Annotated in this window: 96 protein-coding genes, 5 tRNA genes, 2 other RNA genes and 1 pseudogene (2 of these 104 only partly in view); 28 read left to right on the forward strand and 76 right to left on the reverse strand. The window is 60.7% G+C overall.

Going from position 1 to position 115,343, the window contains the following annotated elements:
- On the reverse strand, positions 1-267 hold the beginning of the coding sequence (gene ftsY / locus ACMGF9_RS22695; RefSeq protein ID WP_414160441.1) for a signal recognition particle-docking protein FtsY. 1,347 nt of this gene lie to the left of the window's left edge; the window shows 267 of its 1,614 coding nt (coding positions 1-267); the start codon lies at positions 265-267; its stop codon lies beyond the left edge, outside the window.
- 242 nt (positions 268-509) lie between these two features.
- Between ftsY and rsmD the strand changes: the two genes are divergently transcribed.
- Positions 510-1,130 (forward strand): 16S rRNA (guanine(966)-N(2))-methyltransferase, encoded by a 621-nt coding sequence (rsmD, locus tag ACMGF9_RS22700; protein WP_015376284.1) that lies wholly within the window; start codon positions 510-512, stop codon positions 1,128-1,130.
- On the forward strand, positions 1,120-1,392 hold the full coding sequence (locus ACMGF9_RS22705) for a DUF1145 family protein (protein WP_004934327.1): 273 nt from the start codon (positions 1,120-1,122) through the stop codon (positions 1,390-1,392). Before rsmD ends, ACMGF9_RS22705 begins: the two co-directional genes overlap by 11 nt.
- 3 nt (positions 1,393-1,395) lie before the next feature.
- On the opposite strand, the gene ACMGF9_RS22710 is transcribed toward ACMGF9_RS22705, so the two are convergent.
- Positions 1,396-1,752, reverse strand: a complete 357-nt coding sequence (locus tag ACMGF9_RS22710) for a DUF2500 domain-containing protein (RefSeq protein WP_015376283.1) — start codon at positions 1,750-1,752, stop codon at positions 1,396-1,398.
- A gap of 160 nt (positions 1,753-1,912) precedes the next feature.
- On the opposite strand from ACMGF9_RS22710, the gene ACMGF9_RS22715 reads away from it, so the two are divergent.
- Complete coding sequence (locus ACMGF9_RS22715) at positions 1,913-2,539, forward strand: lysoplasmalogenase (RefSeq protein WP_075684844.1); 627 nt, start codon at positions 1,913-1,915, stop codon at positions 2,537-2,539.
- A gap of 40 nt (positions 2,540-2,579) precedes the next feature.
- Here the strand turns inward: ACMGF9_RS22715 and ACMGF9_RS22720 are convergent, their stop codons facing one another.
- Together ACMGF9_RS22720 and ACMGF9_RS22725 are read right to left on the reverse strand one after the other, a co-directional pair.
- Positions 2,580-2,957 carry an AprI/Inh family metalloprotease inhibitor gene (locus tag ACMGF9_RS22720; protein ID WP_004934320.1) on the reverse strand — a complete coding sequence of 126 codons (378 nt, stop codon included), beginning with the start codon at positions 2,955-2,957 and terminating at the stop codon, positions 2,580-2,582.
- Between the two features lie 55 nt (positions 2,958-3,012).
- On the reverse strand, positions 3,013-4,476 hold the full coding sequence (locus tag ACMGF9_RS22725; RefSeq protein ID WP_004934318.1) for a serralysin family metalloprotease: 1,464 nt from the start codon (positions 4,474-4,476) through the stop codon (positions 3,013-3,015).
- Positions 4,477-5,159: 683 nt separating this feature from the next.
- Between ACMGF9_RS22725 and ACMGF9_RS22730 the strand changes: the two genes are divergently transcribed.
- Entirely contained in the window at positions 5,160-7,478 is a 2,319-nt protein-coding gene (locus ACMGF9_RS22730; RefSeq protein WP_075684843.1) for a zinc/cadmium/mercury/lead-transporting ATPase, read from the forward strand.
- An 80-nt stretch (positions 7,479-7,558) separates the two neighbouring features.
- Here ACMGF9_RS22730 and tusA read toward each other — a convergent pair whose 3' ends face one another.
- The gene (gene tusA, locus ACMGF9_RS22735; protein WP_004934314.1) at positions 7,559-7,804 is read right to left on the reverse strand and encodes a sulfurtransferase TusA; all 246 of its coding nucleotides are present in this window, start codon (positions 7,802-7,804) and stop codon (positions 7,559-7,561) included.
- A 220-nt stretch (positions 7,805-8,024) separates the two neighbouring features.
- On the opposite strand from tusA, the gene ACMGF9_RS22740 reads away from it, so the two are divergent.
- The 3 genes from ACMGF9_RS22740 (at position 8,025) to ACMGF9_RS22750 (ending at position 9,804) form a co-directional block, all read left to right on the forward strand.
- A complete protein-coding gene (locus tag ACMGF9_RS22740) occupies positions 8,025-8,684 on the forward strand; it encodes a 7-cyano-7-deazaguanine/7-aminomethyl-7-deazaguanine transporter (protein WP_004934310.1) in 660 nt (219 codons plus the stop codon).
- A gap of 41 nt (positions 8,685-8,725) precedes the next feature.
- Complete coding sequence (locus tag ACMGF9_RS22745; RefSeq protein ID WP_004934307.1) at positions 8,726-9,160, forward strand: GNAT family N-acetyltransferase; 435 nt, start codon at positions 8,726-8,728, stop codon at positions 9,158-9,160.
- A gap of 80 nt (positions 9,161-9,240) precedes the next feature.
- On the forward strand, positions 9,241-9,804 hold the full coding sequence (locus ACMGF9_RS22750) for a DcrB family lipoprotein (RefSeq protein ID WP_015376277.1): 564 nt from the start codon (positions 9,241-9,243) through the stop codon (positions 9,802-9,804).
- A 34-nt stretch (positions 9,805-9,838) separates the two neighbouring features.
- Here the strand turns inward: ACMGF9_RS22750 and glpC are convergent, their stop codons facing one another.
- The 3 genes and pseudogenes from glpC to glpA all read right to left on the reverse strand — a co-directional run bounded on the left by glpC (position 9,839) and on the right by glpA (position 13,941).
- Positions 9,839-11,038 carry an anaerobic glycerol-3-phosphate dehydrogenase subunit GlpC gene (glpC, locus tag ACMGF9_RS22755; protein ID WP_164123524.1) on the reverse strand — a complete coding sequence of 400 codons (1,200 nt, stop codon included), beginning with the start codon at positions 11,036-11,038 and terminating at the stop codon, positions 9,839-9,841.
- Positions 11,035-12,302 (reverse strand): annotated as a pseudogene (gene glpB, locus ACMGF9_RS22760) (glycerol-3-phosphate dehydrogenase subunit GlpB). Before glpB ends, glpC begins: the two are co-directional and overlap by 4 nt.
- Positions 12,292-13,941 (reverse strand): anaerobic glycerol-3-phosphate dehydrogenase subunit A, encoded by a 1,650-nt coding sequence (gene glpA, locus ACMGF9_RS22765; protein WP_021504814.1) that lies wholly within the window; start codon positions 13,939-13,941, stop codon positions 12,292-12,294. Before glpA ends, glpB begins: the two are co-directional and overlap by 11 nt.
- 364 nt (positions 13,942-14,305) lie before the next feature.
- Between glpA and glpT the strand changes: the two genes are divergently transcribed.
- Both glpT and glpQ read left to right on the forward strand, forming a co-directional pair.
- The gene (gene glpT, locus ACMGF9_RS22770; protein ID WP_015376273.1) at positions 14,306-15,658 is read left to right on the forward strand and encodes a glycerol-3-phosphate transporter; all 1,353 of its coding nucleotides are present in this window, start codon (positions 14,306-14,308) and stop codon (positions 15,656-15,658) included.
- 82 nt (positions 15,659-15,740) lie between these two features.
- Positions 15,741-16,820 (forward strand): glycerophosphodiester phosphodiesterase, encoded by a 1,080-nt coding sequence (glpQ, locus tag ACMGF9_RS22775; RefSeq protein WP_015376272.1) that lies wholly within the window; start codon positions 15,741-15,743, stop codon positions 16,818-16,820.
- Between the two features lie 43 nt (positions 16,821-16,863).
- Here the strand turns inward: glpQ and yigL are convergent, their stop codons facing one another.
- Positions 16,864-17,661 carry a sugar/pyridoxal phosphate phosphatase YigL gene (gene yigL, locus ACMGF9_RS22780; protein WP_004934290.1) on the reverse strand — a complete coding sequence of 266 codons (798 nt, stop codon included), beginning with the start codon at positions 17,659-17,661 and terminating at the stop codon, positions 16,864-16,866.
- A gap of 4 nt (positions 17,662-17,665) precedes the next feature.
- Entirely contained in the window at positions 17,666-18,709 is a 1,044-nt protein-coding gene (gene pldB / locus ACMGF9_RS22785) for a lysophospholipase L2 (RefSeq protein ID WP_015376271.1), read from the reverse strand.
- A 147-nt stretch (positions 18,710-18,856) separates the two neighbouring features.
- On the opposite strand from pldB, the gene rhtB reads away from it, so the two are divergent.
- A complete protein-coding gene (gene rhtB, locus ACMGF9_RS22790) occupies positions 18,857-19,477 on the forward strand; it encodes a homoserine/homoserine lactone efflux protein (protein ID WP_004934282.1) in 621 nt (206 codons plus the stop codon).
- A 48-nt stretch (positions 19,478-19,525) separates the two neighbouring features.
- Here rhtB and rhtC read toward each other — a convergent pair whose 3' ends face one another.
- The 3 genes from rhtC to pldA are packed head-to-tail and all read right to left on the reverse strand — an operon-like array spanning position 19,526 to position 22,913.
- Complete coding sequence (gene rhtC / locus ACMGF9_RS22795; protein WP_004934276.1) at positions 19,526-20,146, reverse strand: threonine export protein RhtC; 621 nt, start codon at positions 20,144-20,146, stop codon at positions 19,526-19,528.
- 12 nt (positions 20,147-20,158) lie between these two features.
- Positions 20,159-21,991 carry an ATP-dependent DNA helicase RecQ gene (recQ, locus tag ACMGF9_RS22800; protein WP_031300091.1) on the reverse strand — a complete coding sequence of 611 codons (1,833 nt, stop codon included), beginning with the start codon at positions 21,989-21,991 and terminating at the stop codon, positions 20,159-20,161.
- Between the two features lie 43 nt (positions 21,992-22,034).
- Entirely contained in the window at positions 22,035-22,913 is an 879-nt protein-coding gene (pldA, locus tag ACMGF9_RS22805) for a phospholipase A (protein WP_004934270.1), read from the reverse strand.
- A gap of 203 nt (positions 22,914-23,116) precedes the next feature.
- Between pldA and ACMGF9_RS22810 the strand changes: the two genes are divergently transcribed.
- Both ACMGF9_RS22810 and rarD read left to right on the forward strand, forming a co-directional pair.
- A complete protein-coding gene (locus ACMGF9_RS22810) occupies positions 23,117-23,587 on the forward strand; it encodes a thioesterase family protein (RefSeq protein ID WP_004934267.1) in 471 nt (156 codons plus the stop codon).
- A gap of 66 nt (positions 23,588-23,653) precedes the next feature.
- Positions 23,654-24,541: an EamA family transporter RarD gene (gene rarD / locus ACMGF9_RS22815; RefSeq protein ID WP_414160443.1), complete on the forward strand. Its 888-nt coding sequence runs from the start codon at positions 23,654-23,656 to the stop codon at positions 24,539-24,541.
- A 16-nt stretch (positions 24,542-24,557) separates the two neighbouring features.
- Here the strand turns inward: rarD and corA are convergent, their stop codons facing one another.
- A complete protein-coding gene (corA, locus tag ACMGF9_RS22820) occupies positions 24,558-25,508 on the reverse strand; it encodes a magnesium/cobalt transporter CorA (RefSeq protein ID WP_004934262.1) in 951 nt (316 codons plus the stop codon).
- 445 nt (positions 25,509-25,953) lie between these two features.
- On the opposite strand from corA, the gene ACMGF9_RS22825 reads away from it, so the two are divergent.
- Entirely contained in the window at positions 25,954-26,427 is a 474-nt protein-coding gene (locus ACMGF9_RS22825) for a WbuC family cupin fold metalloprotein (RefSeq protein ID WP_004934257.1), read from the forward strand.
- 43 nt (positions 26,428-26,470) lie between these two features.
- On the opposite strand, the gene uvrD is transcribed toward ACMGF9_RS22825, so the two are convergent.
- The 6 genes from uvrD to lptM form a co-directional block, all read right to left on the reverse strand.
- The gene (gene uvrD / locus ACMGF9_RS22830; protein WP_015376268.1) at positions 26,471-28,633 is read right to left on the reverse strand and encodes a DNA helicase II; all 2,163 of its coding nucleotides are present in this window, start codon (positions 28,631-28,633) and stop codon (positions 26,471-26,473) included.
- Between the two features lie 78 nt (positions 28,634-28,711).
- Positions 28,712-29,428 carry a 5-amino-6-(5-phospho-D-ribitylamino)uracil phosphatase YigB gene (gene yigB / locus ACMGF9_RS22835; protein ID WP_414160444.1) on the reverse strand — a complete coding sequence of 239 codons (717 nt, stop codon included), beginning with the start codon at positions 29,426-29,428 and terminating at the stop codon, positions 28,712-28,714.
- Entirely contained in the window at positions 29,428-30,339 is a 912-nt protein-coding gene (gene xerC / locus ACMGF9_RS22840) for a tyrosine recombinase XerC (protein WP_015376266.1), read from the reverse strand. Before xerC ends, yigB begins: the two co-directional genes overlap by 1 nt.
- Complete coding sequence (locus ACMGF9_RS22845; RefSeq protein WP_004934247.1) at positions 30,336-31,049, reverse strand: DUF484 domain-containing protein; 714 nt, start codon at positions 31,047-31,049, stop codon at positions 30,336-30,338. Before ACMGF9_RS22845 ends, xerC begins: the two co-directional genes overlap by 4 nt.
- Positions 31,046-31,870: a diaminopimelate epimerase gene (gene dapF, locus ACMGF9_RS22850; protein WP_015376265.1), complete on the reverse strand. Its 825-nt coding sequence runs from the start codon at positions 31,868-31,870 to the stop codon at positions 31,046-31,048. The genes ACMGF9_RS22845 and dapF overlap by 4 nt, the downstream gene beginning before the upstream one ends.
- Before the next feature lie 71 nt (positions 31,871-31,941).
- On the reverse strand, positions 31,942-32,148 hold the full coding sequence (lptM, locus tag ACMGF9_RS22855; protein ID WP_004934241.1) for an LPS translocon maturation chaperone LptM: 207 nt from the start codon (positions 32,146-32,148) through the stop codon (positions 31,942-31,944).
- 78 nt (positions 32,149-32,226) lie between these two features.
- On the opposite strand from lptM, the gene cyaY reads away from it, so the two are divergent.
- Positions 32,227-32,547, forward strand: a complete 321-nt coding sequence (cyaY, locus tag ACMGF9_RS22860) for an iron donor protein CyaY (protein WP_015376263.1) — start codon at positions 32,227-32,229, stop codon at positions 32,545-32,547.
- Positions 32,548-32,583: 36 nt separating this feature from the next.
- Here cyaY and ACMGF9_RS22865 read toward each other — a convergent pair whose 3' ends face one another.
- The gene (locus ACMGF9_RS22865) at positions 32,584-35,136 is read right to left on the reverse strand and encodes a class I adenylate cyclase (protein ID WP_015376262.1); all 2,553 of its coding nucleotides are present in this window, start codon (positions 35,134-35,136) and stop codon (positions 32,584-32,586) included.
- A 316-nt stretch (positions 35,137-35,452) separates the two neighbouring features.
- Here ACMGF9_RS22865 and hemC point away from each other — a divergent pair, with 316 nt between their 5' ends.
- From hemC to hemY, 4 genes are read left to right on the forward strand one after another with little or no spacing between them, the layout of a single operon-like run.
- Entirely contained in the window at positions 35,453-36,394 is a 942-nt protein-coding gene (gene hemC, locus ACMGF9_RS22870; protein WP_004934233.1) for a hydroxymethylbilane synthase, read from the forward strand.
- A complete protein-coding gene (hemD, locus tag ACMGF9_RS22875; RefSeq protein WP_088381130.1) occupies positions 36,391-37,131 on the forward strand; it encodes a uroporphyrinogen-III synthase in 741 nt (246 codons plus the stop codon). The genes hemC and hemD overlap by 4 nt, the downstream gene beginning before the upstream one ends.
- A gap of 22 nt (positions 37,132-37,153) precedes the next feature.
- Entirely contained in the window at positions 37,154-38,278 is a 1,125-nt protein-coding gene (hemX, locus tag ACMGF9_RS22880) for a uroporphyrinogen-III C-methyltransferase (RefSeq protein WP_015376260.1), read from the forward strand.
- Positions 38,279-38,281: 3 nt separating this feature from the next.
- Positions 38,282-39,478, forward strand: coding sequence for a protoheme IX biogenesis protein HemY (hemY, locus tag ACMGF9_RS22885; RefSeq protein WP_261438525.1), 1,197 nt, complete (start codon positions 38,282-38,284; stop codon positions 39,476-39,478).
- Between the two features lie 718 nt (positions 39,479-40,196).
- Here hemY and ACMGF9_RS22890 read toward each other — a convergent pair.
- The 19 genes from ACMGF9_RS22890 to trxA all read right to left on the reverse strand — a co-directional run bounded on the left by ACMGF9_RS22890 (position 40,197) and on the right by trxA (position 57,795).
- Positions 40,197-40,273: transfer RNA gene (locus ACMGF9_RS22890), tRNA-Pro, on the reverse strand.
- Between the two features lie 74 nt (positions 40,274-40,347).
- Positions 40,348-40,434: transfer RNA gene (locus ACMGF9_RS22895), tRNA-Leu, on the reverse strand.
- Positions 40,435-40,475: 41 nt separating this feature from the next.
- Positions 40,476-40,551: transfer RNA gene (locus ACMGF9_RS22900), tRNA-His, on the reverse strand.
- A gap of 63 nt (positions 40,552-40,614) precedes the next feature.
- A tRNA-Arg gene (locus ACMGF9_RS22905) sits at positions 40,615-40,691 on the reverse strand.
- 135 nt (positions 40,692-40,826) lie between these two features.
- Positions 40,827-42,230 carry a bifunctional threonine/serine APC transporter ThrP gene (thrP, locus tag ACMGF9_RS22910; RefSeq protein ID WP_004934226.1) on the reverse strand — a complete coding sequence of 468 codons (1,404 nt, stop codon included), beginning with the start codon at positions 42,228-42,230 and terminating at the stop codon, positions 40,827-40,829.
- 365 nt (positions 42,231-42,595) lie between these two features.
- Positions 42,596-43,336 carry a lipopolysaccharide N-acetylmannosaminouronosyltransferase gene (wecG, locus tag ACMGF9_RS22915; RefSeq protein ID WP_004934224.1) on the reverse strand — a complete coding sequence of 247 codons (741 nt, stop codon included), beginning with the start codon at positions 43,334-43,336 and terminating at the stop codon, positions 42,596-42,598.
- A 14-nt stretch (positions 43,337-43,350) separates the two neighbouring features.
- Positions 43,351-44,718, reverse strand: coding sequence for an ECA oligosaccharide polymerase (gene wzyE, locus ACMGF9_RS22920; RefSeq protein ID WP_015376259.1), 1,368 nt, complete (start codon positions 44,716-44,718; stop codon positions 43,351-43,353).
- The gene (locus ACMGF9_RS22925; RefSeq protein ID WP_015376258.1) at positions 44,715-45,800 is read right to left on the reverse strand and encodes a TDP-N-acetylfucosamine:lipid II N-acetylfucosaminyltransferase; all 1,086 of its coding nucleotides are present in this window, start codon (positions 45,798-45,800) and stop codon (positions 44,715-44,717) included. Before ACMGF9_RS22925 ends, wzyE begins: the two co-directional genes overlap by 4 nt.
- The gene (gene wzxE, locus ACMGF9_RS22930) at positions 45,797-47,047 is read right to left on the reverse strand and encodes a lipid III flippase WzxE (protein ID WP_015376257.1); all 1,251 of its coding nucleotides are present in this window, start codon (positions 47,045-47,047) and stop codon (positions 45,797-45,799) included. Before wzxE ends, ACMGF9_RS22925 begins: the two co-directional genes overlap by 4 nt.
- Position 47,048: 1 nt before the next feature.
- Positions 47,049-48,179 carry a dTDP-4-amino-4,6-dideoxygalactose transaminase gene (gene rffA, locus ACMGF9_RS22935; RefSeq protein WP_048326565.1) on the reverse strand — a complete coding sequence of 377 codons (1,131 nt, stop codon included), beginning with the start codon at positions 48,177-48,179 and terminating at the stop codon, positions 47,049-47,051.
- Positions 48,166-48,894 (reverse strand): dTDP-4-amino-4,6-dideoxy-D-galactose acyltransferase, encoded by a 729-nt coding sequence (gene rffC, locus ACMGF9_RS22940; protein ID WP_118892565.1) that lies wholly within the window; start codon positions 48,892-48,894, stop codon positions 48,166-48,168. The genes rffA and rffC overlap by 14 nt, the downstream gene beginning before the upstream one ends.
- Positions 48,872-49,753 (reverse strand): glucose-1-phosphate thymidylyltransferase RfbA, encoded by an 882-nt coding sequence (rfbA, locus tag ACMGF9_RS22945; protein WP_015376254.1) that lies wholly within the window; start codon positions 49,751-49,753, stop codon positions 48,872-48,874. Before rfbA ends, rffC begins: the two co-directional genes overlap by 23 nt.
- Positions 49,754-49,801: 48 nt before the next feature.
- Positions 49,802-50,869 (reverse strand): dTDP-glucose 4,6-dehydratase, encoded by a 1,068-nt coding sequence (gene rffG, locus ACMGF9_RS22950; protein WP_015376253.1) that lies wholly within the window; start codon positions 50,867-50,869, stop codon positions 49,802-49,804.
- A complete protein-coding gene (gene wecC, locus ACMGF9_RS22955; RefSeq protein WP_015376252.1) occupies positions 50,866-52,128 on the reverse strand; it encodes a UDP-N-acetyl-D-mannosamine dehydrogenase in 1,263 nt (420 codons plus the stop codon). The genes rffG and wecC overlap by 4 nt, the downstream gene beginning before the upstream one ends.
- Complete coding sequence (wecB, locus tag ACMGF9_RS22960) at positions 52,125-53,255, reverse strand: non-hydrolyzing UDP-N-acetylglucosamine 2-epimerase (RefSeq protein WP_004934198.1); 1,131 nt, start codon at positions 53,253-53,255, stop codon at positions 52,125-52,127. Before wecB ends, wecC begins: the two co-directional genes overlap by 4 nt.
- A gap of 86 nt (positions 53,256-53,341) precedes the next feature.
- Entirely contained in the window at positions 53,342-54,394 is a 1,053-nt protein-coding gene (gene wzzE, locus ACMGF9_RS22965) for an ECA polysaccharide chain length modulation protein (protein WP_021505188.1), read from the reverse strand.
- Between the two features lie 20 nt (positions 54,395-54,414).
- Positions 54,415-55,512, reverse strand: coding sequence for a UDP-N-acetylglucosamine--undecaprenyl-phosphate N-acetylglucosaminephosphotransferase (gene wecA, locus ACMGF9_RS22970; protein ID WP_004934192.1), 1,098 nt, complete (start codon positions 55,510-55,512; stop codon positions 54,415-54,417).
- A 296-nt stretch (positions 55,513-55,808) separates the two neighbouring features.
- Positions 55,809-57,068, reverse strand: coding sequence for a transcription termination factor Rho (gene rho, locus ACMGF9_RS22975; RefSeq protein WP_004934188.1), 1,260 nt, complete (start codon positions 57,066-57,068; stop codon positions 55,809-55,811).
- A gap of 400 nt (positions 57,069-57,468) precedes the next feature.
- Positions 57,469-57,795 carry a thioredoxin TrxA gene (gene trxA / locus ACMGF9_RS22980; protein ID WP_004934187.1) on the reverse strand — a complete coding sequence of 109 codons (327 nt, stop codon included), beginning with the start codon at positions 57,793-57,795 and terminating at the stop codon, positions 57,469-57,471.
- 131 nt (positions 57,796-57,926) lie between these two features.
- On the opposite strand from trxA, the gene rhlB reads away from it, so the two are divergent.
- Together rhlB and ppx are read left to right on the forward strand one after the other, a co-directional pair.
- Complete coding sequence (gene rhlB, locus ACMGF9_RS22985; RefSeq protein ID WP_015376249.1) at positions 57,927-59,213, forward strand: ATP-dependent RNA helicase RhlB; 1,287 nt, start codon at positions 57,927-57,929, stop codon at positions 59,211-59,213.
- Positions 59,214-59,218: 5 nt separating this feature from the next.
- The gene (gene ppx, locus ACMGF9_RS22990) at positions 59,219-60,715 is read left to right on the forward strand and encodes an exopolyphosphatase (protein WP_049278782.1); all 1,497 of its coding nucleotides are present in this window, start codon (positions 59,219-59,221) and stop codon (positions 60,713-60,715) included.
- A gap of 32 nt (positions 60,716-60,747) precedes the next feature.
- On the opposite strand, the gene rep is transcribed toward ppx, so the two are convergent.
- Positions 60,748-62,772 carry a DNA helicase Rep gene (gene rep / locus ACMGF9_RS22995; protein ID WP_004934177.1) on the reverse strand — a complete coding sequence of 675 codons (2,025 nt, stop codon included), beginning with the start codon at positions 62,770-62,772 and terminating at the stop codon, positions 60,748-60,750.
- Between the two features lie 109 nt (positions 62,773-62,881).
- On the opposite strand from rep, the gene ppiC reads away from it, so the two are divergent.
- Positions 62,882-63,163 carry a peptidylprolyl isomerase PpiC gene (gene ppiC, locus ACMGF9_RS23000; RefSeq protein ID WP_004934175.1) on the forward strand — a complete coding sequence of 94 codons (282 nt, stop codon included), beginning with the start codon at positions 62,882-62,884 and terminating at the stop codon, positions 63,161-63,163.
- Between the two features lie 24 nt (positions 63,164-63,187).
- Here ppiC and ACMGF9_RS23005 read toward each other — a convergent pair whose 3' ends face one another.
- From ACMGF9_RS23005 to bcsR, 9 genes are all read right to left on the reverse strand, one after another.
- Positions 63,188-64,690 (reverse strand): M16 family metallopeptidase, encoded by a 1,503-nt coding sequence (locus tag ACMGF9_RS23005; RefSeq protein ID WP_031300297.1) that lies wholly within the window; start codon positions 64,688-64,690, stop codon positions 63,188-63,190.
- Between the two features lie 260 nt (positions 64,691-64,950).
- Positions 64,951-66,237, reverse strand: coding sequence for a dicarboxylate/amino acid:cation symporter (locus ACMGF9_RS23010; RefSeq protein WP_015376246.1), 1,287 nt, complete (start codon positions 66,235-66,237; stop codon positions 64,951-64,953).
- Between the two features lie 273 nt (positions 66,238-66,510).
- A complete protein-coding gene (gene hmsP / locus ACMGF9_RS23015) occupies positions 66,511-68,517 on the reverse strand; it encodes a biofilm formation regulator HmsP (RefSeq protein ID WP_015376245.1) in 2,007 nt (668 codons plus the stop codon).
- A gap of 227 nt (positions 68,518-68,744) precedes the next feature.
- Positions 68,745-72,218, reverse strand: a complete 3,474-nt coding sequence (bcsC, locus tag ACMGF9_RS23020; protein ID WP_414160446.1) for a cellulose synthase complex outer membrane protein BcsC — start codon at positions 72,216-72,218, stop codon at positions 68,745-68,747.
- A complete protein-coding gene (gene bcsZ, locus ACMGF9_RS23025) occupies positions 72,200-73,312 on the reverse strand; it encodes a cellulose synthase complex periplasmic endoglucanase BcsZ (RefSeq protein WP_080062489.1) in 1,113 nt (370 codons plus the stop codon). The genes bcsC and bcsZ overlap by 19 nt, the downstream gene beginning before the upstream one ends.
- A gap of 5 nt (positions 73,313-73,317) precedes the next feature.
- Positions 73,318-75,606, reverse strand: coding sequence for a cellulose biosynthesis cyclic di-GMP-binding regulatory protein BcsB (gene bcsB, locus ACMGF9_RS23030; RefSeq protein WP_414160449.1), 2,289 nt, complete (start codon positions 75,604-75,606; stop codon positions 73,318-73,320).
- Positions 75,607-75,668: 62 nt separating this feature from the next.
- A complete protein-coding gene (gene bcsA, locus ACMGF9_RS23035) occupies positions 75,669-78,272 on the reverse strand; it encodes a UDP-forming cellulose synthase catalytic subunit (RefSeq protein WP_004934153.1) in 2,604 nt (867 codons plus the stop codon).
- Complete coding sequence (gene bcsQ, locus ACMGF9_RS23040; RefSeq protein ID WP_015376240.1) at positions 78,269-79,009, reverse strand: cellulose biosynthesis protein BcsQ; 741 nt, start codon at positions 79,007-79,009, stop codon at positions 78,269-78,271. The genes bcsA and bcsQ overlap by 4 nt, the downstream gene beginning before the upstream one ends.
- A 3-nt stretch (positions 79,010-79,012) precedes the next feature.
- Entirely contained in the window at positions 79,013-79,204 is a 192-nt protein-coding gene (gene bcsR, locus ACMGF9_RS23045) for a cellulose biosynthesis protein BcsR (RefSeq protein ID WP_004934148.1), read from the reverse strand.
- Between the two features lie 189 nt (positions 79,205-79,393).
- On the opposite strand from bcsR, the gene bcsE reads away from it, so the two are divergent.
- From bcsE to bcsG, 3 genes are read left to right on the forward strand one after another with little or no spacing between them, the layout of a single operon-like run.
- Positions 79,394-80,962 carry a cellulose biosynthesis protein BcsE gene (bcsE, locus tag ACMGF9_RS23050; protein ID WP_414160450.1) on the forward strand — a complete coding sequence of 523 codons (1,569 nt, stop codon included), beginning with the start codon at positions 79,394-79,396 and terminating at the stop codon, positions 80,960-80,962.
- Positions 80,949-81,152: a cellulose biosynthesis protein BcsF gene (gene bcsF / locus ACMGF9_RS23055; protein WP_004934139.1), complete on the forward strand. Its 204-nt coding sequence runs from the start codon at positions 80,949-80,951 to the stop codon at positions 81,150-81,152. Before bcsE ends, bcsF begins: the two co-directional genes overlap by 14 nt.
- Positions 81,149-82,804: a cellulose biosynthesis protein BcsG gene (gene bcsG, locus ACMGF9_RS23060; protein WP_044030236.1), complete on the forward strand. Its 1,656-nt coding sequence runs from the start codon at positions 81,149-81,151 to the stop codon at positions 82,802-82,804. The genes bcsF and bcsG overlap by 4 nt, the downstream gene beginning before the upstream one ends.
- 294 nt (positions 82,805-83,098) lie before the next feature.
- On the opposite strand, the gene dppF is transcribed toward bcsG, so the two are convergent.
- The 15 genes from dppF to ACMGF9_RS23135 all read right to left on the reverse strand — a co-directional run bounded on the left by dppF (position 83,099) and on the right by ACMGF9_RS23135 (position 98,689).
- A complete protein-coding gene (gene dppF, locus ACMGF9_RS23065) occupies positions 83,099-84,088 on the reverse strand; it encodes a dipeptide ABC transporter ATP-binding subunit DppF (RefSeq protein ID WP_021504110.1) in 990 nt (329 codons plus the stop codon).
- Positions 84,085-85,065, reverse strand: a complete 981-nt coding sequence (gene dppD, locus ACMGF9_RS23070; protein WP_004934132.1) for a dipeptide ABC transporter ATP-binding protein — start codon at positions 85,063-85,065, stop codon at positions 84,085-84,087. The genes dppF and dppD overlap by 4 nt, the downstream gene beginning before the upstream one ends.
- A gap of 15 nt (positions 85,066-85,080) precedes the next feature.
- On the reverse strand, positions 85,081-85,983 hold the full coding sequence (gene dppC / locus ACMGF9_RS23075) for a dipeptide ABC transporter permease DppC (RefSeq protein WP_004934130.1): 903 nt from the start codon (positions 85,981-85,983) through the stop codon (positions 85,081-85,083).
- A gap of 11 nt (positions 85,984-85,994) precedes the next feature.
- A complete protein-coding gene (gene dppB / locus ACMGF9_RS23080) occupies positions 85,995-87,014 on the reverse strand; it encodes a dipeptide ABC transporter permease DppB (RefSeq protein WP_015376236.1) in 1,020 nt (339 codons plus the stop codon).
- 170 nt (positions 87,015-87,184) lie between these two features.
- Positions 87,185-88,792: a dipeptide ABC transporter periplasmic-binding protein DppA gene (gene dppA / locus ACMGF9_RS23085; protein ID WP_004934126.1), complete on the reverse strand. Its 1,608-nt coding sequence runs from the start codon at positions 88,790-88,792 to the stop codon at positions 87,185-87,187.
- Positions 88,793-89,393: 601 nt separating this feature from the next.
- The gene (locus ACMGF9_RS23090; protein WP_021504113.1) at positions 89,394-91,085 is read right to left on the reverse strand and encodes a glycosyl hydrolase family 18 protein; all 1,692 of its coding nucleotides are present in this window, start codon (positions 91,083-91,085) and stop codon (positions 89,394-89,396) included.
- Positions 91,086-91,510: 425 nt separating this feature from the next.
- Positions 91,511-91,639: non-coding RNA, RtT sRNA (locus ACMGF9_RS23095), on the reverse strand.
- 35 nt (positions 91,640-91,674) lie between these two features.
- A non-coding RNA gene (locus ACMGF9_RS23100) (RtT sRNA) lies at positions 91,675-91,803 on the reverse strand.
- Positions 91,804-91,838: 35 nt separating this feature from the next.
- Positions 91,839-91,915, reverse strand: a tRNA-Pro gene (locus ACMGF9_RS23105).
- 120 nt (positions 91,916-92,035) lie between these two features.
- Positions 92,036-93,367, reverse strand: coding sequence for an MFS transporter (locus ACMGF9_RS23110; protein ID WP_004934121.1), 1,332 nt, complete (start codon positions 93,365-93,367; stop codon positions 92,036-92,038).
- Positions 93,368-93,463: 96 nt separating this feature from the next.
- Positions 93,464-95,008: a signal transduction histidine-protein kinase/phosphatase UhpB gene (gene uhpB / locus ACMGF9_RS23115; protein WP_021504114.1), complete on the reverse strand. Its 1,545-nt coding sequence runs from the start codon at positions 95,006-95,008 to the stop codon at positions 93,464-93,466.
- Positions 95,005-95,595, reverse strand: a complete 591-nt coding sequence (gene uhpA, locus ACMGF9_RS23120) for a transcriptional regulator UhpA (RefSeq protein ID WP_004934117.1) — start codon at positions 95,593-95,595, stop codon at positions 95,005-95,007. Before uhpA ends, uhpB begins: the two co-directional genes overlap by 4 nt.
- Positions 95,596-95,718: 123 nt before the next feature.
- A complete protein-coding gene (eptB, locus tag ACMGF9_RS23125; RefSeq protein ID WP_015376231.1) occupies positions 95,719-97,413 on the reverse strand; it encodes a kdo(2)-lipid A phosphoethanolamine 7''-transferase in 1,695 nt (564 codons plus the stop codon).
- A gap of 225 nt (positions 97,414-97,638) precedes the next feature.
- Positions 97,639-98,064: an organic hydroperoxide resistance protein gene (locus ACMGF9_RS23130; RefSeq protein ID WP_004934114.1), complete on the reverse strand. Its 426-nt coding sequence runs from the start codon at positions 98,062-98,064 to the stop codon at positions 97,639-97,641.
- 160 nt (positions 98,065-98,224) lie between these two features.
- The gene (locus ACMGF9_RS23135) at positions 98,225-98,689 is read right to left on the reverse strand and encodes a MarR family winged helix-turn-helix transcriptional regulator (RefSeq protein WP_004934111.1); all 465 of its coding nucleotides are present in this window, start codon (positions 98,687-98,689) and stop codon (positions 98,225-98,227) included.
- A 97-nt stretch (positions 98,690-98,786) separates the two neighbouring features.
- Here ACMGF9_RS23135 and ACMGF9_RS23140 point away from each other — a divergent pair, with 97 nt between their 5' ends.
- Complete coding sequence (locus ACMGF9_RS23140) at positions 98,787-99,386, forward strand: HD domain-containing protein (RefSeq protein WP_015376230.1); 600 nt, start codon at positions 98,787-98,789, stop codon at positions 99,384-99,386.
- Here ACMGF9_RS23140 and ACMGF9_RS23145 read toward each other — a convergent pair whose 3' ends face one another.
- From ACMGF9_RS23145 to bglF, 3 genes are all read right to left on the reverse strand, one after another.
- Positions 99,387-100,784 carry a carbohydrate porin gene (locus tag ACMGF9_RS23145; protein ID WP_412034281.1) on the reverse strand — a complete coding sequence of 466 codons (1,398 nt, stop codon included), beginning with the start codon at positions 100,782-100,784 and terminating at the stop codon, positions 99,387-99,389.
- 124 nt (positions 100,785-100,908) lie between these two features.
- Positions 100,909-102,312: a glycoside hydrolase family 1 protein gene (locus ACMGF9_RS23150; protein WP_016929537.1), complete on the reverse strand. Its 1,404-nt coding sequence runs from the start codon at positions 102,310-102,312 to the stop codon at positions 100,909-100,911.
- A 14-nt stretch (positions 102,313-102,326) separates the two neighbouring features.
- On the reverse strand, positions 102,327-104,189 hold the full coding sequence (gene bglF / locus ACMGF9_RS23155; RefSeq protein WP_164044936.1) for a PTS beta-glucoside transporter subunit IIABC: 1,863 nt from the start codon (positions 104,187-104,189) through the stop codon (positions 102,327-102,329).
- Positions 104,190-104,852: 663 nt separating this feature from the next.
- Between bglF and ACMGF9_RS23160 the strand changes: the two genes are divergently transcribed.
- Positions 104,853-105,602, forward strand: coding sequence for an NAD-dependent epimerase/dehydratase family protein (locus ACMGF9_RS23160; protein ID WP_031299763.1), 750 nt, complete (start codon positions 104,853-104,855; stop codon positions 105,600-105,602).
- 33 nt (positions 105,603-105,635) lie between these two features.
- Here ACMGF9_RS23160 and ACMGF9_RS23165 read toward each other — a convergent pair whose 3' ends face one another.
- Entirely contained in the window at positions 105,636-106,802 is a 1,167-nt protein-coding gene (locus ACMGF9_RS23165) for an MFS transporter (RefSeq protein ID WP_004934092.1), read from the reverse strand.
- A gap of 364 nt (positions 106,803-107,166) precedes the next feature.
- Here ACMGF9_RS23165 and ACMGF9_RS23170 point away from each other — a divergent pair, with 364 nt between their 5' ends.
- Positions 107,167-108,267, forward strand: coding sequence for an alkene reductase (locus ACMGF9_RS23170; RefSeq protein ID WP_004934091.1), 1,101 nt, complete (start codon positions 107,167-107,169; stop codon positions 108,265-108,267).
- A gap of 20 nt (positions 108,268-108,287) precedes the next feature.
- Here ACMGF9_RS23170 and ACMGF9_RS23175 read toward each other — a convergent pair whose 3' ends face one another.
- The 7 genes from ACMGF9_RS23175 to ACMGF9_RS23205 all read right to left on the reverse strand — a co-directional run bounded on the left by ACMGF9_RS23175 (position 108,288) and on the right by ACMGF9_RS23205 (position 114,910).
- On the reverse strand, positions 108,288-109,043 hold the full coding sequence (locus tag ACMGF9_RS23175; RefSeq protein WP_166444727.1) for a nucleotidyltransferase domain-containing protein: 756 nt from the start codon (positions 109,041-109,043) through the stop codon (positions 108,288-108,290).
- A 1-nt stretch (position 109,044) separates the two neighbouring features.
- Positions 109,045-109,557 (reverse strand): DUF962 domain-containing protein, encoded by a 513-nt coding sequence (locus tag ACMGF9_RS23180; protein WP_075685751.1) that lies wholly within the window; start codon positions 109,555-109,557, stop codon positions 109,045-109,047.
- Positions 109,558-109,628: 71 nt separating this feature from the next.
- On the reverse strand, positions 109,629-110,072 hold the full coding sequence (locus ACMGF9_RS23185; RefSeq protein WP_015376224.1) for a universal stress protein: 444 nt from the start codon (positions 110,070-110,072) through the stop codon (positions 109,629-109,631).
- Positions 110,073-110,093: 21 nt separating this feature from the next.
- Positions 110,094-110,867 carry a siderophore-interacting protein gene (locus ACMGF9_RS23190; RefSeq protein ID WP_004934080.1) on the reverse strand — a complete coding sequence of 258 codons (774 nt, stop codon included), beginning with the start codon at positions 110,865-110,867 and terminating at the stop codon, positions 110,094-110,096.
- Positions 110,848-112,293, reverse strand: a complete 1,446-nt coding sequence (locus tag ACMGF9_RS23195) for an efflux transporter outer membrane subunit (RefSeq protein WP_351006245.1) — start codon at positions 112,291-112,293, stop codon at positions 110,848-110,850. Before ACMGF9_RS23195 ends, ACMGF9_RS23190 begins: the two co-directional genes overlap by 20 nt.
- On the reverse strand, positions 112,290-113,333 hold the full coding sequence (locus ACMGF9_RS23200) for an HlyD family secretion protein (protein ID WP_004934076.1): 1,044 nt from the start codon (positions 113,331-113,333) through the stop codon (positions 112,290-112,292). Before ACMGF9_RS23200 ends, ACMGF9_RS23195 begins: the two co-directional genes overlap by 4 nt.
- A 41-nt stretch (positions 113,334-113,374) precedes the next feature.
- On the reverse strand, positions 113,375-114,910 hold the full coding sequence (locus ACMGF9_RS23205; RefSeq protein WP_004934074.1) for an MFS transporter: 1,536 nt from the start codon (positions 114,908-114,910) through the stop codon (positions 113,375-113,377).
- Positions 114,911-115,050: 140 nt separating this feature from the next.
- Here ACMGF9_RS23205 and ACMGF9_RS23210 point away from each other — a divergent pair, with 140 nt between their 5' ends.
- Positions 115,051-115,343, forward strand: the start of a protein-coding gene (locus tag ACMGF9_RS23210; RefSeq protein WP_015376219.1) for a LysR family transcriptional regulator. Its footprint extends 610 nt past the window's final position; only the first 293 of its 903 coding nucleotides appear in the window; it begins with the start codon at positions 115,051-115,053; its stop codon lies beyond the right edge, outside the window.

The following is a 115,343-nucleotide window of genomic DNA, read 5'->3' on the forward strand; positions in this document are numbered from 1 at the left end:
CTCGGCCGCTGCCGGCAGATTTTCCGCGATTTGCTCGCCGGCCTGACCGTTATCCCACTCTCCCGGGGTGTCGACGGAGGCGGCAGGTTCAGATTCCTGGGCGGGGAGCTTGTCGTCCAGCTTGGCGGTGACCGGTTCAGCCGGCGTCTCCGCGGCCTGAGGTTCCGCCTGCTCTACCGACGGCTCAGGTTGCTGTTGATCTTCTTCCTTCTCCTTCTGGCCAAACCCCAGCCAGGAGAAAAACCCACGTTTCTTATCTTTTGCCATGTTATGACTCTACTCCGTACCGAAGGCTCGCTTACCCTCCATACCTGAAGGATATATGCTGACAATAATCCGCCGAGTCTATCACTTTCCCTCGCCCAGCAACACGCATCCGGCATGCTTTCCGGCGTGAAATCAGACAACAACGTTTTACCGTTCCCCCCGACGCCCGTCACCGGTAGAATAGGGACAACTTTTCGTTAACCTCGGCGGCCCCGCGCCGCGAAAGAAACCAAACAACGCTTATGACAAGACTCTCGCCACGGGCGGCGGCCAAAAAACCGCCCCAGGCCGCAGCCGGACAGATCCGCATCATCGGCGGCCAATGGCGCGGTCGCAAACTCCCGGTGCCGAACAGCCCGGGGCTGCGCCCCACCACCGATCGGGTACGCGAAACCCTGTTCAACTGGCTGGCGCCGGTGATTCAGGGCGCGCGCTGCCTCGACTGTTTCGCCGGCAGCGGCGCATTGGGGCTGGAAGCGCTGTCGCGCTATGCCGGCAGCGCCACGCTGCTCGAATTCGAACGGCCGGTGGCGCAGCAGCTGGAAAAAAATCTGGCGCTGCTGCAGGGCAAAGGGGTGGTTATCAACACCAACGCGCTGAGCTGGCTGGCGGGCGATGGCCAACCGTTCGACGTGGTGTTCCTCGATCCGCCGTTTCGCAAAGGCCTGCTGGCGGAGACCGCCCTGTTGCTGGAGCAACGCGGCTGGCTGGCCGACGAGGCCTGGATCTATGTAGAAGCCGAGGCGGAAAGCGCCGCGGCGGACGTGCCTGCCAGCTGGCAGCTGCACCGGGAGAAGGTCGCCGGCCAGGTGGCCTATCGCCTTTATATTCGTTCGCAAGAGAAAACCGACCATGTTGATTAATCTGGGCCGCCTGCTGATGCTGTGCGTGTGGGGCTTCCTGCTCTCTAACCTGTTCCATCCGTTTCCCAAGCCGCTGAAGTATTTCATCGACGTGGCGCTGTTCTTTATGGTGGTGATGCACGGCCTGCAGCTGGTGCTGTTGAAATCCACCCAGCCGAAGGATCAGCCGATCAGCTACTGGCAAGAGGCCAAGATCTTTATCTTTGGCGTGTTCGAGCTGCTGGCCTGGCAAAAGAAACAGCCGCCCATCAAGAAGAAGTGACCGCTACGGCTGAGCGGTGAACGAGACGAAGCGCGTGCCCTGCATGTTCAACGTGCCCTGCGCGCCCTTTTCTATCGGGTTGTACTGCCATTGCTTCAGCCGCAGCTGGATATCTTCACCTCCCTGTACCGGGCTGAACACCACCTCGTAATTCATCGGTTCATTGACCAACGGCTCGCGCTGCGGCGCGCGGGTCTTGGTGACCGGCACCGCGCGTTTGTCGCTCACCGTCACCTGCAGACTGCGCATCGGCGCGCGATCGTTTTCCGCCTCCTGCTGCCGCTGCTTGAAGTAGCGTTGCGTGGCCAGCACGGCGATCAGCGCAATCACGGCGACAAAAAATAACGGTGGCTTACTCATCGGTTTCCCATTTCCTTCGCGGCTAAATCAGCGTAAACATAGCATTCTCAAGAAAGCATTGTCGATCGCCGGCAGGCTACCTACACTGAAATGAAGAAGTGACATTGGTGACAGTTTGGAGCCGGTTGTTGCGGCTCCCTCATACATAAGGAAGACATTAATGAGTTGGCCGTTCCTTGCCGTATTCTTTTCCGGTTGGCTGTTCGTCGACGCCTCTTACCGTGGGCCGCGCTGGCAGCGCTGGGTGTTCAAACCCGTCACGCTGCTGCTGCTGTTGCTGTTGGCCTGGCAGGCGCCGGTGCTCGGCGCTGCGGGTTATCTGATCGTACTCGGCCTGCTGGCGACGCTGATCGGCGACGCATTGCTCCTGTTGCCGCGCGAACGGGTGCTGTATGCCATCGGCGCCTTTTTCCTGTCCCACCTGCTGTACACCCTGAGTTTCGCCAGCCAGATGACGTTCAGCCTGTTCTGGCCGCTGCCGCTGGCGCTGCTGGTGATCGGCGCACTGCTGCTGGCCACCGTCTGGACCCGGCTGGAAGAGATGCGCTGGCCGATCGTTACCTACGTAGCGATGACGCTGCTGATGGTCTGGCTGGCGGGCGAACAATATTTCCTGCGCAGCACCGATTTCGGCTTCTCGCTGCTTACCGGCACCTCGCTGCTGCTGCTGGCCAACGTGGTTTGGCTGCTCAACCGCTACCGCTTCACCTTCCGCGCGGCGGACGCCATCGTGGCTTTCTGTTACTTCTCCGGCCACTTCCTGATCGTGCGTTCGCTCTACCTGTAGAGACCTACCGCGGGTTCGGCGCGCCGAACCCGTTTCTTCATCAAGCCAGCGCTTTCAACGTCAGAGCATCATCCGCACCCAGCTGATTGCGGTACAGATCGCCGTCGCGCGAGAAGAACGCCAACGTGCTGCCATCCGCCCGCAGCAGGGCGATGCCGTCCGGAGCCGGGCGCCAGCCCACGACTTCCGCCGCAAACACGCTCTGCAAACACTGTTGCCGATCCACCAGCTGATAGCCGTTGGTCTCGCTTTGTTCATGCGCCAGAAACTCGATTTGGCATTGCCGTTCGCTGTCGGCCACCTGCCATTGCCCCGCCAGCGACTGCGCGGTCGGCAATGCCAAACTGCCGGCCATCACCGCACTCGTCACCATCATGCCACCCGCCGCCAAAGCGGTGCGCGCTAAAGTACCTTTCATACCGGGCTCCTGCATCACGCCCGGCCGAGACTGCGCCGGGCGTTCCGTTGCTGTGTTACACGATAAAGTCCGTGGCGACGTCTACCTGGCCGACGATTTTCACCAGGAAGTCAGGCGCCTGATGCCCGCCGATGTTCACCGACAAATCGGTCACGTTGCTGGACGCGTTGTAGCTCAGCAGCGCCTCACCGGCCGTGCCGCTGAAGTGATCGACGAAGTGGATGAAATCACTGCTATTCGCTTCTTTATTGAAGAACGACAGGTCGATCTTGTCGATCCCTTTCTGGAAGTCGCGGATCCAGTCGGAAGCACCCGGTGCGGAATCGCTGGCGGCAGAGAACACAAAGATGTCTTTGCCGGCACCGCCCCACAGTTCATCCGCCCCGCCGCCGCCGAACAGCACGTCGTTACCCGCGCCGCCTTTCAGCACGTTGTTGGCCGCGTTGCCGACGATCACGTCGTTGCCGGAACCGCCGATGGCGTTCTCAATGGTCACACCGGCGGCGATCGAGACGTTGCCCTTCAGGCCGCCCACGTCGGAGAACGATTTCTCATTCAGGTTGATGCGCTGGTTAGCGGTATAACCGGAGAAGTCGAAGGTATCGTTGCCACCCGCATCCCAGGCCGCAAAGATCACTTTCTGCGAATTGCTGGTGGTGCTGAGGAAGTCACGACCGGTATTGGAGTTAAAGCCGTACACGGTGTCGCCGGTGCGGGTCGACAGGTTGGCGCCATACAGATGCTGAATGGCGGCAATGTCATCCAGCAGCGGAGCCGCGGCATAGTGACCGCCGTTGTCGCCACCGGTGTTGGTTTCACTCCAGTAGCTCATCAGGCTGAACTGGCGGGTATCTTCCGCATAGGTGACGTCGTTATAGGTCGGGTTGCCCTCACCGGCGTTGTAGTCGCCCGGGTGGCTCAGGCCCAGCGCATGGCCAATCTCATGGGTGAACGTCTGGCGGCCGTAGTCTTCGGTCGCCGGATGCTTCACGTTGGATTGGTTGACGTTGTACCAGGTCTGGCCGCCCAAATCCTGGCCCTGCCAAATGGTGTTCGGCAGGAAGGCGTAGGCCTGGGTACCATAATCATAGTGGCCGGGACGATCCTGGCTGTAATTGCCGAAGGTGATATTGGCCTTTTGACCGGCAGCCACTTCGGTGAAGGTGATATTGGCGACGTCAGCCCAGGACTGCAGCGACAGCTTAGCCTGCTGCTGCTGTTCCGCGCTGAACTTGCTCAGCCCGGTATCGCCGGCGACGTTGGTGGAAGAGAACTTATAGTCCGGGAAGGAGAAGGTTAATTTGACCGGCTGGCCAAATACCTTGTAACCGTTCCAGGTTTGGTTCTCGCGGGTAATAAACAGCCCAGCTTGCTCGTTAGAAAATGAATCCTTGCCATTAATCTGAATCCCGTTACCCCGCTCATGATAATGCAGCAGGTCATCTACAGCATCGTAGCCGGTTGTCGCGGCCGCAAGGCTGGATTCAGTAATTTCAATTGCCTTTTTAGTAGATTGCATTGGTTCGATTCCACTCATTACCTGATTGATATCAATCAGACAGATAGACATAACCTCCCCGTAAGCCACGGTTAATGAACCTTAAGCTTGCTGGAAGGGGCTTATGCGCCGTTACCGGCAGTGTGTTAGGTAGAATTAATGCATATATATCAGCAAATAAGATCACCATTAAAAATGGTAATCGATTCCAATTATAGGCAGGGTCGCAAAACTGCACATAAAATAATCAACCATTTATTATCGCAACGAAAGTTTGTTATGCTGCTTTTTAGAGTTCTTTACAAAGCAAATGAAACTTGATGAGGATAAGTTGGCACCAAACTTCAATAGCAATGCGGCCTGCAGACTCAAGCGAATCATGCTGGCTTTACTCAGGGGAAAAGGTAAATTTCGCTAAAGCGTTATAGATTAATAACTCTTTATTATTAGGTCGGGCGATTTTTTAGTTTCTATAGGAATATTATTTTCTTATTTAAACTAACGGCAGCGAGCCTTTTCGCCCCAATAGGGGATAAGAAAAGCCGATAGATTAAAATCCGCATTATTCATTATTGAATGAATACCCCCCTTTCTACGCTTGAACGCCGTTAGCAATAATTCTCATCCGGCGCTTGACTCTGGAGTGGACTCCAGGGTGTAGAGTCAGTTGAGCAAACCCGTTTAACAGCCCGCAGGGGGACGTTATGCACAATCAGCAAAACCATAATCATCAGGAACATCACCACGCCGAAGGCGGATGCGGCTGCAACCACAGCCACAGCAAAACTCAGCACGGCTGCAGCAGCGAACCGAAAAACGCCACCGCACAGGCCGAACACGCCCACCATCATCACGATCATGGCGATAGCGGCTGCTGCACCGCCGCGCCCGACGATCCGGACGAGGAAAGCGACAGGCTGGCCGCCGCTCCCCCTTCCGGCAGCCAACGTTTCAGTTGGAAAGTCACCGGCATGGACTGCCCCAGCTGCGCCAAGAAAATCGAAAATGCCGTCACCGCACTCCCCGGCGTCGACAGCGCGCGCGTGTTGTTCGCCACCGAGAAACTGGTGGTCGACGCGCAGTCCGACATCAGCCTGCGGATCCAGGATGCGGTCGCCCAGGCCGGCTTTACCCTGCTCGGCGCTCAGACCGCCAAAGCCGCCGCGCCGAAAACCTCACGCTTCGGCGAATTCGCGCCGCTGCTGCTGTTAACCACCCTGATGGTGGTCAGTTGGGTGCTGGATCGGGTTAACCCGGAGCTGGGCCGCATCGCCTTTATCGCCACCACGCTGGTCGGGTTGGCGCCGGTCGCCGCCAAGGCGCTGCGTTTGATTCGTTCCGGCACGCCGTTTGCCATCGAAACGCTGATGAGCGTGGCGGCCATCGGCGCGCTGTTCATCGGCGCCACCGCCGAAGCGGCGATGGTGCTGCTGCTGTTTATGGTCGGCGAACTGCTGGAATCCTACGCCGCCAACCGCGCACGGCGCGGGGTGAAGGCGCTGATGGAGCTGGTGCCGGAAGATGCGCTGCTGCTGCAAGGCACGGAACGCAAACGCGTGCCGGTCGCCAACCTGCGCCCCGGCGACGTGATTGAAATCGCGCCCGGTGGGCGCCTGCCGGCCGACGCCGAGCTGCTCAATCCGTTCGCCAGCTTCGATGAAAGCGCCCTGACCGGCGAATCGGTGCCGGTCGAGCGCCAACAGGGGGAGAAAGTGGCCGCCGGCAGCCTGTCCGTCGATCAGGCGGCGCAGATGAAGGTGATATCCGAGCCCGGCAAAAACGCCATCGACCGCATCCTGCAGCTGATTGAAGAGGCCGAGGAGCGCCGCGCGCCGATCGAACGCTTCCTCGATCGCTTCAGCCGCTATTACACCCCGGCCATTATGCTGCTGGCCGTCGCGGTGATCCTGGTGCCACCGTTGCTGTTCTCGCAGCCGTGGGATACCTGGATCTATCGCGGCCTGACGCTGCTGCTGATCGGCTGCCCATGTGCGCTGGTGATCTCAACGCCGGCGGCCATCACATCCGGACTGGCGGCCGCCACGCGGCGCGGCGCGCTGATTAAAGGCGGCGCAGCGCTGGAGCAACTGGGCCAGATCCAAACCATCGCCTTCGATAAGACCGGCACCCTGACCGAAGGCAAGCCGACGGTGACCGACGTGCTGCCGATCGGCGCGCTCACCGAACAGCGGCTGCTGCAGCTTGCCGCCGCGGTGGAAGCCGGTTCACATCACCCGCTGGCGCAGGCGATCATCAACCGCGCCGCCGCAAGCGGGGCTGAGTTGCCGCTGGCGCAGGCGCGCCGCGCGCTGGCCGGCGTCGGCGTGGAAGGGATCGTGGACGGCAAGACCGTGCTGATCAGCGCGCCGGGCAAGCTGGCGCCGGGCCTGCTCGACGCCCAATGGCAGAGCCAGGTAGACAAGCTGGAAAACGCCGGCAAAACGGCGGTGGTGGTGCTGGAAGACGGCGCGCCCATCGGCTTGCTGGCGCTGCGCGATACGCTGCGCGGCGACGCCAAGCAGGCGATAGCCGAACTGAACGCGCTGGGCATTCGCGGCGTGATGCTGACCGGCGACAACCCGCGCGCCGCCGCCGCGATCGCCGGCGAGCTGGGCCTCGACTATCGCGCCGGTCTGCTGCCGGAAGATAAGGTCAGCGCAGTCACCGAGCTGAGCGAACTGCGCCCGACGGCGATGATCGGCGACGGCATCAACGACGCCCCGGCGATGAAAGCCTCCAGCATCGGCATCGCCATGGGCAGCGGCACCGACGTGGCGCTGGAAACCGCCGACGCCGCCCTGACCCACAATCGGCTGGTGGGCGTCGCGGAGATGATCCGCATCTCGCGCGCCACCCACGCCAATATCCGGCAAAACATCACCATCGCGCTGGGGTTGAAGGGGGTCTTCCTGATCACCAGCCTGCTGGGGCTGACCGGTTTGTGGCTGGCGGTGCTGGCTGACTCCGGCGCCACCGCGCTGGTCACCGCCAACGCGCTGCGGCTATTGAGAAAGCGCAGCTAAGCTCTGAAACAAACACGGGCGCGGCATACCGCGCCCGTTGTCATTTGGGGGAGGGAACTTTTAACTCGGCCGCGCCGCCGTTAGACGCCTTTACGTAACAGATAACGGTATGGCACCTGTTCGGTCTCCTGCGCCACCAGCGTATGCTCCATAAAGCGGCAGAACCCCGGGATATCGCGGGTGGTGGCCGGATCGTCGGCGATAATCAGCAGCGTTTCGCCGTTGTCCATATGGCGCACGGTTTTGCGCACCATCATCACCGGTTCCGGACAGCGCAGCCCCAGCGCGTCGAGCGTCTGGTCTGCCTGGGCAAATAAGTCAGTCATGCAATTTTTCTCGTTCAAAAACGATCGGCGAACGCTCGCCGCATCTCATTAGCGCCTAGTTTACGCCGGTAGTTTTTCTGCGCAAGATGCGTTAACGTTTGCGTTAAATTTAACCATTGCATTGGTTGCGCAAACGCGTATCATGCCGCCGCGCAGCGTTTTTTGCTGTTTTGACAAGACACTCTGGGTTCCCTCACCCCACTGCTAAAAAGGCTACAACATGTATTCGTTTACCGCACAGCAGCGCTTTACCGCGTTGGTCTGGCTTTCGCTGTTTCATATCGCCATCATTACCTCCAGCAACTACCTGGTGCAGCTGCCGATCACCGTTTTCGGCTTCCATACCACCTGGGGCGCCTTTACTTTCCCGTTTATCTTCCTGGCGACCGATCTGACCGTGCGCATCTTCGGCGCGCCGCTGGCGCGGCGCATCATCCTGGCGGTGATGGTGCCGGCGCTGTTCATCTCTTATGTGATCTCCACCGTCACCTATCAGGGAGAATGGCAGGGCTTTGCGGCGCTGAACAGTTTTAACCTGTTCGTGGCGCGCATCGCCGTCGCCAGCTTTATGGCCTATGTGCTCGGCCAGATCCTCGACGTACACGTCTTCAACCGCCTGCGTCAACGCAGCGCCTGGTGGGTGGCGCCGGCGGCGGCGATGTTCCTCGGCAACATCAGCGATACGCTGGCGTTCTTCTTCATCGCCTTTTATAAGAGCAGCGATCCCTTCATGGCCAACAACTGGGTGGAGATCGCGCTGGTGGATTACAGCTTCAAGGTGATGATCTGCCTGCTGTTCTTCCTGCCGATGTACGGCGTGTTGCTGAACATGCTGCTCAAACGCATCGCGGCGCGCAGCGGCGGCCTGCAGCCGGGCTGAGTCGCGTTATTCTGGGCGGCCCTATCCTTTGGAGGCCGCTCATGACCCCAATCGTCCGCACCGCCACGCTTGAAGACATCCACCGCCTTTACCAACGCATCCCTGAATTCGGCGGCCTGCATAGCCTGGCCGATCTGCAGCGGCGCATCGGCGCCGCCCCCGCCAGCCTGTTGATCGCCGAGATAGCCGGGCAACCGGCCGGTTTCAAACTCGGTTATCAACGGCAGGAAACGGTGTTTTACAGCTGGCTGGGCGGCGTGTTGCCGGCATTTCGTCGCCACGGCGTGGCGCAGGCCTTGTTGGCCGAACAAGAGCGCTGGGCGCGGGCGCAGGGCTATCGCCAACTGACGGTCAAAACCCGTAACCGGTTCCGCGCCATGCTGACGATGCTGATCGCCCACCACTATCAGATTGTTCAGCTGGAAAAGAAAGGCGAAGTGGCTGATTATCGGCTATTACTGGAAAAAAACTTGTGACAACATCTGCCTTGCATTTCAACCTGGAATAGGTTGCGATACGACAGTGAATCCCTACCGGAAAGGAAGAAGGAAGCCCGATGCGTAAAGTAGCGAAATTGATGGGTATCAGCCTGCTGGCGCTTGGCCTCGCGGCCTGCGACGGCGAAACCAAAGACACCAAGGCGGCAACGGACGGCGCGGCGGCCAGCGCGCCGGCCGGGCAGCAGGTGAGCCTGCTGGACGGTAAACTGGCGTTCACCCTGCCTGTCGGCATGGCGGATCAGAGCGGCAAGCTGGGCAACCAGGCCAACAACATGCATGTTTACGCAGACAGCACCGGCCAGCGCGCGGTGATTGTGATCCTGGGTGACAAGACCGCCGACAGCCTGGAGACCCTGGCCAAGCGCCTGGAGAATACCCAACGCGCGCGTGACGCCAACCTGCAGGTGATCACCAACAAAGCGCTCGACGTCAACGGTGTGCCGCTGCGTCAGCTGGACAGCATCATCACCAGCGGCGGCGAGAAAGCCTATTCTTCCGTCCTGATCGGCTCGCTGAACAACAACATGCTGACCATTCAGGTAACGCTGCCGGCGGACAATCAGCAGCAGGCGCAGACCGAAGCCGAAGGCATCATCTCCACCCTGAAGCTGAAGCAGTAATCCCACAAAGGGCCGGCTTGCCGGCCCTTTCGCTTTATGCCAGCGCCTGCGCCAGCAGGGTGATCGGATGTTCGCAGCGTTTGCTGGTGGACATTTCTATCTGCCATTTGCAGGTCTCGCAGTCGGTCACCACCAGATCCACCCCGCTCTCTTCTATCTGCCGGAACAGCGGCGCGCCGATACCCTGCGACGTGGCGTAGTTCTCCGATTTGAACCCGTAGGTGCCGGCGATGCCGCAGCACTGCGAATCCAGCACCACCAGCTCCAGCCCCGGTATCTGCCGCAGCAGCTCCAGGGTGTAGGCGGTCCAGCCCATCTTCTCCATATGGCAAGGCGTGTGATAAGCCACCCGCAGCGGCGTGCGCTTGAGCGGCAGGCTGCGCCCCTGATTGATCAGACGATAGAGATAGCGCGTCGCCAGCTCCACCCGATCGCGCACCGGAGTGGTGTCCACGTCCAGCAGATGAGGGTATTCGTCACGCAGGGTGAAGGTGCAGCTCGACGAAGTGGCCACCACCGGAATGCCGCGCTCCAGCACCGTTTCATGCAGCGATTCGGCATTGACCCTGGCCTGCTTTTTAGCCTGATCGATAAACCCGTTGGCGATCAGCGGCACGCCGCAGCATTTCTCACGTTTCAGCAGCTGCACGCCGATATCCAGCGCGTTGAACACCCGGACCAAATCCTTGCCCAGCTGCGGGTGGTTATAGTTGACGAAGCAGCCGTGGAAGAACGCCACCTGCTCGGCGTAACGCTGCTGCGTCTGCGCCTGTTGCCGGTACCAGCGGCGGAAGGTGCCGAACGAGTATTTCGGCAGTTCACGACGGTGATCGATCTTCAGCGCCTTGTCCAGCAGCTTGCGCACCGGTTTCAGCCCGGTGGCGGCGTTGACGATCGGCGCGAACGGCGTCGACAGCGATCCCATGATATCGGTGTGGCTGAGGATGGCGTCACGCAGCGTCGGCTTGCTCTGGGCAAAGTCGGCGCGGGCGCGCTGAATGATGTCGCCGATTTTGACGTCGGACGGGCAGGCTACTTCACAACGCTTGCAGTTGGTGCAATATTTCAGCGCCTCGTCGTACAGCGTCGGGTCTTTCAGCCGCAGCCGCTCGCCGTCCGGCCCCGCCTGTTTCGGCCCCGGGTAGAGCGGGTTCACTTTGGCGACCGGGCAGTAGGTGGTGCAGACGGTACATTTGATGCAGCTTTCAAAGCTGTGATCCTGATGCAGGCTCATGCGTTCTCCTCCGCGGCGATCTGCTGCGCAACGTGCAGCGCACCGATCAATGACACGCCGGCGCCGCAGCCCTGCTGCAGCGGATCGTAACCGCCGGCGACCGCACCGATGGCATACAGATTGTCGAACGGCACTCCCTGCTTCATCGCCCGCAGCCTGCCGTCGGTACGCACGCCGAACTGCAGGTAAGGCTGCGGCGCGAACAGCTCGCGTCGGCTCCAGTCGGCGCGATCCGCCCGGCTGTGTACGTCCAGCCCGAAGATCGGCTCACGCACTTCATCGAAATCCGCCACCAGCCCGTTGCTGAAGAAGCTGCCGCTGGCCAGCACCACCTGCTGCGCCCGCAGCGGAATATCGCCGTGGTTGCGGGTATACAGGCCGGTGACGCGGCCGGCTTCACACTCGGCGCGCAGCACGCTGTCGCCCGGCATGAAAACGCCGCCCAGCTGTTGGAAACGCCGCCGCAACGCCTGGTGCAAGCGCATGCCGGGCACCGAAGGCGGCAACGTCGGCAGCAGTCGGACCGGCTTGCCGACCGCATCCTGCAACACCGCCAGCGACGCGTCGTCCTCCAGGCCCAGACAGGCCGGCAGGAAGAGCGCCTCGGCCTCGCCCGCCAGCCGCCGCAGCTCTTCAGCCAACGGCGGCAGGCTTTCCATCAAATCCAGCACCCGGGCGATGTTCACCGCGCGGAACTCGCTGGGGTTATTGCGCAATCTGTCCAGCGCCGGCATGTGCAGATAGGCCACGTCCGTCTGCACGCCGAGCTCGCGGCTTAAGGCGTCGGCGGCCATCTGCGGTTGGAAGTCGAGGAACCCTTCGATGCCGATCACCGCAATGCGCCGCCAGGGCAGTTGGCCGGTCAGCGGCAGCGTCGGGATCGCCTGCGGGCTGAGCCAGGTAGCGCGACGCGTGCCGAGCGGCGTGATGCGCAGATGGTTGTTCCCCCCTCGCCCTGCAGATTCAGCCCGCAGCGTTCCAGCAGCCGCTGCGCGGCGGCGGACAGCGCCGCCACCCGGCCGGGGCCAATCAGAGAATACGGATGCTGCGGCGCCTGTTGCGCCAGCTGCGGCAGCGCCGCCAGTGGCATCTCGACCGGCGTGCCGTCCGGCAATCTCGCCAGCAGATCGAGCGAGCCGGAGGAGAAGTAGAGCGCGCTCTGGCCGGAACTGACCACCGCACAGCGTTTGCCCTGTTCGGCCACGGCAATGGCGCAGCTCAGGCCCGCCAGGCCGCCGCCAATCACCACTACGTCAAATCGCATCATCCGCCTCCTGCTCTTTGTCTGCCTGGGCCTCAAGCCCGCATAATCCCTGGTAAACCCAACTGGTAAATTCACTCTCGCGCAGCGCATCGCCCCAGGCGATCGGCCGCACGCCTTTCCAGCGTTCGTTGAGGAACTGCGACAGCTGCGCGATGGATTGCTGCGGCGTGCTGACCTTGAAGCGCGTCAGCAGTCCGGCGGCGCGGCAGGCGCAGAGTTCACCCTGGCAGGTGCCCATGCCGACGCGGGTGCGGCGGCGCAGATCCACCAGGTTATTGACGGTCAGCGAATTGACCGCATAGCGCACTTCCCCGGCGGTCACCGCCTCGCACTCGCACACCAGGCTGGTGTCGAGCCGATCGGCCGCCGGCACCTGGCTGGCGCGATCGCCGTGCCGGTAAATCGCCGAGCCGCGGATGCTGGCGGGCAGAGAAACCACGCTGCGCACCGTTTCCTCCGCCGACTGACGGGATCCGGGCAGCGCGTCCTGCGCGGTGGTGCACGGACTATTTACGCCGAGCTTTTCACATACCTTGTCGGTGGCCCACTCCGCCATCAGGCGGTAGGTCATCAGCTTGCCGCCGGTGATGGTGATAAACCCTTCCAGCCCGTCGCGGGCGGCGTGATCGAGCAGCACGATGCCGCGGCTGACATTGCGCCCGCTGGGATCGTCGTCGCTGGCCACCAGCGGCCGCACCCCGGCATAGGCGCGCAGAATGCGGGTCTGCGCCAGGGTGGGCGCCAGCAGCGCCCCCTCGCGGATCAGAATGTCCACCTCCTGCGGGGTCACCAGCATGTTGTCAATTTGGTCGTAGTCGATATGGGTCGAGGTGGTGCCGATCAGCGAGATGGTGTCGCCCGGCACCAGGATGTCGGCGTCCGCCGGTTTGCGGCAGCGGTTGATCACCATGTTGTTGATGCGGTGACCGAGGATCAGCAGCGCTCCCTTGGCCGGGAACATGCGGATACGCAAATCGGCGTATTCGGCGATCTGCTGGCCCCAGATGCCGGCGGCGTTGACCACCACCGCTGCGTGCAGCTCATAGCGCCGCTGATTCTGATGGTCGTAAACGCGCACGCCCGTCACTCGGTCGCCACTGCGCAACAATCCGACCACCTGGTGGTAAGTCAGGATCTGCGCGCCGTGTTCGCGCGCATCCAGCATGTTGGCGGCGGTCAGCCGGAAAGGATCGACGGTGCCGTCCGGCACCCGCACCGCGCCAATCAGCGCCGGATTAGCCGCCGGCTCCAGCCGCAGCGCCAGCTGCGGGTCGATCGCTTCGGCGTCGATGTCGGCCTGGCGACAGGCGGCGATAAACTGTTGCTGATACTCCAGCGAGTCCTGCGGCAGGGTGATGAACAGCCCATCGGTGCGCTCGATACAGTGATGCGCGATGCGTTTCAGGATGCGGTTCTCTTCGATGCACTCGCGCGCCGACTCGCCGTCGGTCACCGCATAGCGCGCGCCGCTGTGCAGCAAGCCGTGGTTGCGGCCGGTGGCGCCGGTGGCGATGTCGTGACGCTCCAGCAAAATGCAGCGCAAGCCGCGCCGCGCACAATCGCGGGCAATGCCTGCGCCGGTGGCGCCGCCGCCGATGATGATCACATCCGTTTCGCCGCCGTCAAAATAGCTGCTCATGTCGCTCCCTCAGGATCGGTAGTTATGAGCCTATTGAGCCACGGTTATTAGGGTCTTTGTTTGATAAGGAACAAGAACGAACATAAAACGAAATAAAAATGTCCACAAAAAACCATCAATGTGATCATAATCACGATTTTTGGACGTTTTTCTATTTCATAACGTTAACGAATCGCTCAAAATCCGCCGTGGTTTCATGAAAGTGTAACAATTGCGCCATTCGTCACAGCGACACCAGGCGTATTTGTCGACAATGGCGCTCGTTATGGAACACAAAAACACCACATTCGATATCCGCTCAATCATCAAATGAACGTAAAAGGTCATATTGATGTGATAACAGATAAAGCCATCGGAGGCGCTCATGTTGAGTATTTTTAAGCCGGCCGCACACATCGCCCGTGTGCCGAGCGATAAGGTAGACCCGCTCTACCGTAAGCTGCGCTGGCAAATTTTCCTGGGGATCTTCTTCGGTTACGCCGCTTACTATCTGGTGCGTAAGAACTTCACCCTGGCCATGCCTTACCTGATCGAACAAGGCTTCAGCCGCGGCGACCTCGGCTTCGCGCTGTCGGGCATCTCCATCGCCTACGGCTTCTCCAAATTCATCATGGGTTCGGTCTCCGACCGTTCCAACCCGCGAGTGTTCCTGCCTGCCGGCCTGATCCTGGCGGCGGCGGTGATGTTGTTCATGGGCTTCGTGCCGTGGGCCACCTCCAGCATCGCGGTGATGTTCGTTCTGCTGTTCCTGTGCGGCTGGTTCCAGGGCATGGGTTGGCCGCCGTGCGGCCGTACCATGGTGCACTGGTGGTCGCAGAAAGAACGCGGCGGCATCGTTTCCATCTGGAACTGCGCCCACAACGTGGGTGGCGGCCTGCCGCCGCTGCTGTTCCTGCTGGGTATGGCCTGGTTCAACGACTGGCACGCGGCGCTGTACATGCCGGCCTTCGGCGCCATCCTGGTGGCCCTGATCGCCTTCGCCCTGATGCGCGACACCCCGCAATCCTGCGGCCTGCCGCCGATTGAAGAGTACAAAAACGACTATCCGGACGACTACAGCGAAAAAGACGAAGAAGAGCTGACCGCCAAGCAGATCTTCATGCAGTACATCCTGCCGAACAAGCTGCTGTGGTACATCGCGGTCGCCAACGTGTTCGTCTACCTGCTGCGTTACGGCATTCTGGACTGGTCGCCGACCTACCTGAAAGAAGTGAAGCACTTCGCGCTGGACAAGTCTTCCTGGGCCTACTTCCTGTATGAATACGCCGGTATCCCGGGCACTCTGCTGTGCGGCTGGATGTCGGACAAAGTGTTCAAAGGCAACCGCGGCGCCACCGGCGTGTTCTTCATGACGCTGGTGACCATCGCCACCGTGGTGTTCTGGATGAACCCGGCCGGCAACCCGACCGTGGACATGATCTGTATGCTGGTCATCGGCTTCCTGATCTACGGCCCGGTGATGCTGATCGGCCTGCACGCGCTGGAGCTGGCGCCGAAGAAAGCCGCCGGCACCGCCGCGGGCTTCACCGGCCTGTTCGGCTACCTGGGCGGCTCGGTCGCGGCCAGCGCCATCGTCGGTTACACCGTGGACTTCTTCGGTTGGGACGGCGGCTTCATGGTGATGATCGGCGGCAGCATCGCAGCGGTCATCCTGCTGCTGCTGACCATGCTGAACGAGAAGAAACACCACGCGGAAATCGCCGCCAAGCGCGGTTAAGCGTCACACGACTTTTGCATGATTTAAAGGCCGCCCTGCGGCCTTTTTACTACCCTGCCCCCAACAACACGGAGAAAACGGAATGCGGACTCAAGTCAAAGCCCTGCTGACAGGGATCATTCTCGCCACCTCGATGGTCAGCGCCGCGCAGGCGGCGGACAAAGTGGTCATCGCCCACCGCGGCGCCAGCGGCTACCTGCCGGAACACACCCTGCCGGCGAAGGCGATGGCCTACGCGCAGGGCGCCGATTATCTCGAACAAGATCTGGTGATGACCAAGGACAACGAGCTGGTGGTGCTGCACGACCATTACCTCGATCGCGTCACCGACGTCGCCGAACGCTTCCCGGACCGCGCGCGTAAAGACGGCCGTTATTACGCCATCGACTTTACGCTGGCGGAGATCAAATCGCTGAAGTTCACCGAAGGCTTTGAAATCGAAAACGGCAAGAAGGTGCAGGGCTACCCTGGCCGCTTCCCGATGGGCAAATCCGACTTCCGCGTGCACACCTTCCAGGAAGAGATCGAGTTCGTGCAGGGTCTGAACCATTCGACCGGCAAGAACATCGGCATCTACCCTGAAATCAAGGCGCCGTGGTTCCACAAACAGGAAGGCAAAGACATCTCCAGCAAAGTGCTGGCGGTGCTCAAGCAGTACGGCTACACCGGCAAGAACGACAACGTCTACCTGCAGTGCTTCGACGCCAACGAGCTCAAGCGCATCAAGAACGAGCTGGAGCCGAAGCTGGGCATGGATCTGAAGCTGGTGCAGCTGATCGCCTATAACGACTGGCAGGAAACCTATGAGCAGAAAGCCGACGGCAAGTGGGTGGAATACGACTACGACTGGATGTTCAAACCGGGCGCGATGAAGAAAATCGCTCAGTATGCCGACGGCATCGGGCCGGACTACCACATGCTGGTGGTGGCGGATCAATCCAAGCCGGGCCACATCGTGCTGACCGACATGGTGAAAGAAGCGCACGCCAGCAAGCTGGCGGTGCATCCGTTCACCATCCGCGCCGATGCGCTGCCGAAGTACGTGACCGACGTGAACCAGCTGTATGACGTGATTTACAACCAGGCCGGCGTCGACGGCGTGTTCACCGACTTCCCGGACAAGGGCGTGCAGTTCCTGCAGAAGCAGGGCCAGCACAAGTAATGCCAAGGGCGCCGCGAGGCGCCCTTATTATTTAATGGTTATTTCAAAGGAACATCTTGCGCAGGTAGTGCGGCACCGCGTTATCGACGTTGGAGCCGATCACTTCCAGCTCCGGCAGCATGTCCTTCAGGCGCTGATGCGCGTCGCGCATGATGCAGCCCTTGCCGGCCATCGACAACATCTCCAGATCGTTCATGCCGTCGCCGAAGGCGATGCACTCTTGCAGCGTATAGCCGATGATCTTGGCCACTTCTTCCAGCGCATGCCCTTTCGACACGCCGCCCGCCATCACTTCCAGGCAGGTCGGGAACGAGAAGCTGACGTTGACCCGATCGCCCCAGCGCGCGTTGATGGCGTCTTCCACCTGCAGCAACCGCTCGTGATCTTCACAGGTGAAGTAAACCTTGCAGACGCCGTCGGTTTCCAGCAGGCCCGGCTCAAACAGCTGATATTTGAACACCGACTCCTGGAAGAACTCTTCCTGCTCCGGGCTTTCGCGGTTGGTAAACCAATCGTCGTTACGGTAGACGTTGGTGGTGATATCCGGATCGTCGTGCAGCATGCCGTACAGATCGCGGGCGATATCCCCGTCCAGGTTGTGGCTGAAAATCAGTTCGCCGGCGGTGTTGTGCACCCGTGCGCCGTTGGAAGTGATCATAAAGGCGCTGATCTCCAGGCTGTCGCGGATCTGCGCCACGTCGATATGGTGGCGGCCGGTGGCGAACACGAAATGCACGCCGCGCTGAGTCAGCAACTTCAGCGTTTCTTTAGCGTACGGCGACAGGGTATGGTCGGGAGACAGCAGCGTGCCATCTAAATCGGAAGCGACGACGTGATACATAGCGTTATGTTCTAACCTCTGATGGAGTTGTCGGCGGCAGCGCGCCGCCTAAGTGTTGAGCAAAGAAGCGCAGAATTGCGTTCAGTGCTTCGGCGCGCAGCGCGTCCCGCTCGAACAGGATCTCATGGCGTGCGCCGTTGATAACCCACGGGAGCCCCCCTTCGCAAGGGCGCCCCGCGTCTGACAGAGCCTGACAAAAAGCCTGGTGCGAACGGTTGTCGACTACCCGTTCTTCACCGGCCTGCAAAAGCAACAGCGGCGTGGTGATCTTCCCGGCCTGCGCGATAATCTGCCGGCCGGCGCGGATGCTCTCCCGCACCCAATGGTAGGTCGGCCCGCCCACCTGCAGCTCGGGGTAATCGGCATAATAACGCAGGCTGCGCCGGTAACGCTCGCGGCTATGGGTCAACACGTTGACCACATAGGGCAGCGGACGCCACTGGCCGGTGCCCACCGCGTAATAGTCGCGGATCGCCGGGCGGGTCTCCGCCCAGTCGAGAATGCGATCGGCCAGCCAACCCGGCATCGGCAGCCGGATGCCGAACATCGGCGCGCAAAACGCCGCCGCGTCGAACGCCTGCGGCCGGCGCTGCAGAAACTGCGCCAGGATCGCGCCGCCCATCGAATGCGCCAGCGCGAAGCGCTGCCGATAACCGTGCGATTCGACCTCGCGCAGCCACAGCTGTTCGAAATCGTCCACGTAGTCGGCGAAGTTTACCACATGACCGCGGTGCGTATCCGCCAGTAAACGCCCGGAACGCCCCTGGCCGCGATGATCGACGATCACCACGTCGTAGCCGCAGTGGAACAGATCGTAGGCCACCTCAGGGTATTTCACGTAGCTTTCGATGCGGCCGGGGCTGACCACCACCACTCGCTGATGCCGCGCAGAACTGAAGCGCACAAAGCGGATCGGCACGCCGTCCACGCCGCTGAATTCGCCTTCTTCGCGCTGCCGCCAGAAATCCAACAGCGGTCCGGTGGCGAAGGCAGCGAACTGCGTTTCACGCGTTAACCAGTCATCGGAGCTGAGAGTGAACGAGGTCATCGAGAGCGTTTTCCCTGTGGGGCCGGCGGAAAATGTGACCGCTGGCACAAGAAATCATACTAGCGTATTGTGATTCAATTCTGACAAAAACGGCGCCGCCTCGGCGCATTGTGGCACAAAACGACACTTTCAGGGAGCCGAAGCACCATGACCTTGGACTGGTGGTTAACCTATCTGCTGACCACGCTTATCCTGAGCCTTTCCCCCGGCTCAGGCGCCATCAATACCATGAGCACCGGCATCAGCCACGGCTATCGCGGCGCCGCCGCCTCGATAGCCGGGCTGCAGGTCGGGCTGAGCGCGCACATCGTGCTGGTGGGCATCGGTCTCGGCGCGTTGATATCGCAATCGCTGCTGGCGTTCGAACTGTTGAAATGGTTGGGCGCCGCCTACCTGGTGTGGCTCGGCATCCAGCAGTGGCGCGCCGCCGGCGCGCTGGATCTGCATGCGCTGGCGGGCAGCATGCCGCGCCGCCGTCTGTTCCGCCGCGCGGTGCTGGTCAACCTGACCAACCCGAAAAGCATCGTGTTTCTCGCCGCGCTGTTCCCGCAGTTCATCTTGCCCAATCAGCCGCAGGCCGAGCAGTATCTGGTGCTCGGCGTCACCACCGTGGTGGTGGATATTCTGGTGATGATCGGTTACGCCACTTTGGCGACGCGCATCGCCGGCTGGCTGAGAACGCCGCGCCAGATGCAGTTGCTCAACCGACTGTTCGGTTCGCTGTTCATTCTGGTGGCGGGGCTGCTGGCGACTGCCCGCAAAGCCTGACAAAAAAGGCCGGGCATCGCTGCTCGGCCTTGGGCATTTCACTGCCGGTCAGCGGGTAAAGATCAGGTGTAACCCGAAGCCGGTAAACAGCACGCCCGCCACCCCGTCTATCCACTTGGCCAACCGCTGATAGCCGCGGCGCATCGCCGGCAGCGCGAACACCACCGCCACCAGGCTGAACCAGACAAAGGTCTCGGCGACGATCAGCAAGAACAGCCCCCAGCGCGCTCCGGCGCCAACGCTGTCGCCGACGAACAGCGAGAACACGCTGCCGAAATAGATCACCGCTTTCGGGTTCGACAGATTGGTCAGGAAGCCGCGAATAAAGCTGCGCCCGGCCTTGGGCAACGCCACCTGGGCCTCCGCTGCCGGCTGCGCTTGCTGCGCCCGCGCGGAACGCAGCAGTTGCCACCCCATCCAGCACAGGTACATCCCGCCGCCGACCATGATGATCTGATGCAGCCAAGCCATCTTCTGCAGGATCAGGTGCAGCCCCATCAACGCCACGCCGGCCCACACCACGATGCCGAGCGAAATGCCGACCACGCCCATCATCGCCTCGCGGCGCGAACGGCTGGCGGCGGTTTGCGACACAAAAAAGAAGTCCGGCCCCGGGCTCATCAGCGCAATCAGATGCACCAGCGCCACGGTGAGAAACAGCATTAGCATGATTTATCGCCCTCAGTCTTCGTCATTGTCGAGATGGTCGCGGATCATCGCCATAAAGGGCGCGCCGAAACGCTCCAGTTTGCGCTGGCCGACGCCGTTGACGCTCAGCAGATCGCCGGCCTTGATCGGCATCTGTTCGGCCATTTCCAGCAGCGTGGCGTCGTTGAACACCACGTAGGGAGGAATGTTTTCTTCGTCGGCGATCGACTTGCGCAGTTTGCGCAGCTTGGCAAACAGCTTGCGATCGTAATTGCCGCCATAGGATTTCTGGTTGGCGCTGCTGCGCGACTTCAGGCTCTGAATGCGCGGCACCGCCAGCTGCAGCGCCACCTCGCCGCGCAATACCGGGCGCGCCGCCTCGGTCAATTGCAGCGCCGAGTGCATGGCGATGTTCTGGGTGATAAAACCCAGGTGGATCAGCTGACGCAGCACGCTGGTCCAGTGTTCGGTGGTCTGATCGCGGCCGATGCCGTACACCGGCAGCTTGTCGTGGCCATATTCGCGGATACGCTGGTTGTTGGAGCCGCGCAGCACTTCCACGATGTACCCGAGGCCAAAGCGCTGGCCGACGCGATACACGCAGGACAGCGCCTTGCGCGCGTCCTCCAGCCCGTCGTAGCGCTTGGGCGGATCGAGGCAGATATCGCAGTTGCCGCAGTTCTCGTGCTTGCCTTCGCCAAAGTAGTTGAGCAGCACCAGGCGGCGGCAGGTTTGCGCCTCGGCGAACGCCCCCATGGCATTCAGCTTGTGGCGCTCGATGTCCAGCTGTTGCCCGGCGGGTTTCTCTTCCAGGCAGCGGCGCAGCCAGGCCATATCGGCCGGATCGTACAGCAGGATGGCTTCGGCCGGCAGGCCGTCGCGCCCGGCGCGGCCGGTCTCCTGATAATAGGATTCGATATTGCGCGGGATGTCGAAATGCACCACGAAACGCACGTTGGGTTTGTTGATGCCCATGCCGAAGGCGACGGTGGCCACCACCACCTGCAGATCGTCACGCTGGAACGCTTCCTGCACCTGGGCGCGGCGATCGTTGTCCAGCCCGGCGTGATAAGCGCCGACGCTCAGCCCGCGGCTTTGCAGGCGCGCGGCGGTGTCTTCCACCTTGGCGCGGCTGTTGCAATAGATAATGCCGCTCTTGCCGCGCTGATCCTGCACGAAGCGCCACAGCTGATCGAGCGGTTTGAATTTTTCCACCAGCGTGTAGCGGATGTTCGGCCGGTCGAAGCTGCTGACCTGCACCAGCGGGTCCTGCAGCGACAGCAGGCGCACGATATCGCCGCGGGTGGCCTCGTCGGCGGTGGCGGTCAGCGCGATCACCGGCATCGACGGGAAACGCTGTTTCAGCTGACCCAGCGCGCGATATTCCGGCCGGAAGTCATGGCCCCACTGCGAAATACAGTGCGCCTCATCCACCGCCAGCATCGCCGGCGGACAGTGATCGAGCAGGCTGAGGAAGCTTTCCATCATCAGCCGCTCCGGCGCGATGTACAGCATCTTGATGGTACCGTTGCGGCAGCCGGCCATAACGTCCAGCTGCTCCTCGCGGGTTTGCGTCGAGTTGTAGCAGGCGGCGGAAACGCCGTAGGCCAACAGTTGGTCGACCTGGTCCTTCATCAGCGAGATCAACGGGGAAACGACCAGCGTCAGGCCGTCCATCACCAGCGCCGGGATTTGGTAACACAGCGACTTGCCGCCGCCGGTCGGCATCACCACCAGGCAATCCTGCCCGCCGATCGCGGCGTTGATAATCGTTTGTTGGCCCGGGCGGAATTGCTGGTAGCCAAAGGTATCGCGCAATACCTGCTCGGCCAGCAACTCTCTGTTAATCACTGCTGCGGTTGACACACACTTCCCCATTTTTTCATCGGTACACACCCATCGGGTATGATTACATAATATCGTTCAGCATGACACCAACGCCCACCCGTGTCTGCCGGAAGTTGTAGTCGATCAGCGATTCGCCGTAGCCGCTGAACACCTGGGTATAGAAACGCACGTTGCGGGTGATCGGGTAACTCCAGCCCAGTTCCGCGCCGCCGTAGCCGCTGTTCCAGTTGTAGTGGCTGTCGACGCTGAACACACTGTCGCCCCAGGCGTAACCGACCTTCAACCGGTAGTATCCCATGTATTTGGTGATGTCCGGGTTGTCGTCGTTGCTCGAGCTCTCCGAGAAGCGGAACCAGGGCTTGAGATCCACCTGCCAGTTGCCATTTTGCGCCATCAGCCGCGCATAGCCGCGATTCCAGCTGCGCGACGTCGGATCCGAGCGGCCGTTAGACTGATGGTTAACGCCGATTTCAACATCGCGCAGCGTCCAGCCGGCAAAGCGGTAATCGGTCGCCCACCCCACGAACAGCTGCGGCTCGTAGTTGGTCTCGCGGAACGGCGAAGACTCGCCGCGGTTGGACAATTGCCACCAGGAGCGCTGAGTATAAGACGCGCCGAGCACCGAGTTGTCGCCGGCAATGCCCCGCCACAGCGGAAACGCCAGGCTAAGCTGGTATTTCACCTCGTCCTTGCGCGCCTTGTCGGCCCAGTTGTACGTCTTGATGGCTTCTTTGTTGATATCGCTGGTGTCGGTGTACAGCAGGTAATTGGGATCGTAAGGATACAGCGTGAATGGATTATCGTGCTCCTGCAGCAGGTTGGCGATAATGCTGCCGCGCACCGCCGGCTTATCGTGAATCTGCTGCTCTTTGGCTTCCTCAGCCAATGCCAGCGCCGGCATCAGCAGCGTGGCGGAAACGATCCCTGACAAAATGCGCATAACCTCTCCTTACTCCAACGAAAAAGGGCAAGCCCGGAAAAAATCAGGCCATTTTACACACAAAGGAGGATTTACCGCAGCGCGGTCCGGTTTTATTGGAATAGTCTGGAAAGCAACAAAGGTTAAGCATAAAATCAACATTCCATTAACCTGGACTGACCAGTTAGCTCCCTTAAAACGCAAAAGAAAAACGGAACCCCGCTATGTCAACCACTGCTCTGACCCTGGAAGCCGCCCGCCGCAAGATCGGCGAAATCTTTGTCTACCACATGCCGTTCAACCGCGAGCTTGGCCTGGAGCTGCGCCGCTTCGACGATGACTACGTCGAGCTGAGCTTCACCAACCAGCGCAAGCTGGTGGGCAACGCCGCGCAGGAAATTCTGCATGGCGGCGTGATCGCCGCGGTGCTCGACGTCGCCGCCGGGCTGGCCTGCGCCGGCGGCGTGCTGACGCGCATGGAACCGCTGATCGAAGAGGAGATCGCCGCCAAACTGTCGCGCATGGGCACCATCGATCTGCGCGTCGACTATCTGCGCCCCGGCCGCGGCGAACACTTCGTCGCCTCCGCCAGCGTGCTGCGCAGCGGCAACAAGGTCGCCGTCGCGCGCGTAGAACTGCATAACCACGACGGCCTGCATATCGCCACCGCTACCGCCACCTATCTGGTCGGCTGATGATTGTGTGCGGTGAGCGACTTCAGTACACTCACCGCATCTTACGTTCCCCACCAGAGTGACGTCATGGACGCAAAGCAAACGCGTCAGGGCATTTTCTTCGCCCTGGCCGCCTATTTTATGTGGGGCATCGCCCCGGCCTATTTCAAACTGATCCAGCAAGTATCCGCGGACGAGATCCTCACCCACCGGATCATCTGGTCGTTTTTCTTCATGCTGGCGCTGATCACGCTGGGCCGCAACTGGCCGAAAGTGCGCGCCGCCTGCCAAAACCGCAAACGGCTGCTGTTGCTGGCGGTCACCGCGCTGTTGATCGGCGGCAACTGGCTGCTGTTCATCTGGGCGGTGAACAATCACCATATGCTGGAAGCCAGCCTGGGCTACTTCATCAACCCGCTGGTTAACGTGCTGTTGGGGATGCTGTTTCTCGGCGAACGTTTCCGCCGCATGCAGTGGGTGGCGGTGGCGCTGACGTTCACCGGGGTGCTGGTGCAGCTCTGGCAGTTCGGCTCATTGCCGATCATCGGTCTGGGCCTGGCGTTCAGCTTCGCCTTCTACGGCCTGCTGCGCAAGAAAATCGCCATCGACGCGCAGACCGGCATGCTGATTGAAACGCTGTGGCTGCTGCCGGTGGCGGCGGGCTACCTGTTCCTGTTCGCCGACAGCCCCACCAGCCACCTGAGCGCCAACCCGTGGTCGCTGAATCTGCTGCTGGTCGCCGCCGGTATCGTCACCACCGTGCCGCTGCTGTGCTTCACCGCGGCGGCTACCCGGCTGCGCCTGTCGACGCTCGGTTTCTTCCAGTATCTCGGCCCGACGCTGATGTTCCTGCTGGCGGTCACCTTCTACGGCGAGACCGTCGGCCAGGACAAGCTGGTGACCTTCGGCTTTATCTGGGCGGCGCTGATCCTGTTCACCCTCGACGCGCTCTATACCCAGCGCAAGCTGCGTTGAGCCCGGCGCCGCCGAGTTACAGCCAGTTCTTGCGCTTGAAGTACAGGTAAGGGGCCAGGCCCGCCAGGATCATCAAGGTGATGGCGCCCGGGTAGCCGAACGACCATTTCAGTTCCGGCATGAATTCAAAGTTCATGCCGTAGCTGGAGGCCACCAGCGTAGGCGGCAGGAACACCACCGACACCACCGAGAAGATCTTGATGATACGGTTCTGTTCGATGTTGATGAAACCCATCGCCGCCTGCATCAGGAAGTTCACCTTCTGGAACAGCGATTCGTTGTGCGGCAGCAGGGATTCGATATCGCGCAGCACTTCACGCGCCTGCTCCAGCTGGCCGGTCGGCAAACGCGCCTTGCGCACCAGGAAGTTGAGCGCGCGCTGGGTATCCATCAGACACAAACGCACCTTCCAGCCGATATCTTCCAGCTCCGCCAGCGTCGACAGCGCGGCGTCGTATTCGTCGCCCTGATGCCCTTCCATGATCACCCGGCTAAGCTGTTCCAGATCGCTGTAGATGTTCTCTATCTCATCCGCCAGCTGTTCAATCTTGGTTTCGAACAAATCCAGCAGCAGTTCGTAGGCGTTGCCTTCGAGCATGGTCTGGTTGCGGGCGCGCATGCGGTACAGGCGAAACGCCGGCAGTTCACGCTCACGCAGGGTATACAGGCGACCGTCGCGGATGGTGAAGGCCACCGTGGAGTTGCCGGCGTGATCTTCCGCATCTTCAAAGTAGAAGAAGGAGTGGATATGCAGACCGTCTTCGTCTTCGAAGAAACGGGCGGAGGCTTCGATGTCGTCCAGTTCGGGACGCGTCGCCAGGCTTTGTCCCAGCTCATTCTGCACGCGCTCACGCTCGCCCTCTTCCGGCTCGACCAGATCAACCCACAGCGATGACGTGAGATCATCCGAGTCGTCCAGTTCCAGACGGGACAAGCGGCGGTTATCTAATTTAAAAGCGCTCAGCATGTGCCAAAACTCCGTGAAGGTAACGGGTGCGGACAACGCGTTGAAGCACAGAAACAGAGGGGATGCGTATCACCGATTTGTTTCAGACCATGAAGAGATCTGACTCATAGCGACGCTTTGCGGGGTCGCCGACAACCACGAAGGCTATCAGCAAAAACGGAGAGCCTTAGAAGTTATACCTGCGGCGCAGGTCAGTGAGCCAGTATCTACTGGGTGTGTCCAAGGCGTCTGTCCTCAATGATAATAGTGCGCGCATGTTACGCCGAGAAGAAAAAGCCTGTCAACACGTTAGGCGGGATAATTGCGCAACAAATCATCACGATGATCAATGGCAGAAATGGCGCTTAAACCGTACTGAAAAAGTCGCGGCGATCGCTTACCACCTCCCAGAATGTTGCTAAGATGACATCACCCTAATGGTACGACAAGCATGCGGATTTAAACGATGAAACAGATTACCGCCCATGAACTGACCGCGATGAGCGAACAGGCCGCCAGCGTGGCCCGCCTGCGCGCGCACCGCACCTTACACGAAGAGCTGAGCGACCCGGTGCAACGCCTGGCGATCGCCATGGAACCCGGCACCTATATCCGCCCGCACCGCCACCCGCAAACCTGGGAGCTGCTGACGCCGCTGCGCGGCCGTTTCGTCGTGTTACAGTTCAACGATGACGGCGTCGTGACGCAGCGCACCCTGCTCGGCGAAGAAACCAAAGTGCTGGAGATGCCGGCCTTTACCTGGCATGCGGTGCTGTCGGTCGATGCCGGCGGCGTGGTGTTCGAAGTGAAGCAGGGACCGTATCAGGCGCTGACCGAAGAAGACTGCATGCCGTGGGCGCCGCAGGAAGGCGGCGAAGGTACCGAAGCAGTGATGCGCTGGTACGCCACCGCACAGGTCGGCGACCGCTACCCTCACTGATGGTGAACGATTGCAGGGGCTTGCCCCTGCAACGCCTCTCTCGTTAGACCGTTTCCAAACGCGCGTAGGCCGCCACCAGCCATTTGATGCCTTCACCCGGGAAGGCGATCTGCAGCCGGCTGTGCTCGCCGCTGCCCTCCAGATTGACGATGGTGCCTTCGCCAAACTTGGGATGGCGCACGCGCTGGCCCAGCTTATAGCCGGTATCGTTCTCGCTGATCGGCGTGCCCATGCGGCGGTGATTGACCGGGCGCGATACGCTGGCGCGCAGGCGCACTTCTTCCACGCACTCCTCCGGCAGTTCGCCGATAAAGCGCGACGGCCGATGGTAAACCTCTTTGCCGTACAGACGGCGCGTTTCGGCATAGGTCAGCGTCAGCTTCTGCATGGCGCGCGTTACGCCCACATAGGCCAGACGGCGCTCCTCCTCCAGACGGCCGCCTTCATCCAGCGACATCTGGCTCGGGAACATGCCCTCTTCCATGCCGACGATAAACACCAGCGGGAACTCCAGCCCCTTGGCCGAGTGCAGAGTCATCAGCTGCACCGCGTCCTGATAGGCGTCGGCCTGGCCTTCGCCCGCTTCCAGCGCCGCATGCGACAGGAACGCCTGCAGCGGCATCAGATCCTGATCTTCGTCCTGATAGCTGAACTGACGCGTCGCCGTCACCAGTTCCTCGAGGTTTTCGATACGCGCCTGCCCCTTCTCGCCCTTCTCCTGTTCATACATGATGAACAGCCCGGAGTCGCGGATCACCCGGTCGGTCTGCACATGCAGCGGCATGTCGGCGGTTTCATGCGCCAGCGATTCCACCAGTTCGATGAAACGCTGCAGCGCCGACGCGGCGCGGCCGGCCAACACCTTGTCCTGCATCAGCTCGCGCGTCGCCTGCCACAGCGTCAGCTGGCGATCGCGCGCCGCCTGGCGCACCACGTCGAGGGTGCGATCGCCGATGCCGCGCGTCGGGGTATTGACCACGCGCTCGAAGGCTGCGTCATCGTTGCGGTTGGAAATGAGGCGCAGGTAAGCCAGCGCATCCTTGATTTCCTGGCGTTCGAAGAAGCGCTGGCCGCCGTAGATGCGGTACGGCATCGCCGTCTGCAACAGCGCCTCTTCCAGCACGCGCGACTGGGCGTTGCTGCGGTACAGGATGGCGCAGTCGTTCAGCGCGCCGCCGTTGTCTTGCCAAGTCTTGATGCGGTTGACCACGAAGCGCGCTTCGTCGAGTTCGTTGAAGGCGCAGTAGAGGGAAATCGGCTCGCCTTCACCGCCTTCGGTCCACAGGTTTTTGCCCATGCGCCCGTCGTTGTTGGCGATCAGGGTGTTGGCCGCTTTCAGGATGTTGCTGGTGGAACGGTAGTTCTGCTCCAGACGGATGGTTTCCGCGCCGGGGAAATCCTTCAGGAAGCGCTGGATGTTTTCCACCTGCGCGCCGCGCCAACCGTAGATTGACTGGTCATCGTCGCCGACGATCATCACGCTGCTGTTGCCGCCCGCCAGCAGGCGGATCCAGGCGTACTGGATGCTGTTGGTATCCTGGAATTCATCCACCAGCACGTTGGTGAAACGCTCGCGGTAGTGGTTGAGGATATGCGGCTTGTTCAGCCACAGCTCGTGCGCGCGCAGCAGCAGCTCGGCGAAATCCACCAGCCCCGCGCGATCGCAGGCTTCCTGATAGGCCTGGTAGATGCGCAGCCAGGTGGCCTCCACCGGGTTGTTGTAGGTTTCGACGTGCTGCGGGCGCAGGCCCTCATCTTTCTTGCCGTTGATGTACCACATCGCCTGACGCGGCGGCCACTGCTTCTCGTCGACGTTCAGCGCCTTGATGATGCGCTTGAGCAACCGCAGCTGGTCATCGCTGTCGAGGATCTGGAAATCCTGCGGCAGGTTGGCTTCCAGGTGGTGGGCGCGCAACAGACGATGCGCCAGGCCGTGGAAGGTGCCGATCCACATGCCGCCCTGGCTGGTGCCGATCAGATGTTCAATTCGGTGACGCATTTCCGCCGCCGCCTTGTTGGTGAAGGTCACCGCCATAATCGAATACGGCGAGCAGTTCTCCACCGACAGCAGCCAGGCGATGCGATGCACCAGCACCCGCGTCTTGCCGCTGCCCGCTCCGGCCAGAACCAACAGGTTGCTGCGCGGCGCCGCCACGGCTTCACGTTGTTTTTCATTCAGGCTGTCGAGCAGATCGGAGACGTCCATAGGCACCACTAATGGTTAAGGGAAAACCCGCCGGTGACGAGTTTTTCACTGGAAATTTATACAGAGTTCTGGCAGGGATTATAACAATGCTGTCAGCGATGCCAACTGCGAAATCTCAATATGCGGCAGCAGGCGGCTGTCGGCGGCCTGCATCAGGCAGCGTTGCCGATCGTTGATCCAACAGGCCTGCAGCCCCGCGCGCAGCGCGCCGGCGACGTCGGTAGTCAGATCGTCGCCCACGTGCAGGATCTGCCCGGGCGCCACGCCCAGCCGTTCGACGGCCAGGTGATACATGTCTTGATACGGCTTGGCGCGCCCGTCCGGCCCGGATCGCAACACGAACTGGAAGTAACCGTCCAGGCCGCACTGCGCCGGATCGGCGTTACCGTTGGTGATCGCCACCAGCGGGTAGCGCGCGGCCAGCGCCTTCAGCGTGGCGTGGGTCGCTTCCGGCACCTCGATGCGGCTGCGCCACAGCGCGAAGTTTTGCATCGCCGCATCGGCTCCGATCGCGGCTTCGGCGTCGCGCAGCCCCTGCTGGCTCAGCGCCAGATGAATGGCGCGCCAGCGCCACTGGGTGACGTCGTGGTAGATCTCCGGATCCTGCTCACGCAGCTCCTGGCGCAGACGGTGGAAATCCGCCGACTGGAAGCTGTTCAGGCCGGGATGGTAGCTCTGCAGGAAGGCCACCGACTGCTGCTCGGTTTGCCGGATCACCGGACGGTTGTCATACAGCGTGTCGTCCAGATCGAAAGTCAGCGCCGCCAGCGGGCGCAGCGGGCGATAAAAATGCATCAGGATTTCCCCCGTTTGGCGCGCGGATGCGCGGCATCGTACACGTTCGCCAGATGTTGAAAGTCGAGGTGGGTATAAATTTGCGTGGTGGTCAGGTTGGCGTGGCCGAGCAGCTCCTGCACCGCGCGCAGGTCGCCGCTGGACTCCAGCATGTGGGTAGCAAAGGAGTGACGCAGTTTGTGCGGGTGAATGTGGCTGTTGACGCCCTGTTTCACGCCCCATTCGGCGAAGCGCTTTTGCACGTTGCGCGTCGAGATGCGTCGCCCCTGATTGGACAGAAACATCGCATCATCCTGCGGCCCAAACAGATCGCGCATCGCCAGCCAGTGTTCCAGCCAGGTGACGGCGGTGCGTCCGATCGGCAGTTTACGCTCTTTGCTGCCTTTCCCCATCACCCACACCTCGCCGGCCGCCATATCGACATGGCGGCAATCCAGCCCCACCAGCTCGGAAAGACGCAGGCCGGCGCCGTACATCACCTCCAGCATGGCGCGATCGCGCACCGCCAGCGGATCGTTGAGATCGATCTCCAGCAGTTGGTTCATTTCATCGACGTCGATATTTTTCGGCAGATGGCGACCGCTGCGCGGCGTGCGGATGCCTTTGGCCGGGTTGGCGTGCAGCACGCCCTGGCTGACCAGCCAGTCGAGGAAACTGCGCAACGAAGAGAGCCGCAGCGCCAGGCTGGCGGACTGCAGGCCGGCGCGTTTGCTGCGCGCCGCCAGCATGCGCACCCGGGCGGCATCCAGCGCCGCCCAGTCGGTGACGCCGATCTCCTGCGCCAGGCACATCAGCGCCGTCAGCTGGCGTGAATAGCTGAGCTGCGTCAGCGGGCTGAGTTGCCGTTCTACCTTGAGATAACGCAGAAAAGCGTCCACCGGCTGCTGCAGGCTGGGCGCAATCGGCGTCATGCGCGTTCGATCCAGCGTTCCAGCAGTTCCGGCAGCATGCGCGCCAGTTGATTGAGCATTACCGTGCCCATGCCCTGCTGATAATGTTGCGTATCGCGGCTGCTGAAGATCACCATGCCCAGCTCGCCATCGTCGCCCAGCATCGACAGCGCTACCGAACCAATCTGGCCGATCTGTTTGGCCTGCGGCAACAGCAGCAGCAGTTCGGGGCCGTTCAGGCCGCCGAGGTAGTGTTGTTCGCTGCCCAGCCGCTGGATGCGGAACGGCTCGAACGCCGAACGCGTCAGCGCCAGATGGGTGAAATCGGAAGGCGCGCCGATATTCCAGCGCTCGGCGAACAGGCGCACCGTGGCGCCGGCCAAACCGAAGCCGCGCGCCCAGCGCTGCAGCCGGTTGAGCATGTCCTGCAGGCTGTCGGCGGTGGCCAGATCGGCCTGCAGGTGCAGCAGCCTGGCGAACAGCCCTTCGTTGGCGCTGGCCTGCTCCATCAGCAGCGTGATCTCTTCTTCCAGCCGTTCGATGTGATTGCGCTGGCGGGCCAGATGCCATTCCACCAGCGAAACGGTGCCGCGCACCGGGTGCGGCACGCGCATCTGCTCAACCTGGCGCGCGTTGCGAATAAAGAAATCCGGGTTCTGCAGCAGATACTGCATCACGGTGTCGTCATCCAGCGCCAGGCCGGCGACGCTCTGTTCTTCTACGCTTTTCATAGATGAATAAATCCGTCATAGACATGGGTTGCCGGACCGGTCATAAACAGCGGGTTGCCCGGCCCTTTCCAGCGAATATGCAGGCTGCCGCCCGGCAGCTCTACATGCACTTCTTCTGACAGCAATTCCTGTTGGATCCCCACCGCCACCGCCGCACAGGCGCCGCTGCCGCAGGCCTGCGTTTCACCGGCGCCGCGCTCATAAACGCGCAGCTTGATATGATCGCGGCTGACCACCTGCATAAAGCCGATGTTGGCCCGTTCCGGGAAGCGTTCATGCCCTTCCAGCACCGGCCCGAGCAGCTCCACCTTGGCGGTGTTTACGTCGTCCACCTGCAAAACACAATGCGGGTTGCCCATCGACACCACGCCGCACAACACGGTATGTTCCGCGGCGCGCATGATGTAGGTCTTTTCAGCCTTGGCGGCGCGGAACGGCACCGCCTGCGGGTCGAAATTCGGCTCACCCATGTTGACGCACACCAGATCGTCGTCGGTGACGCTGAGCACCATGCGCCCGGTTTGGGTGCTGACGCGGATGTCGCGTTTGTTGGTCAGCCCTTTCAGCCGCACGAAGCGCGCGAAGCAACGCGCGCCGTTGCCGCACTGCGCCACTTCGCTGCCGTCGGCGTTAAAAATTCGGTAGTGAAAATCCAGTTCGGGATCGTAAGGCGGTTCTACCACCAGCATCTGGTCAAAGCCGACGCCCAGGTGCCGATCGGCCAGCCGGCGGATCAGCTCAGGTGAAAAATAGACATTCTGTGTAACGGCATCGACCACCATAAAGTCGTTGCCCAGACCGTGCATTTTGGAGAACTGCATATCATACTCCGCTATCTGGACGCGCTATCCGTCTTGATTTTACGGCGGCGCTCGCCACCGCAAACAGGGTGTTACTGGTCAACCATCGACGGTTTTTGCTGAGAGCCAGACTGCTCCTGCTGGTTCTTTTGCACCTGATCGCCCGTTTGCACCGGCGGCTTGGCCGGTTTTTGGCTGGCGGGGTCGGCAGGCGGGAAGTAAAGCGGGCCTTTCAGACCACAGCCGGCGAGGCCGGTAACCAGAACTGCCATCAGCGCATAGCGTAGTTGTTTTTTCATTTGCATTAATGCCTGTAATTCATGCGTCCAAGGTCTCTATAATCGCAGGTGGATCATGAAAAGCAATAGGAATTGAATATGAACGACAGCGAGTTTCACCAGTTGGCCGACCAGCTGATGCTGAATATTGAAGAGACACTGGACGATTTTGACGGCGATGCGGACATCGATTACGAAACCAATGGCGGCGTGATGACGCTGAGCTTCGAAAACGGCACCAAAATTGTCATCAACCGCCAGGAGCCGCTGCACCAGGTGTGGCTCGCCACCAAGGCCGGCGGTTACCACTTCAACTACCGCGACGGCGTCTGGTTATGCGATCGCAGCGGGCAGCCGTTTTACCAACTGCTCAGCGAAGCGGCCAGCGCGCAGGCCGGTGAGGAACTGCGTTTTTCCTGAGGCAATGCGGGGCTCGGCCACCGAGCCCTTGCGGCGTCAATGCAGCTGGAACTGCTGCTTCAGCGGCTGAGCGGCGCCGTCGGCCACCGTCACGCACAGGCTGGACAGCACGTTGCTGCGGAACGGGATCACCTGCGTGCGCCCGTCGAGCTGCACGATTTGATAGAACTGCGGCAGGTTAAAGTTGATGAAGCTGGAGCCGTAGGTGAAACGATCGTGCGATGAAGAGTAGAAGCGGCTGACGTCGCGCACCAGCTCTTCTTTACTGCCCTCGCAGTGGTGATACACCTCCACCCGATTCGACTCGTCCAGAATATAGATGTTGAAACCCTTGTCATCCGAGGTGTCTTCGAAGAAGAACTGGATGATCCCTTCGCTGGCGAAGCCATCCACCACCGGCGGCAGATGCACCTGATCGGTTTCCACCTTGATAGACAGGCCGTGCAGCTTGTTGTTGGAGATGGCACCGTAAAACTCCACCGCATTCTCCAGTTTTTGCACCGACACGCTCAGGCGCTCGAAGAACAGCCCCCAGGTCTGCCCGGCGACGCGCACCGCCTTGAAGCGGCCGGGTTCCAGCCGGGTGCTGGACAGGCGCAGCTCGATGCATTCCGATACCAACTGCTGAATGCGGGTGCGGATCAGGCCGCGCAGGTGCTGGCTGTAGCAGAACACTTCCACCGACTCCGGCGGCGCGGCGTCCTGATGCATTTTGCCGAGAATGGTTTTCAGCGCTTCCAGCACCGACTGCTCGCCGCTGAAATGCAGAGTGCGCACCTCGTTCCAGGAGTTGCGGTACAGCAGATCGATGCTGCCCACCAGACACTGCTGCTGCTGGCCGAAGCTGAACACGTCCAGTTTGCGGAAATCGAAGTGCACCACCTGATTGCGGAACGCGGCGGTCGGATCGTTTTCCAGATTGACGATGATCGCCAGATGGCGAATCTCGCACGGGCTGTACAGCGCTTTCGGCGTCGGCGCCGGCAGGCGCAGCGGGAAGTGATGGGAAACGTCGGCCACCAGCTCCTGCAGCTTGGCGGTATCGCACAGGTTGCCGCTCTTGATGTGCAGGCGGGTCTGCGGCGTCAGCAGGCCGTTGAAATAGGCCCAGGCCACCAGCTTGTTCAGGTAGCGGTTATATTCCAGCGGCTGATGGCTGACTATCGAATCCATGGCCGGCGCCTGATTGTACAGGTACCAGCCGGTGCGGTTGGCGCGGCCAACCGGCACATGAATAAAGGTTAAATCGTTTTCCGACAGGTCCGGCGAAATCTGCGGGTTCACCAGCGTCACCTTGCCGGGCAGCGCTTCGAACGCCGCATACAGTTTGCGGGTCAGCACGCCGATATCCTGCGGGCTGGCGCTGACGCTGAGGTTATTGCGGCGGGCGAAACGGATCAGGTTGCGGTAGCTCTGCATCATCGCATCGAGCAACTCGTTATGCGCTTCGCGCACCCGCTCGATCTTCCAGTTGGCGCGGTTGTCCAGCATCGCCAGACGCTCGTCGCTCCAGCCCCACTCGCTGACCAGTTGGCTGAGGATCTCGCGCCGCCAGCCGACGCAGGCCTTGGCCAGCGACAGCTTTTCACACACTTTCAGGTAGAAACAGCGGCGGGCCAGATCGAGGCGGGTGGTGTCGTTGATGTCGGTCAGATAGCGGGTCACGCGCTCGAGCATCATGCAGTAGGCGTCGAGCCCGAAGCTGACGATCTCGCCCTGATGCAGGCGATGTTTGATGTCCGTCGCCAGCAGCTGGGTATTGGGGTATTCCCAGGAATAGGCTTCCAGCAGCAGGGTCTTCAGCACCGCCTTGTAAGGCGAATCGATGCTCTTGTACAGCTGCCACAGGCTGGCGCCGAAGTACTCTTCCGCCGACAGCGAACTCAGGCCGCCGAGATCCAGCCACTCGTTCGGCGTCAGCGCGCCCTGCGCGTACAGCGACAGCACGTATTCATCGTAGTGCGCTTCTTCTTCGCCCGGCACCATGTTCCACAGGATGCGTTTGCCGGCCAGGCGCACCGCGGTGCGGTAGAACTCGTCCAGCAACAGGATGTGCTGCGTCGAGCCGCAGTCTTCGCCGCCCAGGCTGCCGCTTTCATTATGGCGGAAACGGTTTTCGTCGATCAGGAAGAAGCTGACTTCCACCCCCATCGAGGCGGCCCACTTCTCAAGCAGGCTGCATTTTTGCTGCAGGCGGGTGCGTTCTTCGTTGTCCAGCCAGGACTGGTGGCAGACCCAGATATCGAGATCCGAGCTGCAGCTTTGGCCGATAGACGAGGTGCTGCCCATCGAATAGACGCCGGTGATCGGCAGCTCGCCGCTGGCCGGTTTGTCAAACGGGCTGCCCCATTTGTCTTCTAAATCGTTCAGGTAATCTTGTTGAGTTTCATCAGGCGTGTAGAGGCAAATGCCGTGGGGAACGTTACCGTTCAGGTAACCCGGCATCAGCGGGTGGTGGTGGTGCAGTAAGGTGGGCAGCAGACTGTATACCCGTTGAAACGCGGGCTTCATAGCCGCCAGGGCGCGATCGACGCGTAGCTGATTGATCGCATCCAGTCTCTGCTTCAATGTCTCGATGTAGAGGTACAAGACGTCTCGCCTGATTATCCCGGTGTTTAGAAAAAAACCCGTATTCCATAAGCGCCGTTAGTGTAAGAAGAATATTTGGCGACTTATTGCTGGAAACGTGATCAATTTAACACCTTGCTGATTGACCGTAAAGGAGGTAACGCTTCACAATTATTGTAGCGCTTCCCTAAACGATTTACCCGCAGTGTTAACTGCCCCAAAGCACATCACACGTCCCTTTGATTCCGTTGTCCTTTTTCCGCCTCCGGCTTCTTGCACTGACAGTATTGGCTCTCAGTGGTAGGATGGATGGCGAAATATAAAAACGGTAACAAGCATGTTAGACAAAATTATTCGAATTGCCACCCGACAAAGCCCGCTTGCTCTTTGGCAAGCACATTATGTGCAGCAACGTCTGATGGCCTGCCATCCCGGCCTGCAGGTCGAGTTGGTGCCGATGGTCACCCGCGGCGACGTTATTCTGGATACGCCGTTGGCGAAAGTCGGCGGTAAAGGCCTGTTTGTTAAAGAACTCGAGCTGGCGCTGCTGGAAGGCCGCGCCGACATCGCCGTGCATTCGATGAAAGACGTGCCGGTCGATTTCCCTGCCGGGCTCGGTTTGACCACCATTTGCGAACGCGAAGATCCGCGCGACGCTTTTGTTTCCAATCGTTTCGCCTCGCTCGATCAGCTGCCGCAGGGCAGCGTGGTCGGCACCTCCAGCCTACGCCGCCAGTGCCAGCTGCGTGAACGCCGCCCGGATCTGATCGTGCGCGACCTGCGCGGCAACGTCGGCACTCGCCTGGCCAAGCTGGACAACGGCGACTACGACGCGATTATCCTGGCGGTGGCCGGCCTGAAGCGTTTAGGTCTGGAGCAACGCATCCGCAGCCCGCTGAGCGCCGAAGAGTGTCTGCCGGCGGTCGGCCAGGGTGCGGTCGGCATTGAATGCCGTCTCGACGACAGCGTCACCCGCGCGCTGCTGGCGCCGCTGAACCATGCGGCCACCGAAACCCGCGTGCGCGCCGAACGGGCGATGAACACCCGCCTGGAAGGCGGCTGCCAGGTACCGATCGGCAGCTATGCCGAACTGGATGGCGACAGCCTGTGGCTGCGCGCCCTGGTCGGCGCGCCGGACGGCAGCCAGATGGTGCGCGGCGAGCGCCGCGGCCCGGCCGCCGAGGCCGAACGGATGGGCGTTGAGCTGGCGGAAGAGCTGCTGGCGCGCGGCGCGCGCGAGATCCTGCGCGAAGTTTATCAGGGAAATCCGCCGGCATGACCATTCTGGTAACCCGCCCATCGCCTTCGGGAGAGCTGCTGGTGAGCCGGCTGCGCGCGCTCGGCCGGGTTGCCTATCATGCACCGCTGATCGACTTCGCCCCCGGCGGCGATCTGCCGAAGCTGCCGCAGGCGTTGCAGCAGCTTAGCGCCGGCGATCTGGTGTTCGTGCTGTCGCAGCATTCGGTGAGTTATGCCGATTCGGTTATCGGCCGCGCCGGGCTGAGCTGGCCCGCTCACCTGGCTTATTACGCCATCGGCCGCACCACCGGCCTGGCGCTGCACCGCATCAGCAGTTTGCCGGTGGAGTACCCGCGCGAACGCGAGATCAGCGAAACGCTGCTGCTGCTGCCGGCGCTGCAAAAGCTGGCGGGCAAACGCGCGCTGATTTTGCGCGGCAACGGCGGCCGCGAACTGTTGGGGTCGACGCTGAGCGAGCGCGGCGCCGACGTCAGCTATTATGAATGCTATCAACGCAGCCCGGTGCACTATGACGGCAGCGAGCAAAGCGCCCACTGGCAGCGCGCCGGTGTGGATACGCTGGTGGTGACCAGCGGTGAAATGTTACAACAGCTCTATACTTTAGTTCCTGATTACTATCGTTCTTCATGGCTGCTGCGTTGCCGCCTGGTAGTAGTGAGCGAACGCCTGGCTACCCTCGCCCAGGACTTGGGCTGGCGTACGATTCGGGTAGCTGACAACGCCGATAATGACGCGCTGATCCGCGCGCTACAATAATCTGACTATGGGATGTGCCACTATGACGGAACAAAATACCCCATCCGCCCCGGTTGAAGAGCCAACCACCGCGGTTGAGAGCTCCCAGCAGCCAGCCGCTGCCAGCCGCAAAGGCAAGAACACCGGCCCGGTGCTCGGCGCGATCGCTATCGTGCTGGTCATCGCCCTCGGCGCGGGCGGCTATTACCACACGCACAAGCAGGCGCAACAGCTGATCGCCGCCAATCAGGCGCTGCAACAGCAGCTTGAAGGCGTAAAGCAGAGCCAACAGCAGGAAAGAAACGCGCTGGAAGGCCTGCTGCAGCAGCAGGGTAAAACCCTGGACGCCGCCGATCGCGAGCAGGCGAATCTGGCGCGCCAACTGAGCGAGCTGCAGGAAAAAGTGGCGACCATCTCCGGCAGCGACGCCAAAACCTGGCTGCTGGCGCAGGCCGATTTCCTGGTGAAAATGGCCGGCCGCAAGCTGTGGAGCGATCAGGACGTGACCAGCGCCGCCGCGCTGCTGAAAAGCGCCGACGCCAGCCTGGCGGACATGAACGATCCGAGCCTGCTCGACGTGCGCCGCGCCATTACCGAAGACATCAGCACGCTTTCCACGCTGACCCAGGTCGATTACGACGGCATTATCCTCAAGGTCAATCAGCTGTCCAATCAGGTGGATAACCTGCGCCTGGCGGACAACGACACCGACGAAGCGCCGATGGATCAAAACAGCAGCGAGCTCTCCGGCTCGATCGGCGAATGGCGGCAGAACCTGGCCAAGAGCTGGCGCAATTTCATGGCCGACTTCATCACCATCCGCCGCCGCGACACCAGCGCCGAACCGCTGCTGGCGCCGAACCAGGACATCTACCTGCGCGAGAACATCCGTTCGCGCCTGCTGGTGGCCGCACAGGCCATCCCGCGCCATCAGAACGAGACCTACAAGCAGTCGCTGGAAACCGTCTCCACCTGGGTGCGCGCCTATTTCGACACCACCGACCCGGCGACCAAGGCCTTCCTGGAAGAACTGGACAACCTGAGCCAACAGTCGATCTCGATGGATGTGCCGGATCAGCTGAAGAGCCAGCCGCTGCTGGAAAAAGTGATGCAGACCCGGGTGCGCAACCTGATGACCCAGTCACCTGCCGCTCACCAGGAGGGTTAAGCCATGTTACGCGTGCTATTTCTGTTTCTGGTGGTGATCGCCAGCGTGGTGCTCGGGCCGATGTTGGCCGGGCATCAGGGCTATGTGCTGATCCAGACCGATAACTACAATATTGAAACCAGTGTCACCGGCCTGGTGATCATGCTGGTGCTGCTGTTCGTGCTGCTGCTGGCGATCGAGTGGATCCTGCGCCGCATCTTCCGTACCGGCGCCCGCACGCGCGGCTGGTTTATCGGCCGCAAGCGCACCCGCGCGCGCCAGCAAACCAAAGCCGCGCTGATCAAACTGGCGGAAGGCGACTACAAACAGGTTGAAAAGCTGATGACGCGCAACGCCGATCACGCTGAGCAACCGGTGGTGAACTACCTGCTGGCCGCCGAGGCCGCACAGCAACGCGGCGATGACTTCCGTACCAACCAATATCTGGAGCGCGCCGCTGAAGCCGCCGATACCGATCAGCTGCCGGTGGATATCACCCGGGTTCGCATCCAGCTGGCGCAGGGCGAGAACCATGCCGCGCGCCACGGCGTCGATCGCCTGCTGAACCAGGCGCCGCGCCATCCGGAAGTGTTGCGCCTGGCGGAACAAGCCTATCTGCGCACCGGCGCCTATGCGTCGCTGCTGGAAGTGCTGCCGTCGATGCGTAAAATCGAGCTGCACAGTGAAGAGCAGCTGCAGGCGTTGCAGCAACAGGCTTACATCGGGCTGATGAATCAGGCGATGGCGGACGAAGGCAGCGAAGGCCTGAAGCGCTGGTGGAAAGATCAGAGCCGCAAGACGCGTCACGAAGTGCCGCTGCAAATCGCGATGGTGGAGCACCTGATCGAATGCAACGACCACGAACTGGCGCAGGAGATTGTGCTCGACAGCCTGAAGCGCCAATATGACGAGCGCCTGGTGCTGTTGCTGCCGCGGCTGAAGTCCGGCAACCCCGAGCAGTTGGAAAAAGCGCTGCGTCAGCAGATGAAGCAACACGGCGCGACGCCGCTGCTGAACAGCACGCTGGGGCAACTGCTGATGAAGCACGGCGAGTGGCAGCAAGCGGCCGACGCTTTCCGCGAAGCGTTGAAACAGCGCCCGGATGCTTACGACTACGCCTGGTTGGCCGATACGCTGGAAAAACTGCATCGTTCGGATGAAGCGGCGCAGATGCGACGTGAGGGACTGATGTTGACGCTGAAACAGAACGGCGGCGAATAACGCCCTGCCCAAGTGAGAAAAGCGCGGCTCCGATGCCGCGCTTTTTTTTGCCCAGGGTTTTCTGTGGCGCAAAAAAAACACTTGCCGTATGGCAAGTGTATAAAGAAGCAATCAGGTCTAGGACAACAGGGGCGGTGCCTCACTCAACGTTTTGCCCTGAGCGTGATGACGGGTTAGTCATCGTTCTCGTGGGCGATAGGCACCCTAAATCGGCTCTGCGTCATTCCCAGGGTTTATGAAGCCTAAGGCGAACATAAGAGGTGGAATGAGCATCTACGCTATAGGTATTGCATTTGACGTGCCAACTTTTAGATTGAGCCCATTTCCAATGGGAAATTTAATTCAATGCATTGAAATATAAATAATTTATACTTCCCCCACCCTTCCTGCCTGATACCTCTCCCTGGCATTCCATGCCAGCGGCCGTTATAAGAATGTCGCTTCAAAACGACGGCTTAAGCCAAATCCGGTTTTATCTTTTAAAATCAATAAATTATTTGTCTCAACCTGACGACAGCGCTGGATGGTCATGTCGCTGAAAACCAACATGCTCACAGGCAGGCACAAGATGCCAGCCCTCATGGATGCCAAAAGCCCGCACATTGCTGCGCGGGCCTGCCTTCTCGTCTCGCTTCGCGAGGCTCCTCCTGCGGAGGTACTCATCCTCATAAACTGCAGACGAAAAAAAACCTGCTTTAAAAAGCAGGTTTTTCGAATGTGGTCGGCGAGAGAGGATTCGAACCTCCGACCCACTGGTCCCAAACCAGTTGCGCTACCAAGCTGCGCTACTCGCCGATTTGTGTTGCTCATACTACCCGATTTATCAGACCGTTGTCCATATAAATCTTATATTTATCAGATATTTTGCGTGGTGCGAAGAGAGGGACTTGAACCCTCACGTCCGTAAGAACACTAACACCTGAAGCTAGCGCGTCTACCAATTCCGCCACCTTCGCACTGTCACAAAATACTGCTAAATCTTCACTTCATCAGGAAGTGGGGTGGCTAATGGGACTCGAACCCACGACAACTGGAATCACAATCCAGGGCTCTACCAACTGAGCTATAGCCACCATTACTACTTCTTCTTACTCACGCGGTAATATTACCACCGCAGCTCCTGCGCACAAACTTAATGGCGCGCCCGACAGGATTCGAACCTGAGACCTCTGCCTCCGGAGGGCAGCGCTCTATCCAGCTGAGCTACGGGCGCGTAGCGCCGTTGCGGGAGGGGATACTACGGATTTACGCCAATCCTGTCTAGTGCTTTTTCGCAGAAATGTTGCGTTTGATTACGCTTTGCTCACTCCTGCGCGGGAAAGCGCACTCCGTAGCCCCTTTTCACCGTTTATTGCCGTGTTTCTACCCGATTTTCAGCCGGATGATGTTTCTTATGCATGCCGAAAGCGAAGTAGCACAGGCTGACGCCCGCTAAGAAAATCGCCCCGACCAGCAGGGAAATCCGCGTATCCGGGTTGATTCCCATGCCGACCAGCACGCAAACCAGAAAAGCGATGGTCAGATAGTTCACATACGGGAACATGATCGACTTAAAGCTGTGGTTTTTGATCGCTTCCTTATGGGCGCGGCGGAAATAGAGCTGGCTTATCAGCACCACGAACCACGGCACCATGCCCGGCAGCACGCTGGCGCTGTAGACATAGACGAACACCTGCTCCGGATTCGGGATAATGTAGTTCAGCGCAGATCCCACCAGCAGGCAGCCGATGGTGACGGCGATGCAGTTGACCGGCACGCCGCTGGCGGAAAGCTTGGTCAGCGCCGCCGGCAGTTGGCGATTCTTGGCCAGGGCGTACAGCATGCGGCCGCCGCTGTACATGCCGCTGTTGCAGCCGGAAAGCGCGGCGGTCAGTACCACGAAGTTGATGATGCCGGCGGCGGCGACGATGCCGATCTTGGCGAAGGTCAGCACGAACGGGCTGCCGGTGGTGCCGATGCCGTTCCACGGGAAGATGGTCACGATGACGAAGATCGCGCCGACATAGAAGATCAGGATGCGCCACAGGATATTGTTGATCGCGCGTTTCAGCGTCACCTGCGGGTTCTTGGCTTCCCCGGCGGTGATGCCCACCAGCTCAACCCCCTGATAGGACGCCACCACGATGCACAGCGCAAACAGGAAGCCTTTCCAGCCGCCGGCAAAGAAACCGCCGTGCGCCGTCAAATTGGCGAAACCGATAGGTTCACCGCCGTTGCCGAAGCCGAAGAAGATCACCCCCAGCCCCACCAGAATCATCACGATGATAGTGGTGACCTTGATCATGGCGAACCAGAACTCCAGCTCCCCATACAGGCGCACCGCCGCCAGGTTGGCCAGCGCCACCATCGCCACGGCGATCAGCGCCGGCACCCACTGCGGTATTTCCGGGAACCAGAACTGCACATACACCCCGATGGCGGTGATCTCAGAAATGCCGACGGCGATCCACATAAACCAGTAACCCCAGGCGGTCAGGTAGCCGAAATAGGGATTCATGTATTTATGCGCGTAAACGGCGAACGACCCGGCGACCGGCTCGAGGAACAGCATCTCCCCCATCGAACGCATAATGAAGAACACGAACAGCCCGGCGATGATGTAAGCCAGCAGTACCGACGGCCCGGCCCATTTCAGCGTACTGGCCGATCCCATAAACAGGCCGACACCAATGGTGCCCCCGAGAGCGATAAGCTCGATGTGCCGGGCCTCAAGGCCTCGGTGTAGCCCTTGCGGTTTCTCTTTGTGTGCCATAAATCCTCAATAATTTTTCTCGGGTTGTGTTTGCCTGCCGGCCGCTGCCGGTCGTTATTGTCATTATTAAAAGAATAAATCATCCCCTGCCGTTCGGGTTGGCATCAACGGGTAGTCGGAGCGAAGTTACCGTGAGAAGAACATCGTTCAGCGCTGTCGCATCAGGCTTCAGCGGCCAGGGATAATTTCCGGGCGGTATCGTTTCGCATTTCGCCGCTATAAGCAAACCGCAATTTAAAACTTTATGGAATAAATGCGGCGACGTTTAGGGCTGGGGGTTATAGATATGCGGGAGAAATAGGCAAAAGCAGATTATTGGTACAGCAGTCCGGAGCGGAACAGCACTTTCCACCCCGGATGAGAGGTTACATCTTGCCGCTGTAGTAGTAGCCGACAAACTTCAACAGCTTCAACTGCCGGCCGATGCGGCTGGGTTGGCTGAGCAGGCGGTAGAGCCATTCCAGACCAAGGTTCTGCCACACCTTGGGCGCACGCTTCACATGGCCGGTAAAAACGTCGTAGGTGCCGCCCACGCCCATATACAGCGCCTGCGGATGCACCTTGCGGCAGTCGCGCATCAGGATCTCCTGCTTCGGCGATCCCATCGCCACCGTCACGATAGCGGCGCCGCTGGCGCGAATACGCTCGAACAACGCCTCTCGCTGATCCGGTTTGAAATAGCCGTCCTGGCTGCCCACCAGGTTGACATTCCACTGGCTGCGCAGCTTCTGCTCGGTTTCCGCCAAGACTTCCGGCTTGCCGCCGACCAAGAAGACCGGCGTGCCTTCGCGGCCGGCGCGCTGCATCAACGCTTCCCACAGATCGGCGCCCGCGACGCGCGACACATCCGCCGCCGGGTATTTGCGGCGAATCGAGCGCACCATGCTGATGCCGTCGGCGTACTTGTACTCCGCTTCATCCAGCAACGCATGCAGCGCCGGGTCCTCTTCCGCCTTCAGGATCTTTTCCGCATTCATCGCCACCAGCGTGCCCTGTTTGACCCGGCCGCCGTCGAACAGAAAATCCATACAGTGCGCCATATCGCGAAAGCCCCACAGGCTGAAACCGCGCAGCTCATACTGCGGCACCGAAATCTTTGTTTCCATCGTCGTCATTACCCTTACAAAAGACCGTCCGCCCGTGGGGAAGAGGCCAGCGCGCGGGCGCGCGTCACTCTGGCCTTGATCAGCCCGGCGGTATCGAACAGCCAATACAGCAACTTCGCCAGCACCAGACAGGCGCCGAAAATAATGCAGAAGAACACCACGCGCGACACGAATGAGTCCACCCCTTCACGCGCCAACACGATCATGTTGAACACCGCGCCGAAGCAGAATCCTTGCAGGATAGCCGCCTTATAGCGGTTCGGCTCTGTTTTGCCCAGCTCATACAGCCAGTCGAACCACTTGATGATCATGCCCACCAGAATCGCGCCGAGCGGGATGAACAGCGCGCCGCCCATCACCACCAGCGAACCGATCAGCGTCGGGGATATCGCCAGCCCGGAGTGGTTGTTCAGCACTTCCCAGGTGAAATAGTTGGCCGAGTTCAGCACCACGTCCGGCCGGCCCGGCCATAGCCAGGTTGGGATAAAGACGTAGAAATCACGCAAGATCGGCGCCAGGCCCTGGAAATCGATCTTGTCGTAATTTTGCAGCAGCAGCGCCAGGTTTTCCCACGGCGAGAAGGTGTCTCGGGTCAGATAGAGGAAGGTATAAAACGCTTCCGCGCCGCTGACGTCCAGGCTATAGCGCTTCAACGCCAGCCAGAACATGCCGACCACGCCGAATATGCCCGCCGCCGCCAGCATCCACAGCGTGATCCAGCCGCGCACGATGCCGATAAACAAGAACAGCGCGAAAGCGATAATGATGTTGGCACGGGTGCCGCCGACGATCACGTAGGTCAGAATACCGAACGCCACCGTCGCCACCAGGAACAAAAACCAGGCGCGCAGATCCTGCCGCAGGAAATAGACCACCAGCATCGCCGGAATGAAGAAGTAGAAGAACCGCTTGAGCGCCACGCCGGACACGTCGCTGGAGAAGATCTGACTGTAGGAATTGAGCTTGAACAGCAGGAAGCCGTTCTGCATGAAGAAGATCCCAACGGTACCGATCGCCACCAGCGCCAGCAGCACCCAGGTCATATGAGTCTCTACCCGGTTCATGGTAAACAGCGCCGCGCGCGGCTGAGTGCGGCGCTTGCGCAGCCGGGTCTTGTAAGTGACGTAATAGATGGCGTAAAACGCCGTCGCCGACAGCAGGGCATACAGCAGAAACTCCACCGGCACCACCTCGACGTCAAACTGAAACACCAGCAGGCAGGTTAACGGGAAGCCGAAATAGAACGTCAGCAAATACAGCAACGAGAAGAAGACGTTGAAGTTAAAGCGCACGCGCCGAAACTCCTGGTAGGTCAGCGTCAGGATAAACGTCAGGCTGACCAGATAGACGACAAACAGGCCGCCGAATTGCGCCAACGTCATGAGTGCTCTCCCGCCGCCAGCGCCAGGGCCTGCTGCCAGCCGTCAACATAGTTCGGATTGAAGAAGGCGATCGCCTGTTTATCCACCGCCGCCAGCTGACGCTGCGCTTCGCGCACCACCGCCTCGTCCAGCGAATCGCCGTAGAACAGCACCGGCAGGTGCTGTTCCGCCAAATCCTGCCAGAACGGGTTTTGCCGGCTGAGCACAAAAGGCACGCCGAACTGAATCAGCAGGCACAGGGTGCCAATCCCCTGCTGGCGATTGAAAATGAAATAGCCCAGATCGCAGGCGCGCAGAATATTGAGGTAGTCCTCGAATGCCACCTGCTGCGTGAGCAGCTGCAGGTTTTTCTCGCCGAACAGCGGCAACCCGGCGGCGCGCACCTGCTCGATGTAAGCATCGTTGTTGGCCGGATAACCCATCGGCAGGATCACGCGCACGTCGGCGCCGAACTGCTGATGAATCGCCTGCAGCGCTTCGATATGCCGATTGCTGCGATCGCCGGAGTTGCCCACCAGAATCGTCATCGGCCCGGCCAGGTTTTTCTCGACGTGAACGTCGGTCAGCGCCGGATCCATGCGGGTAGGGAAATACAGCAGCGAGGCCGGCACCCGCGCATGGCGCTGCTGGTAGTGAATCACGTCGCCGCGAGTGGCAAACACATTCCCTACCCGCCCCTGCGCAATGCGGCGCAGCAGATAGAACAACCGGAATTTCCAGCTGGTGGCGTCCTCATACAGATCGGCGCCCCAAATATGCCAACTGACCTGACGCGCCTTGATCTTGCCGCTCAGCAGCGCCAGCCACAGCCCCGGGTTGAACTGGCCGTGCAGGAAGAAACGCGTATCGCGATCGGCTTGGGCGCGCGCGATGACCGCCGCCGCCAGGCTTTTCTTGTCCGCGTAGGGCTCAATGTTCAGGGCGGGGAAATCTCCCAGTGCCGCCACATCCTTGGCCGCCACCATAAAATGCCGCGTCTGCTCAGCCGGCAGACGCGGCGCCAACACGTCGTTGAAGAAGCGCAGCACCGTCTGGTTATGATGTGGGATATCGGATCCCAGAACGTGAATCAGTATGGTCATACTCGTCTACGATAAATAAGAAACACGCAGCTACAGAGCGCGAAATACACGATGTAGGTTGCCATATAGGCCTGAGCCGCCCCCAGCGCGCCGCGCAGTGGGATCAGCCAGTGCGAGAACAGCGTCAGCAGCAGAAACTGGCTGACTTCCGTCAGGATATAAAAGCGCAGCGACGCTTTGGCGATCACCAAATAGCCGAACACATAGGCCCCGACTTTCAGCACGTCGCCCACCAGTTGCCAGGCAAACAGATCGCGCATGGCGACGAACTTGTCCGAGAACAACAGCCAGATGGCGAAATCACGCAGCAACCACACCGTAAAGCTCGCCGCCGCTACCGCCGGCAGCACGAATTTCAGCGAGCGCACGATCTCCCGCGAGATGGCGCCCTTGTCCGTCAACCGCGACAGCGTCGGCAGCAGATAGACGGTAAACGAGGCGGTGATAAACTGCAGATAGGCATCGGAAATGCTGCTGACGCCTTGCCAGATCCCCACCTCATCCCAACCGTAATGCGCGGCCAACAGGTTACGCATCATCACGTAGGCCACCGGCAGCGTCACCGAGGTGATCAACGCCATGAGGGTGAATTTGCCGAGGTTGCCGGCCACCCCTTTGTCCCAGCGCGGCGCCAGGTAGCGCAGCGGCAACGTTTTGCGCCGCCACAGCATCAGCCCGGCCGGCAGCACCACCAACGCCGGCACCAACGCCAGCCCTGCCAGCGCGCCTTCATAGCCCCCCAGCTTGAAGCACAGATAATAAGCCATCACGCCGATCAGGCTGCCGCCGATCACCGCCAGCGCGTTGCCCATCGCGTCGCGATAGCCTTTCAGCACCGCCATGAACAGGTTGGCGTAGGCGATGCCCATCTGAATGAAGGCGACGGCGCGCACCACGCCGACGTAATCGGCATGCCCGAACAGCCCGATGCTGATCGGCTCGGCGGCGAACAAAAACACCAGCGCCAGCAAGGTCGAAAAACCCAGCACGATGCTCGATGCGGTACCGACCGCCAGGCGCAGACGCTGCGAGTCCTGATGGTACTCCGCCACGTATTTGGTGATGCCGTTAAAAATGCCCGCGCCGGACAGCACGCCCAGCACGGTGATCAACTGGCGAAAGTTACCCGCCTGCCCCACGCCGCTGGGGCCAAACGCCACCGCCAGCAGTTTCACCACCAACAGCCCCACGCCAATCTTGATCAGCGTGGAGCCGGCGGTCCATATCGACGCTTTTGCCAACGACATATCAGGCGAAGAAGCTCAGGATGGTATTGATTACCGTACGTTGATTAGCATCGGACATATTGTAGAACAGCGGCAAACGCACCAGGCGCGCGCTTTCCTGGCTGGTATAGCGATCTTCACCGGCAAAGCGGCCAAACTGTTCGCCGGCCGGGCACGCATGCAGCGGGATATAGTGAAACACCGTCATGATCTCAGCTTCCTTCAGGTAGTCGATAAAGGCGGTGCGATCGTCGATATCACGCAGCTTGATATAGAACATGTGCGCATTGTGCTCGCAGTCCGCCGGCACAGTCGGCAACTCGATACGGCCGGCCTGCGCCAACGGCAGGAAGCTGTCGTAGTACTTCTGCCACAGAGCCAAACGGCGCTGGTTGATGCGTTCCGCCACTTCCAGCTGGCCCCACAGGTAGGCGGCCTGCAGGTCAGACATCAGATAGCTGGAACCGATGTCGCGCCAGGTATATTTGTCGACCTGGCCACGGAAGAACTGACTGCGGTTGGTGCCCTTCTCGCGGATGACTTCAGCCCGATCGATCAGGGCAGGATCGTTCACCAGCGTCGCGCCGCCTTCGCCGCCGGCGGTGTAGTTTTTGGTTTCATGGAAGCTGAAGCAGCCGATATGGCCGATGGTGCCCAATGCCTTGCCTTTGTAGGTCGACATCACGCCCTGCGCGGCGTCTTCCACCACGAAGAGGTTATATTTCTTCGCCAGCGCCATGATGGTATCCATCTCACAGGCAACGCCGGCATAGTGCACCGGTACAATCGCGCGGGTTTTATCGGTGATCGCCGCTTCGATTTTGGTTTCGTCGATGTTCATGGTGTCCGGACGCAGGTCGACGAACACCACTTTGGCACCGCGCAGCACAAAGGCGTTGGCGGTGGAAACGAAGGTAAAGCTCGGCATGATCACTTCGTCACCCGGCTGGATATCCAGCAGGATGGCGGCCATTTCCAACGACGCGGTGCAGGAAGGCGTCAACAGCACTTTCGCGCTGCCGAAACGCTGTTCCATCCACTGCTGGCAGCGACGGGTAAAACCGCCGTCGCCGCACAACTTGCCGCTGCTCATCGCAGCCTGCATATATTCCAGTTCAGTGCCAACAACCGGTGGAGCGTTAAATGGAATCATGTCTACCTCTGTATAACCAGTACGCGGTGCTTTCAATCACGGCACCCTGTCGTTGATAGAGTCGTAATGCGGCGATATTGCCTACCTGGGTCGCAACCCGCAGGCGTTGCATCCCCTGCCGCCGACATTCGGCCAGCGCCGCCGCCATCAGTCTGGAACCAATGCCCCGGCCTGATGCGCCGGGGTAGGCCGCCAGCAAGCCGATACGCATTTCCTGGCCGCCAATGTCGCGCAGGCTGACAAAGCCTTCAGGTTGCCCCTGGTTACCCAATACCAGCAAGCATTGATGATCGAAGGTGCCCAGCACCGCTTTTTCGATCCAGGCCGCATAGAATCGCCCGCTATCGGTGCGCTCGTACCACGGTGCGCGAAATCGGCTGGCGGCGAACACCTCACCGGCGGCAGCCCGCAACGACGGGATGTCCTCGGGCACGGCCATGCGCACCCCGGCCGCAGCGGTATCGACCGTCTCGCGTCCAGTTGCAATGTTCACGGCCAGATCCACTTCGCCTTCGACCAGCCGGAAGCCCAGCGCCGACAGTGCATCGGCCCACTCCAATCGGTAAGCGGGGATTTTAGCCTGCACCAACGCATAAGCATCCAAATCAGCGTTGCTCACGGGGGCCGCAGAGTCGTCGAAATGCAACTTGGCGCTCTTCAATTGGAAGAAGTCGCTCTCCCAATTCAGCGGTTCAATACTGGCGTGGACGTGCATGCAATAAATCCAGTAAGTATTTGCCGTAACCTGTTTTGGCCAGCGTCTGAGCCGCGCGTTTCACGCCCTCATCATCCAGCCAGCCATTGCGCCAGGCGATCTCTTCAAGACAGGCGATTTTAAAGCCCTGACGTTTCTCTACCGTCTGCACGAAGCTACTGGCTTCCAGCAGGCTGTCGTGAGTCCCGGTGTCCAGCCAGGCAAAACCGCGCCCCAGCAGCTCGACGGTCAGCTCGCCACGCTCCAGATACATCTGGTTGATGCTGGTGATCTCCAATTCTCCCCGAGCTGACGGCTTGATCTGCTTGGCGAACTCCACCACCTGAGCATCATAAAAATATAATCCGGTCACCGCCCAATTGGACTTCGGTTTAACCGGCTTTTCTTCGATCGACAGCGCGCGGAAGTGGTCGTCAAACTCCACCACGCCGAAACGCTCGGGATCCATCACCTGATAGCCAAATACAGTGGCACCGGCGGTGCGCGCCGCAACGCTTCTCAGCTTGGGACTGAACCCCTGACCAAAGTAAATATTATCGCCCAACACCAGGCAGCTCGGCTCGCCGGCCAAGAATTCTTCGCCAATCAGAAATGCCTGAGCCAGGCCATCGGGGCTAGGCTGCTCGGCATAGCTGAGATTGATGCCAAACGCTTCGCCGCTGCCCAACAAACGCTTGAAAGAAGGCAGATCTTCCGGCGTGGAGATAATCAGAATGTCTTTGATCCCTGCCAACATCAGTACCGACAGCGGGTAATAGATCATCGGCTTGTCATAAATCGGCAGCAGTTGCTTGGACACGCCGCGCGTGATCGGATGCAGACGCGTACCGGAACCGCCAGCCAGCACAATACCTTTCATACTTACTCCAAAACCCGCCGCACCGCCGCAAAGCGACGCGGCGTTAAATTAATCTGACAACCCCAAACGCTCACCGGCATAAGAACCGTCTTGCACCCGGCGCCACCAGGTTTCGTTAGCCAAATACCAGGCGACCGTCTTGCGAATGCCGCTTTCAAACGTTTCCTGCGGCCGCCAGCCCAACTCGCGATCGATTTTGCCGGCGTCGATGGCGTAACGCATATCGTGGCCTGGGCGATCCTTCACGTAAGTGATCAGATCGCGGTAGTTCGTCACGCCCTGCGGTTTATTTGGCGCCAATTCTTCCAGCAGATCGCAAATGGTCTGCACCACTTCGATATTCTTGCGCTCGTTATGGCCACCAATATTGTAAGTTTCGCCTACCACGCCTTCGGTCACGACCTGATAGAGCGCGCGCGCGTGATCTTCAACATACAACCAGTCACGCACCTGCGCGCCGTTGCCGTATACCGGCAGCGGTTTGCCGGCTACCGCATTCAGGATCACCAACGGAATCAACTTCTCTGGGAAGTGATAAGGGCCGTAGTTGTTCGAACAGTTGGTCACGAGGGTCGGCAAACCGTAGGTGCGCAACCAGGCACGCACCAGATGATCGCTCGATGCCTTGGAGGCGGAATACGGACTGCTCGGCGCATACGGCGTGGTTTCGGTGAACAGATCGTCGGTGCCGTGCAGGTCGCCGTACACTTCGTCGGTGGAGATATGATGGAAGCGGAAAGACTGCTTCTTCTCCGCCGCCAACGGCTGCCAGTAATGGCGCGCCGCTTCCAGCATCGTGTAAGTGCCAACCACGTTGGTCTCGATAAACGCCGCCGGGCCGTCGATAGAACGATCGACGTGGCTTTCCGCCGCCAGGTGCATCACCACGTCCGGCTGATAGCGGGCAAATACCCGGTCCAGCTCGGCACGATCGCAGATGTCGACCTGCTCGAAAGCATAGCGCTCGCTGTCGGCCACCACCGCCAGCGACTCGAGGTTACCGGCATAGGTCAGCTTATCCACTACCACCACGCTGTCGCCGGTGGCTTCGATGATGTGCCGCACCACTGCGGAGCCAATGAAACCGGCGCCGCCGGTGACTAAGATACGCTTCAACGCCAGACTCCCTTGGTATCCACCACCCAGCTTTGCTTGATCTCTTCCGGCCGGATGGCCTTGAACTGTTGGTGATCGACCAACATCACAATCACATCGGCCTGCTGCAACGCCTCAGCGATTGGCGTCAACGTCACATGGCCCGCCAGCGACTTCGGCAACTGTTCGACGTTCGGTTCCACCGCCAGCGTTTCGCCGACGTGCCATTCGGCGATCAGGTGCGCCACTTCCACCGCCGGACTTTCACGCAAATCGTCGATATTCGGTTTGAAGGCCAGGCCGAAGCAGGCGATTTTCACCTCGGACGCGCGCTTGTCGGTGGCGGCCAGGCAATCGGCCACCGCCGCTTTCACCCGGTCGACCACCCACAGCGGTTTGCCGTCGTTCACCAGGCGTGCGGTGTGAATCAAACGCGCCTGCTGCGGGTTTTGCGCCACGATAAACCACGGATCGACGGCGATGCAGTGACCGCCTACGCCCGGCCCCGGCTGCAGAATATTCACCCGCGGATGGCGGTTCGCCAGGCGGATCAGTTCCCAGACGTTGATCCCCTGTTCGGCGCAAATCAACGACAGTTCGTTGGCAAAGGCGATATTCACGTCGCGGAAGCTGTTTTCCGTCAGCTTGCACATCTCGGCAGTGCGTGAGTTGGTGACTACGCATTCCCCCTCGAGGAAAATCTTGTACAGCGCGCTGGCTCGTTCCGAGCACTTCGGCGTCATGCCGCCGATCACTCGGTCGTTTTGAATCAGCTCTACCATCACCTGCCCCGGCAACACGCGCTCCGGACAGTAGGCGATATTCACGTCCGCCGCTTCGCCCGCTTGCTGCGGGAAGCTGAGATCGCTGCGCGCCTGCGCCAACCAGTCCGCCATTTGTTCAGTGGCGCCCACCGGCGAGGTGGACTCCAGGATCACCAGATCGCCTTTTTTCAGCACCGGCGCCAGCGATTTCGCCGCTGCTTCGACATAAGCCAGATCCGGCTCGTGATCGCCCTTGAACGGCGTAGGTACCGCGATCAGGAACGCATCGGCCGCCAGCGGTTTGGTCACCGCCCGCAGGAAACCGCCGTCGACGGCGTCCTTGACCACTTTGTCCAGATCCGGCTCGACGATATGGATCGCGCCGCGGTTAATGGTATCTACCGCATGTTGGTTAACATCTACGCCCACCACTTTTTTCTTGCGGGAAGCAAACGCCGCCGCCGTTGGCAAGCCGATATAACCCAGGCCGATAACCGAAATAGTGTCAAAACTCATAGTGTCACCTGATGATTCTTTAAAGCTTCGAGGATACGCTGACAGGCATGCCCGTCGCCGTATGGGTTATGCGCCCGGCTCATCGCGTGATATTCGCTTTCGTCCGTCAACAGCCGGGTCACCGCTTCAACAATTTTGGCCACATCGGTGCCGACCAGGCGCACCGTGCCCGCATCTACCGCCTCCGGGCGCTCGGTGGTGTCGCGCATCACCAGCACCGGCTTGCCTAACGAGGGCGCCTCTTCCTGAATGCCGCCGGAGTCGGTCAGGATCATGTAAGCGTGGGTCATCAAATAGACAAACGGCAAATAATCCTGCGGCTCGATCAGCATGACGTTGTCGATGCCTTTCAAAATGCGATTCACCGGCTCGCTGACATTCGGATTGAGATGCACCGGGTACACCACCTGCACTTCCGGGTGGCTGCGGGCGATCTCCGCCAGCGCACTGCAAATCCGCTCAAAACCGCCGCCAAAACTTTCCCGGCGATGGCCGGTGACCAGAATCAGTTTTTTGTCGGCATCGAGGAACGGGTAACGCTGCGCCAGGCTGGCGCGCAGCGCAGCATCGCTCATCACGCGATCGCGCACCCAGAACAGCGCGTCTATCACCGTATTGCCGGTCACAAAAATACGGTTGTCCGGCAGCAGCTCGCGCAGCAGGTTTTGGCGCGAGTTCTCGGTCGGCGCGAAGTGGTACATCGCCAGATGGCCGGTCAGTTTTCGGTTGGCCTCTTCCGGCCAGGGAGAATACAGATTGCCGGTACGCAGCCCGGCCTCGACATGCCCGACGGGGATGCGTTGATAGAACGCTGCCAGACTGGTCGCCAGCGTGGTGGTGGTATCGCCGTGCACCAGCACCACGTCCGGTTTGAAGTCTTCCAGCACCCCTTTCAGCCCTTCCAGGATGCGACAGGTGATTTCCGTTAGCCCCTGGCCGGGTTTCATGATGTTCAGGTCGTAATCCGGCGTGATCTCGAACAACCGCAATACCTGATCCAACATCTCACGATGCTGTGCCGTTACGCAGACTCTTGCTTCAAAGGCCTCATCCTGGGCCAGTGCATGTACCAGCGGTGCCATTTTAATGGCTTCAGGTCTGGTGCCGAAAACAGTCAACACTTTCACAGCGAATCTCTTTTGGTCGGTTAATCGCAGGCCCCGCCTGCGAATGGGGCGCTCACGCGCCCTGCATCAGATTATTATATTATTTTTTAACTACGCGGCCGACGCGCCAAGGCAACACCCGCGCCAACCAAAGCGCCCATCGCGCCCCACAGAATCAGCCAGAATACCCGGCGCGGGCTGTCGCGTTTTACCGGCTCTTCCGGCGTGCGCAAATAACGATAGGTCTGGAACTTCTCATCCAACGTCGGGCCAACGTTCAGCGTCGCCAACATTGCGCGATTCTGATCGTAATCCAGATCGTAGGTCGGGCCGGAGGCCTGCAGGCCTTCCAGACGCGCCTGCAGCATTGGCCGGCCCAGCAGGAACAGATCCGAATCCGGCAACTGTTCTGCCGGGGTGTCGGTTTGCGTGCGGCTGATCCCCTGGCTTTCGGCGATTTTCAACGCCTGCTGCGTGGTGTTCAGCTCGCGCTTGTAAACCGACTCCGCCACCGCTTCCTGGCGCTTGACCTGTGCCTTCATCGAAGTAGTGCGAGCGGCCCACGCCCCCTGAATCTCTTCGTTCAGATGCAGGGCAGCGCGGTGGCTGGCGAAGGCCACATATTGGCGCAGCAGGCGGTTGGCGTCTGCGGCGGTTTCCGCCGTCAGCTTCACGCCGTCGTTCGGGACTTTTTTGTCGTCGCGCGGCGTGAACAGGATGTTATTGATCAACTCGTCGAGCAATGCCGCATCGGCGCGGGCATCCCCTTCCTGACGCTGTTTGTAGTAATCGCTCTGCAGCCAGAAATCGCGACGCGTGTCGTAAGCCGCCAGCTGCATGATGAACTCATTGTACGCTTCATCCGCGATGCTCGGCTGATCGCCGGCCATCGCCGGCAGCGTGCGCACGTCCAGATTGCGCAGGAACTGCTGCTGGGAATAGTAACCACCCAGCGCATTCACCGTGGGTTTGTCGGTGATTGCGGTCGCGCTCCACTCTTGCTTAACCAGGTAAGAAACGATCAGCGCGACCGCCGCGAACAGCACCGCAATGCCGATAATCCACGGTTTGCCGCGCCACAGGGTGCAGCACAGGCCGCGGATATCGAGTTCGTTATCCACCGCCGGGGTATGCTTGTCAGACGTTGTTTCTGGATTCATCACAGCCAAAAAGCCTCTGGTTAAGATACTTGCTTGTTATCGCTCGAACGCCGCAGCCGGCGCTTGATACGCTTAATGTACCGCGCAACCCGCCAGGCGCGCTTGATGCAGTAACCGTACAGGAAGAAAGCAAGCAAAAATAATGCCAACATAACCCACTCAGGGATAAAAGTCAGGCGTTCGCCGATCACGCCCACCGCCGCCAGCAATGCGGCCGCCAGGGTGATCAACACGAAAGCCTGCCGCGGCGTAAAGCCGGCGCGCATGATCAGGTGGTGAATATGTTGACGATCGGGAGAGAAGGGGCTCATCCCCTTGCGTAAACGACGGTACATGATTGCTATCATGTCCATCAGCGGAATAGCGATGATCCACAGCGCGGTCACCGGGTTGATCGAGTGAGCCTTACCCTGCGAGCTTTGCAGCAGCAGCCAAATGGCAGTAAAGCCGATCAGGGTGCTGCCGGCGTCCCCCATAAACACCTTATAACGGCGGCCGAGGATGCCGAGGTTGAGCAAAATATAGGGAACGATGGTGGCGATCATCGCAAAGCACCAGAACGCCAGCTCATGATGGCCGCTCAGGTACAGCAGCAGGCCCAGCGCCCCGAAGGAAACGCACGACAGCCCACCCAGCAGGCCATCGATGCCGTCGACCATGTTGAAGGCGTTGATCGCCGCCCATACCGCGAACAGCGTCACCAGATAACCGAACGGCCCCAGCAGCATCTCCCAGTCACCCAGCACATGGCCGAAGCTGCGCAGATACAGACCGGCGAACACCATCATGGCGATGCCGACCAGCGCCTGCACCAGGGCGCGGATTTTAACGCTGATGTCGAAACGATCGTCGAGCGCGCCCACAAACACCAGAATGCCGGCGCAGGTGAGATAAAGCTTGGCGTGCGCGATAGGTTGTTCGGAAATCCAAAACGCGAAGCACAACCCGGCATAAACGGAAATACCGCCGACCAGCGGAATCAACCCCTGATGGCGTTTGCGATAATTGGGTTTATCTACCAGACCAATACGTTTTGCCGCCTTGCGGGCAACAAAGAGAAAAGCCAAAGAAAACAGGAAAACAAATAGAATTTCAGTACTCATAGTGAGTAAGTTCACAGTTAACAGATCTCTGTAGAAGATAAGGCAGCTTACCACGGGCAATAGCTTGTGCCATCGACCCCCGCCACCTTTCGGTCATTTCCTATGACAACGGTGATTCATGCCTATTTTCTTCGCATCGGCTGACAAAACGACAGCAGCAAAGCCGACCGGCACCGGGCCGACCGACAAACAAGATGAATTCTCAATAAGTCGAGGAAACAACTTACTTTTCCATTACTGCTACTTATCGTATCCGCCAAAAGCGAAAAACGCCACGACTAGGCGTGGCGTTCAGCGAATTTTTTAACGAATTATGAGCGTTTCATCATATCGAAGAATTCATCGTTGGTTTTGGTCATCGCCAACTTATTAATGAGGAACTCCATCGCGTCAATCTCACCCATCGGGTGAATGATTTTGCGCAGGATCCACATTTTCTGCAGCTCTTCGGAAGTGGTGAGCAGCTCTTCTTTACGGGTACCGGAGCGGTTGTAATCGATCGCAGGGAATACGCGTTTCTCGGCGATTTTACGCGCCAGATGCAATTCCATGTTGCCGGTACCTTTAAATTCTTCGTAGATCACTTCGTCCATCTTCGAACCGGTATCAACCAGCGCGGTCGCGATGATGGTCAGGCTGCCGCCCTCTTCCACGTTACGCGCCGCACCGAAGAAACGCTTCGGACGATGCAGGGCGTTGGCGTCCACACCACCGGTCAGCACCTTGCCAGAGGCCGGTACCACGGTGTTGTAGGCACGCGCCAGACGGGTGATGGAGTCGAGCAGAATGATCACGTCTTTCTTGTGCTCAACCAGGCGCTTGGCCTTCTCGATCACCATTTCGGCCACTTGCACGTGACGCGAAGCCGGCTCGTCGAAGGTCGAGGCGATCACTTCGCCTTTCACCAGGCGCTGCATCTCGGTCACTTCTTCCGGACGTTCGTCGATCAGCAGCACCATCAGCACGCAGTCTGGGTGGTTGTAGGCAATGCTCTGCGCAATATTCTGCAGCAGCATGGTTTTACCGGCTTTCGGCGGTGCCACGATCAGGCCACGCTGGCCGCGGCCAATAGGCGCCGCCAGATCCAGTACGCGCGCCGTCAGGTCTTCGGTCGAGCCGTTGCCGCGCTCCATCCGCAGACGAGAATTGGCGTGCAGCGGCGTCAAGTTCTCGAACAGGATCTTGCTGCGGGCGTTTTCCGGCTTGTCGTAGTTGACTTCGTTGACTTTCAACAGTGCAAAATAGCGCTCGCCTTCTTTTGGCGGACGAATCTTACCGGAAATGGTGTCACCAGTGCGGAGGTTGAAGCGGCGGATTTGGCTAGGGGATACGTAGATGTCGTCGGGACCGGCGAGGTAGGAACTGTCTCCAGAGCGGAGGAAACCGAATCCATCCTGCAATATCTCGAGCACGCCGTCGCCGAAGATATCTTCTCCGCTTTTCGCATGTTGCTTCAGAATGGAGAAGATAATGTCCTGCTTGCGCATACGGGCAAGGTTTTCCAGCCCCATATTTTCGCCGAGAGTAATCAGCTCAGAAACCGGCGTATTCTTTAATTCGGTAAGATTCATAGTGGTGGGTTCTTAAACTCGGGGTATGTCTCGAACTTGTATCGTGAATGGTATGGCAGCGAAATGCGTGCCTGTTTACTGGACGTTCGATCACCGGGCGCAGAGCCGTCGCGGTAAGAAATGGCTTACATCGGGCGCACGCATTGACGGTTGAAGATCGAAGGTACCTTAAAAATGATTTTTGCAAAACCGTTTGATTGCCAAAACACGGGCTGAGTTCAGTTTACTTTCAACGCCAGTGATTCGACACAGAGTATAGCTTTAGATTCAAACTCTTTAGATTTAAAACTTCGGGCAAGTTCTATATGCAGTGTGGTTAAACTTAACACGCTTCTTGGCAGGCGTCTAGCGGTGAATTGAACATCACCGCCAGGCGCCTGATACTGGGCTTCCCGCCCGATTACAGATTCGCGTTCAGGAAATCTTTGAGCTGACCTTTGGACAACGCGCCAACCTTGGTCGCGGCCACTTCACCGTTCTTGAACAGCAACAGCGTAGGGATGCCACGGATACCGTACTTAGGCGCGGTAGCCGGGTTCTGATCGATATTCAGCTTGGTGATGGTCAGTTTGCCTTCGAACTCTTCGGCAATCTCATCCAGAATCGGAGCAATCATCTTGCACGGCCCACACCATTCAGCCCAGAAATCGACCAGGATCGGCCCTTCCGCTTTCAGCACGTCAGCTTCGAAGCTGCTGTCAGTCAGGTGAATAATTTTATCGCTCATGTTCTACTCCACAGGATTATGTCTACCTTGTTGGTGTAGCATTAACCAACTCAAGGTGATTTTATTGCACCGCGTTTATTTCAACGGATGTGCTTTCGTAAAGCAATAGTTAGCTGATATTCTACCACACTATGAGCAAAACACACTTGACCGAACAGAAGTTTTCCGACTTCGCCCTGCACCCGTTAGTCCTTGAAGCCCTTGAGAAAAAAGGGTTTCACAATTGCACGCCCATCCAGGCGTTAGCATTGCCGCTCACGCTCTCCGGGCGTGACGTTGCAGGTCAGGCGCAAACCGGTACCGGAAAGACGCTGGCGTTTTTGGCGTCTACTTTTCACTATTTGCTGACTCACCCGGCGAAACAGGATCGCCAGACCAATCAGCCGCGCGCCTTGATCATGGCGCCTACGCGTGAACTGGCGGTGCAAATCCACTCCGATGCGGAAGCGCTCTCCCAGAGCACCGGCCTGAAACTGGGCCTGGCCTACGGCGGCGACGGCTACGACAAACAGCTGAAGGTGCTGGAAAGCGGCGTGGACATTCTGATTGGCACCACCGGCCGTTTAATCGATTACACCAAACAGAACTATGTCGATCTCGGCGCGATGCAGGTCGTCGTGCTGGATGAAGCCGATCGCATGTACGATCTTGGCTTTATCAAAGACATCCGTTGGCTGTTCCGCCGCATGCCTGCGGCCGATCAACGCCTGAACATGCTGTTCTCCGCTACCCTGTCCTATCGCGTACGCGAACTGGCCTTCGAGCAGATGAACAACGCCGAATATGTTGAAGTGGAACCGGAACAGAAAACCGGCCACCGCATTAAAGAAGAGCTGTTCTACCCGTCCAACGAAGAAAAAATGCGTCTGCTGCAGACGCTGATCGAAGAAGAGTGGCCGGATCGCGCCATCATCTTTGCCAACACCAAGCACCGCTGCGAAGACATCTGGGGCCATCTGGCCGCCGACGGTCACCGCGTGGGCCTGCTGACCGGTGACGTGGCGCAGAAAAAACGCCTGCGCATCCTCGACGACTTCACCAAAGGCAATCTCGATATTCTGGTCGCCACCGACGTCGCCGCGCGCGGTCTGCACATCCCTTCCGTCACGCACGTCTTCAACTACGATCTGCCTGACGACTGCGAAGACTACGTGCACCGCATCGGCCGTACCGGCCGCGCAGGCGCCAGCGGCCACTCCATCAGCCTGGCGTGTGAAGAGTATGCGCTCAACCTGCCGGCGATCGAGACCTATATCGACCACAGCATTCCGGTGAGCAAGTACAACAGCGATGCGCTGCTGACCGATTTGCCGGCGCCGAAGCGCCTGTCGCGTCCGCGCGGCGGCAACGGCCCACGTCGCAACTCCGCGCCACGTCGCGGCGGCGCGCCGCGCAACAACCGTAAACGTTCGAGCTGATCGCCATGCTCAGTTCCAGCACGCTTTATGCTGCCATCGATCTCGGCTCCAACAGCTTCCACATGTTGGTAGTGCGCGAGGTGGCCGGCAGCATTCAGACTCTGGCGCGGATCAAGCGCAAAGTGCGCCTGGCGGCCGGGCTGGATCAGAACAATCACCTGTCGCATGAGGCCATGCAACGCGGCTGGCAGTGCCTGCGGCTGTTCTCCGAACGCCTGCAGGACATACCACGCGAGCAGATCCGCGTCGTCGCCACCGCCACGCTGCGTCTGGCGTCCAACGCCGATGAGTTCCTGCAGGCCGCCGAGCAAATCCTCGGCTGCCCGGTACAGGTGATCAGCGGCGAAGAAGAGGCACGGCTGATCTATCACGGCGTCGCGCACACCACCGGCGGGCCGGATCGTCGGCTGGTCGTCGACATCGGCGGCGGCAGCACCGAACTGGTCACCGGCAGCGGCGCACAGGCAACGCAGCTGTATAGCCTGTCGATGGGCTGCGTCACCTGGCTGGAACGCTACTTCAGCGATCGCAACCTTGGGCAAGAAAACTTCGAGCGCGCCGAACAGGCCGCGCGCGAAATGGTGCGGCCGATCGCACCGCAATTGCGCCAGCAAGGTTGGCAGATCTGCGTCGGCGCTTCCGGCACCGTGCAAGCGCTGCAGGAGATCATGGTGGCGCAGGGCATGGATGAGCGCATCACCCTGCCCAAACTGCGCCAGCTGAAACAGCGCGCCATTCAGTGCGGCAAGCTGGAAGAGCTGGAGATCGAAGGGTTGACGCTGGAGCGCGCGCTGGTGTTCCCGAGCGGCCTGTCCATCCTGTTGGCCATCTTCCAGGAGCTGGGCATCGAGAGCATGATGCTGGCCGGCGGGGCGCTGCGTGAAGGTCTGGTTTACGGCATGCTGCATCTGCCGGTGGAGCAGGATATTCGCATCCGCACCATCCGCAACCTGCAGCGCCGCTACCTGATCGACACCGAGCAGGCCGAACGCGTCAGCCAGCTCGCCGCCAACTTCTCCCAGCAGGTCGCCAACGAGTGGCAGCTGGATGCGCGATGTCGCGAGCTGTTGCACAGCGCCAGCCTGATCCACGAACTCGGCCTCAGCGTCGATTTCAAGCAGGCGCCGCAACACGCCGCCTACCTGATCCGCCACCTGGACTTACCCGGCTTTACCCCGGCGCAGAAAAAACTGCTGGCCACCCTGCTGCAAAATCAGAGCAACACCCTCGACCTGTCGCTGTTGAACCAGCAAAACGCCCTGCCGCCGCGCACTGCGCAGCGCCTGTGCCGCATTTTGCGCCTGGCGATCATCTTCGCCAGCCGCCGCCGCGACGACACGCTGCCGGCGGTGCGGTTACGCGCCAATCAGGACGATGAACTGACGGTGATCTTGCCGCCGGGCTGGCTGGAACAGCATCCGCTGCGCGCCGAGGCGCTGGAGCAGGAAAGCCACTGGCAGAGCTACGTCCACTGGACGCTGCGGTTGGAAGAACAACGTTGACATGACCAGGGCGCGAATCGCGCCCTTTCTTTTTAATTCCCGCCTTTGGCCTTGGCCAGCTGGGCGCGGATATTGGCCAGATGGCTCTGCCCCTTCTGCATCCGCTCCTGCGGGCTCACCACTTTGCGTTCGGTTTCCCACGCCAAATCGTCCTGCGGCAGCTCCAGCAGGAACCGGCTCGGCTCCGGCCGCACCAGCTCGCCGTACTGACGGCGCTCGCGGCACAGGGTGAAAATCAGCTCTTTTTGCGCGCGGGTGATCCCTACATAGGCCAGACGCCGCTCTTCATCGACATTGTCTTCGTCGATGCTGCTCTGGTGCGGCAGCAGCCCCTCTTCCATGCCCACCAAGAACACGTAAGGGAACTCCAGCCCCTTTGAGGCGTGCAGCGTCATTAGCTGCACCTGATCCAGCTCCTCTTCACTTTCGCCGCGTTCCATCATGTCACGCAGGGTGAAGCGCGTCACGACCTGGGTCAGCGTCATCGGCTCGTCCAGATCGTTGCCTTCCAGCATTTCCGTCATCCAACCGAACAGCGTGTTGACGTTTTTCATCCGCATTTCGGCGGCCTTCGGGCTGGTCGAGGTTTCAAACAGCCAGCTCTCATAATCCACGCCGCGGATCAGATCGCGCACCGCCGCCACTGGCTCACGTTCCGCCTGCTGGGCGATGCCGCCCAGCCAATGGGTGAAGCGCTGCAGCGATTCCAGCCCGCGTCCGGTCAAGTGCTGGCTCAGCCCCAGATCGAAGCTGGCATGGAACAAACTTTTGTTGCGCTGGTTGGCCCACTCGCCAAGCTTCTGCAGCGTTGCCGGGCCGATCTCACGCTTGGGGGTATTGACGATGCGCAGAAAGGCGCTGTCGTCTTCCGGGTTGGTCAGCACGCGCAGGTAAGCCAGCAGATCCTTGATCTCGGGGCGCGAGAAGAACGAGGTGCCGCCGGAAATCTTGTACGGGATACGGTTCTGCATCAGCATCTTTTCAAACACCCGCGACTGGTGATTGCCGCGGTACAGGATCGCATAGTCGCCGTAATTGGTCTTTTTCACGAAGTGGTGGGCGATAAGCTCCCCTACCACCCGCTCGGCTTCGTGATCCTCATTGTTGGCGGTCACTACCTTCAGCTCTTCGCCATACCCCAGCTCAGAAAACAGCCGCTTTTCAAACACGTGTGGGTTATTGGCGATCAGAATGTTGGCCGCCTTCAAAATGCGCTCGCTGGAACGGTAGTTTTGCTCCAGCTTGATCACCTGCAGCGCCGGGAAATCTTCCTTCAGCAACACCAGGTTCTGCGGCCGCGCGCCGCGCCAGGAGTAGATCGACTGGTCGTCGTCGCCCACCACGGTAAAGCGCGCGCGGTTGCCCACCAGCAGCTTCACCAGCTCGTATTGGCTGGTGTTGGTATCCTGATACTCATCCACCAGCAGATAGCGGATGCGCTGCTGCCAGCGTTCGCGCACCTCTTCGTTGCGTTGCAACAGCAGCGTCGGCAGCAGGATCAGGTCATCGAAGTCCAGCACATTGCACGCCCGCATATGGGCGTGGTAAAGACCGTAGCAGTGGGCGAACAGCTTGTCGCGTTCCGAGCGCGCCAACTCTGCCGCCCGCTGGGGATCGATCAGGTCGTTTTTCCAGTTGGAGATGGTCGAAATCAGCTGCGCCACCAGCGTTTTGTCGCTTTCCAGCCACTTTTCGGTCAGCTCTTTCAATAGCGCCAGCTGATCCTGATCGTCGAACAGCGAGAAGTTGGACTTCATCCCCAACGCCACGTATTCACGCTTGATGATCTCCAGCCCCAGGGTATGGAAGGTCGAAATCATCAGCCCGCGCGCCTCTTTGCGCCCCAGGGTTTGCGACACGCGCTCTTTCATCTCGCGTGCGGCCTTGTTGGTAAAGGTCACGGCGGCGATGTGCCGCGCCTGATAGCCGCAGTGGTGGATCAGGTGGGCTATCTTGTTGGTGATAACGCGCGTCTTGCCGGAACCGGCGCCGGCCAACACCAGGCAGGGCCCGGTAACGAATTCGACGGCTTGTTGTTGGCTGGGGTTTAATCGCATGGTGCTGGCTTGCTCAACTGTAAAACGTGGAAGGGAATTGTAGCAGAAAGCGCCGATGAGATTTAGCGGGTATAATCAGCGCAATTTTCGCATCGACAAAGGCAATACCATGGCAAAAACGGCGTGCGCCCTGCACATTCTGGTAGACAATGAAAAGCTGGCCAACGAGCTGCTGGCCAAGCTGAAGCGCGGCGTCAGCTTCGACACGCTGGCACGCAAATATTCGAGCTGCCCGTCAAAACGCAACGGCGGCTCGCTGGGCGAATTCAACAAGGGCGCGATGGTGCCGGCGTTCGATAAAGCGGTGTTCAGCATACCGCTGCTCAAACCTTACGGCCCGGTCAAAACCCAGTTCGGTTACCACATCATCAAGGTGCTGTACCGCAACTAGGGGGCCTGCGCCCCCTGCTGCGAATTACTGCGCGCCGGCGTCCGTCGCCGGCGCAGCCACCGCGGTGTCGGCCGGTTTGGCTTCTTCCGTCACCACCGCTGGCGCCGGCATCATGATGCCGTCATAGGTTTCCTGCAGCTGCTTCATGCTCATTTCCGGCTCGCCCTTCGGCTGCATCAGCACCAGGGTCGCCTCCTGAGACAGCTGCAGCTTCAGCGCCTGATTCAGCGTCTCCAGCGTCAGGCTGGCCAGGAATTCCTGGCGCAATTTCTGATACAGCTCTGGCGCGATATCCACCACCCCGCTCTGCTGCGAACGCAGGCGCTGGCTCATCAGCACGTCGGTATCGGTGCGGGCGTAGGTGGCGAATAGCTTGCTCAGCTGATCGTTTTTCTGCGCCAGCAGCGCATCGAATTCCTCTTTCGACAGACCGTTATCACGCACGTTGGCCAGCTCGCGGGCGATAAAGCCCAGGCTGCCGTTCAGATTGTTGTTCGGCGTATCCAGATGGATGGCGCACTGCCCACGCTGGTACTGCACGCGGCAGTCAAAGCCCAGATGCAGGCTCTTCTGGTCGCTTTTTTCCAGCGTCTGCTGAAGATGCCAGAACAGCGCCTCGCGGGCGAGATCGCCACGCCAGTAACGGAGCAGGCTCTGCGAATCGCGAATCGGGTGCCACGGCGAATCCCACATGATCGACAGCGTATCCTGTTTCACCTGCTCGCTGATCAGGCTCACCGGCTGCTGCGGCAGCGGCGTCAGGGTCGGCATCGGGGCCGGGGTTTCACGTTTGCCCTGCAGCGGCGAGAAGGCCTTGTTGATCTGCTCGCCCAGGCTGCGGCTGTCAACCTTGCCGACCACGAACAGCGTCATGGCGTCCGGTGTGTACCACTGCTGATAGAATTTCTTCAACTGCTCAAGGTTGACCGGCCGTTTCGCCGGCTGCGCCGGATCGTGCGCCAGCAGCGTCGAGCCTTTCAGGCGATAACGCCACCAGGCATCTTGGGTATTGGGCGGGAAAGTGCCGACCGGATTGATGCTGGAATTCATCACCGCGTGCACCGTATGCTCGTCGATCGCCAGTTTGCCGGTGGTGTCCGCCAGCCAGGCCAGCGCTTCTTTCAGCAGGTCGGGCCGGTTGTTCGGCAGGCTGAGGTTATACATGGTGAAATCATACGAGATGATCGCCGGCGGCAGCGGCCGCTCGTTATCCACGCTCTGTTGCCACAGGGCGCGCAGCTGCGGCGCGGTAAAGCTTTCGCTGCGCGCCAACGCCAGCCGCGGCAGCAGATGGGCGAAACCGGTCTGCTGCGAAGACTCCACCAGAGAGCCGGTATTGACGATCAGCCGCAGTTCCACGCGGTCGCTTGGCCGCTGCGGCGTATCGAGAATCTGCCATGAAAACCCGTTGGCCAGCGCCCCCTGCTGCCAGGCAGGATCGGGTTGTAGTGCTTCAGCCTGCACGCTGCTACTGGCTGCCGCCAGTAGCAGCCCACCAACTATAAGATGAATTCTGGTGCCCTGCATGTGAACCCCTACTTAATGACTATCCAATTTCTTATGCAAATGCGTGTATTCCATTCAATGGAATCATAAAAATACGCCCTGAGTTTCACAGTGGGGCGGAAAGCAGAAAGTGTACCATCGTGTTAGACCGCGCGCCTTTGCGGATGTCACTCATTAGAGTGAAAAATAATAGATTGCGGGGTTTTTAATGCAAAAAATCGTTACGAGGCAGGGGAAGAAGCTCACCGGCCGCGGCTGCGGCCGGTGATTTACCGCCGAAATCAGGCGGAAGGCAGCGTTTTGTCCGCGCCGGTATTTTTGTTGTTCAGGGTGTCTTTCAGCTGTTTCTCATCCAGCTGATTACACCATTTGGCCACGACCACGGTCGCCACGCCATTGCCCACCAGGTTGGTCAGCGCGCGGGCTTCCGACATAAAGCGGTCGATGCCGAGGATCAGCGCCAGGCCGGCCAGCGGCAGGTGGCCTACGGCGGAGATGGTGGCGGCCAAAACGATAAAGCCGCTGCCGGTCACGCCCGCCGCCCCTTTGGAGGAGAGCAGCAACACCACCAGCAGGGTAATCTGATGCATGATATCCATGTGGGTGTTGGTCGCCTGAGCGATAAACACCGCAGCCATGGTCAGGTAGATAGAGGTGCCATCCAGGTTGAAGGAGTATCCGGTCGGGATCACCAGACCCACCACCGATTTCTTGCAGCCCAACTTCTCCATTTTATCCAGCATGCGCGGCAGCGCGGATTCGGACGACGAGGTTCCCAGCACGATCAGCAGCTCTTCTTTGATGTAGTTGACGAATTTGAAGATGCTGAAGCCGTTGGCGCGGGCGATGCTGCCCAACACCACCACCACGAACAGGATGCAGGTGATATAGAAGCACACTATCAGCTGGCCGAGTTGCACCAGCGTGCCGACGCCGTATTTACCGATGGTAAACGCCATGGCGCCGAAGGCCCCCAGCGGCGCCAGGCGCATGATCATGTTGATGATGCCGAAAATCACCCGCGAGAAGCTGTCGATCACGTTGTAGATCAGCTGCCCTTTGTCGCCCAGACGATGCAGGGCGAAGCCGAACAGTACCGCGAACAGCAGCACCTGAAGAATGTTGCCGCTGGCGAACGCGCCGATCACGCTGCCGGGGATGATATCCAGCAGGAACGGAATGATGCCCTGCTGCTGCGCCTGCTCGGCGTAGATCGCCACCGCTTTGGCGTCCAGCGTGCCGGGATCGACGTTCATGCCGGCGCCCGGTTGCACCAGGTTGACGATCACCAGGCCGATAATCAGCGCAATGGTGCTGACGATTTCAAAATACAGCAGCGCGATGGCGCCGGTGCGCCCCACCGCCTTCATGCTTTCCATGCCGGCGATGCCGGTCACCACGGTGCAGAAGATCACCGGCGCGATGATCATCTTGATCAGTTTGACGAAGCCATCGCCCAGAGGTTTCATCTCGGCGCCAAGGTCAGGGTAGAAATGGCCAAGCAGGATACCCAGCGTGATCGCCGTCAGCACCTGAAAATAGAGGCTCTTAAAGATCGTTGTTTTCATATGAACATCCTATGGGGGGAAGACACGCACCAGGCAGCAGTCTAAAAATCCAGCCTGTTCATCGCTTGCGCGGAAAATAACACCCACTTAACAACATGGAAATAATTTGTTGCACCCACCGTGTGGGGTTGATGTGAATTTAAGAGCTGAAACGCGTCAGTCGGGGTGCAAAGCTGAAAATTGCGTAAGCCTTTGTTTGCACTAACGCAAAAGAGGTAGATAAAGAATGGCGATTTTCGGACGAGGAAAAGTACCGGAAAGGTATCGCGACGCTCACGGCGCCGCGCGGCAAAACTCGGCTTCGAACGCTTCGCGCGGCAGCGGCCGAGCGAACAGGAATCCTTGCCCACTGCGAATGCCGTGCTGCAGCAGCCAGTCGCGCTGTTCGGCGTTTTCCACGCCTTCGGCCATCACCGGCAACGCCAGCACTTCGGAGATCGAACTGACGATGCGCACCATCGCATCGTCGCCCGGCAGCCCCTGAATGAAACTGCGGTCGATCTTAATCAAATCGATCGGCAGGGATTTCAAGCGGTTGAGGTACTCCAGGCTGGAGTAGCCCATGCCGAAGTCGTCCAGCGCGATCGACAGCCCCAGGTCGTGCAACTCGCGCAGCAGCGCCAGGGCGCGATCGAGATCGTCGATGCGTACCGTCTCGGTGATCTCCAGCAGCAGCTTGCGCGGATCGATCCGATACTGCGCCAGCAGGTTTTTCAGATGCGGGACGAACGCTTCATCCTGCATCTGAATACCGGAAACGTTAACCGCCAGCGGCAGCGCAATGCCGCGTTGCTGCCAGTCCGCCAGGATACGGCAAGACTCTTCCAGCACCCAGTTGCCGAGAGGCACGATCACGCCCAGCTCTTCCGCGAGCGGGATAACGTCGGCCGGCAGGGTATAGCTGCCGTCATACTGTTGCCAACGCAGCAGCGCTTCGGCGCCGATCACCTCGTTGGACTGCATGTCGATCTGCGGCTGCAGGAACAGCGTGAAATGCCGCTGCTCGATGCCGTGCAGGATCTCGCTCTCCTGCGTCAGCCGCTTCTGCGTGCGTTCCGTCAGGCTGGGTTCGAAGAACAGGATCTGATTTTTTCCTTCGCGGTGCGCGGACATCATTGCCGAGGTGGCGCTGCGCAGCAGCTGTTCCGCGCTCTCCCCCTGATTGAGGTAGTGCGCGATGCCGATGCTGGCGTTGGGCCGCAGCGCCAGACCTTCCAGCGTCAACGGCGCATTGATCTCCGCCATGATGCGCCGCGCCAGCTGCATGGCGTGGAACGGCCGCTCAATGCCCTTGGCCAGAATGGCGAATTCGGTATTGCTCAGCTGCGCCAGCACGCCGTTTTCGTCGATGCAGCCGCGCAGCTTCTTCGCCAGCGCCAGCAGCAGCGCTTCACGCATCGCCGGGCTCATCACGCCAGACGCTTCATGCAGCGTCTCGATGCCGATCACCAGCAGGTTAAAACGCTCAGGGCGCAGACTGGAGGCGATATGCTGTTCCAGCAACGCGTTCAGCAATGCAGGATTCGGCAGTTCGGTCACCGGGTGGCGGGTGCTCAGGCGGCTCATATCGGCATGCGCCTTGGCCAGCGTCTGTTGATTGCGGTTGTAATTGCGCACCAGCAGGCCGAGCTCGTCGTCCTGGTGCAGCGCCGGCAGCATCAGCTGGTGATAGGGCGCTTCGTCCTGCGAGATGTTCTCCAGCTCTTTGGCCATCGCGCGCAGCGGATGCACCATCAGCCGGTTCATGCACCAGGTGATGGCCACCGACAGGATCAGCGCCAGCAGCAGGTAGGTCGACAGCATGGTCGACAAAATGCTGAGAATAAACTGGTACATGCGGAACGAATCGGCCTGCAGCACCAGATAGGCCAGCGGCTGCTGGTTGGCGGGCACCCGCTCCAGCGAATAGAGCGGCACGGAAATTTGGATAGGCAGTTCAAACAGCCGGGCGATCAGCGTCGGCACCGGCCGCTCCGGCGGGAAATTGGCGTGCAGCGCCTGAAACTCGTTCGGCAACACGATATCCGCCCGGCTGAGAATGCCGACCGGCAACAGCGTGTTCAGCACCTTTTTGGCTTCCGGCACGTCCATGCGCAGCACCGCTTCCGCCAGCGGCTGGCGCACGGAATGAGCGATATTCTCCAGTTGCTGGGCGTAGTCATCCCTGCGCTGCTGCACAAAGTGGAATAACTGGATCACGATAAAAATGCAGATCGTGACCAGCGCCACGCCGGACACCGTCGCCATCTGCTTAATCGTTAACGAACGCCTGACCCGCAAACCTGCTCTCCGTAAAATCGGGCTGAAACAAAAAGGGGGCTGACTCTCACCCGCCCCCTCGAACCGGGCTGAGTATACTCGATCATCGGCTGTTTTTATCTGGCTATGCCGCAGGCAAAACCAAGAAAATCGCGGGTTTCAGTCTTTTCCTAAAGCGGACAAACGCGACCCGGACACAGGGTAACAAAACTCCCCGGTGTCCGACACTCCGAATCTTCCCCTCCCGGCTACTTGAAGTCGGCGTATGGCGTCAGCGGCTGCGGCGGCAAATCGAGATCCCCTTGCCAGCCGGCCAGGGAATAACGCAGATAAATCAACGCGTGGCTCGGCGTATAGTCCTTCGCCTGTTGGATATCGATGCCGGCGCCGAGCGTCCAGTGCGAACTGAGACGGCGTTCGACGATCGCCCGCAGGGTATAACCGACGCCGCTCGAAGAGCTGCCGTCCTCGACGGCGAACTTATCGGGCAACGAATCCGGGATCAGCCCCTGCAGCGGATAGCGGCGCTGGCTGTCGGTCTTCGAATGGGACAGCGAAACCGAACCGCCCAGCTCCCACGACCAGTTCTCGGTGCGCTGGCGGTAGTTGACCGGTAGCGACAGCGACAGATATTGCTGCGGGCTGTAATAGCCGCCCTGCCCCAGCGAATAGCCGCTCAAATCCTTCTGGTAGTGCCACAGCATGGTATTGAGCCCGACGCTCAGGCGGCGATTGTCTTCGTTGATCAGCTTGTAGTAGTAACCGGCCATCAACCGCTGCCGCTGGTTGTCCGCCACGTTCTTGCCGGTAATCTGGTGCGCGCTGAGATCGGCCCAGACGCCGTTCGCCTCGCCGCGATCGTAGCTGGCGCTCAGGCTGACGCCGGTAGCGCGCACGCCGCCCCAGGTGATGCCGGTATTCGGGTCTTTGGCGCCGCCGAACGCCAGCAGCGAGCTGGAGATCGGCCGTCGCGAGGCCGCCAGCGTCCAGCCGATGTGGTTCCAGTCACCGCTGTAGGCCAGGCCGCCGGTCCAGTCGACCACCTCAAAGCCCATCGGCGTCGTGCCGATGTCGGCGGCCCAGCGATCGTTTTTCCAGCCGGCCGCCACGCTGGTGCCGGTGGTTTTCTGGTGTTCATCGCCGCGGCACCCTTGTGTGTGGCAGGTGCCGAAGGTTTCGTAGTATTTGCCGCTGCCGTCGGTCGAGAAGCGGCCGGCATCCAGCTGCACGGTGTCGGTGCGCAAGAAGGCGCGCCCGTCATACAGCGGCATGTCCACCTGCAGCATGGTATCGTGCGCGTTGAAGTCGGAGATGCCGCCGGTGCCGCTCGAGCGCCAGTAATCGTGATCGAGCGTGACGTTCACGTCTTGCTGTCGATACAGATCCGCGGCGTCGGAGCGGATGCCGCGTTTCAGCCAGTCGTCGCTCGGATTATTGCGCGTCAAATAGGTGTAGCTGTCATTATCCTGCGGCAGCGTCGGCGTGATGCCGCTGGCCACCATCGCCTGGCGGTAATCCTGCTGCGCCCGTTCAGGCTGTTGCTGAGTCCGCTCCAGCCGGGCGGCATCACGGTAAACCAGCGCCTTGGTCTGTCCGACGGGCTCCGAAGCCGCCGCCGTTTTCAGTCGGTCGAAGATAGCTTCGGCCTGCTGCGGATCGCCGACCGCCCCCCAGGCGTTGGCGACTCGCCGCTGGCTGTTGAGCGAAGCGTCTTGTGGCTGCGGTTCGGTTTTAAGCCGTTGACGCGCCGCGTCCAGATCCCCCTGCGCTACATAGGCTTCGATCTCGCCCAGCTGCGCATCCGGGTTGTTCGGCTCACGCCGTTTCACCCGCTGATAGTCGTCCAGCGCCGCCGCATACTCCCCGCGCGCCAGTGCCCAGTCGGCCAGCAGCAAATCGATGCGCGTGTCCGCCGGCTGCCGGCGCAGATAGGCTTCCGCCGCCGGTTCGTCACCGGCCGCCCGCAGCCGTTCGGCATGCTCGATTACCGCCTGCATTTTCAGCCGCTGCGCCAGCTCGCGCATGTTGTCGTTCCACTGTGCCGCAGGCAGCGTATTGAGTTGTGCCAGCGCCTGCCTGTCGCGATCGCTGCCGGAAAGATAGAGCGCATAGGCGTAGGTCAGCTGCGGATTGGCAGGTTGGCGTTGCGCCAGCTGCCGGAACAGAGCGTCTGCCTGCTGCGGCTGCCCGGCCTGACGCAGCGCCTGCGCATAGCGATAGGTCAGCCAGACGTCGTCGGGATCCATCGGCTGAGCGCGGCGATAGATTTCCGCCGCCTGCTGCCACTGCTGCTGTGCCGCCAGCGTCTCCGCCCGCTGCTTCAACATATCGAGCCGCAGTCCGTCGAGGGTGCTGCGCAGCTTGGCCTGTTGGCTGCGCGGCAGGCCGTTGAGGTAGGCCAGCGCTTTTTCCGGCGACTGGCGCTGATAGATATTCACCAGGCCGCGCAGCGCGCTGCCGTTGCCGGGATCGCGTCGCAACGCCTGCTGATAAAACCCTTCCGCCGCGGCGTCATCCTTGCTCGCCACCGCCACATCGCCCAGGCCGATGAACGCGTCGCCGTCGCCGTCGTCGAGCTGGCGCGCCTGCTGATATTTCTGCCGGGCCAGCGCGAGATTGCCGGCCTTCAGCGCCTTGTCGCCCTCGTCGATCGCCAGCCAGTAGCTGGTGCTTTTGATCAGGCTCTGCCACTTGCCGCTGTCGTAGCCGTTCTTGTCGGCCGCCAGCGCCTGGCGAAACAGCTTCAGCGCCTGCGGGCGGTTGCCGGCGCGCGAGTAGGCCTGGCCGAGCGCCCCCAGCACCTCGGCGTCGTTCGGCGCCGCCGCCAGCGCCTTTTGCAACTCAGGAATGGCTGCCCGGCTGCCGCCTTTATCCACCTGCGCCAGGCCGCGCACCCGCGCCTGATAGGTCGGATCGGCCAACAATTTCTGCTGTCTGGCCAGCTCTTCGCGGGCGCTGGTCGCCTGATCGCCAGTGTCGAACACGCCGAGGAAGCGGTTGAGCGCCGCCACGCTCTGCGCGCTGACCGGCATCGCTTTGACCTTGTCCAGCCACAGATCGGCGGCATCGCCGCGCCCGGCCGGATCGGCGGCGATCTTCTGCAGCAGTTCATAGGCCTGCGCGTCCTGGTTCTGACTGAACAGCATACGCGCCAGCGACATACGCAGCGCCACATTGCCTGAATATTGCTGATCCAGCGCCTGCAGCTGCTTTAACGCCTTCGCCTCCTGCCCCGGCAAACGCGCCACCAGCCGCCAGTATTCCACCGCCAGATCGAGCGTCGGCGGCTCGCCGTGAAACAGCGCATCGTACTGCGCCTTGGCTTCCGGCAACCGGCCGGCGGTCGCCATCAGACGCGCCTGCTGCAGCTTTTGCCGGGTTTCCGGCTGGGTCAGCAGCATGTTCATTTGCGCCTGGCGATAGGCGCTGGACTGTGGCGCGAGGGTTTTCAGCTTGTCCAGCTGCTGCTGCGCCAGCGCCATGTTGCCCTGCCGCAGCGCCAAACGCATGCGCGCGGCGATCACGTCCGGGTTGTTCGGATCCATCAGCTCGAGCCGGTACAGCGACTGGCGCACCAGATCGTCCTTGTTGCCGGCCTCGCCAATGCGCACCTGTTCCAGCAGCCACTGTTCCGGGGCCACGGCCTCCGCAGCGCGCGCCTGCGGCAGCATCGCCAGGCTCAGCGGAATCAAATTCAGCCAGTTTATTTTGAAGTTGTGCATTGGCCGTCCCACGAGGGTTGCAATTCACCCTGACGATTAAAGCGATAACGTTGTTGATCCCACCCCTGACCGAACAGCGTCAGCGAAGCGCTGAAATAGGCGTCGTCACCCGGCGGGTGCTCGCTGATGCGCTGCCGCTGCACCGCCAGCGCTTCAGCCTGCGTCGCCAGCATCGGCAGCACAGAAGCGGAGAAACCGACCGGGCCGTCTCCGGTGGTTTTGCCGCTGGCGGTATCGGTTTTCTCCGGCGGAACGCCCTGTTTGGCAGTGAACTGCGCCATCGGCTGGAAGCGTTCAAGCAGTGCCGCCTTGTGTTCATCGTCGTCCGCCAGCATGCCGGCCCACAGATAAACCCGAATGGCGTCGTAGCTGCCGACGTTCGGCTTGACGGTGTCCGGCTGCCAACCGGCACCGACCCGCCACACCACCCAATCCGGTGAGAAACCGTGCGGCGCGGTGTCCAGCCACAGCCGTTGATTGACCTCGCGCATCGCGCGCCATGGGCCGTTCAGCGCCGCAAAACGCGCCAACAGCTGCGGCGGCAGGTAGCTGGGATTCAGCCGCCAGCGATCTTCCGCCACGAACCCGACTTTGCCCGGTAGCAGCATCAGGCCCAGGCCGGGAATGTCGGCCACTTCCTCGCGGCCGATGCGTTGCAGCAGCAGCGTCCCCAGGGTTTGATAACGCCGGCTTTTCCACAGGCGGCCGGCTTCGAGCAGGTTGTAGGCGATCCACAGATCGGCGTCCGACGCCGAGTTGGCGTCCAGCACCTTCCACTGCTTATCGTCGCTCTCGCCCCACAGCCAGGCGGGCAAACGGGCGCTGAGATCGCCCGCCGCCAGATTGTTCTCCGTCCAGGTCAACAGCTGGTCGAAGGTCGGCCGGTCATTGGCCACCAGGGCGAAGAACAGGCCGTAACTCTGGCCCTCAGAGGTGGTGATTTTGTTCGGGCTGCTCGGGTCGATCACCCGTCCCTGCGGGCTGATGTAGAACTGCTTGTACTGTTGCCAGCCCGGCCACTCGCAGGCCGCCGCCGCGCTGAAAGCGCACAGCAGCAGCATGCCGAGCGACAGGCGTTGCAGCATCGCGTTCACCGCCGTCAATCCCGATCTTCAGGCGCCAGACGCCGCCGGCTGAAGGCCTTCAGGCCGCGCCACAGCATCAGCCCCAGGATCACCACCAGCACCACCGCGAGCACCGCCAGCAGGACCGGATGGGTGGAGAGGGCATACCACAGCCGCTCCCACCAAGGCAGGTGGCCGACATAGTAAACATCGCCGACGCGCAGGCTGTTGACCCCCGATTCGCGGATCACCGCCACCGAGCCGAACACCGCGGCGCGCTTGCCGCTGTCCAGCAGGGCATTGTTCAGCAACTCATAGCCGCGCGGGCTGTCCGCCAGCAGCGCCACGATGCTGCGCTGATCGTTGAACGGCGATTGCACACCGATGATCGCCGACATTGCGCCCTCGGAGCTGACGGTGGTTTTGCTGTCCGGCTTGGCGTCCTCCGCCAGCAATTCCGCGCTCGGCAACGGCGGTTGGCGCGTCGGCTGCTTCACCCAGCTTTGAGTGGCGTCCACCAGCAGGCTGATTTTCTTGTCGTCGCGCAGCGCCGGCGGAATGGTGCCGATCATCAGGATATCGTCGTCACGATCCTTGGCCTGCGACCAGTCGTCGCTCAGCGTAAAGGCCAGCGCCGGGTAGCCGGTTTGCGCGCCGATCACGCCGAGCGCGTTCAGCAGCGCGCTGACCTGCGCCGGCTGCGGTTTCTGGTTCACCAACACCAGCGTTTGCGACAGATCCGCCAGGCGGCTGAACGGGAAGCCGGCGTTGGCGAAGGCGCGCAAATCCGGCATCGCCATAAAGTGGCGATAGCCGGAGAAATCGATGGTGGACGCGCCGTCGATCACCGCGTGGTTTTGCGTGAAGGAGTAGGTTTCGCAGCGCCCTTCCGCGCCGCTGGCCAGCAGCGTGGTGTAGTCAAAGTCAAAGCGCAGCTGGTTGGTGGCGCCCAGCCGCAACGCCGGGATGCTGACGTTCCTGTCGGAGTCGAGCAGCCCCTGCGTCAGCGGCAGTCGCAGCAGCTGCGCGCCCTGCTCGTGTTCCGGCACCAGCGAGTAAGCCTGCACGAACTGGTTGTTCAGGCTGACGCTCAGCCGCGAACCGTCCTGAATGCGCGGCGCGGTATAACGGTATTTCAGGTGCATGTCGATGCCGGTGCTGCGGATCAGGAACAGATCCGGCGGCAGGTTCATGGTCAGCGAAATCGGGCCGGGTTCGATGCCGCTGGTTTGCAGCTGTTCGGCATATTGCTGCAGCTCGGCGAAGGTCATCGGCCGATCGGTGCGCACCCAGTTCGGCGCGTCGTAAGGCTGGCGCGGCGCGAGCTGTTCCACCTTGTCTACCGTCACGTTCTGGCCGCGGAACAGAATGTTACCCTGCGCGATACCCTTCACCGCGGTGATCAAATCGTTGTCGTCACGCCCCTGAATCAACAGCAGTTTGACGTACGGATTGTCGGGGTGGCTGATCATCTCCACCGTCGGGCCGTTGACCGCCGGATAATCGCGCAGGAAATCCGGGCGCTGTGAGTTGGTGGCGAACACCACCGCGTGCTGCGCCGGCAGCGCATTGTACAGCGTCGGGAAGGATTGCCCGCGCCACTGCGCCTTGCTGCCGAACCAGGAGGCCAGAATGCCCGCCGCGCGCTGCTGGGCGAGATCAGGCTGGCCGGCGAATACCATCGGCAGCGTCAGCGGCCGATTGTCGCGGCTGTCGAAGAACGGCTCAGGGAAGTGCGACAGCTCGTTTTTCACCGGCAGCGTCTGGAAACGCAGCTTCAGCGCGCTGGATTGGCTGACGTCGAGCCACAACGAAGTGCTGGCCGGGTTTTCGCAGATGTTCTGATAATGGCCGACGAACACCAGCCGGACGCGGTTAAAATCGGTGATATAGCGCGGATCGATCGCCATCTGGATGCGATTGGGCTTGCCCAGCTGCTCTTTGGAGATCGTGGTCACGCCCATCAGTTCGTCGTTCAGATAGACCTTGACGTGCGACTCGACCGGGATCAGCGCCGGCGACGGCGTAAATTCCAGGTCGAGCATCGCCTGCGAGACCACCTCATCGCTGCGCACGCCGAACTCGATCTGCCCGTCCGGCCGGGTGCCGCGCAGAACAAAGGTGCCCGGCGGCGGCGCTATCTGCGCGAACGGCAGCGACACGTCGCGCACCGGCGCATTCGGATCCTGCGGCGCGGTCGCCGTATCGGCCGCCGCGGCGATCGGCGGCTGGGCCGCCACGGTCGGCGCGGTGGCGGTTTCGGCCTGCGACAGGGTGCTGATGCCTAAGGCCAGAGCAGTTAACCAGGTTATTTTTCTCGTCATCGTATCATCATCAATGTTGGAGCCTGTTCACCGGGCGAGTGAGCGGGCGGTTGAACTCGCAGCTAACCCACGGTTTCTTGTTGACCCAAGGTCGGATCCCTGCCGACGCCGCGCGGAATAAACGACACTACCCAGGCGGTCAGCGAAGTGACCCCGACCAGCAGGCCGCGCACCAGCGGCGGCGCGTAGTCCGCCATGCGCACATAGCCGCGGAAGCCCAACGCCAGCACGTCGCGCAGGCTTTCGATCGGCCGGTCTTCAGGGAACCCGTCCTGCCACAGCGCCCAGGTATCGGCGCGGGCGAAGGTGCACTGAATGAAATCGATGTGTTCACGGGTGGAGAGACTGACCAGACGCACCCCCACCTTGTTGCCGAAGGCGCGCGTCACCACACAGGGGAAGCTGTACTCCTGCTGGCCGCGCTTGAGCAACAGCGAGGCCTTGTCGCCGTCTTTCAACGCGTTTTCCACTCGCATCTCAATGCCCACGCCGCCGTCGGAGTAATCGCGCAGCGTGCAGGGGTAGAGGTGGCCATCGGCACGCGCGATCGCCGCCGGCATGGCGATCTCCACGCGGTGCGCCTGGCGCACCTGCTTGGCCTCCACCGCCACCGCCACCGCGCCGCCGAGAATGGTCATGTTGTACAGCACCCACACCAGGCTGATGATCACCGTCATCACCTCGTCCGTCGGGCCATAGGCCAGCCGCCAGGCGCCGAACGCCAGCCCAGCCAGGTTAAGCACTACCAGGAACATGTAAGGCCGGGTGATCACCCAGTCTACGTGCTCCTCTTCCACCAGGCCGCCTTTGGCGGTGACGTTGAATTTGCCCTTGTGCGGATTGAACAGCGCTACCGTCGTCGGCCGCGCGATATACCAGGCCAGCACCGTTTCATAGATCTCGCTCCAGAACGAATGGCGGTATTTCCCCTGGATGCGCGAGTTGGTCAGGCTGGCGTGGATCATGTGCGGCAGCACATAAAGCGCGATCGCCAGCGCCGGCGCGAAGATGATGTAGGCATGCAGCAGTAAAAACGCCAACGGCGCGGTGAGGAAGATCAGCCGCGGAATGCCCGACAGGAAGTGCAGCATGGCGTTGGCGTAGCACAGGCGCTGCGCCAGTTTCAGCCCCTTGCCCAGCAGCGGGTTGTCGAGCCGGAAGATCTGCACCATGCCGCGCGCCCAGCGAATGCGCTGGCCGATGTGCGCCGACAGGCTTTCGGTCGCCAGCCCGGCGGCCTGCGGAATGCGGATATAGGCCGAGGTGTGCCCGCGCCGGTGCAAACGCAGCGAGGTATGGGCATCTTCGGTGACGGTTTCCACCGCGATGCCGCCGATCTCGTCCAGCGCGCTGCGGCGCAGAATGGCGCAAGAGCCGCAGAAGAAGGTGGCGTCCCACATGTCGTTGCCGTCCTGCACCAGCCCGTAGAACAAAGTGCCTTCGTTGGGCGTCTGGCGGAAGCGGCCGAGGTTGCGCTCGAACGGATCCGGCGAGAAGAAGTGGTGCGGGGTCTGCAGCATCGCCAGCTTTTTGTCTTTGAAGAACCAGCCCATGGTCAGCTGCAGGAAGGAGCGCGTCGGCACGTGGTCGCAGTCGAAAATCGCCACGAACTCGCCGGTGGCCTGCTTCAGCGCATTGTTGATGTTGCCGGCCTTGGCGTGTTCGTGGGTCGGCCTGGCGATGTATTTCACCCCCACTTCGGCGGCGAACGCCCGGAATTCGGGGCGATTGCCGTCGTCGAGGATATAGATGTTCACTTTCTCTTTCGGCCAGTCGATGCCCAACGCCGCATAGAGGGTGGGCTTCACCACCCCGAGGTCTTCGTTGTAGGTCGGCACCATCAGATCGATGGTCGGCCAGGTGGCGCTGTCTTCGGGCAACGGCACCGGCTGGCGGTTAAGCGGCCAGATGGTCTGGAAATAGCCCAGCACCAGCACCACCCAGGCGTAGGTTTCCGCCACCAGCAGCAACAGGCCGCACACCAGGCTGAGCGGATCGTCCCAGTTCAGCGTGGCGGTATAACGCCACCACAGGTAACGACAGGACACGGTCAGCGACAGCACGATCAGCATCAGCGCAGGCAAACGCCCCGGCACCCGGCGCACCACCATCGCGATCCCCCACAGCAGCACGACGAACACGAACTGCGCCGACAGATCGAACGGCTGCGAAATGCACAGTATGGCGAGGATCGCCGCCAGCACGCCGACCAGAATAAACAGCGCGCGTCGCATGCCGCGGTTCATGCGGCCGAGGCGCTCTACCGAACGCTGTTCCACGCCGGCGTTTTTCAGCCGTTGCGGCAGGCTCTGCAGCCAATCGGCGTAGCGCTGCTGCAGCCGCCGCCACCCGGCGAAATAGTCGCGCGGCACCGGCGCGCGACCGCTGCGAAACAGCAGCAGCCACAGGCCCTGCAGCAGATAGCGCAGCGCATCCGCCGGGCGCGGGCGTTCGGCGGACAGATGCGGGAACCAGTAAGCGCGGCCGACGCGCACGCGCTGCCAGGCCGGTGACTCGAAGCGCAGCAGCATCCACCCCAGCGCCACCAACAGCGTGGCGAAAAAGGCGGTCAGCGCCGACGCGCCGTTGCGGCGATAGCCGCGGTAGCGCGCCTGCACCGCCTGACGCACCGGCGGTACCAGCAGCAGGCTCAGCACCCGGCTCATGGGGCAACGCCCCGTTTGAGGTTGATCAGGCACCAGTTGGCCAGCGTCAGCACTTCATCCGCCGCCAGGCTCTCGGGGCGATACTCGCCCAACGGCTGTTTGACCGCCAGCGCTTCCGCCAACGCTTCGTCGCGGTGGATCACCACCGGCAGCAGGCCGCTCAGGGTTTGCAGCCACAGCTGATGCAGATCCTGCTGCAGCTGGCTGGCGGAGGAGTAGTGATTGACCAGGAAACGGCAGTCATTCGGCAGCGTCTGTTGATGGAGCCGCACCTGACAGTTGGCATCGGGGTTCAACAGCACGAACACGCTGTCGGCAAGCTGCAGCGCCTGCTGCGCCAGCACGCCGTCCCCGACCGGGACATCCAGCAGGATCCAGCGCTGCGGATCGCCGGCGATCAGTTGGCGCAGGTTGTCGCGCCAGCGTTCCGGCTGTTGCCGACACTGGTGCTGCACTTCCAGCCGTTCCGCCCCATTCAGGCGGCCAAAAGGCAGAAAGTCGAGGTTTTCACAATAACGCAGCGCGCCTTCCTGCCAAACGCCGCCATCCCGCTCCGCGCGGGCCCAGCCGCGCGCCAGCTCGAACGGGGTGTTGAAATGCAAGCGCAGCAGATTATCCGGCGTGAAGTCGATCGCCAGCACCGACTCGCCCAGCTGCTGCAACGCCCAGGCGAGCGCCGCCGTGACCGAGGTCGTCCCCATTCCACCCCGCAACCCTTGCAGCGCGAGCACCGGCATAGATCAGTGGCTCCCCGTGGTCTGCGCCAATTCGGCCAACAGTGGCCAGCGCGTCATCATTTGCGTTAACCGCTCCTGCCGCGAAATATCGACATAGCGTAATTTCGGCAATGAAAAAGCCTGGCTGAGCGCCTGCAGGTCATCCTGGCTCTCCCCAGGCGCCGCTGCACGAAAATGGGTGGGTGCGTTATTCATTCTTCCGCCTTGGCGAAAATAGGCTATGTTAATTAACTATAGCAACGATACAAAAAGAGAGAGGCAATAAGATGATTCTCAACAAATATTGTTGAAGAGCGTCGGAGATTTGTTATTGCCAGCGTAAAAATGGCTATCTTTAAATATAAACGCCTTTAGTCGGCTTTCAACGAAAGTAGAATACATCCTATGGCGCACTCTTTTTCTCTAGGCATTCGGCAGATTTGGGAAGAGCTGTCGGTGATGCAGGCCCCCGGGCTTTATTGGATCAATATCGACAGGCAAAGCGACGCCGCGCTGCTGTGTCGCCAGGTCATCGCCGCTCAACCGGCCACTCACAAAGTCGCCCTGATCTGCAGCGGCGACAAACCCGAGCGCCTGCTGGCCGAACTGGCTGCGCCCGCGTTGCAGAAGCTGCCGCTGTATCAATTACCGGAGAAAAAAGCCGCGCTGACACAGTTGAACGACGATCTGATGCGCGCCCTGCGGCCGCAAAATCGCTTACTTATCCTGCTGGCCCACGCCAGCCTGTGGCAAACCTTCACCACCGAAGAGCTGCGCGAGTGGACGCGCACCCTTGCCGCCTGGCTGCGGCGGCAGGGCTGTACGCTGTTGATCCTTAGCCACGGCGGCGGCATCAATAAGCTCAAAGGGCAGCTCAGCGCACAGCACCGCATCCTGAACGGCCTGTCCAGCCTGCAATGGCAGCAGGACAGCGCGCAATACCTGGTGAACTGGTGGAGCACCGAAAACGGCATCAACGCCAACCAGCTGCTGACCTTGTATGCGGCGGAAGGCGGCTGGCAGGGCGAGGATGAAAATAGCCAACCCTCCCCCACCGCCTTACGCAGCGACGAAAGCCTGTATCTGGCCGAGCGCAGCATCCTGGAAGGCGCGCCGCCGCTGTCCGCCAACTGGCAACTGCTGGAGAGCAACGACGAACTGGCGCAGCACGGCATGCTGAGACTCTCGGCGACGTTGATTTTCGCGTTGTATCAAAGCGACCAAATCGATCATCTGGCGCACCAGATCCACACCCTGCGCCGCAGCCGCGGCAACGGCCTGAAAATCGCGGTGCGCGAGATGAGCGCCAGCCTGCGCTACAGCGACGAACGGCTGCTGCTGGCCTGCGGCGCCAACCTGATCGTGCCGCACGTCGCGCCGCTGTCGCGTTTTCTGACCATGCTCGAGGGCATCCAGGGGCAGCGCTTCTCACGGCATGTGCCCGCCGACATCGATGCGCTGCTGGCCGGGCTGCGTCCGCTGCAGCTCAAAGGCTACATGCGGCCGGAAGCGTTCAGCCAGGCGGTGCTTTCGCTGATGGGCAACACGCTGCTGCCAGAGGACGGCAAAGGCGTGATGGTAGCGCTGCGCCCGGCCACCGGCCTGCGCGCCGAACAGGCGATGACCCTGTGCCACCTGCGGCGGTTCGGCGACGTGATGACCGTGGTGCAGGGGCGGCTGGTGCTGTTCCTTTCCACCTGCCGCATCAACGATCTGGATACCGCGCTGAAGTTCATCTTCCGCCTGCCGGTGGATGAAGCCTTCAGCAACCGGGTGGTGTGGCACCAGGATGTCGATATCATTTCGGAAATCAAACGCATGGCCCAGGGGCGCTGGCAGATTTCGGCCACCGGCACCGCCGGTGCCGCGCCGCGCCCCCGCGTGGCGGCGGCCGAGGTGCCCGCGGAACGGCGGCAGCCGGTCGCCTTCACGCTGCCGCTTGGCCCGCAGGAGGAACCGCATGCTGAACCTTAACGACATCGTGCAACTGATCCTGCTGTGCGCGCTGATCTTCATTCCGCTGGGCTACGCCTTTCACCGGCGTTTTCCGCATTTGCGTCAATACTGGCAAAACCTGTTGTTATCGCCGCGCTATTTGAAATCCGCCGGTTTATGGGTGCGCACAGGCTCCTCATCTCAGATTAAACGTAAGAAGCAGCCATGAATCCAAACTCGAAGACGCAATCCGATAACGCTCTGTGGCGCTACTGGCGCGGGCTGGGCGGCTGGAACCTCTACTTTCTGGCCAAATTCGCCCTGCTGTGGTTCGGCTACCTGAATTTCCACGCGCTGCCGAACCTGGTGTTCATGGCGTTTCTGCTGATGCCGATCCCTTCGCAACGCCTGCATCGCTGGCGCCATTACCTCGCTATCCCGATCGGCATCGCGCTGTTCTACCACGACACCTGGCTGCCGGGCATCAACAGCATCCTCAGCCAGGGCTCGCAGCTGGCCGGTTTCAGCGCCCAGTATCTGCTGGAGCTGATCAACCGCTTTATCAACTGGCAGATGATCGGCGCGGCCTTCGTGCTGTTTATCGCCTACCTGTTCGTCGCACAGTGGGTGCGCGTCACGGTGTTCACCGTGGCGGCGCTGGCGTGGCTCAATATCGTCAACATCGCCGGGCCGGCGGTTTCACTGCTGCCCGCCACTTCCACGGCTGCCGCCGGCGGCGCCAATACCCCGGCCACATCAGCGCCGGCGGCGGGGGACGCTGCGCCGGCAGACAGCCTGCCGCCGACCAGCGCCAACCTGACGGCCTACCTGAACCAGTTCTACGAGCGGGAAAAAGGCCGCGCCACCGCGTTCCCGGCCACCTTGCCCGCCGACGCCCAACCGTTCGATCTGCTGGTGATCAACATCTGTTCGCTGGCCTGGGCCGATATGGAGGCGGTCAACCTGCAGAACCATCCGCTGTGGTCGAAGATGGACATCATGTTCGACAGCTTCAACTCGGCCACCGCCTACAGCGGCCCGGCCTCGATACGGTTGCTGCGCGCCAGCTGCGGCCAGCTTTCGCATCATGATTTGTACCAGCCGGTGAACCAGCAGTGTTACCTGTTCGACAACCTGGCGAAGCTCGGTTTCAAGCAACAGCTGATGCTCGATCACTCCGGTGTGTTCGGCAACTACCTGAAAGAGCTGCGTGAACAGGGCGACATGCAGGCGCCGTTAATGTCGCAGGCCGGCATCGGCAACGAGCTGACGTCGTTCGACGGTGAGCCGATTTATAACGATCTGGAATTGCTGACCCGCTGGCTGGATCAGCAGCAAAAAGCCGGAGACGCCCGCACCGCCACCTTCTTCAACGTCATCCCGCTGCACGACGGCAACCGCTTCGTCGGCTCCAACAAGAGCGCCGACTATCAGCCGCGCGCGCAGAAGCTGTTCGATCAGCTGAACACCTTCCTCGATCAGCTGGAAAAATCCGGCCGCAAAGTGGTGGTGGTGATCGTGCCGGAGCACGGCGCGGCGTTGGTGGGCGACAAGATGCAAATGTCCGGCCTGCGCGATATTCCCAGCCCGAACATCACCCATACGCCGGTCGGCATCAAACTGGTGGGCATGAAGGCGCCGCATCAGGGCAGCCCGCTGCAGATCAAAACGCCGAGCAGCTATCTGGCGCTGTCGGAGCTGGTATCACGTCTGGTGGACGGCAAGGTCTTCAGCGAATCCAGCGTCGACTGGCAGGCGCTGACCCAGGGGCTGCCGCAGACCCCGGTCATCTCCGAAAACGACAACGCCATCGTGATGCAATATCAGGGGAAACCTTACATTCGCCTGAACGGCGGCGACTGGGTGCCTTATCCGCAATAAGCGCGGCCTCATCAACCTAAAGCGCGCCGACGGCGCGTTTTTTTGGGCTTTTATAATAAAAATGGTGAAGCCGATAGGCCGATATAATGTTATTAACAACAACCCGTTGAATTCCATAATTCGATTATTATTCTCATGCGAAGATTCTTAGAAAAATAACTCTTATCAGAATTTAATTAGGGAGGTAATTAAAATGGCGGACTGTGGTAGTTTTCTACTTATTAACCCTTTGATTGAGTAATAAAAAACGCCGGCGTGATGCCGGCGTGAATTTAAGCGATGACGTTCGACGCTTTACGCCCCCGGATGTTCGTCCTGATCGACCGCAAAGCAGGCCACCATCTGCTCACCGTACTGTTTTAGCTGCGGCTGCAGCTGCACGCAGGTGCCGAAAGCGCGGCGGCAGCGGGCATTGAACGCACAGCCCGGCGGCGGATTCATCGGGCTGGGCAGTTCGCCGGTCAGCTTGATGCGCTCGCGGCGCATATCCGGGTTCAACCGTGGCGTCGCCGACAGCAGCGCCTGGGTGTACGGATGGCGCGGGTTGTTGAAGATCGCCTCTTTGCTGCCCTTTTCCACGCAGCGGCCGAGGTACATCACCATCACCTCGTCGGCGATGTGTTCCACCACCGACAGATCGTGCGAGATGAACACATAGGACAGCCCCAGCTCCTGCTGCAGATCCATCATCAGATTCAGCACCTGCGCGCGCACCGACACGTCCAATGCCGACACCGGTTCATCGGCGATCACCACGTCCGGATTCAACATCAGCCCGCGGGCGATAGCGATACGCTGGCGCTGGCCGCCGGAGAACATGTGCGGGTAGCGGTCATAATGCTCGGTCTTCAGGCCGACCTTCGCCATCATCTCCAGCGCTTTTTCCCGCCGTTCGGCGGCGCTGAGCGACGTGTTGATCAACAGCGGCTCCTCGAGGATCTGCCCGACCTTCTTGCGCGGGTTGAGCGATCCGTAAGGATTCTGGAACACGATTTGGATCTTCTGGCGCCGCAGTTTCTCGGCCGAGACGTCCGGCTTCAGCAGATCCTGCCCCCGGTAATACAGCTCGCCGCCGGTCGGCACTTCAATCATCGTCAGCAGGCGGCCGAGCGTTGATTTGCCGCAGCCCGACTCACCGACCACCGCCAGCGTTTTGCCGCGCTCCAGGGTGAAGGACACGCCGTCGAGCGCCTTGACCAGCCGCTCCGGCGCGAACAGGCCCTTTTTTACCGGGTAATGCTTCTTCAGGTCAATCGCCTGCAGTAAAGGTTGATTCTGGCTCATACGGTCGGCCTCCCCGCATCATCCAGCGGTGTGTGACATTTAACCTGACGGCCGGGAATGCTGCGCAGTTCCGGCTCCTCGTTACGGCAGCGCTCGTTGGCGTACGGACAACGCGGATTGAGCAGGCAACCGGTCGGGCGATCGTATTTGCCCGGCACCACGCCCGGCAGCGAAGCCAGCCGCGCCTTGTCGGCGGCGAACTCCGGCAGCGCGCGCAGCAGCGCCTGGGTGTACGGGTGGCGCGGCGCGCGGAAAATCTCCGCCGCCTTGCCGGATTCCACCACCTGGCCGGCGTACATCACGATGATGTGATGCGCCGCTTCCGCCACCAGCGCCAGATCGTGAGTGATCAGCAGCAGCGCCATATTTTCGCGCTGTTGCAGATCCAGCAGCAGTTCGATGATCTGCGCCTGGATAGTCACATCGAGCGCGGTCGTCGGCTCGTCGGCGATCAGCAGCTTCGGCCGACAGGCGATGGCCATGGCGATCATCACGCGCTGGCTCATGCCGCCGGAAAGCTGGTGCGGGTATACGTCCAGCCGCGAAGCCGGATCGGGAATGCCCACCTGCGTCAGCAGGTCGATAGCGCGCTGACGGCGGGTGCGGCGGTTGCCGCCCTGATGCACCTTCAGCGCCTCCATGATCTGGTAACCGACGGTATAGCACGGGTTCAGGCTGGTCATCGGATCCTGGAAGATCATCGCCACTTCGGAGCCCACCAGCTGGCGGCGCTCTTTTTCGGAGATCTTGCGCAGATCCTGGCCGTTGAACTCCAGCTTGTCGGCCATCACCTTGCCGGGGAAATCGATCAGGCCCATGATCGCCAGCGAGCTGACGGATTTGCCGGAGCCGGATTCACCGACGATGCCGACCACCTGACCTTGCTCCACGCTGTAACTGATGCGGTCTACCGCGCGGAACGGGGTGCCTTCGTCACCGAAGTGCACCGAAAGCTTGTCTACATTCAATAACGCCATCTCTCTCGTCCTCTGTTACTGCTTGAGTTTGGGGTCGAGAGCGTCACGCAAACCGTCCCCCATCAGGTTAAATGCCAGCACCGTCAGCAGGATCGCCAGGCCGGGGAAGGTCACCACCCACCAGGCGCTTTGCGCGAACTGCAGCACGTCGGAGAGCATGGTGCCCCACTCCGGCGTCGGCGGCTGCGCACCCATGCCCAGAAAGCCGAGAGCGGCCATGTCCAGAATGGCGTTCGAGAAACCGAGAGAAGCCTGCACGATCAAAGGCGCCAGGCAGTTAGGCAGAATATTGACGAACATCTGGCGCAGCGCGCCGGCGCCCGCCACCCGCGAAGCGGTGACGTAGTCGCGGTTGACCTCCACCAGCACCGCCGCGCGCGTCAGACGCACATAGTGCGGCAGGGCGACGAAGGTCAGCGCCAGCGAGGCGTTGACGATCGACGGCCCGAATACCGCCACCAGCACCAGCGCCAGCAACAGGCTCGGCAGAGCCAGCATGATGTCGACGATGCGCATGATAATCGCGTCCACCACGCCGCCGAAGTAACCGGCCAGCAGGCCGAATATCACGCCCATGATCAGCGACAGCACCACCACCAGACAGCCGACCAACAGCGACAGCCGTGCACCGTACATCAGGCGCGACAGCACGTCGCGGCCCACGTCGTCGGTGCCGAGGATATATTGCCAGCTGCCGCCTTCTTGCCACACCGGCGGCTTGAGCAGCGCGTCGCGGAACTGGTCCGCCGGCGCATGCGGCGCCAGCACGCCGGCGCCGAGCGCGATCACCAGCATCAGAACGATGTACACCAGGCCGACCACGGCCCCTTTATTGCGCTTGAAATAGTGCCAAAACTCCTGAAACGGGGTCATCGGCTTCGGCGCACCTTTAACTGCAGACTCAGTGATTTGAGACATGAGAGCGCCCCTTATTTCTTGTGGCGAATACGCGGGTTGACCACGCCGTAGAGCACGTCTACCAGCAGGTTAACCAGAATGATCATACAGGCGACCAGCAATACCCCGCCCTGCACCACCGGGTAATCGCGGCGCTGCAGCGCGTCGATCAGCCAGCGGCCCAGCCCCGGCCAGGAGAAGATGGTTTCCGTCAGAATAGCGCCGGCCAGCATGGTGCCAACCTGCAGCCCGATCACCGTCACCACCGGCAGCAGCGCGTTGCGCAGCGCGTGGACGACGATCACTCGCATGCGGCTCACGCCCTTGGCGCGCGCGGTGCGGATATAGTCTTCGCCCAACACTTCCAGCATCGAGGAACGGGTCATGCGCACGATCACAGCCAGCGGGATGGTGCCCAGTACGATGGCCGGCAGGATCATGTGCATCACCGCGTCGACGAAGTCGCCAGGCTCGCCCCAGATCAGGGTGTCTATCAGCATGAAGCCGGTCAGCGGGTGGCTGTCGTCGAGGAATACCGTGTCGCTGATGCGCCCCGACACCGGCGTCAGGTTAAGCTGCACCGACACCAGCATGATCAGCATCATGCCCCACCAGAAAATCGGCATCGAATAGCCGGTCAGCGAGATGCCCACCGCGGTGTGATCGAAGACCGAACCGCGTTTGACCGCCGCCAGCACCCCGACCGGGATGCCCACCAGCACCGCAAACAGCATCGCGCAGAAACCCAGCTCCAGCGTGGCCTGGAAGCGCGGAACGAACTCGCTCCAGACGGAGATGCGGCTTTTGAGTGAGGTGCCCAGATCGCCGTGCAGCACGTTGGACACGTAGGAGAAATATTGTTGATAGAGCGGCTTGTCCAGCCCCATTTCCGCCATCAGCTGCGCGTGGCGCTCGGCGGAGATACCGCGTTCCCCGGCCATGATGGTCACCGGGTCGCCGGGGATCATATGGACGAATGCAAAAGTCAGCAACGTAATGCCGATAAACGTTGGGATAACTAACCCCAAACGTCGGAGTATGAACTGCAACATATCCCGAACTCTCTGTATCAATGCCCGGCAGCTCATCGTCCGCCAGGCTTATTAACGCTCACATGCCTTTGAACGATTCGACGGCCATACGCCGGAGACTGGTCAGCAGAGGCGCAAACCTGTTGCGCCCCTGCAAGTCCATTCGTGCGTCTCCGGTAAAGCGGTCGAAATCAGTCTACAGAGACATTCTCGAAGTGATGCTTACCGAGCGGATCCACGACGTAGCCTTTCACTTCCTTACGCACAGGCTCATACACGGTGGAGTGTGCGACAATCAGCGCCGGAGCCTGATCGTGCATCACCACCTGCGCCTGTTTGTACAGTTCGATACGCTTGTCGTGGTTGGATTCGGCGCGCGCCGGTTGAATCAGATCTTCAAACGGCTTGTAGCACCAGCGGGAGTAGTTGGAGCCGTCTTTCGCCGCCGCGCAGCTGAACAGCGTGGCGAAGAAGTTGTCCGGATCCCCGTTGTCGCCGGTCCAGCCCATCATCACCGTCTGGTGCTCGCCCGCTTTGGCGCGCTTGAGGTATTCACCCCACTCATAGGTCACGATTTTGGCTTTCACGCCGATCTTGGCCCAGTCGGCCTGGATCATTTCCGCCATGCGGCGCGCGTTCGGGTTGTAAGGACGCTGTACCGGCATCGCCCACAGATCGATGCTGAAACCGTCGGCCATGCCCGCTTCTTTCAGCAGCTCTTTCGCCTTGGCCGGATCGTAAGCGTAATCCTGCACCGCGTCGTTATAGCCCCACATGGTCGGCGGGATCAGGTTCTTGGCCGCCTGGCCCGCGCCCTGATAAACCGCGTCGATGATCGCCTGCTTGTTGACCGCCATGGTCAACGCCTGACGCACCTTCAGGTTATCCAGCGGCTTTTTCTCGACGTTGAACGACAGATAGCCCACGTTCAGGCCCGGCTGTTCCATCAGGTTGATGGACTTGTCCTGCTTCATGCGGGCGATATCGGCCGGGTTCGGATACGGCATCACCTGGCATTCGTTTTTCTGCAGTTTGGCGTAGCGCACGGAGGCGTCAGGCGTGATGGAAAACACCAGGCGATCGATCTTCGGCTTGGTGCCCCAGAAACCGTCGAACGCCTTGTACAGGATCTTGGAGTCTTTCTGGTATTGCAGCAGCTGGAATGGGCCGGTGCCGATCGGGTTCAGATCGACTTTCTCCGGCGTGCCGGCTTTCATCATCACGTCAGCGTATTCGGCGGACAGAATGGATGCGAAGTCCATGCCCAGGTCAGCCAGGAACGGCGCCTCCGGGCGGTTCAGCACGAAGCGCACGGTGTTGTCGTCCACTTTTTCGATCTTGGCGATCAGCTTCGGCATGTCCATGCCTTCAAAGTATTCGTAACTGCCGCCGGACACTTTGTGATAGGCGTTGTTCGCATCCAACTGGCGTTCAAAGGAGAACACCACGTCGTCGGCGTTGAAATCGCGCGTCGGTTTGAAGTCTTTGCTGCTCTGCCACTTCACGCCTTTGCGCAGGTGGAAGGTGTAGGTTTTGCCGTCTTCGCTGACGTCCCACTTCTCAGCCAGGCCCGGCTGCAGCTCGGTGGTGCCGGTCTTGAATTCGACCAGCCGGTTGTAGATTGGTACCGAGCTGGCGTCATAGGTGGTGCCGGAGGTAAACAGCTGCGGGTTGAACCCTTCCGGGGAACCTTCAGAACAGTAAACCAACGTCTTGGCCTGTACGCTGGCCGCCACGGTCAGCGCGATCAGCCCAATACCGAATTTCAGAATCCCCGATTTACCCAAGGAACGTGTCATCGTTAGTGCTCCATTGTGTGATGTGATGTGTGTAATTGCCGCCAGACCTGTATTTTTTATTGCGTGGCCTGTGCGATCGGCGCCCGAAGGCAGAAGGCGTACGAGGAGAGAATGCCGGATGGAACGCATCGCGGCGGGGATGTCTGAGCGCGTGGAATTCACTCAAACAACTCTCGCTCTTACCCCTGAGGCTATCAAGTTGCCAACTGTTTGGGGTGTCGTCAATATAACCAGTGGGGATTTACGCAGACTGTGAGAAACAGCAAACAAACATAAAAAAAACTTTTTGTTAACAGTTCCAGCATGAAAATTTATGCTAAGCGGCCATTTTTAGCGCATTGGTCTGACCCTCACAAACTTACTGGTTTTTAACTCCGTTAAAAAACGCCAAAACTTTGTTGCTGAATGATGAATATCTGAACGGTTATTTTTGTGATCGCCGTTAAAGACAGGAGGAAATGCTGAAGGATTACCCAAAAGGGTGAGTCCGATGAGCGCGTTTTGCTCGGGGCAGAGCCACAATCTGTGCGGCGTAAAAAAACTTTCGGCGGCGAAAAAGCCGGGGGCGAAAGGATATCCCCCGGCAACGCACTGCAACCGATTATTGAACGCCGGCGCTGTTGCCCAGGCTGGCGTTCATGCTGTTGAGAATATCGCCGTTATCCGCGTCGATCTCCCAGGAGAACAGGCCGCCCAGCTGCTTATCCAGCACGTACTTGCCTTTGGCCTGCACCGAGCGGGCATCGTCGAAGGTGATCAGATCGCCGGTGGAAGGTTTGAACACGTAAGGCGCTTCCGCCGTGGCGTCGTAGGTATACTGCCACTCGCCGCTCATGAACTGGCCGGCGATTTGGCGGTAGTCCACGATGCCGTTCTCCCAGGTGCCTTTGACCGGCCCGGTGGCGGTACCAGTGAACGGAATGTTGTTCTGGTAGCCGTTCACCCCGGTCCAGCCGCGGCCATACATGGCGGTGCCGACCACGATCTTGCCCGGCTTGACGCCCTGCGCCAGCAGCGCATTGACGCCGTTCACCGTGGTGTAAGCGGTGTCCGGCTTCCAGGCCGGCGCATTCAGCGCGGTCTGATGCCCCAGGTTCTTCAGATCGAAGGCGCCATAGAAGTCGTAGCTCATCAGGAAGATGTGATCCATCGAGTTCTGCGCAACGTTGTAAGCCACCTTGTCGATCTTGTCCTTGCCGGCGCTGATGGCAGAGGTCAGTTCATATTTGCGGCCGGTTTCCGCCGACAGCTGATCCAGCATCGCCCGCAGCTCCTTCATCAGCAGCACATAGGTTTCCCCGTCCTGCGGGCTGCCCAGGTTCGGGTTGGCGCCTTTGCCGCCCGGGAACTCCCAGTCGATATCCACGCCATCGAAGAACTTCCAGGTCTGCAGGAACTCTTTCACCGAACCGACGAAGCGATCGCGCTTCACCTTATCGCCCATGAAGAAGAACGGGTCGGACAGCGTCCAACCGCCGATCGACGGCAGAATTTTCAGGTCAGGATGCGCCTGTTTCAGCGCCATCAGCTGGCCGAAGTTGCCCTTGTAGGGGTCATCCCAGGCGGTAACGCCCTTCTGCGCTTTTTGCAACGCGGCGAACGGATCGTGGATCGAGACTTTGAAGTCCTCGCGGCCCTGGCAGGAGCGCTGCAGCGCCTGGAAGCTGCCTTCGATCTCTTTCAGGCTGTCGTTGATGCCGTTGCCGCCGCAGATCGGGATAAAGCCGTACAGCAGGTGGGTCAGGTTCTGCGCCGGGATCTTGTCGACGGTGAAATTGCGCCCGTAAACGCCCCACTCGACGAAATAAGAACCGACGACTTTGCCGGAGTTCTGTTTATACGGTTTATTCTTTTCCAGCAGCGGCTCTTTCAACGGCGCCAAATGGCTGCCGTCGGTGTCGGCCACCACAATTTCGGTGGCGTCGCTGGCGCTGCAGCCGTCGGCATTGCACAATGCCACCTGCATTTGATAACGGCCGCCTTTATTGACTTTAAAATTCGCCGTACCGGAAGAACCGGTTGACGGGCCGCTCCACGCCTCTTTGCCATTTAATAAAACTTTTGCCGTCGTACCGGTGTCGCCATTCCATAAATTCCAAGAGACCGAAACATCGGCGGCATTTTTTACCTTCACCAAACTATTATAAGCGGTAGCCGCCTGGTCAACTTCAACGATGGCGAACTTGGTGTTGCCCCAGGCGATGGTCGGCTTGCCCGGCGCGGCGGCCTGCGCCGCGGAACACAGCGTGCTGCCGATCAACAGCGCCAACAGCGGTTTATTAAATTTGCGCATAACTGATTCCTTTATTCCGAGAGGATAAACATAAAAGAGTTAATCGTCGCGATGCATTGCCGAAGCGAAAAAATTCCGCAATAATCCACGAAGATTAGCGTTAATAAATAATCACGATATTTTCCACGCAGCGGGAATAACATATCCCGCGTTGTCCATTCAGACTATAGGTAAAAAAAATGTGAAAACAAGAGCGCTATAAACCGGGTTTTATTCGGCAAGCATGAATTTATTTAAATATGAGAAAAAGAGCCCAATGGGAATAAGGAGTGTGAATTAATTAAGCGTAAAGGATAAATATATTTCACGAGGACGGTGGATTGACGCACGCCATAAAGCGAAGCCGACCGTATCGGAGGAGGTACTCATCCTCATAAACTGCAGGCGAAAAAAAACCTGCTTTAAAAAGCAGGTTTTTCGAATGGTGGTCGGCGAGAGAGGATTACGCGCATCGTTGATGCGCGCCCTGCGGGCCGTTGCTAAAGCAACGTTGTCTCGCTTCGCGAGGCTCGAACCTCCTGCGGAGGTGCTCATCCTCATAAACTGCAGACGAAAAAAAACCTGCTTTAAAAGCAGGTTTTTCGAATGGTGGTCGGCGAGAGAGGATTACGCGCATCGTTGATGCGCGCCCTGCGGGCCGTTGCTAAAGCAACGTTGTCTCGCTTCGCGAGGCTCGAACCTCCTGCGGAGGTACTCATCCTCATAAACCGCAGACGAAAAAAAACCTGCTTTAAAAGCAGGTTTTTCGAATGGTGGTCGGCGAGAGAGGATTCGAACCTCCGACCCACTGGTCCCAAACCAGTTGCGCTACCAAGCTGCGCTACTCGCCGATGCGGGGCGCATCTTACTGCTGGCGGTTATAGGCGTCAATCACTTTTTTGCCCCTGCATTTCAAGTGGTGATAAAAGCGCCATAATACGCTGCGCCGGGGGTTGCGCAGCGTATTTTACTCAGGCGTTGGCCGGTTTCAGCGCCGGCGTCTGCGCGCGCAGGAATGGCAGCAGGAACAGCGCCGACAGGCAGGCGGCGATGGAAATCACCACGAAGAAGCCGTTCCAGTGCCAGATCTCCATCACTCGCGCGATCGGGTAGCCGGACAGCGCCGCGCCCAGGTAGGCGAACAGGCCGACGAAACCGGTCGCGGCGCCCGCCGCATCCTTGTGCGAGCACTCCGCCGCCGCCATGCCGATCAGCATCTGCGGACCGAAGATAAAGAAGCCGATGGCGAAGAAACAGCAGGCCTGCAGCAGGTAAGTCACGCCCGGCATCAGCCACAGCGCGGCTACCGACAGGAAGATACCGATAGCGAAGATCAGGTTCATCGGGCCACGGTTGCCGCGGAACAGCTTGTCGGAACCCCAACCGGCCACCAGCGAACCGATAAAGCCGCCCACTTCAAACAGCGAGATGGCCGAGTTGGCGGTCATCAGCGAATAGCCCTTTTCCTGCGTCAGGTAGAGGTTGCCCCAGTCGTTGATCGCGGTGCGCACGATATACACCAGCACGTAAGAGACCGCCAGCAGCCAGATGTACTTGTTGGTCAGCACGTAGCGCTTGATGATCTCGCGGTTGCTCAGCCCCTGGCCTTCCGATTCCTGCACCAGCTCCATGGCGTCGTTGCGCCATTTGCCGACGCTCGGCAGCCCCAGGGTGGATGGCTTGTCGCGCAGGCGCCAGCACATCAGCAGGCCGAGCACCACGCCGATGATGCCGGGAATGATCATGCCGTAACGCCAGCTGAAGTGCAGCGAGATAAAGCCGACCAGCAGCGGGATCAGCGCGCCGCCGACGTTGTGCGAAGTGTTCCAAATCGCCCACCAGCTGCCGCGCTCGGAGCGCGAATACCAGCTGGTGAGGATTTTAGAGCACGGCGGCCAACCCCAGCCCTGGAAGAAGGCGTTGAGGATCCACAGCGTGCCCAGCATCAGCAGCGACGAGCTGAGGCCGAAGAAGATATTCAGCACCCCGGTCATGATCAGGCCCAGCCCCATAAAGTAACGCGGGTTGGAGCGATCGCTGATCATGCCGGAAATGAATTTCGAACAGCCGTAGGTGATGTAGAACAGCGTGCCGAGGATGCCGACGTCGGACATCGTCAGACCCAGATCGCTCAGCATCGCCGGCATGATGAAGTTGAAGCTTTTGCGCGTGAAGTAAAACGCGGCATAACCGATGTACATGGTGCACATCAGCTGAATGCGCCAGTATTTGTAGCTGGCGTCGATCTGCCGTTGATCGGTGACCTGCGGCGCATCCGGGCGGCTTTTAAGGAAAGACCACATGTGGAACCTCAGAGGATTGAATTAAAGTGCCGCTATGATGCTCCTCGCGCGCGCAGGGGGCTTACGCCGGATTCTCGAGGCGGTTAGGAGTTTTTCCTAGTTTTGCGTTTGCGCCGGTGAAACTGTGGGCAAGATCACACTCAAACAGGCGCCCCGCTCAGCGGTGAACCGCAGGCTGCCGCCGAGGGCGCTGATGCGCTCTTGCATGCCGCGCAGGCCGTACCCCGGCTGATGGTTTTCCGCATCGAAGCCCACGCCGTTGTCGCGGATGGTCAGGGCGATCTGCGGCGCGGCGCCTTTGCGCGGCTGCAGGCGCGCATCCAGCTCCAGGCGACTGGCGCCGGCGTGGCGGCACACATTGGTCACCCCTTCCTGACACACCCGATACAGCGTGATTTTCAGCGTTTCATCCAGCAGCTCGTCGGGCACCTGCCATTGCATGCTGCTCACCAGCGACGCGTCCTGCGGCAGCGACTCCCGCAGCATCGCCGCCACCGCCGCCGACAGCGGCAGGTTGTTCAGCGCCGCCGGCCACAGCTGGGTCAGCACATCGTGCACCCCGTCGTAGACCCGCAGCGCCAGCGCATCGATGGTGTCGGCGCAGCCGATCACCGCCGGTTCCGGCGCCAGACGCTTGACGATGCTGGCCTGAGTGCGGATCACGGTGATGGTCTGCCCCACTTCATCGTGCAGCTCGCGCGCCACCTCGCGCCGGGTTTGCTCCTCCGCCGTCACCAGCGCCCGCGCCAGCTGCCGATTCTCCGCCAGCCGCAGCCGCAGTTGCTGATTCAGTTCGCGCTGGCGCTGAATGCCGGCGCCCAGCAGCAGCCCGGTCAGGCTTTGGGCCAGCAGCGACAGCAACAGATCGCGGTGCGACTCCGGCTGCGGCGGCTCGTTGACCATCAGCGCCACGCCGTTGAGCAGCGTCGCCAACAGCGCGCCCTGCCAGCCATAGCGATAAGACATGAACACGATGGGGATCGCCAGGCAGAACGGCGCGAAACGGCGCAGCTCGGCGGCGTTAACCTGCTGCTGCAGCCAGATGCTGAACGCAAACAGCAACAGATAGCTGGCCAGGTGGCCCAGACGCAGCTCCACCGGCTTGTGGATCAGCCCCGGCTCCAGCGGCACCCAGATTTGGCGCGCCAGATAGTGCCACAACAGCAGGCAGGTTGGCGCGATGGTGAAACCACCGGTCAGGCCGAGCAGCAGCGCGCGGGCGCCTTCGCCGCTCACCAGCTGCCATACCAACGCCTGCAGCAAGGCGGCGATGGCGACCACCGCGCCCTGCAACAGCGGCCAGCGCCATTCGCTGTCGCTCTGCTGATGGCGCAACAGCCACGGCGAGGCCAGCAGGCTGAGCAGCACCGTCAACACCAGCACCGCCACCGACGCCCACAGCGCCGGGCCGTAGCCGAACTGATCCGCCAGCAACGCCATCAGCAGCAGGTCAGCCAGCAGGATCCCCGGCCAGAAACGGTACGGGCTCTGCAGCAAAATGCCCATGCGCAGGCCGAACGGAAACAGCAGCAGCGCCTGCCAGGGGGGGGCGATCAGCGCGGTGCCGATGCCCCACAGGCAAAACGCGCTGGCGGCGTAGATGAAAAACAGCGCCAGCTGGGTGATCAGGCGCTGCGTCACAGGTTCAGCATCCGTCTGGCCAGTTCGACGTTGTTGTTGATGCCCAGCTTGGCGAACAGGTTGGCGCGGTGCACATGCACCGTTTTCGGCGACAGCCCCAAGGCGGCGGCGATCTCACGCACCTCCTGGCCCTGCGCCAGCAATAGCGCGATCTCGCGCTCGCGGCGGGTCAACGGATCGACCCTCACCCGCGCCAGCTGCTGCGCGATTTCCGGCATCAGGTAGACGCCGCCGCCGGCGACGGTGCGCACCGCGGTGATCAGATCTTCCGGCTTGCAGCGCTTGGAGAGAAAGCCGCTGGCGCCGCGTTCCAGAGCCATTTCCACCAGCGCCGGGTTATCGTGCATCGACAGCATCACCACACGGATGCCGGAAGGAATGTCCGCCAGCAGATCCAGCCCGCTGCCGTCCGGCATCGAAATGTCGCAAATGCAGATTTCCGCCTCCAGCCCCGGCAGGCCGGCGCGCGCCTGTGCCGCGCTGCTGAACTCGCCCACCACCTGAATATCGGCCTCCAGTGACAGCAGTTGCACAAAGCCCGAACGCACAATGTCATGATCGTCGATAAACGCCACGCGCAGGGTCATGGAAATCTCCGGTTAGCAGGGGAAGTGCGCAAGTATACCGTATGCGCACACCGGAATAATTGATGAAGAGAATGTATTGGGTGAAATTACCGGGTGCGCAAGGCAGGCACCCGGCGGGAGGGATCACAGGCGGGCAGGCGCCGTTTTATCCTGCGGCAGATGGCACCAGTTGTTTTTATCCACGATGCCGCCATCAGGAGAGGTGTAGCCGAGGCAGCCAAGGATAGTGTCAAACAGCTCGACGTGGCGATGCGTTTTGCCGATGCGCTGCTGCGCCTGCAGCTGCTCAAAAGCGCTGAGGTGCTGCGGGTTTTCGAGGAACTTGTCCGACGCCCACACGATCATCGGCACGCGGAATTGCTCCGGCGGCGCCATTTCGCGCGGCGTGCCGTGCAGGTGCGTATTCTCGCCGATCGATTCGCCGTGATCGGCGGCATAGAACACGATGGCCTTCTTGTCCCGCACCTGGTCGATCACATTACTGATAAAGCTGTCGGTATACAGCACCGTATTGTCGAACGCATTGATCAGCTGCGCCTTGGTGCAGGAATCGTCCACCCCCATGCACTCCGGCTGATAACGCGCATAGCTGCGCGGATAACGCTGCGAGTACAGGTAGTGCGAGCCTTTGGTATGCAGGATCACCAGGTGCTTGCCCTTCGGATAACGCGCCAGCGACTCCTTCATTTCGTCCACCAGCAGCATATCGTCGACCGCCTTGCCGTCGTTGCGCTTCTCGGACGCGATCATCTCGCGGAACGAATAGTTGTTCACCTCGGTGTTGTTGTAGAACCACACCTCGCTCTGCATGGCGAACAGCTCGGAAGAGAAGCCCAGATCCTTCAGCACCGCGAACACGTTCTGCTCTTTCAGCGTGCGCTGCGGATTGTCTTCGGTGCCGCCTTCACGCACGAACATGCAGCGCAGCGACAGCTTGGTGGCGGTATCGCACGACTCGCCGCGGAACGCCACCAGATTCTTCTCTTTAGACAGCCGCGGCGTGGTATCGCGCTCGTAGCCCAGCATGCCCATGTGATCCCAGCGCGTGGTCTCGCCGATGATGAACACCACGTAGGTGTCGTCGATGTCCGCCGGCGGTACGTAGGTGAAGTGTTTGCCCGGATCGAACATCGTGCTCTGATCCTGGCTTTCGTCATAGCGGGTGTAGGCAAACAGCCCCAGCGCCGACAGCCAGTTGGACGGCAGATACGAGTGCGCCACCACGCCGCCGTAGCTCGGCAAATCGACGTTGGAAAGCTTCTCTTGCACGCTCTGCTCGTCGTCCAGCATGCGCAGCGGCAGCCAGACCAGCGCCACCACCGCCAGCAATACCAGCAGCGGCTTGATGCGATGACCAGGGGTTTTCAGCTGTTCTATCAGGGTATAGCGCAGGTTGTTTTTCCAGATCAACAGCAGCGGCAAGGCGCTGAGCGCCACCATCCACAGCACGAAGTGCAGGCCAACCACCTCTTTCGACAGATCGATATCGGTGGTCATCACCGACACCACGATGCCGTAGCCGATCACCACATTGAAAAACGTCATGTAGTAGCTGGCGGCAACCGAAATCAACACCAGCAGCGAGGCGACGATGCGATAAAACAGCCGGCCGCCGAGCGATACCAGCCGCATAATGAAGAACGTAAACAGGACGATAGCGATGACTTCCGTCACCGCCGAAATAAGCTTAATTCCCTGAATGCCGTGCGCCAGCGAATCAAAACGGCGATAGAAAACGGATAGGTTTAGAAAGATGCCGATATAGATCGCTAACAATAACGATAAATTCTGCTGTGATAGCGATTTAACTTTGTTCATGTAACGCGGTGGCTCCGGGGACGGTGTAGCGGTTCTGACTCAGTCAGACACTGATTGCGGCTTCTGGTTCAGCCAACCGGCAATAAGCGTTATTTTGCGGGTAATAATCAAGAGAATTCTCACAAAACGGACAAAATTTACCGTTTTTTTGAGCGGTTTTCAGACAGGGCACGCAAGAAAATGGAGGGATAAACCCTCCATTTTTTCCAGATATCGGCAAAAATCTTACTTAACGTTCAGAGTTACATCGATATTTCCACGGGTGGCGTTGGAGTATGGGCACACCACATGCGCCTTTTTCACCAGATCTTCCGCCACGCTGCGCTCGATGCCCGGCAGCGAGATATCCAGCTGCACTTCGATGCCGAAGCCATTCGGGATTTCACCGATGCCGACGGTGCCGTCGATCTTGGCTTCGGCCGGAATTTTGACCTTTTCTTTCGCCGCGACAAACTTCAACGCGCCGAGGAAGCAGGCCGAGTAACCGGCGGCGAACAGCTGTTCGGGGTTGGTGACTTCGCCGCCGGCGCCGCCCATCTCTTTCGGCACGCCCAGTTTCACGTCCAACACGCCGTCGGAGGAGGTCGCACGGCCGTCGCGGCCGCCGGTTGCGGTGGCGTGAGCGCGGTAAACCACTTTCTCAATAGACATCGTTCATTCCTTCTTGCTGGTTGGCGAGATGACTACGGCTTCCACGAGGTAAAGCCGGTCACATATTTATCTCTTGCGATTAAATCGCGCACTACTTATTTTTGACACTTATTAACCAGTGTAGACCACCCCTGCCGTTCTTGCGTCCGGCGCTGGAGGATCAAATCTGATCGATCAGGCTGCCGCGCAGCTTTTCCAACTGCTGTTTGAGCGAGACGATCTCGTCCAGGCTGCAGTCGGTGGCGCACATCACCGCCTCGGGCACCGATTGCGCCCGCTCACGCAGCGCGCGGCCGGCTTCGGTGAGGGCAATGATCACCTGCCGCTCGTCGGTGGTGGCGCGATAGCGCACCAGCAAACCGGCGGTTTCCAGCCGCTTCAGCAGCGGCGTCAGCGTGGCGGAATCGAGGAACAGCCGCTCGCCGATATCCGATACCGTCACCCGATCGCGCTCCCACAGCACCATCATCACCAGGTATTGCGGGTAGGTGAGTTCGAGCTGATTCAACAGCTTGCGGTAGACTTTGTGCAGCGCCAGGTTGGCGGAGTACAGCGCGAAACAGAGCTGCTGATCGAGCTGCAGCAGGTTCTTCGCGTTGGGTTGTGCGGTATCGGTGCTTTTCATGTTTGTGAATATAGATAGTGCACGATGTAATCGCAAGCTATTTCTTGTGAGGTATGCTACCTTTTTTTCATGCAGAGGATGCTCGGAGGGAAAGGAAATGACGAATACGCTTGCAGAACGCGCGCGCCGCTACGCCACCAAGGCGCATGCGGCCATCGATCAGCGCCGCAAATACACCGACGATCCGTACATCGTCCACCCACAGGCGGTGATGGAGCTGGTGCGCAGCGTGCCGCACACCGAAGAGATGCTGGCGGCCGCCTGGCTGCATGACACGGTGGAAGATACGCCCACCACCCTCGGCGATATCGAAAGCCACTTTGGGCCAAAAGTGGCGGAACTGGTGCGAATGTTGACCAACGTCAGCCGCGCCGAGGACGGCAACCGCTTCGAGCGTAAAAACCGCGATCGGCGCCACAGCGCCGGCGCGTCACCGCAGGCCAAAACCATCAAGCTGGCGGATCTGATCGACAACACCCGCTCGCTGCTGGACTACGACAGCCACTTCGCCCAAACCTATCTGATCGAGAAACAGCGCCTGCTGGAAGTGCTGACCGAAGGCGACCCGACGCTGTGGCGCCAGGCCAGCCATATCGTCGAACAGGGGCTGCTCAGATTACAGCAGCCGCCGCACAACGTGCCGGCCAGCTGGTTTGAGCACGCCCGCCGGCGCTACCGCGAGAGCGACGCGGCCTGATCAGAAGGTCACCACCGTTTTCAACGCCGTCACCCAGGCGTCCTGCGTCTCGCTGACGCCCGCCGGGTGATGCCAGTATTGCAGGCCCGGCTGCAGCTGCAGCCACGGCGTGACGTTAACGCGATAATAGAGCTCCGCCGTCACCGAGTGGCCCGGCACCGGCCGATAGTTCGGATCGTGATAATCGCTGATGCCGCTCATCTGGTTGAGATAACGCTGATTGTCTTTGTAGCGGTCGCTCAGCTTCACCACCGAGACGCCGAGCCCCAGCCAGTCGTCCGGCCGCGCATCGAACAGCCCGCGATAGCGGATGCCGGTCGAGGTGGACCAGTGCAGGTAGTTGCTGCGCTGATCTCCCAGCCCCAGGCTGTAGAACACGCTCAGACCGCGGTTGACGTCGTCCGCATGGCGCGTCACCTGCTGGTTGAAACCGGTATACAGGAACCAGGTGCGATCGTGGCTGCGATAGCCCTGCGGATCGCTGGCGCCCGGCCCGCCGGACACCCCTTCATAAAGATCGCTCTGGCGCGCGTTGGTGAACAGCACGCCCAGGTTATACACCCCCGGCAGCTGGTTGACGGCGTGGGTTTTCAGCTCCAGCTCCATCGGCAGCAGGAAGCCTTTGCTGCCCTTGGTGGACCAGCTCCAGGCGTGGCTGCGGCTGGGGGCGCTCGGGTTCTGTTCCATCACGCCGCCCTTGAGCGTCAGGCCATCGGTCAGTTTGTATTGCAGCGTCGTGCCCCAGTAATGCACGTTCCAGTTGTACCAGGTCAACGAGTTGGCGGACTTGCCGCCGCACAGCGTCAGCGTCTGAAAATCGCAGGGGATGATCTGATCGAAATCCTGCACCTTGTTCATCATGCCGATGCGCCACTGCAGCCGGCGATCGAGGAAGGAGCGGCTAAAGGTCAACCAACCCAGCCGGGTAATCGACTGCCCGCCAAAGCTCTCCTGCGACAGATCGGTCAGGCCGACGCGCGGATCCTGCAGGCGATCGCGGGTCAGGTTGTTGTCATGGTTGCGGTTGACGATATTGCCTTCGATCGCCGCGTCCGGAATGCCGGTCAGCGCCTGCAAATCCTGGCTGAAGGTCAGCGAAAACTGGTCGATATACGACGCCTGTTTATCGTGGTTGTAACCGCCACCGGCGTTATACGACAGCTGGCTGAGGTAGCCGAGATTATAGTGGAAGCCGTGATCCTCCAGGATCGGCCTGATCCCCAGCATATCCCCCAACAGCCCGGGCTGCGGCGGCTCAAAGCCGAGCGCCACTCCTTCCCATTTGGCGGTGGGGGCTTCGACGTCCTTGCCGGTTTGCAGCGTTTCTGCCTGCGCCTGGCTACAAAACAGCGCCAGCGCCGCCAGGGTCATGGAACGAGGTAATAAGCTTTTCATCATTATTATATTTCTCCGCATAACGGCTGACTGCGGGCAACAGCATTCCCTGGGAGAGAATTTCCCATCATGAACAGCAGCGAATAACGTTAGGTTAACGCCCGGCGCTTGCCGCCGGGCTGAAGGGTTAGCGTCGGTCTTTCAGGCTGGCGCCGTTGCTGTGGATCACATCGCGGTACCAGTAGAAACTCTTCTTGCGGCGGCGCTCGAGGCTACCGTTGCCGGCATCGTCCCTGTCGACGTGAATGAAGCCGTAGCGCTTCGACATTTCGGCCTTCGAAGCGCTGACCAGATCGATCGGTCCCCAGCTGGTGTAGCCCATCACCTCGACGCCGTCGTCGATCGCTTCCGCCACCTGCACCAGATGATCATTGAGGTAGTTGATGCGGTAATCGTCGTTGATGCTGCCGTCGGCCTCGACGCGGTCTTTGGCGCCCAGCCCATTTTCGACGATGAACAGCGGTTTCTGATAGCGGTCGTACAGCACGTTGAGCAGGTAGCGCAGCCCGATCGGGTCGATTTGCCATCCCCACTCCGAGCTGGCCAGATGCGGGTTCGGCACCATATCGAGAATGTTGCCGCGCGCCGTCTCATACTGCTCCGGGTCGGCGGTGACGCAGCCGCTCATGTAGTAGCTGAACGAGATGAAATCGATGGTTTCACGCAGCGTTCGCCGATCTTCCTCGGTGATCGCCACCTGAATGCCGTTTTCACGGAAGAAGCGCTGCATATAGGCCGGGTAATAGCCGCGCGCCTGCACGTCGCCGAAGAACAGCCAGTCGCGGTTTTGCCGCTGGGTTTCCAGCAGATCTTCCGGCTTGCAGCTCAGCGGATACAGAATGCCACCCAGCAGCATGTTGCCGATTTTGCCCTCCGGCACGATCTCGTGACAGGCCTTCACCGCTTTGGCGCTGGCCACCAGCTGATGGTGGATCGCCTGATAGATGGCGCTCTTGTCGCTCTCCGGCGGCAGACCGACGCCGGTGAAAGGCGCGTGCAGCGACATGTTGATCTCGTTGAAGGTCAGCCAGTGTTTGACCTTGTGCTTGTAACGTTCGAACACCGTGCGCGCGTAGCGCTCGAAGAAGTCGATGGTGCGGCGATCGCCCCAGCCGCCGTAGCGCTTCACCAGGCCGTAAGGCATTTCATAGTGCGACAGCGTGATCAGCGGCTGAATGCCGTACTTCGCCATCTCGTCGAACAGCCGATCGTAAAACGCCAGCCCGGCTTCGTTCGGCGTCTCTTCGTCACCCTGCGGGAAAATGCGCGTCCAGGCGATCGAGGTGCGCAGGCATTTGAAGCCCATCTCGGCGAACAGCGCGATGTCTTCCGGATAGCGATGATAGAAATCGATCGCCACGTCCTTGATGCCGCTGTCGCCCGCCGTACGCGGCGTGATGGCGCCGAAGATGCCCTGCGGCTGCAGATCGGAGGTCGACAGCCCCTTGCCGTCGGCCTGATACGCGCCTTCTACCTGGTTCGCCGCTACCGCGCCGCCCCACAGAAAATGTTGCGGAAACTTGCCGTTCATCGCTTGCTCCTCAATTAGCGTAATAAAGTCAGCAGCGGCGCCTGTTCCTGCACCGGAGACAGGCCGCTGGTCAATACGTCCACGTAATCATCGCTGTTGCTGATGATGATCGGCGTGGTGGTGTCATAGCCGGCGGCATGGATCGCCGCCTGGTCGAACTCGATCAGCAGATCGCCCGGGGCGACCCGCTCGCCTTCCCGCACGTGGGCGGTGAAATGCGCCCCGTCCAGCTTCACGGTATCGATGCCGACGTGAATAAGAATCTCCGCGCCGTCGTCCGATTCGATGCCGATGGCGTGTTTGGTTTTGAACAGCGACGCCACGCTGCCGCTCACCGGCGCCACCACGCGCCCCTGCTGCGGCGCAATCGCCACCCCTTTCCCCAGCAGGCCGCTGGCGAAGGTCGCGTCGTTCACCTGATCCAGCGGCACGATGTCGCCGGCGATCGGGCTGAGGATCGCCTGTTTGCGGTTGAGCGGCGCGGCGGCTTCAGGCTGCGCCGCGTCTTCCGCCGGCGCAACGCCGAACAGATAGCTGGCCAGCGCGGCGAACACGAACGACAGCAGGGTGCCGCCGATCGCGCCCCATACCGTGGCGTCGATGCCGCCGCCGGGGATGATCTGCGCGAAGGTGAACACGCTCACCAGGCCGAACGAGTAAACCGAAGTATGGAAGTAGCCGATCACCGCGCCGCCCAGCGCGCCGCCGATGCAGCCGAAGATGAATGGGCGTTTGTTCGGCAGCGTGACGCCATACACCGCCGGCTCGGTGATGCCGAAAATGCCGGCGCCGATGGCCGAAGCGGACAGCGCCCGCAGTTTGGCGTCGCGAGTGCGCAGCATCACGCCCAGCGTGGCGCCGACCTGCCCCATCACCGCCGGCAACAGCAGCGGCACCATGGTGTCGCGCCCCAGCACGCTCAGGTTGTTGATCATCAACGGCACCAATCCCCAATGCAGGCCGAAGATCACGCACACCTGCCACATCGCCCCCATAAAGGCGCCGGCGATGATCGGGTTAAAGGCGTAAATGCTCTGATAGCCGTTGGCCAGCAGGTGGCTGAGCCAGGTTGCCGCCGGGCCGATCAGCAGGAAGGTCAACGGCACGGTGATCGCCAGGCACAGCAGCGGCGTGATGAAATTGCGCAGCGCGCTGTGGATCACCCGGTTAAACAGCGGCTCCAGGCGGCAGGACACCCAGGCCGCAAAGATGATCGGGATCACCGACGAGCTGTAGTTGATGAAGGTCAGCGGAATGCCGAAGAAATACTCGCGCACCGCGCCCGGCTGCTGCGCCGCTTCGAAGGCCGCTATCATCAGCGGGTGCGTCAGCGCGCCGCCGATCGCCATGGTGACGAACGGGTTGCCGCCGAATTTTTTCCCGGCGGTGTAGCCGAGCATGATCGGGAAGAAGTAGAACAGCGCGTCGCTGGCGGCGAACAGCATTTTGAAGGTGCCGCCGCTCTCCAGCAGCCAGCCGCAAGCCAGGCTCAGCGCCAGGAAGCCTTTCAGGATCCCCGAAGCGGCCATCACCCCGAGCAGCGGGGTGAAAATGCCGGACACCAGATCGATAAAGCGGCTGAGCAGATTGTCTTTTTTGCCGCCCGCGTCGTCGCTCGGCGCGCCTTCGGCCAACCCGCCGATCCGGTTGACCGCATCGAACACCTCCGCCACGTGGTTGCCCACCACCACCTGGAACTGGCCGCCGCTCTCCACCACCATGATGACGCCCGGATTTTTCTTCAGCGCTGCCGCGTTGGCGCGAGTGTCGTCGCGCAGCTTGAAACGCAGGCGGGTGGCGCAGTGCACCAGGCTTTTCACATTGTCGCGGCCACCGACGCCGGCCAAAATCTCACTGGCTAATGTGTCATATTTCATACTGTTATCCTTAGACTTCGCGTTCTGCCGCTCCCCGCCCCGCGCTGGCCTGGCGCTGAGGCGAAATTCGGCGCAAAAAAAAACCTAAACCTCGCGGCCTCTGCCCCATCGGGGAACAGAAACGCGAGGTTTAGGTTTTGCCTGCCGTAGCAGTAACAACCCTAAATCGGTTGAGTTATGACGTTAACACCGCGGATTTTGCCGGGGCAAGGCTTTGCGTCGGCAAATTGCCGAACTGTGATCGGGCGGGCAAAACCGACCTGAGGTATCAAATAAGGCCTGTCGCCCTCTATCGGCTTCAGCACAGCAGTGATATATCGCGCAGGCGGAATAGAGAGGGGGCGGAATATCGCCCGCCTCAGGCCCAAAAAACATAAGATTAACTAACCAAATAATTCACTATCAAGCGAAAGCAAAGCGCTCGTCCATCCACTGTCAATCCCCGCTTTTTTAGCCACAATCGGCAATCAATAAGGCAAATAGATCGCCAAGCTTGATTGCACATCGTTAACATTCCACGATATTCACCTGCGCAAAAATCACCATGCGCAATTGATAATGGTGAAAGAAACATCAGAATGACTAATTAAAACGACTGGACAAAAGTCACGCGGGCGATTATTACTGGTCAACGCGTAATCGATTGTAAGGATGACAGCGACCATGACGTTGCGGACTGAGTTGGGACGGATTCTGATCACCGGCGCCGGCGGCCGGGTAGCCACGGCGTTTCGCCAGGCGATGGGCAATCGCTACGCGCTGCGGTTGGCGGAAAGGGATGTCAGCCTGCTGCACGATCTGCAGCCCGGCGACGAAGTCATCAGCTTCAACATCGCCGATCTCGACGCCTGCCGCGCGGCCTGCGCCAATATCGACACCGTGTTGCACCTGGCGGCCGATCCCTCCCCCGATGCCGACTTTTGCGGTTCGTTGATGGACAACAACATTCTCGGCACTTTCAATATCTTCCGCGCGGCGAAAGACGCCGGCTGCCGCCGGGTGGTGTTCGCCAGCAGCGCGCAGGCGGTGGAAGGCTATCCGCTCGATTACCAAATCCGCCCGGATGACGCGCCGAAACCGAAAAACCTGTACGGCGCCAGCAAGGCGTTCGGCGAAGGCATCGCCGCCTACTTCGCCCATCAGGAAGGGCTTTCCGCCCTGTCGGTGCGCATCGCCAACTTCACCACCCTCAGCCCGGGCGATCGGCTCAGCGCCCGCGACATGAGCGCGTTTCTCAGCCATCGCGATGCCGCCGATCTGCTGGAGCGCTGCATTCGTGTCGACGGGGTGCAATATGCGGTGGTGCACGGGGTTTCCAATAACCGCTACACGCGTTTATCGCTGGAAGAGACCCGTCGCCTGCTCGGCTACGCCCCGCAGGACGATGCGTTCAGCCTGCTCGGCTTTGAGTGAGCGCGGCGGGGAACCCCGCCGCACGCTGTCGTTTTAACCGTTGGCGTAGGCCACTTTTTCGGCCTGACGGTGGGTGAACAGCACCAGCAGCAGCGCCAATCCGGCAATAATCGCCCCCATCACCGGCACGAAGCTGTATCCCAGCCCGGCGGAGACTACCGCGCCACCGGCGGCGGCGCCCAGCGCATTGCCCAGGTTAAAGGCACCGATATTGACCGAAGACGACAGCCCCGGCGCTTCACTGGCGACACGCATCACGCGCATCTGCAGCGGCGGCACCACGGCAAAGGTCGCTGCGCCCCAAATCACCATGCTGACTGCAGCGCCGATTTCACTGCGCGCCAGGAACGGGATCACCAGCATAATGACCACCAGCAGCAACAGGAAGCCTTTCAGCGTCGCGCTTTCGGAGCGGTCGGCGAACTTGCCGCCGAGGTAGTTGCCGATGGAGAAACCGACGCCGATCAACACCAGCATGGACGTCACGAACAGCGGTGTCGCATCGGTGATGTGCTGCAACACCGGCGAGATATAGGTATAGAGCGTGAACATCGCGCCCGCGCCCAGCACGGTCGTCAGCAAGGCGGACAGCACCTGAGGGCGCACCAATACCGACAGCTCGCGTTTCACATCAGGACGCGCGCCGGCGCTGCCTTGCGGCAACGAGAACCACAGCCCCAGCATGGCGATCACGCCCAGCCCGGCCGTCGCCAGGAACGACATGCGCCAGCCGATGGTTTCACCCAGCCAGGTCGCGGCGGGCACCCCGCCGATATTGGCGATGGTCAGGCCCATAAACATGGTCGCCACTGCGCTGGCCTGTTTCTCCTTCGGCACCACGCTGGCGGCCACCACCGATCCGAGGCCAAAGAACGCGCCGTGGTTCAGGCTGGTGATGATGCGCGACAGCATCAGGGTGGTGTAGTCAGGCGCAACGGCCGACAGCACGTTACCCAGAGTAAAGATCGCCATCAGGAAGATCAGCGCGCTTCTGCGTGCCCGGTGAGAAAGCAGCAACGTCATCAGCGGTGCGCCGACCATCACGCCGACGGCGTAGGCGCTGATCAACATGCCGGCCATCGGGATGGAGACGTCCACCCCTTTGGCGATGGTCGGCAGCAACCCCATCGGGGAAAACTCGGTCGTGCCGATGCCGAACGCCCCCACCGCCAGGGCTAATAAGGGAAAGTTAATTTTCATTCAACAACTCCGGTTAACCGCTGCCGAAGCGCGGGAAAGTTAAGATGCCAAAAGTATGACATTGATCACACCAAAGATAAGCAGGCGGGAGGCTAAAAGACTTTTGCGATTTTGTTAAAAATCGTGGGGAAAAACAGCAGCCGACTCTATCCCAACCACGCGCCGACAGGCAATAGCCGCCGTCGCCCGAGCGCACATCGGGTTCATTCCCGCCACCTGCGGCAAGCCGGCGGCCACCGCAACTATTGAACACAGAGCAAAAGTGTTTTGTTATTGTGCGCGTTTTTAGAATTAAACGACGAAATATAATGGCCTCAGTAAAACATCAATGCCCTACGGCCCCATTCACACAGAGGGAAGCGCCATGCTTTTTGACTCGTATTCTTTAAACGGTTTATCGCTGAACAATCGCATCGTCATGCCGCCCATGACCCGCTCTCGGGCCGGCGCCGGCGACGTCGCCACCGACATGATGGCTGAATATTATGCCCAGCGCGCCAGCGCCGGGCTGATCGTCAGCGAAGGCACGCAGATTAGCCAGCAAGGCCAGGGTTATGCCTGGACGCCCGGCATTTACACCCCGGAACACATCGCCGGTTGGAAAAAAGTCACCGACGCCGTACATCAGGCCGGCGGCAAGATCTTCGCGCAGCTTTGGCACGTCGGCCGCGTGTCGCATACCATTCTACAGCCTGGCCACGCCGCGCCGGTCTCCTCCTCCGCTATCCAGGCCGATGGGGTCAAGGTATTTGTGGATGTCGAAGGCCGCGGGCCGGAACATGGCGTGGGTGAAATGGTGCAACACTCCGCACCGCGCGCCTTAACGCGGGAAGAAATTCCGGCGATCGTCAATGACTACGCTCAGGCGGCCCGCAACGCCATCGCCGCCGGTTTCGATGGCGTAGAGCTGCACGGCGCGAATGGCTATCTGATCAATCAGTTTATCGACTCGCGGGAAAACCAGCGCGACGACGAATACGGCGGTTCACTGCAAAATCGCCTGCGTTTCCTGCGGGAAGTGGCGCAGGCGGTAGCGGACGCCATCGGCAAAGAGAAACTGGGCGTGCGCCTGGCGCCGCTGACCACCCTGATGGGCTCGCAGGACGATACCCCGGAAGCCACCTATCTGGCGGCGGCCAGCGTGCTGAACGATATCGGCGCCGCTTACATTCACATCGCCGAAGCGGACTGGGATGACGCCCCGGTGATGCCGGCGGCGTTCAAAGAATCACTGCGCCTGATTTTCCGCGGCACGCTGATTTACTCGGGCAAATACACGCGTGAACGCGCTGAAGAAGCGCTGGCCAAAGGCTGGGCGGATCTGATCGGCTTCGGCCGCCCGTTCATCGCCAACCCGGATCTGCCTCACCGCCTGCAACACGGGCTGGCGCTGAATGCGCCCATTAAAGAGAAATTTTTCGGCGGCAGCCGTGAAGGCTACACCGATTACCCGGCGATCGGGTAACGCTCGCCGACAACGCCGGCTCAAGCCGGCGTTATTTTTTTCTGTGCTTCGATCCAGTCAAGAAATTGCATCATTCTGTCGCTAAAATCCGCGTCATTCGCCTCCCCTGCCGCGTGCGCTAACCAATAGTCCATTTCATCGCGCTGCTCTGCATAAAGCGCCAACAGCTGATCGGCATAGTCGGTTAGCGTTATCGGCCAGAACGGGCTCCCCTCGGCGCGCAACATATTGGTGGCGCGGATCAGCTTTCTGGCCGCTTCGCGCTTTAAGCGCCTCTCATCCGATACCGTCCTTGCCTGCAGCAGTTGCTCCCGATAACGCGCCAACGCGGGCCGTAAATCAGCATTGACCGCCAGCGCGATGCGCCGATCGGGACGAAACAGCGAAAAAGCGGCGGACACGTCTTCGCCCCACAGGCATCGGCAGTGATGCTTCAGCCAAAATCCCCAGGAATCGTGATGCTCCGGCGCCAACGCTTCATCAACGCTGCCGATGTCAAAGTCGACCTTGCTCACGATCCGCTGCTCCAGCTGAAAGGCTTGCCGCCACGCTTCAAGGCGCTGCAACGCCCCGCTATCGGCCGGCTTGATGAGCAACAGCGTGATGTCCAGATCGGACACGCCGGGAAGAGCTTCGCCGCGCGCGACGCTGCCGTAGAGGTAAATGCTGTGGATGAGCGCCGGGAATTGGCGCGGCAGCCCCGCCGTCAGCGCCTCCAGCAGCGGGATAAAAGCCTGCTGCAGCGGAAATGCCGTCACCGTGGGAATCAACGCCACCTCATCCCCTCCCATTGCGCACTTTGCCCGCGCGCAGTTCGATGTTCCGCTGCAGTTCGCGCAGCCCGCCGGCCAGGAAGCAGGCTTCCGCCAGCACGAACAGCGGGCCGATGATAAGGCCCGTCACGTCGTCCATAAACGCCGGTTTTCGCCCCTCCCAAAAGTGCCCGGCAAACTGAAACAGCCAGCCGATGACGAAGCCGCCGATGCCGACGCTCAACCACGCCGCCGTCGACAGCGACGCCACCCAGGCGCCGAACACGAGGCACAGCAGCAGCAACGCCAGCATCATGATGCCAAGGCGCAGGTGCAGCCGCAGGTAATAGAGCGCCGAGACGATAACCGCCGCGCAGGCCGGCGAAAACGGCAGCCCTTCCGCGCCCCACGCCGGCCGGGAGAGCAGCGCCAGCAGGCTGATGACGATCAGGGGGATACCGATAAAATGCGTGGCGATATTGCGCGCATCGCGGTGATAGGCGGCATAAGCGGCAAGGTGATCTTCCAGACTTCGCATGTTGACCTCCGGTATGTGCGGCCTTCGTCGCCGAACGCGCGCAGCCGCATGCGGCTGCCCTTACCCATAGCTTAGCGCGGGATCACCAATACCGGTTGACCGATCTCATCCAGCAGGCCACGCGTGACGGAAGCGTTCAGCCAGCGCCCCAACGAAGACAGGTGGCGGTGCGAGATGATCAACAGATCGCAGTTGAACAGCGCCATCTGTTCCGGGATCACCTCGATGGGCGAGCCCGCGGCCAGCAAGCCCTGGGCATTGAAGCCCTGCTGTTTCAGCGCCCGCGTCACCTGCCCGACCTGCTTTTCCGCCAGCGCTTCTTCCCGTTGGGCGGCGGGATACTCCTCGCGCTCATCGCTGTCGAAACGCAGGCCGCTGCGGCTGAGCGTGAAGGCATTGTCCACCACCGTCAGCACAATCACGCCGCCGATGCTGCCTTGCAGGCGCGCCATAAATTCCAGGGCGTTGCCGCTGTGTTCAAAGCAGTCCACCGCCAATAACACTCTCTCAATCATAACCATCCTCACTCGCCCGAGTTAAATCGCGCCCTTGAAATTGGCTTCGCCCTTTTTCCAATAACCTTTGGCAAACAAGGCGGCGCGGGAAATGCCCATTTCGTTGATAAAACGCGCCTTCAGATAGGCGGCGACCTGGTGCTCGCAGGCCAACCACACCTGCCCTTCGCCGGCCGGCAGCTCGCAATGGCTGACGGCCTGCACCAGCGGGCTGTTCATCACGCTGTCGAAATGTCGGGTGCGGATTTGCCAGCTGTTCACCTGCAAAAAGGAGCAATCGACGTCCTGGATCTCCTGCGCATCGCCCACCTCGGCGAACCACAGCACCGGCAACGGGGCGGAGAGCGAGGCGAGAATGGTGCGCATGGCGGGCAGCGCGGTCTCATCACCCAGCAACAGCAGCCAGCGAGTTTGCGGCAACAGCCGAAAGCCGCCGGAGCAAGGGCCGGCGAACCCCAGCTTGTCGCCCGGCATCGCGTCGCGCGCCCAGTTCGACGCCGGGCCTTCGCCGTGCAGCACCATGTCGATATCGAAGGTGCGGGCGAGTTTGTCGATGCCGCTCAGGGTGTAGGCCCGCCCGGCCAGCGTGTCGCGCCACGGGAAGAACACCTTGACCCAGCTGGCCGGCTCCTGCGCGCGCGGATCGGCGATAAACTTATCCACATCGTCGCCGCTCAACGTGATGCGCCTGATCCGAGCGGTGACTTGCCGCACGGCGCTCACCCGGGCCTCCCGTTTGCGGCGGGTGTCCCTTTCCAGCATCTCGTCAACAATCTTATTCAGCGTGTTGTGCATCAGCCTTCTCCTGTGGCGCCGCAGACGGGTAGGTGAGTTCCCAGCCGCCGCCCAGCGCTCGATAGATATTCACCACGGCGATCGCCGTCTCTTCCTCTGAAACAATTTGCGCGGACTGCAGATCCAGCAGCGCGCGCTGCGTGCTCAGCACGTGGATAAAATCGCTGGCGCCGTTCAGATAGCTGTCGCGCGCCAGCGCAAACGCGTGCCGGTTGGCGGCCAGCGCCTCGGCCAGGTGCGTCTGGCGGCGCTGTTGGGCGCGATAGCCGGAAAGCGCGTCGTCGATCTCGTGCCAGGCACGCAGCACCGTTTGCTGGTAGGCGATGGCCATTTCCTGCTGGCGATATTCGCTCAGGCGTACCCGCTGGGTGATTTTCCCTCCGTCGAACAACGGCAGATACAAAACGGGGCCGATGGCGAAGGTATGCGTGGACCAGCTGCCCATATCCGACAAGGCCAATGCCTGGTAGCCCGCGTTGCCGGTCAGCGTGATGCGCGGGTAGTAGTCGGCGGTGGCGACGCCGATCTCGGCGGTCGCCTGATGCAAACGCTCCGCCGCTTCGCGAATATCCGGCCTGCGCAGCGCCAGATCCGACGGCACCCCCATCGGCACCGCGCGCGCCAGCGTCGGCAGCGGCCCCGGCGGCGACAGCATCGCGTTCAGCGCGCCCGGCCGCTCGCCCAACAACAGGCCGATGGCGTTAATCAGCCGTTCTTGCCGGTCGGCCAACGTCGGCAGCAGGGCATCCACCTGCGCCAATTGCACCTGCGCCTGATCGATATCCAGTTCGTTGCCCGCGCCGCTTTGATAGCGGCTTTGCGTCAGCTGCAGCGTACGCAGCGCCGTGGCGCGGTTTTCCTGCGCCACCGCCAGCTGCTGCTGCGTGGCGCGCAGGCGCAGATAGTTGCTCGCCACCTCCGCCGTCACCGACGTCAACAGCGCGCGCCGATTCTCCTGCGAAGCGGCAAAGCCGGCGCGCGCGCTTTCCGACGCGCGGCGCAGCTTGCCCCACATGTCCAGCTCCCAGGCGGCGCTGAAGCCGCCGCGCCAGAGGTTGTAATCCGCCTCTCCGCCGTTGCCGGACGGATCCATGCTGCCCACCGAGGTAGCTCGCTGGCGCTGATAGGCGCCGTCCAGGCTCAGATCCGGCATCAGCGCCGCCTCCGTCACCCCCAGCAGGGTGCGGCTCTGTTGCAGGCGCGCCGTGGCGAGCTGCAGATCCAGGTTACCGGCCGCCACGCGCTGCACCAGCTGCGACAGCGGCACATCGTTGAATATCGACCACCAGGCCACCGGCAATGCCCCGCCGCCGGCCTGCTCACCCCAGCTCTCAGGCAGCGCGCTCTGCGGCCGAGCGTAGTCCGGCCCTACCGCCCGGCAGCCGCTCAGCGCCATCAACAGCAGCGGGATCACGGCTCTGTTCATTGCAGGCCTCCGTCCAGCGTATTGATGCTGACGTCCGCAGACATGCCGACGCGCAGGGCGCTCAACAAGGCGGCATGCTCTTTGTTGATATCAAATACAATTTTCACCGGGATGCGCTGCACGATCTTGGTGAAGTTGCCGGTGGCGTTCTCCGGCGCCACGGCCGCGAAGCTGACGCCGGAAGCCGGCGCGATGCTGTCCACCTGCCCTTTCAGCGTTTGGCCGGGAAAGGTATCGATATGGATGTCTACCGACTGCCCGTGCGCAATGTTTTCCAACTGGGTTTCCTGGTAGTTGGCGATGATGTACAGCTTGTCCTGCGGCACGATGGCCAGCAGCGCATCGCCCGGTTTGACGAACTCCCCGACCCGCAGACTTTTCTTGCCGATCACGCCGCCGATCGGCGCGGTGATGCGGGTGTAAGACAGGTTCAGTTCGGCCATCGCTTTCTTGGCCTGCGCCAGCATCAGCTCGGCATCGCTGTCCGCCAGCTTGGCCTGCAGCACCTGCTCCATGTTTCGCGCCGCTTTGAGCGTCGCCTCCGCCTGCGCCACATTGGCGGAAAGCGTGTGCACCCGCGTTGTCGCCTGCTGCGCCGCCTGCTGCGACCCCGCGCCGCTGCTGGCCATTCTCTGGTAGCGGTTCTGCTCCTGACGCGCAAACGCCAGCTCCGCCTGCGCCGCCTGCCGCTCCGCCAGCGCGGCGGCGATCAGCGCGCTCTGCCGGGTGAGGTTGGCCCTGGCGTCGTCCTGCCGGGCGCGGGCGGATTGCTCCTGCGCCGTCGCCTGCGCAAGGGCAACGTTGAATTCACGCGGATCGATCACCGCCAGCAACTCCCCCTGTTTAACCCACTGGTTGTCCCTGACCAACACCTGCGCAATTTCACCGGCAATCTGCGGAGAAATACGCGAGATATCGGCGCGAATATAGGCGTCGTTGGTATTCTGCTGTGTCTCTTTAATAAAAAACTTATTCATTAATAACCCCAGCGTAATGACGGTAACCGCCAATACGGCGACGGCGACTTTTTTGTTAGCCATAAAAGTGACTCCACTTAATATTTATTTCTGATGATAAAATGTCAGGCGGCGACCGAACGCGGCGGATAAATACGGGTCGGCATAACTAAAATCAGCGCGGTCAGTAATAACGCCAGGCCGGCAACCAACAGATAAAGATCGGCGCTGGCCAGCACGTGGCCCTGCCGGGCGGCAAGCTGCGCCAGCTGCTCCGCCGAGCCCGATGCGCTGCTGTAGGCCGAGCCAAAACCGTCGGCGATCGTGCCGGCGTGATAGTCCCCGCGCTGTCGGCTGAGCAGCGCGATGGCGCCGCCGGCCGCGGTGGCGGCGAAGCCCTTCACCGCGTTAAACCAGGCCGCCGCAAACGGCCCGTCGGTCGGCAACAGCCCACCGGTCGCCTGCATCAGCAGGGGGATGATCGCCATCGGTTGCGCGACCGCCTGCAACAGCGCGATAACGCGAAACGTCTCGCCGTTCCATTCCGGCGTCAGCTGGGCGGCCAGCACGCAGGCGGTGGCCATCAACAGCAGGCTGATCGCCAGTACCCAGCGGCAATCCACCCGCGGCGTATTGCAAATAATGGCGACAATCGGCAGCGTAATTAATTGCGGCAACGCCACCCACAGCATTAAGTCGGAAGTTTGTTCCTGACGATAGCCCTGAATCGCGGATAAATATCCCGACGTAATATTGACCAGCGACACCATAATTAACAGCACGCCACCCAGCGTAATTAAGGAGAAAGACAAATTCCTTTTGCTTAATAGCTGCAAATTAAAAAAAGGCAGCGGGTGATACCATTCGTTAATCAGAAATAACGCCAATAATCCGCCGCCGCCCAATAATAAAACGTAGATCAGCGGCGAGTTCAGCCAGTCGAGCCGCTCCCCCTGTGAAATGCCCACCGTCAGCATGCCGAGCGCCATGCCGCCGAGCAGCAGGCCGCGCCAGTTGAACTGCCGCAGGCGCTCCAGCCGCAGAGGATCCTGCGGCAGACCGTAGCCGATACACACAGCGGCAATCGCCATCAGCGGCAGGTTCCAGTAGAAGTACCCACTCCAACCCCAGTGAAAGGCGAAAGCGGCGGCGGTGGCGCCCAGCGTAGCGCTCCAGGCCGAGACCCAGCCGTAGGCGCCCAGCCCCAACACCTTGATCAGCGGCGGCATAAAACGCAGCACCACCGTCATCAGCATCGGCGGCAACGCGCCGCCGGCGAAGCCCTGCAGGCTGCGCACCGCCAGCAACACGCCATACTGTTCTCCCAACCAGGGCGTCAGCAGCCCGCCGGCCAGGTAAATGCCGCACATCGTCAACGCCACCCGGCGCAACGAAAAGGTCGGCCAAAAACAGGGTGTGAACCCGGAACCGATCACAAAGCCGGTAACGTAACAGGTGGTCAGCCAACTGCCGGCATCGAAACTCAGCAGCATGCCGCCCTGTATATCCGCCAGCGCGAACTTGCTGGCGTTTTCCCCCACGCCGCTGGCCATCACCGCCAAAAACACGCCGAACAACCCCAGCCAGGTGCGGCCGTTGATTTCGCCGGCGCTGGCGAGCCACCGATTTTTGTGGTGCGGCGTAACAGACACCTCAACCATTCCCCACTCCTGCTGTTTCAGCCTCAATCTTTGTTGTCGTGGGCAGTATCCGGACTTATTTCGATTGTTTAAAATGAAATGATGTAATTAACTAATTGCACAAAACGCAATCCATTGAGCGCACCACCACCGGAGAGGCCATGCCGCAAAAAATTGATTTCAACCTGATCTATGCGCTGAATCTGCTGCTGGAAGAAGGGAGCGTGAGCGGCGCCGCCGAAAAGATGAACCTGAGCGCGCCGGCAATGAGCCGCATTCTGGGGCGCATCCGCCGGCAGTTCGACGACCCGATCATGGTCAGAGCCGGTAAGCATCTGGTGCCGACGCCGCGCGCGCTGGAATTGAAACGCCAGCTCGGCGAGATCATCGAACAGGCCACCGCGCTGATCGCGCCGAATGAATCCTTCGAACCCGGCAAGCTGACCCGAACCTT

Source organism: Serratia sp. BNK-23 (genome assembly GCF_047456145.1).
GTDB lineage: Bacteria > Pseudomonadota > Gammaproteobacteria > Enterobacterales > Enterobacteriaceae > Serratia > Serratia nematodiphila.

Bases quoted from the DNA above. Each gene is read 5' to 3' on its own strand.
- hemC (WP_004934233.1), top strand. From the start codon at position 35,453: ATGTTAGACAAAATTATTCGAATTGCCACCCGACAAAGCCCGCTTGCT.
- pldB (WP_015376271.1), bottom strand. From the start codon at position 18,709: ATGACCTCGTTCACTCTCAGCTCCGATGACTGGTTAACGCGTGAAACG.
- ACMGF9_RS22710 (WP_015376283.1), bottom strand. From the start codon at position 1,752: ATGAGTAAGCCACCGTTATTTTTTGTCGCCGTGATTGCGCTGATCGCC.
- yigB (WP_414160444.1), bottom strand. From the start codon at position 29,428: ATGCATTTTTATCGCCCGCTGCGCCCGCTGGCGGCGCTGACTTTCGAT.
- ppiC (WP_004934175.1), top strand. From the start codon at position 62,882: ATGGCAAAAACGGCGTGCGCCCTGCACATTCTGGTAGACAATGAAAAG.
- yigL (WP_004934290.1), bottom strand. From the start codon at position 17,661: ATGTATCACGTCGTCGCTTCCGATTTAGATGGCACGCTGCTGTCTCCC.
- glpQ (WP_015376272.1), top strand. From the start codon at position 15,741: ATGCGGACTCAAGTCAAAGCCCTGCTGACAGGGATCATTCTCGCCACC.
- ACMGF9_RS23180 (WP_075685751.1), bottom strand. From the start codon at position 109,557: ATGCGAAGTCTGGAAGATCACCTTGCCGCTTATGCCGCCTATCACCGC.
- ppx (WP_049278782.1), top strand. From the start codon at position 59,219: ATGCTCAGTTCCAGCACGCTTTATGCTGCCATCGATCTCGGCTCCAAC.
- uvrD (WP_015376268.1), bottom strand. From the start codon at position 28,633: ATGGACGTCTCCGATCTGCTCGACAGCCTGAATGAAAAACAACGTGAA.
- lptM (WP_004934241.1), bottom strand. From the start codon at position 32,148: ATGAAAAAACAACTACGCTATGCGCTGATGGCAGTTCTGGTTACCGGC.
- ACMGF9_RS23160 (WP_031299763.1), top strand. From the start codon at position 104,853: ATGACGTTGCGGACTGAGTTGGGACGGATTCTGATCACCGGCGCCGGC.
- rhtC (WP_004934276.1), bottom strand. From the start codon at position 20,146: ATGCTAATGCTGTTTCTCACCGTGGCGCTGGTGCATCTGATTGCGCTG.
- ACMGF9_RS22825 (WP_004934257.1), top strand. From the start codon at position 25,954: ATGAAACAGATTACCGCCCATGAACTGACCGCGATGAGCGAACAGGCC.
- bcsR (WP_004934148.1), bottom strand. From the start codon at position 79,204: ATGAATAACGCACCCACCCATTTTCGTGCAGCGGCGCCTGGGGAGAGC.
- dppA (WP_004934126.1), bottom strand. From the start codon at position 88,792: ATGACACGTTCCTTGGGTAAATCGGGGATTCTGAAATTCGGTATTGGG.
- ACMGF9_RS22745 (WP_004934307.1), top strand. From the start codon at position 8,726: ATGACCCCAATCGTCCGCACCGCCACGCTTGAAGACATCCACCGCCTT.
- glpC (WP_164123524.1), bottom strand. From the start codon at position 11,038: ATGAGCCTGCATCAGGATCACAGCTTTGAAAGCTGCATCAAATGTACC.
- ACMGF9_RS23165 (WP_004934092.1), bottom strand. From the start codon at position 106,802: ATGAAAATTAACTTTCCCTTATTAGCCCTGGCGGTGGGGGCGTTCGGC.
- bcsQ (WP_015376240.1), bottom strand. From the start codon at position 79,009: ATGCCGGTGCTCGCGCTGCAAGGGTTGCGGGGTGGAATGGGGACGACC.
- wecG (WP_004934224.1), bottom strand. From the start codon at position 43,336: ATGGAAACAAAGATTTCGGTGCCGCAGTATGAGCTGCGCGGTTTCAGC.
- rsmD (WP_015376284.1), top strand. From the start codon at position 510: ATGACAAGACTCTCGCCACGGGCGGCGGCCAAAAAACCGCCCCAGGCC.
- ACMGF9_RS22730 (WP_075684843.1), top strand. From the start codon at position 5,160: ATGCACAATCAGCAAAACCATAATCATCAGGAACATCACCACGCCGAA.
- ACMGF9_RS23205 (WP_004934074.1), bottom strand. From the start codon at position 114,910: ATGGTTGAGGTGTCTGTTACGCCGCACCACAAAAATCGGTGGCTCGCC.
- bcsE (WP_414160450.1), top strand. From the start codon at position 79,394: ATGGCGCACTCTTTTTCTCTAGGCATTCGGCAGATTTGGGAAGAGCTG.
- wzxE (WP_015376257.1), bottom strand. From the start codon at position 47,047: ATGTCGTTGGCAAAAGCGTCGATATGGACCGCCGGCTCCACGCTGATC.
- xerC (WP_015376266.1), bottom strand. From the start codon at position 30,339: ATGACGCCGATTGCGCCCAGCCTGCAGCAGCCGGTGGACGCTTTTCTG.
- glpA (WP_021504814.1), bottom strand. From the start codon at position 13,941: ATGAGCAGCTATTTTGACGGCGGCGAAACGGATGTGATCATCATCGGC.
- tusA (WP_004934314.1), bottom strand. From the start codon at position 7,804: ATGACTGACTTATTTGCCCAGGCAGACCAGACGCTCGACGCGCTGGGG.
- dppC (WP_004934130.1), bottom strand. From the start codon at position 85,983: ATGTCTCAAATCACTGAGTCTGCAGTTAAAGGTGCGCCGAAGCCGATG.
- ACMGF9_RS22720 (WP_004934320.1), bottom strand. From the start codon at position 2,957: ATGAAAGGTACTTTAGCGCGCACCGCTTTGGCGGCGGGTGGCATGATG.
- rffA (WP_048326565.1), bottom strand. From the start codon at position 48,179: ATGATTCCATTTAACGCTCCACCGGTTGTTGGCACTGAACTGGAATAT.
- ACMGF9_RS22750 (WP_015376277.1), top strand. From the start codon at position 9,241: ATGCGTAAAGTAGCGAAATTGATGGGTATCAGCCTGCTGGCGCTTGGC.
- rep (WP_004934177.1), bottom strand. From the start codon at position 62,772: ATGCGATTAAACCCCAGCCAACAACAAGCCGTCGAATTCGTTACCGGG.
- bglF (WP_164044936.1), bottom strand. From the start codon at position 104,189: ATGAAATATGACACATTAGCCAGTGAGATTTTGGCCGGCGTCGGTGGC.
- ACMGF9_RS22705 (WP_004934327.1), top strand. From the start codon at position 1,120: ATGTTGATTAATCTGGGCCGCCTGCTGATGCTGTGCGTGTGGGGCTTC.
- uhpA (WP_004934117.1), bottom strand. From the start codon at position 95,595: ATGACCCTGCGCGTGGCGTTTATCGACGATCATGACATTGTGCGTTCG.
- ACMGF9_RS23005 (WP_031300297.1), bottom strand. From the start codon at position 64,690: ATGCAGGGCACCAGAATTCATCTTATAGTTGGTGGGCTGCTACTGGCG.
- hemD (WP_088381130.1), top strand. From the start codon at position 36,391: ATGACCATTCTGGTAACCCGCCCATCGCCTTCGGGAGAGCTGCTGGTG.
- ACMGF9_RS23145 (WP_412034281.1), bottom strand. From the start codon at position 100,784: ATGATGAAAAGCTTATTACCTCGTTCCATGACCCTGGCGGCGCTGGCG.
- bcsB (WP_414160449.1), bottom strand. From the start codon at position 75,606: ATGACGAGAAAAATAACCTGGTTAACTGCTCTGGCCTTAGGCATCAGC.
- ACMGF9_RS23150 (WP_016929537.1), bottom strand. From the start codon at position 102,312: ATGAACGGCAAGTTTCCGCAACATTTTCTGTGGGGCGGCGCGGTAGCG.
- dapF (WP_015376265.1), bottom strand. From the start codon at position 31,870: ATGCAGTTCTCCAAAATGCACGGTCTGGGCAACGACTTTATGGTGGTC.
- ACMGF9_RS23190 (WP_004934080.1), bottom strand. From the start codon at position 110,867: ATGCACAACACGCTGAATAAGATTGTTGACGAGATGCTGGAAAGGGAC.
- eptB (WP_015376231.1), bottom strand. From the start codon at position 97,413: ATGAACAAAGTTAAATCGCTATCACAGCAGAATTTATCGTTATTGTTA.
- wecC (WP_015376252.1), bottom strand. From the start codon at position 52,128: ATGAGTTTTGACACTATTTCGGTTATCGGCCTGGGTTATATCGGCTTG.
- bcsF (WP_004934139.1), top strand. From the start codon at position 80,949: ATGCTGAACCTTAACGACATCGTGCAACTGATCCTGCTGTGCGCGCTG.
- thrP (WP_004934226.1), bottom strand. From the start codon at position 42,230: ATGGCACACAAAGAGAAACCGCAAGGGCTACACCGAGGCCTTGAGGCC.
- bcsG (WP_044030236.1), top strand. From the start codon at position 81,149: ATGAATCCAAACTCGAAGACGCAATCCGATAACGCTCTGTGGCGCTAC.
- dppB (WP_015376236.1), bottom strand. From the start codon at position 87,014: ATGTTGCAGTTCATACTCCGACGTTTGGGGTTAGTTATCCCAACGTTT.
- rhtB (WP_004934282.1), top strand. From the start codon at position 18,857: ATGACCTTGGACTGGTGGTTAACCTATCTGCTGACCACGCTTATCCTG.
- ACMGF9_RS23110 (WP_004934121.1), bottom strand. From the start codon at position 93,367: ATGTGGTCTTTCCTTAAAAGCCGCCCGGATGCGCCGCAGGTCACCGAT.
- rhlB (WP_015376249.1), top strand. From the start codon at position 57,927: ATGAGCAAAACACACTTGACCGAACAGAAGTTTTCCGACTTCGCCCTG.
- pldA (WP_004934270.1), bottom strand. From the start codon at position 22,913: ATGCGCATTTTGTCAGGGATCGTTTCCGCCACGCTGCTGATGCCGGCG.
- hemX (WP_015376260.1), top strand. From the start codon at position 37,154: ATGACGGAACAAAATACCCCATCCGCCCCGGTTGAAGAGCCAACCACC.
- ACMGF9_RS22715 (WP_075684844.1), top strand. From the start codon at position 1,913: ATGAGTTGGCCGTTCCTTGCCGTATTCTTTTCCGGTTGGCTGTTCGTC.
- trxA (WP_004934187.1), bottom strand. From the start codon at position 57,795: ATGAGCGATAAAATTATTCACCTGACTGACAGCAGCTTCGAAGCTGAC.
- glpT (WP_015376273.1), top strand. From the start codon at position 14,306: ATGTTGAGTATTTTTAAGCCGGCCGCACACATCGCCCGTGTGCCGAGC.
- ACMGF9_RS23200 (WP_004934076.1), bottom strand. From the start codon at position 113,333: ATGGCTAACAAAAAAGTCGCCGTCGCCGTATTGGCGGTTACCGTCATT.
- dppF (WP_021504110.1), bottom strand. From the start codon at position 84,088: ATGAGCCAGAATCAACCTTTACTGCAGGCGATTGACCTGAAGAAGCAT.
- hemY (WP_261438525.1), top strand. From the start codon at position 38,282: ATGTTACGCGTGCTATTTCTGTTTCTGGTGGTGATCGCCAGCGTGGTG.
- ACMGF9_RS23130 (WP_004934114.1), bottom strand. From the start codon at position 98,064: ATGTCTATTGAGAAAGTGGTTTACCGCGCTCACGCCACCGCAACCGGC.
- rfbA (WP_015376254.1), bottom strand. From the start codon at position 49,753: ATGAAAGGTATTGTGCTGGCTGGCGGTTCCGGTACGCGTCTGCATCCG.
- ACMGF9_RS23195 (WP_351006245.1), bottom strand. From the start codon at position 112,293: ATGAACAGAGCCGTGATCCCGCTGCTGTTGATGGCGCTGAGCGGCTGC.
- ACMGF9_RS23135 (WP_004934111.1), bottom strand. From the start codon at position 98,689: ATGAAAAGCACCGATACCGCACAACCCAACGCGAAGAACCTGCTGCAG.
- bcsC (WP_414160446.1), bottom strand. From the start codon at position 72,218: ATGCACAACTTCAAAATAAACTGGCTGAATTTGATTCCGCTGAGCCTG.
- wzyE (WP_015376259.1), bottom strand. From the start codon at position 44,718: ATGACGTTGGCGCAATTCGGCGGCCTGTTTGTCGTCTATCTGGTCAGC.
- ACMGF9_RS22925 (WP_015376258.1), bottom strand. From the start codon at position 45,800: ATGACCATACTGATTCACGTTCTGGGATCCGATATCCCACATCATAAC.
- ACMGF9_RS22725 (WP_004934318.1), bottom strand. From the start codon at position 4,476: ATGCAATCTACTAAAAAGGCAATTGAAATTACTGAATCCAGCCTTGCG.
- ACMGF9_RS23170 (WP_004934091.1), top strand. From the start codon at position 107,167: ATGCTTTTTGACTCGTATTCTTTAAACGGTTTATCGCTGAACAATCGC.
- ACMGF9_RS23140 (WP_015376230.1), top strand. From the start codon at position 98,787: ATGACGAATACGCTTGCAGAACGCGCGCGCCGCTACGCCACCAAGGCG.
- ACMGF9_RS23090 (WP_021504113.1), bottom strand. From the start codon at position 91,085: ATGCGCAAATTTAATAAACCGCTGTTGGCGCTGTTGATCGGCAGCACG.
- dppD (WP_004934132.1), bottom strand. From the start codon at position 85,065: ATGGCGTTATTGAATGTAGACAAGCTTTCGGTGCACTTCGGTGACGAA.
- corA (WP_004934262.1), bottom strand. From the start codon at position 25,508: ATGCTGAGCGCTTTTAAATTAGATAACCGCCGCTTGTCCCGTCTGGAA.
- ACMGF9_RS22740 (WP_004934310.1), top strand. From the start codon at position 8,025: ATGTATTCGTTTACCGCACAGCAGCGCTTTACCGCGTTGGTCTGGCTT.
- ACMGF9_RS23010 (WP_015376246.1), bottom strand. From the start codon at position 66,237: ATGAAAACAACGATCTTTAAGAGCCTCTATTTTCAGGTGCTGACGGCG.
- rarD (WP_414160443.1), top strand. From the start codon at position 23,654: ATGGACGCAAAGCAAACGCGTCAGGGCATTTTCTTCGCCCTGGCCGCC.
- rffC (WP_118892565.1), bottom strand. From the start codon at position 48,894: ATGCACGTCCACGCCAGTATTGAACCGCTGAATTGGGAGAGCGACTTC.
- cyaY (WP_015376263.1), top strand. From the start codon at position 32,227: ATGAACGACAGCGAGTTTCACCAGTTGGCCGACCAGCTGATGCTGAAT.
- ACMGF9_RS22845 (WP_004934247.1), bottom strand. From the start codon at position 31,049: ATGAAAAGCGTAGAAGAACAGAGCGTCGCCGGCCTGGCGCTGGATGAC.
- bcsA (WP_004934153.1), bottom strand. From the start codon at position 78,272: ATGAGCCGGGTGCTGAGCCTGCTGCTGGTACCGCCGGTGCGTCAGGCG.
- rho (WP_004934188.1), bottom strand. From the start codon at position 57,068: ATGAATCTTACCGAATTAAAGAATACGCCGGTTTCTGAGCTGATTACT.
- wzzE (WP_021505188.1), bottom strand. From the start codon at position 54,394: ATGAATCCAGAAACAACGTCTGACAAGCATACCCCGGCGGTGGATAAC.
- ACMGF9_RS22810 (WP_004934267.1), top strand. From the start codon at position 23,117: ATGTCAACCACTGCTCTGACCCTGGAAGCCGCCCGCCGCAAGATCGGC.
- ACMGF9_RS23185 (WP_015376224.1), bottom strand. From the start codon at position 110,072: ATGATTGAGAGAGTGTTATTGGCGGTGGACTGCTTTGAACACAGCGGC.